Raw genomic sequence first — 114779 nt, forward strand, 5'->3', positions numbered from 1 at the left:
GCTCCACCCGCAGCGCCCTGGTCGGCATGTTCCCCGGCTCGCCCGACGCGCTGACCGCCCTGTTCGCCACCGCCACCGCCGACGGCGTCCGCTGGCGCACCTGGCACTCCTACCCGCAGACCGGCGAGCTGGCCGTGACGTCCACGACGGTGAAGGTGACCCGATGAGGAAGTGGTACATCGTCGCGGGCATCGCCGCCGTCGTCGGGGCCCTGCTCGGCGGGATCGCCCTGTTCGGCGGCTCCGCCTCGCCCCGGGGGTACGTGGCCAGGTCGTTCAGCCGCTCCACCGCCGACGACCTGGACAGCGCCCAGGCCTACCGTTCGACGAAGGCCCCCAGCGCCGTGGCCGCGATGATCCGGGGCAAGTGGAAGCCGGCGGAGGAGTTCGCCGACGCCAGCGGCTACTACCTGCGGTACTCCGACGACGTGGTCGCCGTCTTCCCCAACGGCACGGGCAGCCTGATCCGGGTCGAGGACTCCGACCGGGCCTACCGGCGCTACCACTCCCACGTCGGCGGCTACTGGGGATTCACCACCGGTCAGGGCGAGGCCGGCCGCGGTGGCGGTCCCGGCAGCGGCAAATGAAGGGACTTCCCATGCTCACAGACCTCCTGGCGACGCTCGCGTACAGCGGCGTCGGCATCGCCCTGATGGCCGTCGGCTACGTGCTGGTGGACATCGCCACCCCCGGCAAGCTCCGCGACCTGATCTGGGTGGACCGCAACCGCAACGCCGCCCTACTGCTGTCCTCCGGCCTGGTCGGCGTCGGCATGATCGTCGTGGTGGCCATCGTGAACAGCAACGACGACTTCGCCAAGGGCATCGTCGACACCGGCGTGTACGGCCTCCTCGGCCTCATCGTGATGGCCGTGTCCTTCGTCATCCTCGACCTGGCCACCCCGGGCAAGCTCGGCGACCTGCTGTGCGACCCGGAGCCGCACCCGGCGGTCTGGGTGTCCGTCGCCGCACACCTGACCTCCGGCGCGATCATCGCCGCCGCGATCTCCTAGGGATGGCGGCGAACAAGGCCGCGCGCGGGGCGGCCAAGCCCGTCCGGCACGGCCTCCGGGCGCTGCTCTGCGGCGGCGGTCTCGCGGGCGTGGCCCTGCTCCTCGGCGTCGTGCTGCTGGTGCCCGGTTCGGGCCCGGAGGGCAGCACGCCCTCCGAGCAGGGTGCCCAGTTCGACGCGGAGGGCAGCGCGGCCCTGGTCGCGGAGCTGGCGAAGGCCCGCGCGGCCCAGGGCGTCTGCTACGGCTACGAGCTGTCCTTCAACGGCGGCCGGAAGCAGGTCGGGTCCAACCTGGGCGTCGACAAGCCGGTGACCGGCGATCCGACCGCGTGCCCGAAGTGGGTGCGGCTGTCGGTGACCGCCGTGTGGACCTCCGACTCCAGCGAATCCGAGGACTCCGGGTCCTACACCCTGACCGGCAGTCCCGGGCTGACCCTGCCCACCCGGCAGGAGCTGGAGGACGCCGGCCTGACCACCGCCGCGGTGATCGACGCCCCCGCCGAGGCGACCGCCGCCGCCATGATCGGCATGCCGCTGCTGATGGCCCAGCACGGCCTGCCGGTCGTCCCGGCCACCGGCGGACCGGTGGACACGGCGAGCCCCGAGCCGCTGACCACCGCCGGCTCGGACTTCCTCCGGGAGAACTCCGGCCAGCTCGTCGCCGCCGCGACCCTGCTCGCCGGGGCGCTGGGCGTGTTCGGCTACGGCCTGTTCGGCCAGCTCCTGCCGGCCCGGCGACGGCGCCGCACGGAGGACAGACTGGCGGCGGAGCAGATGGCCTCGGCCATGGCGCGCCGCGCCGCGAACACCCGGCAGGGACCCCCCGGCACGCCGCCCGCCACCGGCCCCGGAACGCCCCCCACCGGCCCGCAGCTCCCACCGACCGGACGGCCCGACCTGCCGTGAAGCGCTTCTCCCGGGCCTTCGTGCTCTCCACTGTCTTCGTCGTCGCCGCCTGCGGCCTCGTCTACGAACTCGCCCTCGTCGCGCTGGGCTCCTACCTGATCGGCGACACCGTCGGCCAGGCCTCGGTCGTGCTCGCCGTGATGGTGTTCGCGATGGGCGTGGGCGCGTTCGCCGTGAAGCCGCTGCAACGCCGGGCGGCGGCCACGTTCGCGGCCGTGGAGCTGCTCCTGGCGCTGTGCGGCGGGCTGAGCGTCCTCGGGCTGTACGCGGCGTTCGCGTGGCTGGACCTGTACACCCCGGCGCTGATCGTGGTGGCGTTCCTGCTCGGCCTGCTGATCGGCGCGGAGATCCCGCTGCTCATGGTGCTGTTGCAGCGGATCCGCAGGCAGGAGGCCGGCGAGGCGGTGTCGGACCTGTTCGCCGCCGACTACGTGGGCGCGCTGCTCGGCGGCCTGGCGTTCCCGTTCCTGCTGCTGCCGTTCTTCGGCCTGATCCAGGGCGCACTGGTCGTCGGGGCGCTCAACGCGGTGTGCGGCCTGGCCCTGGTGCTCGGCCTGTTCCGGGCGGAGCTGAGCGGTCGGTCCCGCGCCGCGCTCGCCGCCGGCTGTGTCGTGGTCTTCGCGATCCTCTCCTTCGGGTACGCCGTGAGCGACGACTTCGAGACCACAGCCCGCCAGCAGCTGTACAAGGACCCGATCGTGCACGCCGAGCGCACCCCGTACCAGGACATCGTGGTCACCCGGTCCGTGGCGCTGGGCGGGGCCGCCGACGTGCGGCTCTACCTCAACGGTGACCTGCAGTTCGCCTCCGTCGACGAGTACCGCTACCACGAGGCCCTCGTGCACCCCGTCCTCGCCGGCCCGCACGGCCGGGTGCTGATCATCGGCGGCGGCGACGGCCTGGCGCTGCGCGAGGTGCTCCGCTACCCGGACGTCCGGTCGGCGACCCTGGTCGAACTGGACCCGGCCATGATCCGGCTGGCCCGGACGAACCCGCTGCTCCGCGAACTCAACCACGACTCCTTCGCCGATCCCCGGCTCACGGTCGTCAACGCCGACGCGTTCACGTGGCTCCGCGACGGCGCCCGCACCCCGCCCCGCCCACACCCCACGCCGTCCGCGACCGGGCCGTCCTCCACCGCGCCCGCCGGGGCCGGCACGGCCGGCTCCTACGACGCCGTGATCGTGGACCTGCCCGACCCGGACTCCCCCGCCACCGCGAAGCTCTACTCCGTCGAGTTCTACGGCCTGGTGGCGCACGCCCTGGCCCCCGGCGGCCGGATGGTCGTCCAGGCCGGCTCGCCCTACTTCGCCCCGCGCGCCTTCTGGACCATCGACGCGTCGGTCCGCGAGGCTGGCCTGGCCACGACCCCGTACCACGCGGACGTGCCCTCCTTCGGCGACTGGGGCTACCTCCTCGCGGCCCCCGGCGAGGCCCCGACCCCTGCCCTGTCCCCGGACGCCCCGCCGCGCCGCTACCTCGACGGGGCCACCCTGGCAGCGGCGACCACGTTCCCGGCGGACCGGCGCCGCCTGGACATGCCCCCGTCGACCCTGACCCACCCCACCATCGTGGACATCGTCAACGGCGAGTGGAAGAACTACTAACCCCGGACATCCGGTACGCAGGCATCCACAACGCCGCGCCCACGCGCCCGCGCCACGGTTCAGACGCGGCCGAGGTCGCGGGCCTCGGCCAGGCCCAGGGAGTGCCCCCGGAGCAGGTCCACCGCCTCGTTGAGCCGCAGGTTCGTCGTCGGGCTGTGCGGTCCGGTCCGGCTGTCCTCCGCGACATACTCGGCAGCCGCCGCCACCAGCCGCTCATAGGCCGTGACGCCCTCGTCCAGCTGGGCGATCAGGGAGTCGCGGGCGGCGTCGAGCGACCCGTGGGTGTCCGCCGGCGCGAACTGCCGGGCCTTGTCCACCCCGGCGGTCCGCCCAGCCACATCCCACAGCAGCGCCTCGGCGGACGCCGCCTCCGCCGCGATCGACTCCACCGGGCCGCGCAGCCGGCCGGCCAGGCCCGTCATGGTCGCCGACGCGCGGTCGAGCCGCCCGGCGGCGGTCGCGGCGATGGTGCCCCGCAGCTGGGCCTTGCTGCGCTGTCGGCGGAGCTGGTCGATGGCGGCCTTGCCGGTGGGGTGCCGCGACAGCATCGCGACGACCTTGCTCAGCGGGTCGCCGCCGGGCAGCGCCGCCGGTGGCTCCTGAGCGGACAGCGCCCGCAGGTCCGACCAGCGCCACAACGCCAGCGCGATCGAACCGCCGGCGGCGGCGGCCCAGAACACGTCGGGCAGGCCGATCCCGCCATAGGGCAACAGGACGGCCGTCGCGGCCCCCAGCATGGCCCCGAGGACACTCCACCTGCGCGCGGAGCGGCGCAACCGGCGCAGCCGACGGAAGTACTTGGCTCGCGGGTCGCCGGTCATGCCCGCAAGCCTACCGCCGCGCCCCACCCGGCCCGTATCGCCGCGTGCCCCGAGCCGCCCGAGGAGCAGGAGACCGATCCCGACCCGAATCGCGCCCCACCCTCCCGACGGAAGCCGAGTCCCGACCCGGACCCGGATCCGCGCGACTGCGGGAAGGCTGTCGCGTCACGAGTGCGGGCCCGACGCCGCGAACGGGGAGCCGCCTCGGCGTCGGGCTATGTCGGCCGCTGGAACCCGGGTCGGGAACGCGGCGCGTAACCGAAAAATGGTTGTGGTGTTGATCCGTGGTCGCCCGGTCGGGGCGGGCACGCACGGAGGCCGCCCACCTGTGCTGGTGAGCGGCCTCGGGTCGTGCTGTGGGGACTAACCCGCCGACGAGTCCTTGTCCTTGGCCATGGAGGCCCGGATCTCGTCGAGGCGGGTCACGCCGGCCGTGTTGCCCGTGACCGCCGGGGTCTCCGGCGCGGCGGCGAGCTGGTCGCCGGCCATCGAGGCCCGGATCTGGTCGAGCCGGGACTGGCCGGCCATGTCCAGCGTGGACTTCTGCACCTCGAGCATCCGGCCCTCGACCGACGTGGAGGCGAGCTCCGCGCGGCCGTGGGCGTTGGCGTAACGCCGCTCGATCTTCTCGCGCACCTCGTCCAGGGACGGGGTGTTGCCGGGGGCGGCGAGCGAGCTCATCGACTCCAACGACTGGGCGATGGTCTCCTGCATCTTCGCCTGCTCGAGCTGGCTGAGCAGCTTGGTGCGCTCGGCGAGCTTCTGCTGGAGCATCATCGCGTTGTTCTCGACGGCCTTGCGGGCCTGCGCGGCGGCGGCGATCGCCCCGTCGTGCATCCCCTTGAGGTCTTCCATCGACTGTTCCTGCGAGACGAGCTGGGTCGCGAAAGCCGACGCCGCGTTCTCGTACTCCGTCGCCTTGGCCTCGTCGCCGGCCGCCCGGGACTTGTCCGCCAGGACGATCGCCTGCCGCGCCGACGCCTGGAGCTTCTCGACCTCCGACATCGTGCGGGACAGCTTCATCTCCAGCTGACGCTGGTTGCCGATCACCGCCGCGGCCTGCTGGACGAGCCCCTGGTGCTGGCGTTGCGCGTCTTCGATCGCCTGCTGGATCTGGACCTTCGGATCGGCGTACTCGTCGATCTTGGCGCCGAACAGCGCCATGAGGTATCTCCAACCCTTGACGAACGGGTTAGCCATCGCTGCGGTCCTCTCTCCGGCATCGGGTGCCGTGCGGTTGTCTCTCTATCGTCGCAGGCCCGGGTGCGGTGGTCACACCCACTCCGGGGTGATTCTCAGACGCCCGTCCATCATCCTCCGGGAGGAGGCTCGCCGGCGAGCACCTGTCGGGAGAGCGCCTCGGCGTCCGCCAGACCCGATCTGAGCCCGTCAAGATCCTCGGTCAGCAAGCGTACCCGGCTGCTCGTGTCCCCAGCCACATCCGACGCGGCGTGCATCGTCGACAGCTCGGCCAGCCGGACCACGAGCCCCTCCAGGCCCAGTACGGCCGCCTGCATCCGCACCAGAAGGGTCTCCTGGGCCTCCGTGAGCCGCCGGTGGGAGTCGATCTGGTCCGAGACCGCCTGGGCGGCCCGTTGGCGCTCCTCGCGCAGGCTGGCGGGCCCGGTCTGGGCGGCGAACGTCAGCGCCTCGTACTCGTCGCGCAGGGCCGCCGCGTCGATCCGGGCCGCCGTCTCGGCCAGCAGGGTGACCTGCCCGGCGAAACGCGCCAAATCGGTCAGGACGCTGGCCGCGCCCTCGTCGACCTGGCTGATCTGGGACCGCAGGACCGGGTCGGGCTCGCCGTCGACCTGCCGGCGCAGCGCGGCCGCCGCGCCCTCGGCCCGGTCCAGCCACCGGGCGGCCACGCTGCCCTTCGGCGGCCTCGGCAGCTTGCGCACCTCGAACGGGACCTGGGCGGGCCTGGTGGCCCTCGGCTCGAAGGCCACACCCAGGCCGACCCGGACGCCGTACACGGCGGCGGCCACGGCCACGCCCAGCCCGACGCCGACCCCCGCCGACACGGTCGCCGCCGTCACGGCCCCGCCGAGGCCGCCGACGAGCCCGGCGGCGAGGATGCCCCAGGGGTCGGTGAGCTGGTCGCGGAGTGCCATCAGAAGTTACTGATCACGTTGACCATGACCTTGTCGATCGTCGCGGCGTCGCGCGCGTCGTAGGCCGCGGCCCGGGAAGCCCGGGAGATGGACTGGAGCGCCGACAGGTCGGCCTGCTCGCCGAACGCGATCGTGAACACCCGGACGGACTCCTCCATCTTCGAGGCGTCCAGGTCGGTGACGAGCTGGGGCAGGTTGTCGTCCTTCGGGTACTCGTTCTTCCCGTCCGTCAGCAGCACCACCGCGTTGATCCGGCGCGGGTCGGCCACCGACAGCAGCTTCTTCTGCGCGGCGCGGGCCGTCGCGTACAGCGCCGTGCCGCCCTCGGGGCTCAGCGCCCTGATCTGCTCCTGGAGCTGGGCCTTCACGTCGGAGACCTTCCCGATCGGGACCCTTTCGGTGTACGGCGTCGTCGCCGTGCCCCGCTCCGTGCTGAACGTCCACAGCCCGACCGTGTCGTCCGGGCTGAACAGCTCCAGTGACTTCAGCGCCGAGTCCTTCGCCAGCTCGAGCCGGGACTTCCCGCCCGCGGCGGTCTCCGCCATCGAGCCGGACACGTCGAGGACCAGCAGCACCTGGGCCCGCTTGCGCAGCGCGTCCCAGCCGGAGACCATCCGGGCGAGCACCTGCGGGGACGGCGGGGTCAGCAGGCCCACCTTCGCCTGGGGCAGCATCCCGTTGTCCTGGCTGATCACCGACCCGGCCTTGCCCTCGGACGAGCGGAACGCCAGGTCCGTGAACCGCTTCTGCTGGGCCGGCTCCTTCACGAACGCCAGGAAGTCGGCGGCGCCGGCCTTCTGCTCCTCGCTGGCCGTGGTCAGGGTGACGAACGGGCTGTCGGAGAGCAGCGTGCCCTCCTTCGGGTAGATCGCGACCAGCGGCACCCGGGGCTTCGTGCCCTTGCCGACTAGCTTCGGGTCGCCGGTCGGGTTGCCCTGGTTGTAGTCGAAGACCGACTTCTCCTCGATCGCGACCGCCGAGATGTACGCCAACCCCCGGCCCTGCTTGTCGGCCTCGGCCATGTTCGCCAGGAAGGTCAGCGACGTGTCCCCGTAGTGCACGACCCCGGACTCGACCTTGCTCACGTAGTCGAGGACCTTCGGGTCGGTCACCTGCGCCTCGCTGAGGTCGCTGGACAGGCCGGTGGCCGCGAAGTACACCCCGATGGTGGCCTGCAGGCCCGAGGTCGAGAAGTGCGGATTGGTCTTGCCCAGCTTGAACGAGCCCCACTCCGGGTGGCCGACGCTCCCCCAGCCGGCGGAGGTCAGCCCCAGCACGTCCGACCAGCCGAGCTGCTTGCCCGGCCAGCCCAGGGCCTCCGCCATCGGCTTGGGCATCGCCAGCACCAGCGGGGACTGCGCGATCGACGGCTGGGGACCCGTGGGCACCACGACGCCCTTGTCCCCGGAGCCGCTCTGCTGCCGGGACAGGGCGAGCCAGGACGACGACGCCGGGCTCCACACCTGCGGGGCCGGCGCGCCCTCCCGGGCCGGGTCCCAGCCCCGGGCCAGCGCCTCCGCGGCGGCGCCCGAAGCCGTCGAGCTGATCGTCACGTCCACGCACTTGCCGCCGACCGTGCGGCCCGCGCCGTTGTACGCGTCCGCGATCTGGCCGAGCAGGCCGGCCTTCTCGACCGAGGAGTTGACGTCGAGAGCCACGCAGCCGTCGCGGTGCTTGCGCGCGCCGGGCTGGGCGTCGTCGCCGCCGGACTTCAACACGATGTAGGTGACGACGATCGCCACGACGCCGATCACGGCCGCGATGATGATCGGCAGCGGGTTGCGTCGCGACGTAGGGGGCGTCGAGTAGGACACAGGGGCCTCCGGAGGGGTGGGGCCCCAGTGTTGCATCCCACGTCCAGTCCCCGCGCCGCCCGCCCACCACTCCGGGCGGGGTGCGCGGTGGCCGGCACGCCGTTTCCTGGGCGTCCAGGGGCACCTTCCGGGGAGTCGCGGTCATCTCGGTCTGAATATCGACAAAGACATTGAGTCCCCGACAATCTCATGCCGGCTCCGGGGGTGGTGCCCCCGGCGCTCACCACCCGGCCCCGCCGACGCCAACGGTCAGCGCGGCACAACACCCCCACACGACGAAACGGCGACCCCTTCCCACAGGAAGCGGTCGCCGTCCGGCGAATTCTGGCGCTCAGGCCGCCCGGAGGTGCGCCACACTGCGCTCGATCGGGTTCGACGCCTTCGCTGTCGACTGCTTGACCGGCTTGCCGGTCGGGGCCCCCACGGCCTGCAGCACGGCTGGACGATCCTCTGTCACGGCCAGCGTGTCGCTGACCTCGCGGAGAACCTGGGACAACGGCACGTCGAGGGCGTCACAGATCGAGGCCAGCAGCTCGCTGGACGCCTCTTTCTGGCCCCGCTCGATCTCCGAGAGGTAGCCGAGGCTCACATTCGCTCCGGTGGACACCTCGCGCAGCGTGCGGTGCTGGGAAAGCCGCCGCGAACGCAGCGTGTCGCCGATCACACGACGCAGCAGGATCATCGCCACACTCCTTCCCCATACCAGTTGGCACCCGTAGGGCTACGTTCACCAACCGCTGTCACCGTACATGCTCGCACTGCGAACCGGGTACATACCAGACCGTTGTCGACTTCAACGCTTCTCAGGTCCGGGTATTCCGCCGCAGCGCGAATGCCCGGAATGCGTAGTCCAGCCCCGTCACGAGGGTCACGATCACGGCCGCGCCCATCAGCCAGGGGCCGACCGTGGCGAGCCCGGCGGAGAACGGCCACAAGTACCACGCGATGGCCGCTATCTGCAGCAACGTCTTCACCTTGCCGCCCCGGCTGGCCGCGATCACGCCGTGCCGGAGCACCCAGAAGCGCATCAGGGTGACGCCGAGCTCACGGGCGAGGATCAGGCCCGTGACCCACCAGGGCAGCACGTCGTACGCCGAGAGCAGAACCAGGGCCGTCCCGGTCAGGGCCTTGTCGGCGAGCGGGTCGGCCACCTTGCCGAAGGCGGTGATCAGCCCCCAGGTGCGTGCGATCCAGCCGTCGGCCAGGTCGGTCACCGAGGCGATGCCGAACACGATGCACGCGGCGATGCGCCACCAGGAGTCCGTCATCTCCGAGATGATCACGAAGGCGGCGAACACCGGGACGAGAATCAGCCGTAGGACCGTCAGCGCGTTGGCCGGGTTACGGATCGGTACCCGCTTCACAGGAGTGATCATGACACCCCTGATCGTGTCATGGTCGGGAGGCCGGGTCGATGACCTCGACCGGCTCCGCCACCAGATCCACTCCGCCGCACGCCGTGACAGTAGCCCGAACCAGGTCGCCGGGGCGCACCTGATCGGCGATTCCACCCACAAGGGTGGTGGAACCATCCACCTCGGGGGCCTGGTGCGCGGCACGGGACTCGACCTCGCGGACCGGACGACCCGAGGCGTCCCGCTCGGCCCCGTCGGATATCCGATCCACGAGAACCTCGATCGTGGTGCCGATCCGGTCCTCCGCGCGCTGGGCGGTGAGCTCCTCGACCAGCTCGCTGATCTTGGCGTACCGCCGGTTGATCGTGTCCTGGCGGACCTTGCCCGACAGGGTGGCGGCCTCGGTGCCGTCCTCGTCGGAGTAGGAGAACACCCCGACCGCGTCGAGCCGGGCCCCGGTGAGGAACCGCTCCAGCTCGGCCACGTCTGCCCGGGTCTCGCCCGGGAAGCCGACGATCACGTTGGTCCGCGCGCCGGCCTCCGGCGACAGCTCCCGGATGCTCGCCATCAGCTCCAGGAACCGGTCGGTGGAGCCGAAACGGCGCATCCGGCGCAGCACCGGCTCCGCCGAGTGCTGGAAGGACAGGTCGAAGTAGGGCGCGACGCCCGGGGTGGTGGCGATCGCCTCGGTGAGCGAGGGCCGCATCTCGGCCGGCTGCAGGTAGCTGGCCCGGACCCGGACGATGCCGGTGATCGCGGCGAGCTGCGGGAGCAGCTTCTCCAGGAGCCGGGGGTCGCCGAGGTCCTTGCCGTACGACGAGGAGTTCTCGCTGACCAGGACCAGCTCGCGGACGCCCTGGGTCGCCAGCCACTCGGCCTCGGCCAGCAGCTCGTCCGGGGTCCGGGAGACGAACGCGCCCCTGAACGACGGGATCGCGCAGAACGAGCAGCGCCGGTCGCAGCCGGACGCCAGCTTGAGCGAGGCGACCGGGCCGCCCTCCAGCCGGCGGCGCAGGGTCTGGCGCAGGTGGGCCGGAGTGGCGTCGTCGACCACGGCGTGGCCCGGGATGACCACGCCGCTGTTCTGCCGCTTCACGGGGGTCAGGGGCAGCAGGGAACGCCGGTCGCGCGGGACGTGCGCCTCGTGCTCCTCGCCGCGCAGCAGCGACTCGAGCTTGTCGGAGATGTCCGGGTAGTCGTCGAAGCTGAGCACCGACGCCTCCGGGAGGGCGTCGCCGAGCTGGTTGCCATACCGCTCGGCCATGCAGCCGGCGGCGACGACCTTCGCGCCGGTGTCGCTGGCCGCGAGCAGGGTGTCGATCGACTCCTGCTTGGCGGAGGCGACGAATCCGCAGGTGTTGACCATGACCACGTCGGCCTTCTCGCCGTCCGTGGTCACCTCCCAGCCGCCGGCGGCGAGCCGGCCGGCCAGCTCCTCGGAGTCGACCTCGTTGCGGGCGCAGCCGAGGGTCACGAGGGCGACACGACGCTGGGGGGTGGTGGGCGCAGACACCAGGCGAGTCTACCGGGCACCGCCGACAGTTCCCGACCGCTGTGCGGCACCGCACCGCACTAATACCCCAAAACCCTCAAAATCATCATTTGTTACGAGTGGAGTGTCCCCCGCGCGCGTCAGCCCTCGGCCCGGATGGCGTCCAGCGCCGAGTCCAACTCGTCCGGTTTGATCAGGACATCCCGGGCCTTGGAGCCCTCCGACGCCCCGACGATGCCCCGCTGCTCCATGAGGTCCATCAGCCGGCCCGCCTTGGCGAACCCGACCCGCAGCTTGCGCTGGAGCATCGACGTCGACCCGAACTGACTGGTCACCACCAGCTCGGCCGCGGAGATCAGCAGTTCCAGGTCGTCGCCGACGTCCTCCTCCGGCTTCTTCTTGGCGGCCGGGGCGGCGACGACCTCCTCGCGGTACTCCGGGTCGCGCTGGTCCTTGCAGAACTTCACCACGGCGGCGATCTCGGCCTCGTCGACCCAGGCGCCCTGCAACCGGATCGGCTTGCTCGCGCCCATCGGCATGAACAGCGCGTCACCGCGGCCGATCAGTTTCTCCGCGCCCGGCTGGTCGAGGATGACCCGCGAGTCGGCGAGGCTGGAGGTCGCGAACGCCAGACGGGACGGCACGTTCGCCTTGATCAGGCCGGTGACGACGTCCACGGACGGCCGCTGGGTCGCCAGCACCAGGTGGATGCCGGCGGCCCGGGCGAGCTGGGTGATCCGGACGATCGCGTCCTCGACGTCACGCGGCGCGACCATCATCAGGTCGGCGAGCTCGTCGACGATCACCAGCAGATACGGGTACGGCCGCATCACGCGCTCGCTGCCCGGCGGCGCCTTGATCTTCCCGTTGCGCACGTTGCGGTTGAAGTCGTCGATGTGCCGGACCCCGTTGGCCGCGAGGTCGTCGTAGCGCATGTCCATCTCGTTGACGACCCACTGCAGGGCGTCGGACGCCTTCTTAGGGTTCGTCACGATCGGCGTGACCAGGTGCGGGATGCCCTCGTAGTGGGTCAGCTCGACCCGCTTGGGGTCGATCAGGAGCAGCCGGACCTCGTCGGGGGTCGCCCGGGACAGGATCGACACCAGCAGCGTGTTGATGCAGCTGGACTTGCCGGCACCGGTGGCGCCGGCGACGAGCAGGTGCGGCATCTTCGCCAGGTTCGCCACGACGAACCCGCCCTCGATGTCCTTGCCCAGCGCCGCCACCATCGGGTGGTGGTCGGACGTCGCGGCCCGGGCGCGCAGCACGTCGCCGAGGGAGACGTTCTCCCGGTCCAGGTTCGGGATCTCGATGCCGACCGCGCTCTTGCCCGGGATCGGGCTGATGATCCGCACGTCGGGACTCTTCACCGCGTACGCGATGTTGCGGGACAGCTGGGTGATCCGCTCGACCTTCACGCCGGGGCCGAGCTCGACCTCGTACCGGGTCACCGTCGGCCCCCGGGTGAACCCCGTGACCATCGCGTCCACGTTGAACTGGTCGAACACCCCGGTCAGCGACGCGATCACGTCGTCGTTGACCTTCGAACGCGTCTTGGCCGGCTCGCCCTTGCCCAGCAGATCCGGCGGCGGCAGCTTGTAGTCGCCCTCCACGCCGGTGAGCGCCAGCTGCTCGGCCCGGGTGGGCGGCGGGGTGTGCTCCGGGGCCTTGCGGGTCGACGGCACCCGGCGGGCCGACGGCGCGACCTCGGGCACCTCCTCCGTCTCGTACTCCGACACCGGCTCGACGAGCGCGGCCTGCCGGCGGCGCGCGGGGCGGCGGCGGGTCGGCGCTGGCTCGTCCTCCTCCTCGGAGTCGTCGTCGTAGGACTCGACGGCCGGGGCCTGGCCCAGGGCGATCGACCACAGCCGGCCGATCCGCTCCGGGATCCGGTTCAGCGGGGTGGCCGTGATGACCAGCAGCCCGAACAGCAGGAACAGCAGGAGCAGCGGGATCGCCACCCAGCCGGTGACTCCGGCCACCAGCAGGCCGCCGAAGCCCCTGCCGAGCATGCCGCCCGCGTACGCCTGCTTGGCGACCGTCTCCGGCGCGCCGATCACGTGCAGCAGCCCGGCGACGGAGGAGATCAACGCGCCCCAGCCGACCAGGCCGCGGCCCCGGTGCTCCGGGTCGGGGTCGTTGCGCATCACCCGGATCGCGCCCCAGGCCAGCAGCACCGGCAGCGCGGCGGACACGGCGCCCACGCACCAGCGCACGGTGTCCGACAGCCACTTGCCGAACGGGCCGGCCGCGTCGAACCACACGGCAACCGCGAGCACCAGGGCGAGGCCCAGCAGGAGCAGCCCACCGCCGTCGCGGCGGTGCTCGGGATCGAGGTCCTTGGCGGTGGCCGCCCTGCGGCCCAGCCCGCGCGCCATCCAACCCACGGCGTTCGCACCGCCCATCCACGCGCTGCCCAGAGCCTTGCCGACCGGGGCGAGGGGACTCGACTGTCTGGCGGGCGCGGCCTTGCGCGGAGCGGCCTTCGCCGCGGTCTTACGAGGGGTGGACGAACGCCCGGCCGCAGCCCGCGTAGAGGAGGACGTGCGGCCACCGCTCGGAGTTGCGCGACCAGCCATAGGTGACACGGTAACGGTAGATCATCAATGAGCCCCGCTTTTGGCATCCGGGCCGGCCACTGTGTCTCACCGATACCCGACAAATCGTTTTCGGGGTGCGGTCGCCCGCACCCCGAACGCCGTCTAGACCTCGACCACGGTGGGAACGATCATCGGCCGGCGCCGGTACTTGTCGTTCACCCACCGCCCGACCGTCCGACGCATGATCTGCTGCAGCTGGTGCGGGTCGCCGATCCCGTCGGCCGCCGCCCGGTCCAGCGCCTCCGTGATCAGCGGCAGCACCGGGTTGAACGCCGCCGGGTCGTCGGAGAAGCCCTTCGCCGACACCATCGGGCCGCCGACGACCTTGCCGGTCACCGAGTCGACCACGACCGTCGCGGAGATGAAGCCGCCGTCGCCGAGCATCTTGCGCTCGGTGAGCAGGCTCTCGCCGACGTCGCCGATCGCCAGGCCGTCCACGTAGACGTAGCGGGCCTTGACGTGGCCGACGACCTTCGCCCGGCCGTTGACCAGGTCGACGACGTCGCCGTCCTCGCAGAGCACGACCCGGTCGGCGGGGATGCCGCTGTCGATGGCCAGCCGGGCGTGGGCGCGCAGGTGCCGCCACTCGCCGTGCACCGGCATCATGTTGGTCGGCTTGACCGTGTTGAGCAGGTAGAGCAGCTCGCCGGCCGGGGCGTGCCCGGAGACGTGCACCTTGGCGACGTCCTTGTGCACGACGATCGCTCCGGCCCGCGACAGCTGGTTGATCACCCGGAACACGGCGGTCTCGTTGCCGGGGACCAGCGAGGACGCGAGCACGACGGTGTCGCCGGGCTCCATCGTGACGTGCCGGTGGTCGCCGGTGGCCATCCGGCCGAGCGCGCTCATCGGCTCGCCCTGCGAACCGGTGGACATCAGCACGATCTGGTCGGGCCGCAGCTCCCGGATCTCGTCCATCGTGACGAGCAGGCCCTGGGGGATCTTGAGGAAGCCCAGGTCGCGGGCGATGCCCATGTTGCGGAGCATCGAGCGGCCGATCAGGGCCACCTTCCGGCCGTGCGACTGGGCCGAGTCGAGCACCTGCTGGACGCGGTGCACGTGCGAGGCGAACGACGCGACGATGATCCGGCCCTTGGCGTCCCGGAAGATGTTGTCCAGCACCGGGCCGATCTGGCGCTCGGGGGTGACGAAGCCCGGAACCTCGGCGTTCGTCGAGTCCGACAGCAGCAGGTCGACGCCCTCGGAGCCGAGCCGGGCCATGCCGGCCAGGTCGGTGATCCGGCCGTCGAGCGGCAACTGGTCCATCTTGAAGTCGCCGGTGTGCAGCACGACCCCGGCGTCCGTCTTGATCGCGACGGCCAGGGCGTCGGGGATCGAGTGGTTCACGGCGAAGAACTCGCACGTGAACGGACCGAGCCGCTCCTGGTCACCCTCGGTGACGGTCAGCGTGTACGGCGTGATCCGCCGCTCCGCGAGCTTCGCCTCGACCAGCGCCAGGGTGAACTTCGAGCCGACGAGCGGGATGTCGTTCTTGTGCGCCAACAGGTACGGCACGGCCCCGATGTGGTCCTCGTGACCGTGGGTGAGCACGATGGCCTGGATGTCGCCCAGCCGGTCGAGCAACGTCGAGAAGTCCGGCAGGATCAGGTCCACACCCGGCTGGTCGACGTCGGGGAACAGCACGCCGCAGTCGACGATGAGCAGTTTGCCGTCGAACTCGAAGACGGTCATGTTCCGGCCGATCGCGCCGAGCCCACCCAACGGGGTGACCCGCAGCCCTCCCTTGGGGAGCGGGGGCGGCGGGCCCAGCTCCGCGTGCGCTTCGGTCACAGTTTCTCTCCTGATTCAGATGTCATAGGGCAAGGCCGGCTGCGGCGCAGTCCGCGCGCAGCGTGGCCAGCTCCTCCTTCGTGGCGTCGACGAGCGGGGAACGGACGGGGCCGCCGGGGAGGCCGCGCGCGTTCATGGCCGCCTTGACCAGGATGGTGCCCTGGGTACGGAAAATTCCGGTGTAGATCGGCAACAACTGCTGGTGCAGGCGGAGCGCCTCGGCGTGGTCGCCGCGCTCGAACGCCTCGATCATCTGCTTCGTGCCCACCCCGCTGAGGTGGGTCGACGTGCCGACGATGCCCACCGCGCCGACCGCGAGGAGCGGCAGGGTCAGCGAGTCCTCGCCGCTATAGTAGGCCAGTCCGGTGCGGCGGAGCACGTCGGAGGACCCGGCCAGGTCGCCCTTGGCGTCCTTGACGGCCACGATCCGCTCGTGCTCGGCCAGCCGGACGATGGTCTCGGTCTGGATCGGCACGCCGGCGCGGGCCGGGATGTCGTAGAGCATCACGGGCAGGCCGGTGGCGTCGGCCACGGCGGTGAAGTGCCCGAGCAGGCCGGCCTGCGGCGGCTTCGAGTAGTAGGGCGTGACGACCAGCAGGCCGTGCGCGCCGACCTTCTCCGCCGACTGGGCCAGCTCGACGGTGTGCGCGGTGCTGAACGTGCCGACCCCGGCGACGACCCGCGCCCTGTCCCCGACGGCCTCGACCACGGCCTCCACCAGGCGGGCCTTCTCCACGTCGGAGGTGGTGGGGCTCTCGCCGGTCGTGCCGTTGATCACCAGCGCGTCGTTGTGCTGCTCGTCCACCAGGTAGGTCGCCAGGCGCTGGGCGCCGGGCAGGTCCACGGAGCCGTCCGCCAGGAACGGCGTCACCATCGCCGTGATCAGGCGACCGAACGGATGGGTGGCTACCTTCGTCATGCCACAAACCTAGCTGATCGACCGGCGCCGTTAACCCCGAGCGCCGATCAAGCTGTCGCGGGACACATCCCGACGGCCCCCGGGACGGGATCGAGCCCCGTGCCGCGCCGGTCGGGGGTCCGGTACGCCACGGGGCTCGTCAGGTCATCGCACAGCGTGCCGACCCCGTTACATGGCCTCGTGCGGGCTGAACGCCACCTCGGTGCCGTCGGCGAGCCGGGAGATCGTGAAGTCGGCGAACACGTTGGGGGCCTTGCCGAGCAGTTGGCGGAGCACCTCGACGGCCAGCTCGCGGATCTCGACGTCGGCGTGCTCGGTGGCCCGCATCGCGACGAAGTGCCGCCAGGCCCGGTAGTTGCCCGTCACGACGATCCGGGTCTCCGTGGCGTTGGGCAGGACCGCCCGGGCGGCTTGGCGGGCCTGCTTGCGGCGCAGGGTCGCGTTGCCCTCGTCGGCGAACTTGCGCTCCAGCCCCTCCAGCAGTTCGCGGTACGCCAGCACGCTGGCCTCCGCCGCCGCCGTGAACAGCTTGTGCAGCTCCGGGTCCTCGGCGATCACGGCCGGCTCGACCATGGCGGCGTCGCGCTCGGGCACGTAGCGCTGGGACAGCTGGCTGTAGGAGAAGTGCCGGTGCCGGATCAGCTCGTGGGTGCACGACCGGGACAGGCCGGAGAAGTAGAAGGAGACGGTGCCGTGCTCCAGCACCGACAGGTGGCCGACGTCGAGGATGTGTCCCAGGTACCCGGCGTTGGTGGCGGTGGCGGGGTTGGGCTTCGACCAGGACTGGTAGCAGGCCCGGCCGGCGAACTCGGCCAGCGCCTGGCCGCCCTCGGCGTCGGTCTCCCACGGCACGTCGACCGGTGGCTCGAAGTGCGTCCACGCGATGAGCTGGACCTTCGGGGGGACGATCTCGGGCATAGCAGGCTCCTCCTAAGCTCAGCGGCAAGCTTAGCGACCTCGGGCCGCGACGAGGCCCGACGTCGACCTCGTGACATCAGCGATGACATTGCGCGACGGCAGTTTTGATGTCATGATGACGTCATGGAACTTACCCCGTACCTGGACTCACTTCGCCGCGATCTCGCCGCGGCCGCCGCGCCCGGCGGTCCGGAGGTGACCCGGGCGGCGGAGCTCCTGACCGGCTCGCTCGAGGCCTCCGCCCGGCTGGCCCTGCTCGAGGCGCTGTCCGACGCCGCCGCGGAGATCACCACCCGCCTGTCCGACACCAGCGTCGAGATCCGGCTGCGCGGCCGGGACGCCGACATCGTGGTGTCGGAGTCGATGCCGGTGCCCCCGATGCCGCCGATGCCCCCGATGCCGCCGCCGGCCCCGGGCGAGCCCGACACCGGCGACATCTCCCGGATCACGCTCCGACTCCCCGAACCACTCAAGCAGGCCGTCGAGCGCGCCGCGCAGGCCGAGGGCATCTCGGTCAACTCCTGGCTGGTCCGCGCCATCGGCTCCGCCGTGCAGAACCCCGGCGAGCCGCCGTTCACTTCCTCGCACGTCCGTTACGGCCGCCGGCTCACCGGCTTCGCCCAGGCCTAGACCACCCCCCACGGAGGACTGACACATGTACGACTTCGCCGCCCCCGGCCCGATCAACGGCACCTTCCGGGTGCCCGCCGGCAGCCTGGAGGTGACCGCCGAGCCCCGCGACACCGTCGTGGTGACCGTCGAGCCGGGTGACTCCAGCGAGGCGTCCCGCGACGCCGCCGCCAACACCCGGGTCGAGCTCGTCGGGGACGAACTCCTCGTCGAGGCGCCCGAGAGCAAGGGCCTGAGGATCATCTGGAAGAGCGCGAAACTCCGGGTCACCGCCAGGATCCCGGAGCACAGCACCGTCACCGTCAAGGTGGCCTCCGCCGACGCCCGACTGAAGGGCCGCTACTCCGAGGTGCGGCTGAACTCGGCGTCCGGCGAGGTGCACCTGGACGAGGCCGCCCGCGACGCCGTGGTCAGCACCGCGAGCGGCGTGCTCCGGGTCGGCCAGGTCGGCGGCTCGCTGAAGGCCAACACCGCCTCGGGGGACCTGTACATCGGGGACGTCGGCGGCAGCGTCGACGCGCACTCCGCGTCCGGGGACATCACGATCGGCGGCGTGCAGGGCGAGGCGTCCACCCGCTCGGCCAGCGGCGACATCCGGGTCGGCCCGGTCGGCGGCTCGGTGAAGGCCAACACGGCCTCCGGGGACGTCGAGATCGCGTCCACCCGGTCCGGCATGGTCAAGGTGAACACCGCCTCCGGGGACGTGAAGGTCGGGGTGCTCGCCGGGACCGCGGTGTGGCTGGACCTGTCCACGGCCAGCGGGCGCACGACGAGCGACCTCAATGTCGGGGGTAGCGCGACCCCGCCCACCGGTTCGCAGCTCACGCTCCAGATCCGGACTGCGAGTGGGGACATAGAGGTGCACCGGGTGCACAACGCCGCCTGATCGTTCAGGAGTTCAAGAACCGTTCGGACAGTCCTGTCGTCATGTAGGCGACAGGGCTGTCGGCGGTACAAGTCATGGGCTTACATTCTTTGCCATGTCGATGCGCCGCCGTGCCCTTTTCGCAGCTCTCGCTGTGGTGGGTTCACTACTTACCGTGATCGGGGTGCCCGTCGGGGCCGAGCCCGGCCAGGCCGCCACCCTGCCGTCCGGTTTTCAGGAACAAGTGGTCCTGAGCGGGCTGAACAAGCCCACGAACATCGTCTTCTCCCCCGACGGCCGGATCTTCGTCGCGGAGAAGGGCGGCGTGATCAAGGTCTTCGACTCCCTCGCCGACACCACCCCCGACGTGTTCGCCGACCTGTCGACGAACGTGCACGACTACACGGACCGGGGGTTGCTCGGCCTGGCCGTGCCGCCGAACTTCCCGACCAACCCGTACGTCTACGTGCTCTACTCCTTCGACGCCGCGATCGGCGGCACCGCCCCGCGCTGGGGCGACGGCTGCCCCAACCCGCCCGGCACCCAGGACGGCTGCGTCATCAGCGGCCGGCTGTCGCGGCTGCAGGCCAGCGGCAACCACATGGTCGGCAACGAGCAGGTGCTGCTCAACGACTGGTGCCAGCAGTTCTTCACCCACTCGGTGGGCAGCGTGGAGTTCGGCCCGGACGGCGCGCTGTACGTCTCCGGCGGCGACGGCGCGAGCCCGACCTGGGCGGACTGGGGCCAGGCCGGCTACCCGGCGGTGAACCCGTGCGACGACCCGCCCGGCGGCGTGGGCGGCGTGCAGACGGCACCGACCGCCGAGGGCGGCGCGCTGCGCAGCCAGTCCGTGCGGGCCGTGGACCGCACCCACACCCCGCTGGGCGGCACGATCATCCGGATCGACCCGAACACGGCCCAGCCGCTCAACGACAACCCGTGGTACGCGAGCGGGCAGGACGCCAACACCAAGCGGATCGTGGCGTACGGGCTGCGCAACCCCTACCGGCTGACGTTCCGCCCCGGCACCTCCGAGATCTGGGTCGGCGACGTGGGCTGGCGCACCTGGGAGGAGATCAACCGGGTCGTCAACCCGAAGGCCGCCGTCCCGCAGAACTTCGGCTGGCCCTGCTACGAGGGCGACAACGGCGGGCTGCACAAGACCAGCGGGTACGCCAGCGCCGGCCTCAACCTGTGCACCTCCCTGTACAACACGCCGAACTCGACGACCCGGCCGTACTTCGCGTACAACCACGCCGACGCCGTCGTGCCGAACGACCACTGCGCCATCGACGGCTCCTCGCCGACCGGGCTGGCGTTCTACACGGCGGGGATGGGCAACTACCCGAGCCGGTACAACGGAGCCCTGTTCTTCGCCGACTACGCGCGCAGCTGCATCTGGGCCATGATGCCCGGGGCCGGCGGCCTGCCGGACCCGACGAAGATCGAGCTGTTCGACGGCGGAGCGGCCACCCCGACCGACCTGACCGTCGGCCCGGGCGGCGACCTGTACTACGCCGACATCGCCGGCGGCACGGTGCGCCGGGTGCGCTACTTCTCCGGCAACCAGCCGCCGACCGCCGCGGCCACCGCGACGCCGACCTCGGGCCCCGCCCCGCTGGCCGTGCAGTTCAACGGCACCGGCTCCTCCGACCCGGACGTCGGCGACACCCTGACCTACGCCTGGGACTTCACCAACGACGGCACGGTCGACGCGACCACCGCCTCGCCGACCTACACCTACACCGGCACCGGGTCGTTCACGGCCAAGCTGACCGTGACCGACACCAGCGGGGCCAGCAACAGCACCACGGTGCCGATATCCGTGGGGGTGGGCGCGCCGGTCGCGGTGATCGACACCCCGGACGCGGCGCTGACCTGGCAGGTCGACGACCACATCACGTTCTCCGGGCACGCGAACAGCCCGCAGGAGGGCGCGCTGCCGCCCAGCGCCCTGAAATGGGAGCTGCGGTTGCAGCACTGCGTGACCGACACCAGCTGCCACACCCACGTGCTGCAGAACTTCACCGGGGTGGCCTCCGGAGCGTTCGACGCCCCGGACCACGACTTCCCGTCGCACCTGGAGCTGGTGCTCACGGCCACGGACTCCGGCGGGCGCAGCTCGACGACGTCGGTGACCCTGCAACCGAAGACCACGAAGCTGAACTTCTCGACCAACCCGCCCGGCCTGACACTGTCCACGGTGTACGGCACGGAGGCCGCCCCCTTCAGCCAGGTCGTCATCTCCGGCTCGCACAACACGATCAGCGCGCCGAGCCCGCAGACGCTCAACGGCGTGACCTACACGTTCACCGGCTGGTCGGACGGCGGGGCTCAGACGCACGTCGCGACGGTGCCGACGACGGAGACCACGTACACGGCCACGTTCACGGCCGGGGCTCCGGCGCAGCAGGGGCTGTCGGGCACGGTCACCATCGACGGCTCGGGGCGCCCGCTGCCCGGGGCGACCGTGACGCTGAACCCCGGCGGGGTCACCACGACCACCTCGGCGACCGGCGGCTACTCGTTCGACAACGTGACCTCCGGCAACTACGGGGTCACGGTCACCCAGGGCCTCGGCCGGTGCGTCACCCCGCACACCGCCTCGGTGACGGTGTCCGGCACGACCACGGCGAACGTGGCGGTGACGGCGCTGCACGACAACGCCGGGTACAGCTGCGTGGACTCGACGGCCGGCGCGTACGTGCCCGGGACGACCGTGACGCCGCTGACCGGCGACGACGCGGTGCAGCAGGTGACACTGCCGTTCGCGTTCCCGTTCTACGGCGCGAACTACTCCACGGCCTGGGTGGACACCAACGGGATGCTGTCGTTCACCTCGATGCCGTCCAGCGTGATCACCCGGGGCGCGATCCCGTCGGGCGCCGCGCCGAACAACGGGATCTACCCGTTCTGGACGGACCTGAAGATGGACACCGCCTCGGCGCTGCGGACGGCCACCGTGAACGGCGACTTCGTGCTCGACTGGAACAACGTCTACATCTACGGGTACAAGTCCTACCGGCTGAACTTCGAGGTGATCCTGTCGCCGAACGGGAACATCCGGTTCAACTACCAGTACCTCGACGCGCGGGCCAGCGAGCAGGGCGGCGCGTCGACCGTGGGGATCGAGAGCCCGGACGGGTCGACGGCGGTGCAGTTCTCCACCGCCGATCCGGTGCTCAGGGACACGCTGACGATCCTGTTCCGACGGACGTGACCTAGCCACGAGAAAGGGCCCCGGGTGATCACCCGGGGCCCTTTCTCGTCGCGGTCTAGACGAAGAACATCGTGAACGGCGCCCAGGGCAGGTTCCTCAGGACCGAGAACACGCCCCATGCGACGAGGAACATCGCGATGACCTGGGGTTGGATGTTCAGCATCGGGATCCTCGTCCGGAACACCCGGTTGGCCGACCAGGCCACGAACATGTAGGCCAGGAACGGCAGCGCGAACAGGACCACGATGTGGTTGCGGGCCGCCTCGGGCAGGTTCCCGTGCAGCACATACCACATCGCGCGGGTGCCGCCGCAGCCCGGGCAGTCGAAGCCGGTCAGCAGCTTCATCGCGCAGCTCGGCGTCGCGCCGGCCTGGGCGGCCGCCGGGTCCACCGCGAGGGTGTAGGCCACGCCGCCGCCGATGCAGGCGAGCGCCGCCAACGGGGCGAGCCACGGGGGCTTCTCGACGATCCGGGTCATGAACCGGGTGAACCGGCCCGGTTCGGGCAGCGGATAAGGATACGGGACGTGTCCGCCCACGGGCTCCGCCATGACACCAGCACCTTCTTCATCTCAGTCGACATTGACACGGTACCGCGTGCGGCGGAAACGTGTCGGGCGCTCCCAGAACGGTCACCGACAGTCAGGCATCCGACACTCTCTATATCGAACATCCTTCATATGCTGCCGGAATGATGCTCCGTCGCCTGCTCACGGCCGCCGGCCTCGTCGCGGCCACCCTCGTCCCGGGTCCGCCTGCGACCGCCGCGACGTTGCCGAGCGGCTTCGTCGAGCAGATCGTGTTCACCGGCCTGAGCCAGCCCACCAATGTCGAGTTCGCGCCGGACGGGCGGATCTTCGTCGCCCAGAAGTACGGCGTCATCAAGGTGTACGACTCGCTCACCGACCCGACCCCCGACACGTTCGCCGACCTGTCTACCCAGGTGTACTCGGCCTGGGACCGGGGCCTGCTCGGCATGGCGCTCGCCCCGAACTTCCCGGCCGACCCGTACGTCTACGTGCTCTACACCTACGACGCCAAGCCCGGCGGCACCGCGCCCACCTGGGGCGACGCCTGCCCGAACCCGCCAGGGGAGACCGCGGACGGCTGCGTGGTGACCGGCCGGCTGTCCCGGCTGAAGGCGGTCGGCAACCAGATGAGCGGTCCCGAGCAGGTGCTGGTGACCGACTGGTGCCAGCAGTACCCGAGCCACTCCGTCGGGGATCTGGTGTTCGGGGCCGACGGCGCGCTGTACGCCTCCGCCGGCGACGGGGCCAGCTTCAACTGGACCGACTGGGGCCAGGACGGCAACCCGGTCAACCCGTGCGGCGACCCCGGCGGCGCGAACCCGACCCCGCCGACCGCGGAGGGCGGGGCGCTGCGGTCCCAGGACGTCCGGACCACCGGGGACCCGACCGGGCTGAACGGCAGCGTGATCCGGATCGACCCGGCGACCGGGGCCGGGCTGCCCGGCAACCCGTACGCCTCCTCGACGGACGCCAACGCGCGGCGGATCTCCTCGTACGGGCTGCGCAACCCGTTCCGGCTGGCCGTACGGCCCGGCACCTCCGAGGTGTGGGCCGGCGACGTCGGCTGGAACACCTGGGAGGAGCTCGACCGGCTCGCCACGCCCGGGTCCAACTTCGGCTGGCCGTGCCACGAGGGCAATGCCCGCCAGCCCGGCTACGACGGCGCGAACCTGAACCTGTGCGAGAGCCTCTACACCGCCGGCGGCGTCACCGCGCCGTACTACGCCTACAACCACGCCAGCCAGGTCGTCCCCGGGGAGACGTGCCCGACCGGCGGGTCGGCCGTCTCGGGGCTCGCGTTCTACCCCGGGAGCGGCGGGGCGTACCCGGCGGAGTACCGCAACGCCTTGTTCTTCGCGGACTACAGCCGGGGCTGCATCTGGTCGATGGGCGCCGGGGCCGACGGCCTGCCGGACCCGACGAAGATCAAGACGTTCGCCGCCGGCGCGGCCAACCCCGTCGACCTGGAGATCGGCCCCGGCGGCGACCTGTACTACGCGGACCTGACCGGCGGCACCATCCGCCGCCTGCGGTACTACCCGGCCAACCGCCCGCCGGTGCCGGCGTTCACCGCCACCCCCTCGGCCGGCCCGGCGCCCCTGACCGTCGCGTTCGACGCCGTCGGCAGCACCGACCCCGACCCGGGCGACATCCTCGGCTACCAGTGGGACTTCGACAACAACGGCACGGTGGACGCCACCGGCCGCACGGCGTCGTACATCTACGCCACGGCCGGGCCGCGCACCGCCAAACTCACGGTCACCGACTCCACCGGGGCCGCGGCGAGCACCACGACCCTGATCAGTCCCGGGGAGTCCCCGCCGGTCCCGGTGATCGACTCCCCCGCCGGCACCCTGCGGTGGAAGGTCGGCGACCCGGTGAGCTTCACCGGGCACGCCACCGACGCCCAGGACGGCACCCTGCCGGCGGCCCGGCTGCGCTGGCAGCTCGTGCTCCAGCACTGCTCGTCGGCCACCGACTGCCACAGCCACCCGTTGCGGGAGTTCACCGGGTACGGCGGGTCGTTCACGGCGCCGGACCACGAGTACCCGTCGCATCTGGATCTGATCCTCACCGCCACCGACTCGGCCGGGCTGACCGGGACGAGGACCGTGCGGCTCGACCCGAGCACCGTCGACCTGACGTTCACCACCGCCCCGGCCGGGCTGCAGCTCACCGTCGGCTCCGCGACCGGCACCGGTCCGTTCACCCGGACCGTCATCGTCGGCTCCACCCAGACGGTCAGCGCGCCCACCCCGCAGGGTTCCTACGCGTTCGGCGGCTGGTCGGACGGCGGCGCGCAGACCCACGTCCTGACGGCCCCGGCGACGGCGGCCACCGTGACCGCGACGTTCACCCCGATCACCTCGACGCTGTCGGTCACCGGCACCGCGACCGTCGCCGGCACCGGGCGGCCCCTGGTCGGGGCGACCGTGACCCTGAACCCCGGCGGCCAGACCACCACGACGTCGGCCACCGGCGGCTACGCCTTCACCGGCCTCACCCCCGGCACCTACGGGGTCACGGTCACCCGCGGCCTCGGCCGGTGCGTCACCCCCGCCACGGCCTCGGTGATCGTGGACGGGCCCAAGGTCGCCGACCTGGCCGTCACCGCGCGGTCCGACGGGTACGGCTACACCTGCGTGGACGCGGCCCTGCCGTACCGGGCGGGCTCCACCGCGCTGGCGCTGACCGGCGACGACAAGGTCGCCCCGGTGACCCTGCCCTTCGCCTTCCCCTACTACGGCCAGACCTACACCGCCGCCACCGTCGACACCAACGGCGTGCTGTCCTTCGGCACCGCCGCCTCGGCCGCGGCCAACGTCGACGTGCCCGCCGCCAGCGCGCCGAACGCCGCGATCTACCCGTTCTGGCGGGACCTGGGGCTCGACACGAGCTCCCAGGTGCTCACGTCCGCCGGGCCGGGCACGTTCACCGTCGAATGGCGCAACGCCTACCTCTACGGGTACCGGTCGCACCGGATCTCGTTCTCCGTGACCCTCTCGGCCAACGGGGACGTCGAGGTCGACTACCAGGCCCTCGACCCGCGGGCCGACGAGCAGGGCGGCGGCGCGACCGTGGGCATCGAGAACGAGACGGGCACGGTGGGGCTGCGCTACTCCTACGCCGAGCCGGTGCTCCGCGACGAGATCTCGGTACTGTTCCGCCGCCCATGACGCCATTCATCAGGTAATACCTGAAAAACATACTTATTATCGGTCCATGACGCTTCGTGGTGTGCTGCTCAGAGCCGTCCTCACTGTCGTCGTCTTGTCGCCGGTGTGCCTCGAACTCACCGGCGACCCGGTCAGCGCCGCGAGCACCCTGCCGCCGGGTTTCGTCCAGGAGACCGTCTTCACCGGGCTGTCCGCCCCGACGAACATCGAGTTCGCGGCGGACGGCCGGGTGTTCGTCGCCCAGAAGGGCGGCATGATCAAGGTCTTCGACTCGCTGACCGACCCGACCCCCGACACCTTCGCCGACCTGTCCGCCGAGGTGCACGACTTCTGGGACCGCGGTCTGCTCGGCATGGCCCTGGCCCCGAACTTCCCCGCCGACCCCTACGTCTACGTCCTCTACACCTACGACGCCAAGCCCGGCGGAGCCCCGCCCACCTGGGGCGACGCGTGCCCGAACCCGCCAGGGGCCAACGCCGACGGCTGCGTGGTCACCGGGCGGCTGTCCCGGCTGCAGGCGGCCGGCAACCACATGACCGGCCCGGAGCAGGTCCTGATCACCGACTGGTGCCAGCAGTTCCCGAGCCACTCGATCGGCGACCTCAAGTTCGGCGCCGACGGCGCGCTGTACGTCTCCGGCGGCGAGGGCGCCAGCTTCACCTTCGCCGACCACGGCCAGAACGGGAACCCGTGCGGCGACCCCGGCGGCGCGAACCCCGCCCCGCCGGGCGCCGAGGGCGGCGCGCTGCGGGCCCAGGACGTCCGCAGCCTCGGCGACCCGACCGGCCTGTCGGGGACCCTGCTGCGGATCGACCCCGCCACCGGGGCCGGCCTGCCCGGCAACCCCTACGCCTCCTCCGCCGACGCCAACGCCCGGCGGATCTCGGCGTTCGGCCTGCGCAACCCGTTCCGGCTCGCCGTGCGACCCGGCACGTCCGAGATCTGGGCCGGCGACACCGGCTGGAACACCTGGGACGAGATCGACCGGGTCACACCCGGCGCCAACCTCGGCTGGCCCTGCTACGAGGGCCCGGACCGCCAGCCGGCGTACGACGCCGAGAACCTGAACATGTGCGAGAGCCTCTACACCGGGGGCGGGGCGACCGCGCCGTACTACGCGTACAACCACGGGGCCACCGTGGTGCCCGGGGAGACCTGCCCGACCGGGGGCGGCTCGGTGACCGGGCTCGCGTTCGCGCCGGACAGCGGGAGCTACCCCGCCGAGTACCGCGGGGCGCTGTTCTTCGCCGACTACTCCCGGGGCTGCATCTGGGCCATGCGCGCCGGCCCCGACGGGCTGCCGGACCCGACCAGGATCACCAACTTCGTCACCCAGGCCGTCAACCCCGTCGACCTGGCGATCGGCCCCGGCGGCGAGCTCTACTACCCCGACCTCAACGGCGGCACGATCCGCCGGATCCGGTACTTCTCCGCCAACCGGCCGCCCGTCGCGTCCTTCACCGCAGTCCCCGACCACGGGCCGGCCCCGCTGACCGTCAGCTTCGACGCCAGCGGCAGCACCGACCCCGACGGCGACGCGCTCACCTACCAGTGGGACTTCCAGAACGACGGCACCGTCGACGCGACCGGCGTGACGGCCGGCTTCACCTACGCCACCCCGGGGGACCGGACGGCGAAACTCACCGTCACCGACCCCGGCGGGGCCAGCGCCAGCACCACGCTGGTCGTGCACCCGGGCGAGGCCCCGCCCAGCGCGTTCATCGACTCCCCCGGCGGCCAACTGCGCTGGAAGGTCGGCGACGCCATCGCCTTCACCGGGCACGGCACCGACCCGCAGGACGGCACGATCCCCGGCAGCCGGCTGAGCTGGGAGCTGATCCTGCACCACTGCGACGCCGCAGGAGACTGCCACACCCACGCGGTGCAACAGTTCACGGGTACCAGCGGAAGCTTCGTCGCGCCCGGGCACGAATACCCGGCCCACCTGGAGCTACGGCTCACCGCCACCGACTCCACCGGGCTGACCGGCACGACCAGCGTCCGGCTCGACCCGTTCACCACCGACGTCACGTTCGCCTCCGACCCGCCGGGTCTGCAGGTCACGGCCGGTTCCGACACGGCGGCCGCGCCCTTCACCCGCACGGTGATCACCGGGTCGACCACGTCGGTCGGCGCGCCCACCCCGCAGACGGTCGGCGGCCAGTCCTACGCCTTCCGGACCTGGTCGGACGGTGGCGCGCAGACCCACGACGTCACGGTCGGGGACGCGCCCACCACCTACACCGCCCACTACGAGGCCATCTCCGGGAACCTGGGCATCACCGGCAGGGCGCTCGTCGCCAGCACCGGCAAGCCCCTGGTCGGCGCGCTCGTCACGCTCACTCCCAGCGGCCGGACCACGACCACGTCGGCCACCGGCGGCTACGCCTTCACCGGCCTGCCCCCGGACACCTACGGCGTGACCGTGTCCCTCGGCCGCGGCCGGTGCGTCACCCCGGCCACCGCCTCCGTCGTCCTCGACGGGCCGAAGACCGTGGACGTCCGGGTCACCGCCCGGGCCGACGCGTACGGCTACACCTGTGTCGACGGGTCGAAACCATTCGTGCCCGGGACACAGGCCATCGCGTTGACCGGCGACAACGCCGTCGCCGCGGTGAACCTGCCCTTCGCGTTCCCCTTCTACGGCCAGAGCTACACGAAGGCCAAGGTGGACACCAACGGGGTGCTGTCCTTCACCGCCACCGGATCCCACCCCGACCACGTGTCCATTCCGACGACGGCGGCGCCCAACGGGTCGATCTACCCGTTCTGGCGGGACTTCGTCCTCGACGGGTCCTCCGCCGTCCTGACCGCCTCGTCCGCCGGGGCGTTCACCGTGGAGTGGCGCAACGTGTCCGTGAAGGGGCAGCCGACCCGGCGGGTCGGGTTCTCCGTGACGCTCTACCCGGACGGGGACGTCCAGCTCGGCTACCAGGGGATCGACCCGCAGGTGGACGAGCGGGGCGGGACCGCGACGGTCGGCATCGAGAACCAGGCCGGGACGATGGGGGTCCGCTACCTCTACCACGACCCGGTGCTGCGCAACGACACGTCGGTGCTGTTCCGCAGCCCCTGACGCGACCCGCACGGGGCCCGGGCGGGGACGCCCGGGCCCTCGCGCGTGCGAGGCGAAGCCCTACGCCAGTGCCCGGGACAGCTCCGGGGCCAGATCGCCCCGGTCCGGCAGCGCCACCTCGCCCAGCCCGAGCCAGCCGGCCATCCGCCGCAGCTCGGCCGCCAGGGCCACCGCCGTCTCCCCCGCGTCGGCCCCCGGCTCCAACCACGCGGCCGGCACCCGGAGCACCCCGGCGGCCCGGTCGGCCTTGAGGTCGACCCGGGCGGTCAGCCGGTCGCCATGCAGGAACGGCAGCACGTAGTAGCCGTGGACGCGTTTGGGGGCCGGGGTGTAGATCTCCAGCCGGTACCGGAAGTCGAAGAGGCGCTCGGTGCGGCCCCGCTCCCAGACCAGCGGGTCGAACGGGCTGACCAGGGTGGCCGCCCGCACCCGGCGGGGCAGCCTGGCGTCGGCGTGCAGCCAGGCCGGTTTCTTCCAGCCCTCGACCGCCACCGGCCGGAGCACGCCCTCGGCGACCAGGGTCGCGATCGCCGGCTTCGCGGCGTCCGCCGGCAGCCGGAAGTAGTCCCGCAGCTCCGGCTCCGCCGCCACGCCCAGCGCGCGGGCCGCGACCTCGACCAGGGCCCGGTAGGACTCGGCGAGCGACGGGTCCGGGGTGTCCAGGACGGCGCGGGGCAGCGCGCGGTCCGGCATCTCATACACCCGCTCGAACTGGCCGTTGCGGTGGCTGGTGGTCACCTCGCCCGCCCAGAACAGGTATTCCAGGGCTTGCTTGGCGACGCTCCAGTTCCACCAGCCGCCCTTCTTCTTGGGCACGTCGTGCTCGATCTCCCGGGCGGTCATCGGGCCCTTGGCCCGGACCTCGTCCAGGATCCACCGGACCAGCTCCGGCTGCTCCGCGGCCACCCGGCGCATCCCGCCCCAGGCCCCGTCGAGCGCGCTGGCCATCCGCCAGCGCAGGTGCGGGTGCAGGCGGACGTCGATCAGGGCCGCCTCGTGCCCCCAGTACTCGAAGAGGGCGCGTTTCGGGCCCGTCGACACCCTGGTCAGCAGGTCGTGCGGATAGGGGCCTAGCCGCGAGTAGAGCGGCATGTGGTGCGCGCGGGCCAGGATGTTGACCGAGTCGATCTGGATCTGGCCGAGCCGGCCGATCACCCGGCGGGCGTGCCGCGCGTCGGGCACCCCGGTGGGCAGGGGGTCGGCGAAGCCCTGGGCCGCGAGGGTGACCCGCCGGGCCTGGGCGAGGGTCAGGGTGTCGGGAATGCTCATAGTGCTCGACAGCGTAGCCAACGGGTCCGACAATTTCGGGATGATGATCATCCGGGACGCGACCCCCGAGGACCTGCCGGCGACCGTCGACCTGCACGTCCGCACCTGGCAGGCCGCCTACCGGGGCCTGGTCCCCGACGCCTACCTCGACGCCATCGACCCGGCAGAATGGCTGGCCGTGCAGCGCGGCATCATCGGCACCCCGGGTCGGTACCGGATCCTCGCCCTGATCGATCGCGAGATCGTCGGGTTCGCCAGCTTCGGCGACGACCGCGAGGACCCGACGGTGGCCGAGGTGTACGCCATCTACGTCGACCCCGCCCGCCAGGGCCACGGCGTCGGCCGGGCGCTGATGGACGAGGCGGTGTCCCGCCTGGCGGGGCGCGCCACCCGGCTGTGGTGCGCCGAGGGCAACGCCGCCACCCGCCGGTTCTACGAGCGGTACGGCTTCGTCGCCGACGGCGCGACCAAGGTCTTCGACCGCGACGGCCTCAGCCTGCCGACCCTGCGCTACACGCTGCCCGCCTGACGGACTCGGCCGCGCGCCGCCGGAAGGCCCCACGCCGCATGCCGCCCAGGCGGCGTGGAGGCGCGCCGGGTGCGGCCCGGCCGGGCTCAGACGCTGACCGGCAGCGCCTCAGGCTCCTCGACCCGCGCCCACGACCCGGCCTTCCCGTCGATCCCCGGCCGGTACGGCGTGAAGATCAGCAGCGCCACGACCAGCAGCGCGAACGCGTTCTCCCCGATCTCGCTGGGCAGGTTGTTGCGGTGGTGGTTGCCCGGGGTCCGCCGGAAGAACCACACCAGCGACATCGTGAACGACCAGTACACGAGGTTGACCAGGCCGATCCGCCACCAGGCCTTCTTCTCGCGCGGCGCGTCGAGCACCACGTCCACGAGGATGATCATGGCCGGCACGATCCAGTACAGGTGGTGGGTCCAGCTGACCGGGCTCACGGCCACGCCGGCCAGTCCGGTGATCGTGATCGCGGCCAGCTCGTCCTTGGCCTGGTGCGCCTTCGCGGCCCGCCACAGACCGTAGCCGCCGACGGCGAGCGCGAGCACGAGCCAGACCAGCTTGCCGGTCGAGCTGACCGGCACCATGTCGTCGATCCGGGCGACCATGCCGTTGATGGCCTGGTTGCCGGGGTTGTCCGGGAAGCCGACGCGTTCGGTGTCCCACAGCACGCTCGTGTAGAACCGCCACGAGCTGTGCCAGTCGAACGCCGCCGCCAGCAGGGTGGCCGCGCCCGCCGCGCCGACGGAGACCGCCGCGGCGCGCCACCGGCGGGTGACCAGCAGGTACAGGATGAAGAAGCCCGGCGTCAGCTTGATCGCCGTGGCGATCCCGATCCCGACGCCCGTCCACTTCGAGCCCCGGCCGCCGAGGATCAGCAGGTCACCGAGGATCAGTGCGACCAGGTACAGGTTGATCTGGCCGAAGCTCATCGTCTCCCGGATCGGCTCCAGGGCGAAGATCAGCGCCGTGGTGACGCAGGTGGCGAACCAGACCGGCCAGCCCCGGCGCTGGGCCACGGGCTTCATGATCCAATACGTGGTGAGCAGGGCCACCAGCAGCGTCGTGACGATCGTGAACCACTTCACGAACCCGTACGGCAGCACGCCCATCGGGCTCATCAGCACGGCGGCGAACGGCGGGTACGTGAACCCGAGCGTCCCGTTGATCACGTCGGGCTGCGAGTAGTCGTAGATGTCGTTCCCGGCCAGCCAGAAGGACACTGCCTTCCGGTAGATCCGCAGATCGAACAGGTGGTGCTGGCCGCCGAACTGGTCGGCGAGCAGCCAGACGACGCCCGACAGCACGGCCACGAACGCGAGTTGCGTGTAGAACCGGGCGTCGGCCGCCGCGACCTTCCGCTTCGCGGTTGCGACCAGCGCGTGCAGCCGCTGCTTACGACTCTCGATCAAGACTCCACCCAAGGATCGGTGACACTGCCGGTGTCCAGAGTACGAAACGACCCACGTACGCTTTTCGGCATGGCGCTCGGATTCGTTCGACCAGCGCGTCCAGGGGACGCCACAGAACTCGCCCGCATCCAGTTGGAGACGTGGCGGGTGGCGTACCGCAAGCTCGTGCCCCGCGAGATCCTCGCGGCGCTCGACCCAGACACGCTCGCCGCGCACTGGCGCACGGCGGTCCTGGAACCGCCCGGCCCCCGCTTCCGGGTGCTGGTGGCCGTCGAGCAGGGCGCCGAGGAGCACACCGTGGGCTTCGCGGCGATCGGGCCCGCGGACGCCGACGACAAGGTGCCCGACGCCGGGGCGTTCACGGAGCTGCTGGTCGAGCCCCGGTGGGGCCGACGCGGACACGGCAGCCGGCTACTGTCCGCCGCCACCGCGCACTGGCGCGACGACGGGTTCAGCACCGCCCTGGCCTGGGCCTTCGACCAGGCCCCGGCGACCATCAATTTCCTCACCTCAGCGGGATGGGAGCCCGACGGCGCGCGCCGGGCTCTCGACATGGCCGACGTCCTGGTCCCCCAGGTGCGCCTGCACGTCTCGTTGACCGAAGATGTCAGCCGCCCGGCCTCCGACGAGGCTGCGGGCGGCTGACATCCCCGCCTAGATCTCCTGTCCCAAGCTACAGCCCCAGCAGGGGCCCCAGCCCAACGGTCAGGCCCGGCCGCTTGAGCACCTCGCGCACGGCGAGCAGCACCCCGGGCATGAATGACACCCGGTCCAGGGAGTCGTGCCGGATCGTGAGGGTCTCCCCACCCGTCCCCAGCAGCACCTCCTGGTGGGCGACCAGGCCGGCGGAGCGCACCGAGTGCACCCGGACCCCGGCCACCTCGGCGCCGCGAGCGCCGTCGAGCGCCGTCTTCGTCGCGTCCGGGGACGGGCCGACGCCGGCCGCCGCGCGGGAGGCGCCGATCATCTCGGCGGTGTGCAGCGCCGTACCACTCGGGGCGTCGATCTTGCCCGGGTGGTGCAGCTCGACGATCTCCACCGAGGGGAAGTACGGGGCGGCCTTGGCCGCGAACTCCATCATCAGCACGGCGCCGATCGCGAAGTTCGGGGCGACGATGACGCCCACGTCCGGCTTGTGCTTGAGCCAGTGCTCGACCCGGTGCAGCCGCTCCGGGGTGAAACCGCTCGTGCCCACGACCACGCTGACGCCCTGCTCGACGCACCAGTGGATGTTGTCCATCACGGTCTCCGGGCTGGTGAAGTCCACCACGACCCGGGCGCCGGCGTCGGTGACGCTGAACAGCCCCTCGCCGGCGTCGACCATCGCGACCAACTCGAGGTCGTCCGCGTCGTTGACCGCGCGGCACACCTCGACGCCCATCCGGCCGCGTGCGCCCAGCACACCGACCGGCAACGGCTCCTGCTCCGTCATGACGACCTCACTACTCCCGAGAAATCATGCCCGTCGAATGGTCCGATCGCCGCCAGCGACATCGGGCGGGTCAACAGCTCACTGGCGATCGCGTTCGCCTCGTCCAGGGTGACAGCGTCGACCCGGTTGAGGAGTTGGTCCACGGAGAGCAGCTCGCCGTACAGCAGCTCGCCCTTGCCCAGCCGGCTCATCCGCGAGCCGGTGTCCTCGAGCCCCAGGACGAAGCCGCCCTTGAGCATGCCCTTGCCCCGCGCCAGCTCCGCGGCCGTGATGCCGTTGGCGGCCACGTTGGCGAGCTCGTCGCGGATGATGCCGAGCACCTCGTCGGCCTTGGCCGGGGTGCAGCCGGCGTACACGCCCCAGGTGCCGGCGTCGGCGTACTGCGCGGTGTAGGAGTACACCGAGTACGCCAGGCCGCGCTGCTCGCGGACCAGCTGGAACAGTCGGCTGGACATCCCGCCGCCGAGCACGTTGTTGAGCACCCCGAGCGCGAACCGGCGCTCGTCGTGCCGGGTCATGGAGGCGCAGCCCAGCACCAGGTGCGCCTGCTCGGTGTCCTTGTCGACCACGCTGAGCTGGGCGGAGCGGGTGCGCACCAGGTTGCCCTGCGGCCGGGCCGGCACCGGGACGCCGTCGCCGCCGAGCAGTGCCGTGTCCTTCAGCGCCGCGCGGACCAGCTTGACCACGGTCGCGTGGTCCAGGCTGCCGGCGGCGGCGATCACGATCTCGGGCGCGGTGTAGCGGCGGTGGTAGAAGCCGGCGATCTGCTTGCGGGTCAGGGCGGAGATCGTCTCCTCGGTACCGGAGATGAGCCGGCCCAACGCGTGCTCGCCGAAGATGGCCTTCGTGAACAGGTCGTGCACCTCGTCGCCGGGCTCGTCGTCGTGCATGGCGATCTCTTCGAGGATCACGTCGCGCTCGGTCTCCACGTCGTCCTCGTTGAGGACGGAGGAGGAGATCACGTCACACAGGACGTCGATGGCCAGCGGCATGTCGTTGTCGAGCACCCGCGCGTAGTAGCAGGTGTACTCCTTGGCGGTGAACGCGTTCGTCTCGCCGCCCACGGCCTCGATCGCCGAGGAGATGTCCAGGGCAGAGCGCCGCTTGGTGCCCTTGAAGAGCAGGTGCTCCAGGAAGTGCGAGGCCCCCGACAGCGTGGGGCTCTCGTCGCGGGAACCGATCCCGACCCAGAGCCCGATCGACACGCTGCGCATCGCTGGGACGGATTCGGTGATCACCCGGAGGCCGCCGGGGAGGACCGTACTGCGCACGGTGCCGCCGAGGGGGTCGGCCTCGAGCGTGCGGGTGCGCGCACGGGCCGTGTTCGTAGCCTCCGCCACGTGTGCTCCTGTCAGAGGGGTAGCTGTTGACGCTGTGAAACCTGCCCGCGGGCCACCGGCACCCGGACGCGCGCCGGAGAACCGGAGCCCCATGGACATCTGGGGCCGGACACAGGTGCGTGCCCGACCCCAGTCTGTCATCAGCTACTAGTCGCGCCGCTGCCGGCGCTCGCGACGCTCGCCGCCCTCGCGGTCCCCGGTGCGCGGGGCCCGCTCGCGACGCTCGCCACCCTCGCCCTCGGCGCGCGGGGCGCCGCCGGCACCGGGAACGACGATGACCTCGCCGTCGGCGCCGACCTTGTCCAGGTAGACCTTGCCGCGGTTGTCGATGTCGGCGATCTGGACCTCGACCTTGTCGCCCACGTTGAGGAAGTCCTCGACGCGCTCGACGCGCTTGCCGTCGCCCACCTTGGAGATGTGCAGCAGGCCGTCGCGGCCCGGGGTCAGCGAGATGAAGGCGCCGAACGCGGCGGTCTTCACGACGGTGCCCAGGAAGCGGTCGCCGACCTTCGGCATCGTCGGGTTCGCGATGGCGTTGATCTTCGCGATCGCGGCCTCGGCCGACGGGCCGTTGGTCGCGCCGACGTAGATCGTGCCGTCGTCCTCGATCGTGATCTCGGCGCCGGTCTCCTCGGTGATCGAGTTGATCATCTGACCCTTCGGGCCGATGACCGCGCCGATCTTGTCGGTCGGGATCTTGACGCTGACGACCCGCGGAGCGAACTCCGACAGCTCACCGGTGGTCTCGATCGCGTCCTGCATGACGTCGAGGATCGCGTGCCGCGCGTCGTGCGCCTGCGACAGCGCGCCCGCCAGCACGTCCGACGGGATGCCCGTCAGCTTGGTGTCGAGCTGCAGCGCGGTGACGAAGTCCCGGGTACCGGCGACCTTGAAGTCCATGTCACCGAACGCGTCCTCGGCGCCGAGGATGTCGGTCAGCGTGACGTAGCGCGTCTTGCCGTCGACCTCGTCGGAGATGAGGCCCATCGCGATACCGCCGACCGGGGCCTTCAGCGGCACACCGGAGAACAGCAGGCTCAGGGACGAGGCGCAGACCGAGCCCATCGAGGTGGAGCCGTTGGAGCCGAGGGCCTCGGAGACCTGACGGATCGCGTACGGGAACTCCTCGCGGGTCGGCAGCACGGGCAGCAGCGCCCGCTCCGCCAGCGCGCCGTGACCGATCTCGCGGCGCTTCGGCGAGCCGACCCGGCCGGTCTCACCGGTCGAGTACGGCGGGAAGTTGTAGTTGTGCATGTACCGCTTCGACTTCTCCGGGGAGAGGGTGTCGAGCGACTGCTCCAGGCGGAGCATGTTCAGCGTGGTGACGCCCAGGATCTGGGTCTCGCCCCGCTCGAACAGCGCCGAGCCGTGCACGCGCGGCAGCACGCCGACCTCGGCGGACAGCGGCCGGATGTCGCGCGGCCCACGGCCGTCGATCCGGATCTCGTCGCGCAGGACGCGCTGGCGGACCAGCTTCTTGGTCAGCGAGCGGACGGCCGCGCTGAGCTCCTTCTCGCGACCCTCGAACTGCGCGTCGAGCTTCTCGTGCGCGACGGCCTTGAGCCGGTCGAGCTCGGTCTCGCGCTCCTGCTTGTCGCCGATGGTCAGCGCCTGCGCCATGTCGGCGGAGATCGCGGACTCGACGGCGGCGAACGCGTCGTCCTGGTAGTCCAGGAACTGCGGGAACTCCACCGACGGGCGCGAGGCCACGGCGGCCAGCTCGGCCTGGGCCCGGCACAGCTCGCGGATGGCCGGCTTGGCGGCCTCGAGGCCGCTGGCGACCACGGTCTCGTCCGGCTTCGGGGAGCCGTCGGCGATCAGCTTGATCACGTTGGTGGTGGCCTCGGCCTCGACCATCATGATGGCGACGTCGCCGTCCTCGGTGACCCGACCGGCGACGATCATGTCGAAGGTCGCCCGCGAGGTCTCCTCGTGGGTCGGGAACGCCACCCACTGGCCCTCGATGTGCGCGACCCGCACCGAGCCGACCGGGCCGGAGAACGGCAGACCGGCGAGCTTGGTGGACAGGGACGCGGCGTTCATGGCCACGACGTCGTACGGGTGCTCGGGGTCGAGCGCCAGCACGGTCTCGACGACCTGGACCTCGTTGCGCAGGCCCTTGACGAAGCTGGGGCGCAGCGGCCGGTCGATCAGGCGGCAGGTGAGGATCGCGTCCTCGCTCGGCCGGCCCTCGCGGCGGAAGAAGGAACCGGGGATCCGGCCCGCCGCGTACATCCGCTCCTCGACGTCGACCGTCAGCGGGAAGAAGTCGAAGTGCTCCTTCGGCGACTTGCTGGCCGTGGTGGCCGACAGCACGACGGTGTCGCCGAGCTGGGCCAGGCACGAGCCGGCCTGCCGGGCGAGCCGGCCGGTCGAGAAGGTGATCGAGCGCGTGCCGAACGAACCGTTGTCGATCGTGGCGGTCGCGCTGTGGGTTCCGAGGTGAACGACCTCGGGGGTCTTGTCAGTCAAAACTGCTCCTTGATTGGGTTGGTGTGCCCAGGGGAGCTTCTTCTCGCAGGCCGGTCTTCGATCGAAGCCGCCGGAATCTGGTGTCCGGCAACCACTACCGAGGACCGGTGCGTCGTCCCCATGAGCGGTGTAAGGGGGAGCGGCCCGCTGGCCACTCCCCCCAGGAAAACTATCGGCGCAGACCGAGCTTCTCGATGAGCGCGCGGTAACGCGTGATCTCGGACTTCGCCAGGTACTTCAGCAGCCGGCGGCGACGGCCGACCAGCAGCAGCAGGCCACGACGCGAGTGGTGGTCGTGCTTGTGCATCTTGAGGTGCTCGGTCAGGTCCGAGATCCGCTTGGTCAGCATCGCGATCTGCACCTCGGGCGAACCGGTGTCGCCCTCGACGATCGCGTGCTCCTGCATGATCTGGGTCTTGACCGCTGATTCGAGCGCCATACTCTCCCTCTTACGTCTGGGTATTTGCTGGTCCGCACCCGCGGCGTCGTGCAGGCACGCAGGACCACGCCGAGAACCGGCGTACCCGACAAGGTTACCAGTCGCCCCCGACCGGTTATCAGACAGTCAGGATCCGACGTGTTTCGTCCACGTCTGCCTGGATTTGGGCGACGAGAGGGTCCAGGGAGTCGTATTTGATCATCCCGCGGAGTCGGTGCACGAACTCGAGCGAGATCCGCTCCCCGTACAGGTCCCCTTCGAAGTCCAGGACGAACGCCTCGATCCGCCGGTCCACGCCCGCGAACGTCGGATTCGTCCCGACGCTGATCGCGGCCGGCCGGCGGTGGCCGTGCTCCGTCAGCCAGCCCGCGTAGATCCCGTCGGCCGGGACAGCGGCGTGCGGGGTGCTCACCGCGAGGTTCGCCGTGGGAAAGCCCAGCTCACGGCCCCGCTGATCGCCGCGCACCACGATGCCGTCGAGCCGGTGCGGCCGACCCAGCGCCGCGGCGGCCGACCCGACCTCCCCCGCGTCGATCTGACTGCGGATGTACGTCGAGCTGAACACCGTGCCGTCGTCGTTGACCAGCGGCGCCGGCTCGACCCCGAACCCGAACGTCTTCCCGAGCGCCTGGAGCAGCGGCACGTCGCCGGAGGCCCGGTGCCCGAACCGGAAGTTCTCCCCCACCACGACCAGCGCGGCGTGCAGGTGCTCCACGAGCACGTCGTGCACGAACGTCTCCGGCGACAACCGGCTGAACTCACTGGTGAACGGGATCACACACAGCACGTCGACGCCCAGCGCCTCGATCAGCTCGGCCTTGCGCTCCGGGCCGGTCAGCACGGCCGGGTGGCTGCCGGGGCGGACCACCTCGCTCGGGTGCGGGTCGAACGTGACGACGACGGAGGAGACGCCCAGCTCGGCGGCCCGTTTGACGGTGTGGCCGATGGTGGCCTGGTGGCCACGGTGCACGCCGTCGAAGACCCCGATGGTGACCACGGACCGACCCCAGCCACCCGGTGCCGAACCCACTCCCCGCCAGCGCTGCATCTCCACACCCTTTCGTCAGCCCCGAGCCTAACCGCCCGGCCCCGCCGGGACTGACCGGTCCCGGCAGGTGATCAAGGAGTGGATGTCCGAAGTGGGCGATCGAGGGGTCGGACTGGCAAGGTGTATCGACATGAGCGGTTTGGCGACGGCCACCCTGGTACTCGGCACGGCGGTGGCGAAGACGGCGTTGAGCGTCTGGTTCCGCGACGCGAAGATCCTGGAGAGCCTCTCGCACGAACTCGTGGACGAACAGGCCGGGATCCTCCGTGGTCTGCGGGAGCGCCGACAGTTCCGCCGCTTCCGCGAACAGGCGGCCGAGCAGGTGGACGACCGGATCCGCCGGTTCGTCGAGCACGAGTTCCCCGGGCTGGACGAGTCCGAACGCCTGGCTGCCGTCGCGGCGGTCACGGAGACCTTCGACCGGGCGGCGCCCACCGAGGCCGACCTGTTCCGCGCCGACCTGGACGCGAGTTCGGTCTACCGGCACCTGCTGCCCGTCCCCGAACCGACCCGCTGGGGCCTCGGCGCGGACGGGACGGCCTTCTACCGGCTCCTCCTGCGCGAGTGCTGCGGCTACCTGATCGAGGTCGCCCGGACCCTGCCCGGCGGCGGGATGGCCGCGCTGGAGGAGGTGCTACGCAGGGAGACCCAGATCCTGGCGGACGTGCGCACCGCGCTGGAACGGCTGCCCGCCCGCCTGGGCGTGGAGGACTTCGAGGCCGACCACCGCCAGCAGGTCGCCCACCGCCTGGACCGGATCGAGTTCTTCGGCGCGACCCTCACCGACGAGAGCCGGCGCTACCCGCTGTCCGTGGCCTACCTGAGCCTCACGGTGTCCGGCGAGCTGCTGACCTCGGCCGTCCGGGCCCGGTCTGGCCCGGGCGGGAGGGTGCACGGGCCCGGATGGGAGGACACGGCGGCGACCGGTGCCGCCACCGCCCGGGTGGAGGCCGCCCTCGCGGCGTCCAGCCGGCTGTTCATCCGGGGACAGGCCGGGATCGGCAAGACCACGCTGCTGCACTGGATCGCGGTCCAGAGCGCCCGGAACTCCTTCCCCGCCCCGATGGCCGCGTGGCGGGACACTGTGCCGTTCTTCGTCCCACTGCGCCGCTACGCCGGCCGGGACCTGCCGGCCCCCGAGGAGTTCCTGGCCGAGACCGGCAGACACATCGCCGCCGACATGCCACCCGGCTGGGTACAGCAGCAGTTGCGCTCCGGCCGGGCGATCGTTCTGGTCGACGGCGTGGACGAGGTCGCCGAGCACCGGCGCGCGGCGGCCCGCGACTGGCTGAGCCAACTGGTCGCGGCGTTTCCCCGGGCCCGCTACGTCGTCACGTCGCGACCCGCCGCCGTGTCGGAGAACTGGCTCGCCCGCGACGACTTCGACACCGCGGAACTCGAACCGATGACGCCGGAGGACGTGAAGGTCTTCGTGCACCGTTGGCACGAGGCGATGCGGGACGGCTGCGGCTCCGATGACGACAGGAACACTCTCACCGGGTACGAGTCGGAGCTGCTCACGGCCCTCGCCAGCCGCGCGCACCTGCGCCGGCTGAGCGGCTACCCGCTGCTGTGCGCCCTGCTCTGCGCCCTGCACCGCGACCGCCGCGCCCAGCTCCCGGCGAGCCGGATGGAACTCTACGACGTCGCCCTCCAGATGCTCCTCGAACGCCGCGACACCGAACGCCACATCACCGGCGACATCACCTTGTCGCGCACCCAGAAGACCCTCCTCCTCCAGGAACTCGCCTACTGGCTGATCCGCAACGGCTGGTCCGACGCCGGATTCGACGAGGCGGCCGACCGGATCGCCGCCCGACTGGCCGGGATGCCCCAGGTGGGCGCGACCGCGCCCGAGGTGCTCCGGCACCTGCTGGAGCGCAGCGGGCTGCTCCGCGAGCCGGTCGACGGCCGGGTGGACTTCGTGCACCGCACGTTCCAGGAGTACCTGGCGGCCCAGGGCGCGGTGGCCGCCGACGACATCGGGGTCCTGATCAGCCACGCGCACCTCGACCAGTGGCGCGAGGTGGTCGTGATGGCCGCGGGACACGCCTCCACCACCCAACGCGAACGCCTGGTCACCGGCCTGCTGGACCGGGGCAGGGGCAGGTCACGGACGTCGCGGTCCCCGGTGCGCGCCACGCTGCTCCTGTTGGCCGTGGCCTGCCTGGAGACGTCGCCGGAACTGCCGCAGGCCGTGCGCGCGCAGATCGACCAGAGTGCGGCGGAGTTGCTCCCACCGAGGACGATGACCACGGCGCAGACCCTCGCCAAACTGGGCGACGCGGCCCTGGACCTGCTGACCCTGTCGACGCCCGGGACCGCGAAGGAGGTCGCTGCGACGATCCGCGCGGCCGGGCTGACCGGGGACCCGGCGGCGGTGGACCTGATCGCCCGCTACCGGGGCCGGCCGGAGAAGGTCGTGGTCAACGAGCTGATCCGGGCCTGGGACGCCTTCGACCCGGAGATCTACGCGCGCGACGTGCTGTCCGGCTGCCGGCCGGACGGCGACCCACTGCGCCGGCTCGATCTCCGCAACCCGGCCCTGATCCCTGGCCTGCGGCACATCCCGACCCTGGAACATCTCACGGTCGGGATTCCGAACGGCGAGACCTTCCAGGATCTCAGCTTCGTGTCGGACCTCTCCAGGTTGGAGGCCCTGACCATGTTGGGCCTGCGCCTCGAAGACCTGCACACTCTGGAGTCGGCGAACCTGCGGATCCTCAACCTGATCTGGGACTTGGACGCTCCGGGTGACACCATCGACGCGGGGCCCCTTTCACACCTGTCCCTGAAAGTTCTCTACATCCAGAACCGTCGGCTCACGAACCTCAGATCTCTGAGCGCCAACGACGCGCTCTCCTCGCTGATGCTCACGGGGGCGGAGCCGCACGACCTGCAGGAGCTGTCCGCCGCCAAGTCATTGGAGTTCCTGTATCTCTATTCACCACGTGATCTGACCAGTGTGGAACCGCTGACATTCCTGCATGCACCGAGAGCGCTCGGCCTGCGGGACTGCCCGGAGGTGCGCGATCTCAGGAAGCTGGGGCGTTGGGCGGACAGTCTGGCCTCCCTGGACCTGGAGGTTCGTCCGGGCACCGACCTCGCACCGCTCGCGGCTCTTCCGCAGCTGACCCATCTGATGCTCCCCGACATCGGGAGCCACGATTTGACGCCACTCAACCAGTTCTCGGCCTTGGAAGGCCTGGAGTTCTTCGCTGTCGACGGACCCATGGACCTCAGGCGGATACCTCGATTGCCCTGTCTACGGGTAATCAAACTGTGGTGGCTCGGTGAGGTCGACGTCACTCCTCTGGCCGGTTGGCCGCAGCTCACGATCGAAGTGCCGCGCCGGGCGGTGGTGCACGGGGAGGAAGCCCTCAGCGGCGGTAGCCAGGTCAGGCGGATGCAGCGCTACTAGGCCGGGGCCAGGACCAGTTCCGGCTTCGCGCGGCCGGCCTTCTCCACCATGACGGCGAGCACGTCACCGCTCGGGCCGTAGACCGCGTACGGGACCTCGATGCCGACCGGGGACAGCGGCCCGCCGTGGGAGATCACCTTGGCCTCGGCCTCGTCGAGGTCGCGGCGGGGGAACAGCCGCTCGGCGGCCGTGTTCAGGTCCAGGTTCACCGGGTCGTCGAGTTCCGCCAGCTCGTCGAGGGTGCGCGCCTCGGCCAGCGTGAAGCCGCCGACGGCGGTCCGGCGCAGCGCGGTCAGGTGGCCGCCGACCCCGGTCAGGGCCCCCAGGTCGCGGGCGATCGCCCGGATGTAGGTGCCGGACGAGCACTCGACGGACACGTCGACGTCCACCAGCCCCGGGGACCGGCGGATCTCGCCCACGTCGAGGCGGTGGATCGTGATGGGGCGGGCGGGGAGGTCGACGGATTCGCCGGCGCGTACCCGGGAATAGGATCTGACGCCCTTGATCTTGATCGCGCTGACCGAGCTGGGCACCTGGTCGATCAGGCCGACCATCGTCGCGAGGCCCGCGCGGACCGCCTCGTCGGACACGTCGTCGGCCGGCACCGCGGTGACCAGCTCGCCCTCGGCGTCGTCGGTGATCGTGGACTGGCCGAGCCGGATCGTGCCGGTGTAGCCCTTGCGGCTGCCGATCACGTAGGTGAGCAGCTTCGTGCCGCGTTCCACGCCGAGGACCAGGACCCCGGTGGCCATCGGGTCCAGGGTGCCGCCGTGGCCCACCCGTCGGGTCCGCGCGAGGCGGCGCATGCGCGCCACCACGTCGTGGGAGGTCATCCCCGCCGGCTTGTCCACGATCACTAGCCCTGTCGTCGCCACAGGGGAAGCCTTCCAGACGCGGCCGGGCGGGTCGTGCGGGGGCTCGGCGCACCTGGCCGCCACCTGAATCGGGCCTATCCGGTCACTCCGTTTCCTGGCACCAAGGTGCCATGCACCTTGACGACAGGCTCACGGTAGTGACTGCGCCCGGGGTCGCTGGCAGAGTTCATCACATCGGAAGAACGCACCGCATCGGAGCGAAACTTCCAAAAACCAATCATTACGTACACGGGTGGAGTCTGTCATGTCTCGGATCGTCGCGCTTTTCATCGCTGTCGCCGCTCTCGGCTCGATCGGCGCCGGTGTCACGGCCGCCACCGCCGACGTGACGGCCCAGGTGACGACGGTCGCCGACGGCGCCGGATGGGGCGTGGTGAACCCCGGCCCGACGCTGCCGCAGGCTCCCGCCGCCCACACCGACAGCGACGGCGCCGCCTGGGGCTAGGCCGCGCGCCCCACACCCGCCTCCCCGCCGACCGATCCCGAACAGGACCTGTTGTGAAGAGAATCGCCCAGCTGGCCGTCGCCGGCGTCGGAATCGCCCTCACCCTGACCGCGTGCGCCACGCAGGGCGGCCACGACGTCGCTGGCCCGGTGCCCACCAGCACCTCCACGGCACCCCGGCCCCCGGCCAGCGACGCCGCCCACCCGACCACGTCGGCCCCCGCCGGGGGCGCCCCCCTCGCCACGTCGGCCCCCACCACATCGGCCCCCGCCGGCGGCGCTCCCCTCGCCACGCCGCCACCGGCCGCCGCCGTCGGCTCCGCCGGCTGCCCGGTCACGGCCGAGACGCTGCTGACCGCCCTGAAGTCAGACGACGCCCGATTCATCCAGGCCGGCAGACCAGCCGCGCTGGAAGGAGTCGTCTGCCACAGCGCCTTCGCCGTCGTCCACTCCGCACCCGACGGAGTCCACCAACCCCCCAAGACGCTCTTCGGCTACAGCGACGCCGCCGGAGCCTGGAAGCCCCTCGTCGTCAGCGGCGGCATCCACTTCTGCCGCGACTACGTGACCGACGACATCGCACAGCACCTCCCCAACTGCTGACCGCCCCTACCCCAAGGACACCCCTCGTGAACACCGTCATCCGCCGTGCCCTCGCCGGCCTGGTCACCACCACCGCTCTCACCGCCGGCCTCCTCGGCGCCATCACCCCCGCCCACGCCGCCACCGGCACCGACGTCGCCACCCTCGCCCGCAACAACGAGAACAAGGGCCCCTGCCAAACCAACAGCATCGGGGGTACCGGCTTCCAGGGCCCCAACGAGAGCAGCTGCTCCGGCAACGCCTGGTGCGCGGACTTCGCCGGCTGGGCCTGGGCCAACGCCGGGGACCACTCGATCGACGTCACCGGCCTGACCCAGGGCTCCTGGACCTTCTACAACTACGGCCGGCGCCACACGGGCTCCCTGCACACCGACACCGGGTACCGGCCCCAGATCGGCGACGCCGCCGTCTACAACGTCACCTCCTACGCCGCCAACGGCGACGCCACCTACAGCGACCATGTCGGCCTCGTCACCCTCGTCAACCCCAACGGCTCCATCGAGGTCACCAACGGCAACTTCAGCGACAAGGTCATGACCAACGCCATCCCGGCGTCCCAGGTCCCCGTCGGCAGCTACCAGTCCGCCCAGGGCAACACGATCAGCGCCTACGTCACCCCGTCCGGACTCAGCACGCCGCCGCCCCCGCCGGTCCCGGAGTCCTTCGGCGGGAAGCTGGTGGACCTCAACGGCGACGGGAAGCCGGACGTGATCGGCCGTCTCAACGACAACCTGTACGTGTGGCTGAACACCACGACCACCCAGACCACCGTCAGCGGTGCGGTGAACCTCGGCGCGGGCTGGGCCACCATGAACTCGTTGATGGTGGCCGACTTCAACGGCGACGGGAAGCCGGACGTCCTCGCCCGGCAGAACGACCACCTGTACGTCTGGCTGAACACCTCCACGGCCGGCCAGCCCTCCGTGGCCGGTGCCACCGATCTCGGCACGGGCTGGACGAGTGAGAACTCCCTCATGGCGGCGGACTTCAACGGCGACGGCAAAGCCGACATCATCGCCCGCCTCGCCGACAACCTCTACGCCTGGACCAGCAACGGCACCGGCCTGAGCACCCCCACCAACCTCGGCAACGGCTGGACCGGCGAGAACTCCCTCATGGCCGCCGACTTCAACGGCGACGGCAAAGCCGACATCATCGCCCGCCTCGCCGACAACCTCTACGCCTGGACCAGCAACGGCACCGGCCTGAGCACCCCCACCAACCTCGGCAACGGCTGGACCGGCGAGAACTCCCTCATGGCCGCCGACTTCAACGGCGACGGCAAAGCCGACATCATCGCCCGCCTCGCCGACAACCTCTACATCTGGACCAGCAACGGCACCGGCCTGAGCACCCCCACCAACCTCGGCAACGGCTGGACGACGATGAACGCCCTGATGACCGGCGACTTCAACAACGACGGCAAGCTCGACGTCCTGGCCCGGCAGAACGACAACCTCTACGTCTGGAAGTCCACGGGCACCAGCCTGGGCGGCGCCAACAACCTCGGCAACGGCTGGACGACCATCACCTTCGTCACGAAGGCGTAGACCTCGACGGTGGGGCGCGGACCCGGTGGTCCGCGCCCCACCGCTCGTTCCCGTTCGGCGACGTCGACCCGGCTAGCGGACCGCGCCCACCACCGCCCACCGCCCCGACACCAACCGCGCGACCAGCGTCACGAGTCGGATCAGAATGAACAGGGTCAGCCCGGCCCAGATCCCGCCGAGCCCCAGGTCCAGCGCGTAGGTGACCCAGATCGCCGGCAGGAAGCCGCCCAGCGCCGCCGCGATCGTGAGATTGCGCATGTACGCGACGTCCCCGGCCCCGATCAGCACCCCGTCGAGGGCGAACACCACCCCGGCCACCAGCTCCATGGCCACGAACCACGGCCACGCGACCATGGTCTGGTCGAGCACCGCCCGGTCGGTGGTGAACAGCCCCGGCAGCCACCACGCGCCCACGGCGATGAACGCCGCGAGCACCACCCCGCAGCCGGCCCCGATCCGGGTGATCCGGGCTGCCGTCCGCCGGGCCTCCTCGGCGCGGCCGGCGCCCAGGTCGGCCCCCACGAGGGACTGGGCGGCGATGGCCAGCGCGTCGAGGGCGAAGGCGCAGAACATCCAGAGCTGCAGGGCGATCTGGTGCGCGGCGAGGGCCGCTGCGCCGAACCGGGCGGTCACCGCAGCCGCGGACAGGAAGCAGACCTGGAAGGCCAGGCCCCGGATGATCAGGTCGCGGCTGAGGGTGAGCTGCGCCAGCAACCGGGCCGGGTGCGGGGCCAGCGGCACGCCCTCGACGACCAGGGCCCGGACGAACAGGGCTCCGGAGACGCACTGGGCGATCACGTTGGCCACGGCGGAGCCGGCGAGGCCCATCCCCAGCGGGTACACGAGGAGGGGGCACAGGACGGCCGAGAGCAGGTTGGCACCGAGCACGAACCGGACGGGCCGGCGGGTGTCCTGCACGCCGCGCATCCAGCCGTTGCCGGCGAGGGCCAGCAGGATGCCCGGCGCGCCCAGGCTGGCGATCCGCAGCCAGGTGGCCGCCCCGTCGGCGACCTCGCCCGGCCCTGCCATCGCCGTGGCCAACTCCCCCGCGCCGAACTGGGCGGCGACGACCAGGATCAGGCCGGCAGCCAGGGCCAGCCAGGACGCCTGCACCCCCTCGGCGACGGCCTCGGCGCGCCGGTCGGCCCCGAACAGCCGGGCGCTGCGGCTCGTGGTGCCGAACGCGAGCACGTTGCCGATCCACGCGGCCACGGCCAGCACCCCGCCGCCGATGGCCAGGGAGGCCAGCGCCGTCCGGCCGAGGTGGCCGACCACCGCGGTGTCCACGAGCAGGTAGACCGGCTCGGCCGCGAGCACGGCGAGGGCCGGCAGGGCCAGCCCGGCGATCCGGCGGAGCGAAACGTCTGTCACCCGCCGACCCTAACCACCAGGTCCGACATTCCGAGGCGGACCTGGACCGCGAACGGCCGGCGACACCAACGGCCCGAGTCCGACGTTCCGAGGCGGCCCGGCCGGATCGACGAACCATGATAATAACGGGTGAAGGGTAAACATGAGCCGCTATCGCTGCCGGGACGGGCCGCTGTGATAGCGTGCTGCATCCTTGCGGTCGAGCGCCACGGAAGAGCAGCTCCTCGGCTGCCTGGACCACTCGCGGCTCCCAGGAGGATCTCTACATGAAGGGCGCCGGGCTGGTGTCGCCAGCCGTGACCGGTGGTGTCGGCGCGACACCGCGCTGGTCGGTCCGCCTCCGGTGGGCTCTCGCCGGCATCGCCGGTTCCTGGCTCCTGGCTCTGGCCGCCCATCTGGTGGGCCTGGACTGGCTGCTCCCTCTGGTGCTGCTCGCCGGCACGACGCTGGTCGTGCGCAGCAGCCGGTTCGTGGCCGACCGGGTGGTGGTGGCCGGTTCGTTGCTGTTCGGCGCGACCTGCGCCGCCGGGCTGTTGATCTCGGTGTGGCCCTGGCACATGCACCCGGTTCCGGTCGCCGGGACGGCGTTGTCGGCGGTCGTGGTCCTCGCGGCGGTGCGGGGCGTGCCGCTGTCGCTGACGCCCCGGTTCCGGCTGGTGGACGTCACCATCCCGATCTGCGCGATGCTGGCCGCCGGGGTCGCGTGGTATCCGATGCGCGTCGGCCGGTTCACCGCCAGGTTCGCCGAGGCGGCCTCGGGCGGCGACATGGCGGCCCACTTCATGATCTTCGACGGGATCCGTGGCGCGGGCGGCTACACCTTCCTGCAGCAGGACGCGGCCTCGGCCAGCGTGCCCCCGTCGTTCCTGAACTACCCGCAGGGCGGGCACTTCGTCGCGGCGTTGCTCGACGCGTTCGTCCGGCCCGGGGCCCGGCCGGACGGGCTCACCTCCCTCAACGACTTCCTGTGGATCAACCTCGGCTCGCTGGTGCTGCTGTGCGCCGTCCTGGCCTGGGCCGTCAACCGGGTCGCCGGGCCGGGTTTCCGGCTGATGCTCGCGCTGCCAACCACCTTGCTGGCCGCGTCGCTGGTGTGCCTGGGCGACCTGCAGACCGTGGTGCGGTGCGGGTTCTGGGCCGAGCTGGTCTGTCTGAGCCTGCTGGTCGTGCTGTGCGCGGTGCTGATCCGTCCGCTGCGGTCGACGGGTGAGCAGATCGCCGTGGTCTCCGCGCTGTTCGTCGCGATCGCCTACACCTACTACTTCGTGCTGCCCGTCGCGGCGGTCGCCGTGCTGGCCTTCCTTTTCCGGTACCGGGGCCGGGTGCGTCGCCGCTGGGTCCTCACCGGCGTGGCGGTCGTGCTGACCGCCGGCCTGTCCGCGGTGCCCGTGGTGGTGAACGTGCTCGCGGTGCAGCGCGACCTGGGCACCGGCACCGCGCTGACGGCGCTCGGCGCGATCGACCCGATGAACGGCACCCTGATGCTCGCGTTGGCAGGCCTCGTGGTCGCCGGGCTGTTCGGCGCCCGGGGCCGGCTCGGGCCGGCCGGCGAGCTGCTGCTCGCCGTCCTCGTCGCGTCCGCCGGGTACGCCGGGGCGATCGCCGTGTTCCAGTACCGCACGGCCGGCTACGTCTCCTACTACTACGAGAAGGCGCTGCACGTCGTCGCCATCGTGCTGGTGATCGGCCTGGGCCTGGCCCTGCGCCGGCTGCTGCCGAACCTGGTGACCCCCGGCGGGGTGCGCGGCGTCCGGGCGATCCTGGTGTGCCTGGCGCTGACGGCGACGTCGATGCAGGTGTTCAACCCGATGCACTCGCCGCTGCCGACCGCGTACGACCGGGGATCCAACCTCGGCCGGCTGCGGCTGAAGGGCAAGCTCGCCCAGAAGCACGCCGGCGCGATGATCGAGACGGTGCTGCGGGTGCCGGACCCCGACCGCCGGACGACGATCGTGCTGCCGACGTTCGGTGACGAGGTCTTCGTCTCGGTGTGGATCGCCGTCATCGAGCGCGACTACCCGGGGCTGGCCGAGTGGCGGGACTGGGCGTCGATCGGCCGGCGGCGCACGCCGGACGAGCTGGTCGCGTTCCTGCGGGCGCATCCGGGGAGGTACCAGGTGGTGACGACGGACGCCGCGCAGCGGGCCGCGATCCTCAAGGCCGGCGACACCCTGGACGTCGAGGTGGTGGCGTTCGATCCGAACCCGAAGTACGTGTCCTCGTGGTGACCCGCGGCTGACGGCACGCCGCGCGACCGTCGCGATCCCGGGCGCGGCCCGGCAAGGCCCGGGCTGTTGCCGGCCCCGGCCTGAGCCGCCACCCGCCGACGGGAGGCACGAACGCCGCCGGCCGCCCCGAAGGACGGCCGGCGGACACGCTCAGATGACGCGGATCAGACCTTCAGATCGATGTACAACTTCTGGCAGGCCGCGTACTCCGGCAGCAGGCCCTGCTCCGCGGCCTCGGCGAGCGTCGGCGCGGCCACGTCCTTGTCGGACAGGATGAGCTCGTCGCGCGCGAACGGGAACTCCAGCCCCAGCGCCGGGTCCAGTGGGGACACCTCGCGTTCCCGCTGGGGCGCGTAGGTCTCCGAGCACAGGTACAGCAGGGTCGCGTCGTCGGTCAGCGCGCAGATCGCGTGCCCGAGCCCCTCGGCCAGGTAGACCTCGCGCCGGTCGACGTCGTCGAGCCGGACGACCTCGTGCTGGCCGAAGGTGGGCGAGCCGACCCGGATGTCGATCACGAAGTCGAGCACGGCGCCCCGGACGCACGTCACGTACTTGGCCTGGCCGGGGCCGACGTCCGCGAAGTGCACCCCGCGCACCGTGCCCTTGGAGGACACCGACAGGTTGGCCTGGGCCAGCCGGAGCGGGTGGCCGTTGGCCTCGGCGAACAGGTCGTGGCGGTACCACTCGAGGAACAGGCCCCGGCTGTCACCGCGCTGGACGGGCAGGATCTCGAAGGCGCCGTCGATGCCGAGCGGAGTGATCTTCACTGCGGTGTCACTTTCTTCACGGTGGATGTCAGAGCAGGCCTAGCAGGTACTCCCCGTAACCGCTCTTGCGCAGCGGTTCCGCCAGCACCCGGAGTTCCTTGTCGTCGACGAAGCCCTGGCGCCACGCGATCTCCTCGAGGCAGCCGATCTTGTATCCCTGGCGCTCCTCGACGACGCGGACGAACTCCGACGCCTGGACGAGGGAGGCGAAGGTGCCGGTGTCGAGCCAGGCCGTGCCCCGCTCCAGAACGCTGACCTGGAGCTGACCGCGGTTGAGGTACTCCTCGTTGACGGCCGTGATCTCCAGCTCGCCCCGGGCGCTGGGCTTGATGCCCTTGACGATGTCGATGACCTGGTTGTCGTAGAAGTACAGCCCGGGGATCGCGTACCGCGACTTGGGCGCGGCTGGCTTCTCCTCGATCGAGAGCACCCGGCCGTCGGGGTCGAACTCGACGACGCCGTACTCCTGCGGGTTGGCCACCTGGTAGGCGAACACCCGGCCGCCGTCGGGCTCGGTGTTCTGGGCCAGGTGGGTGCCGAGGCCGGTGCCGTAGAAGATGTTGTCCCCGAGGATCAGCGCCACCGGCTCGTCGCCGATGAACTCCTCGCCGAGGAGGAACGCCTGCGCGATCCCGTCCGGGCTCGGCTGCGTGGTGTAGGTCAGGTTGATCCCGAACCGCGACCCGTCGCCGAGGAGCCGCTGGAACTGCGACTGGTCCTCAGGGGTGGTGATGACGAGAATGTCGCGGATGCCCGCCAACATCAGGGTCGAGAGCGGGTAGTAGATCATGGGCTTGTCGAAGATCGGCATCAGCTGTTTCGAGACGGCCTGCGTCAGCGGCCACAGCCTCGAACCAGTCCCGCCGGCGAGCACGATTCCACGCATCGGGGTAGCTTAGCGGAGGGTGACGGGGCTTCGACTAGACTCCCTGCCTTGTGAAGGTCCTCATCACCGGCGGTGCCGGTTTCATCGGCTCGCACTACGTGCGCAGCCTGTTGTCCGGCGAGTACGACGCCTACGACGGTGCCGACGTCACCGTTTTGGACAAATTAACTTATTCGGGCAATCTGGTCAATCTTGCGCCAGTGCGCGACCACGCACGGTTCACCTTCGTGCAGGGCGACATCTGCGACGCGGATCTCGTCAACGACCTGGTGCCGGGGCACGACGTGATCGTGCACTTCGCCGCGGAGTCCCACGTCGACCGGTCCATCGACGGCGGCGCGCAGTTCGTGCTGACCAACGTGCTCGGCACCCAGGTCCTGCTCGACGCGGCGCACCGGCACAAGGTCGGCCGGTTCGTGCACGTGTCCACCGACGAGGTGTACGGCTCGATCGACGACGGCTCGTGGCCCGAGACCGACCCGCTGCAGCCCAACTCGCCGTACTCGGCGGCGAAGGCCGGCTCCGACCTGCTGGTGCGCGCCTACCACCGCACCCACGGCCTCGACACGGTCATCACGCGGTGCTCGAACAACTACGGGCACTACCAGTTCCCGGAGAAGGTCATCCCGCTGTTCGTCACGAACCTGCTCGACGGCGGCCGGGTGCCGCTGTACGGCGACGGCGCGAACGTCCGCGACTGGCTGCACGTCGACGACCACTGCCGGGGCATCCAGCTCGTCGCCCAGGCCGGCCGGGCCGGCGAGGTCTACAACATCGGCGGCGGGGTCGAGCTCACGAACAAGGAGCTGACCGGCCTGCTGCTCGACGCGTGCGGCGCCGACTGGAACAGCGTGGACCACGTCACGGACCGGCTCGGTCACGACCGCCGGTACTCCGTGGACATCACCAAGATCTCCACCGAGCTGGGGTACGCGCCCCGGGTCGACTTCGCCGAGGGCCTCGCGGCCACGGTCGCCTGGTACCGGGACAACCGAGCCTGGTGGGAGCCGCTGAAGGACCGGGCGGCCCTGGCGCGATGACCCGCTGGCTCGTCACCGGCGCCGGTGGCATGCTCGGACAGGACCTCCTCGTCGCGCTGGGTGACGAGGACGTCACCGGAGTCACCCGCGCCGAGCTGGACGTGACCGACCCCGCGTCGGTGGCCGCGGCCGTCGACGGGTTCGACGTGGTGGTCAACGCCGCCGCCTGGACGAACGTCGACGGAGCCGAGACGGCGGAGGAGGCGGCCACGGCCGTCAACGGCCACGCCGTGGCCACCCTCGCCGGGGCCTGTGCCGCCAGCGGTGCCCGGCTGCTGCAGGTCTCCACCGACTACGTGCTGTCCGGGACCGGCGTCGAGCCGCACCCGGAGAACGCGCCCACCGCGCCGGTCAACGCCTACGGGCGCGGCAAGCTCGTCGGCGAGCTGGCCGTCCGCCGCCTGCTCCCCGACGCCGGCTACGTCGTGCGCACGGCCTGGCTCTACGGCGCCCACGGGCCCAACTTCGTCGCGACCATGCTCCGGCTGGCCGGCGAGCGGGAGACCCTCGAGGTCGTCGCCGACCAGTTCGGGCAGCCGACCTGGTCCGCGGCGCTGGCCGGTCAGCTGCGCGACCTGGGCCGGGCCGCGGTCGCCGGCCGGGCCCCCGGTGGCATCTACCACGGAACGTCAGCTGGTCGTACGAGCTGGTATGGTTTGGCCCGCGCGACCTTCGAAGAGGCCGGCCTTGATCCCGAGCGTGTCAAGCCGACCACCAGTGACCGGTTCGTTCGCCCGGCGGTCCGGCCGGCGAACAGCACACTCAGCCACCTGGCCTGGGGAAACACGCCGGTCGCACCCCTGGGCCCGTGGCGGGAGATGCTCGCCAAAGCGTTCATCGAGGGACTGTCATGAATCTCACCATCGTCACGGCCCTCACCGGCCTGACCGTGCTCATCGTGATCGTCGAGTTGCTGCGCCGCCGGCAGCTCCGCGAGAAGTACGGCATCCTGTGGATCGGCGTCGGCCTGGTGATGCTGCCGCTGTCGGTGTTCCCCCAGGCGCTCAACGGCCTCAGCTCGCTGATCGGCATCGCCTCCGGCGTGAGCATGGCCCTCTTCTTCGCCGTGGTCTTCCTGCTCCTGACCTGCATCCACCTCTCGTGGGAGGTCAGCAGGCTGGAGGAGGAGACCCGTATCCTCGCTGAGGACATCGCCCTCATCCACGCGAAGCTGGAGAGCAATGAGAACGCCCAGTAACCGCGTCCTGATCATCATGCCGGCCTGGAACGAGGCCGAGGCGATCAGTGCGGTGATCAAGGAGATCCACGCGGAGCTGCCCGGCGTGGACGTTCTCGTGGTCGACGACGGGTCCGGGGACAACACGGCCGCCGTGGCCGGCGCGGCCGGGGCCTCCGTGCTCCGGCTGCCGTACAACCTCGGCGTCGGCGGGGCCATGCGGCTCGGCTACCGCTACGCGCGCGACAACGGCTACGACATCACGATCCAGGTCGACGCGGACGGGCAGCACGACCCCCGGTTCGTGCCGGAGCTGATCGCCGGGCTCGAGCACGCCGACCTGATCATCGGGGCCCGGTTCGCCGGGGTGGGCGCCTACCAGGCCCGCGGGCCGCGGCGCTGGGCGATGGGCATGCTCGGGATGGTCATCTCGCGGCTGGCCCGCACGAAGCTGACGGACACCACGTCGGGGCTGCGCTGCTCCAACCGGAAGATGATCGAGTACTTCGCCGACTGGTACCCGGTGGAGTACCTCGGCGACACCATCGAGACCCTGGTCCGGGCGATCCGCGACGGGCACACCGTCCGGCAGGTCCCGGTGGAGATGCGCCCGCGTCAGGGTGGCGTCCCCAGCCACTCCCCGCTCAAGGCGACGGTCTACCTGGGCCGGGCGTTCGTCATCCTGCTCCTCGCGCTGATCCGACGGTGACATGCTGCATCGCCTGACCCGGGCGCTCCCGGCCGGCACCATCGCGGTCGGCGGCGGACTCGCCGTCCTGGGAGTCGCGTCCTACGTCCACATCGCCGCCGCCGGTCACCGGCTCAGCACCCTCGACATGTCGAAGGTGTCGGTGGTGTGGTCGATCGTCATCTCGCTCGGCTTCGGCCTGTTCCTGCCGGTCGAGCAGGAGACCGGCCGGATCGTCGCGGCGCGGGCGGCCCGCAACGACGGCGCGGTCCCGGTGGCCCGGCGCGCGGCCGGGGTGTCCGGGGCGGTGCTGGTCGTGCTGCTAATGAGCCTCGCGATCGGCGCGCGCCCGCTGGCCGACGCGCTGTTCGACGGCGACCGGAGCATGGTCGCCGCCCTCGCCGGTGCGCTGGTCGGGGCGGCCCTGTCCTACGCCACCCGCGGCATCCTCGCCGGCCGGGGCCTGTTCGCCGCCTACGGGGTGCAGCTCGGCGTCGACGGTGGCCTGCGGATCGCGCTCAGCCTCGGGCTGGTCCTCGCCGGGGTGCGCACCCCGCTCGCCTACGCCATGGTCCTGACCGTCGCGCCGGTCGTGGCGGTCCTCGTGACGCTGCGGCCGACACTGCGCGCCCTGACCCCTGGCACCCCGCAGAGCCTGCGCGGCTACGTCGCCGGGCTCGGCCTGCTGACCGTGTCGGCGCTGGCGGCCCAGACGGTCGTGAATATCGGGGTCGTCAGCGTCAAGATCATCGCACCCGGCGAGGTCGCGCTGGTCGCGGCCCTGCTGTCGGCGCTGATCCTCGCCCGGATCCCGATCTTCGTGTTCGCCGCCCTCCAGGCCTCGCTGCTGCCGGGGCTGTCGGGCCTGCTGGCCCGGGGCGACATCGCCGGGTACCACAAGCTCCTGCTCCGCGCGATCGGCGTCGTCACCCTGCTGGGCGTGGGCGGCGGCATCCCGGCCGTCCTGCTCGGCCCCTGGGCCATCCGGGTGTTCTTCAACGCGCCGGACGTGCTGCACTCGGTGGACTTCGCGATCCTGGCGGCCGGCACGCTGGTGTACATGCTCGCGATGGTCCTGGCGCAGGGTGCGATCAGCCTGCACCGCCACCGCGACCAGGCGCTCGTGTGGATTCTCGGTCTCGCGGTGCTCGCCGCCGTGACGTTCGGCCCCGGTGACGTCCGGCTGCGGGTCGAGTTCGCCTACGTCGCCGGCTCGGCGGTCACGGCCGCGGTCCTGGCCGTGCTGCTCTGGCGGGTCCGTCCGGCCACGGACCGCGTCAGCCCCGTCAAGGAGACCGCGTCATGAAGCCCAGCGTCGCCGCCGTCGTGATCGCCTACGGTGCGGAGCCGTACCTGGAGGAGTGCGTCCGGGCCGTCCTGGACTCCGCCGGGGTCGACGTGTCGGTGCTCCTGGTCGACAACGGCTGCACGTCCGACCAGTTCGACGAGGTGAAGGCGATGGCGGGCGTCCGGGTCGTCACTCCGGACGGCAACTCCGGGTTCGCCGGCGGCTGCGACGCCGGGGCGGCGGAGGCCGACGGGGACTTCCTGGTCTTCGTGAACTCCGACGCCGTGGTCGCCCCCGACGCGCTGGCCCGGCTGGTCGCGGTCGCCGCCGAGCCGACCGTGGGCCTGGCGATGGGCTCGATCCGGCTTGCGGACCAGCCGGAGCTGATGAACACCGTCGGCAACCCCATGCACTACACCGGCATGGTGTGGGCCGGCGGCTTCTCCGAGCCCGCCACCGCGCACGCCGAGCGCCGGGCAGTCCCGATCGTCAGCGGCTGCGTCTTCGCGATCCGCACCCCCCTGTGGCGGGACCTCGGCGGGTTCGCCCCCGAGTACTTCATGTACCACGAGGACACCGAGCTGTCGATCCGCGTGCACCACCGGGGCCTGAGCATCGAGTTCGTGCCCGACGCCGTCGTGCGGCACTACTACGAGTTCTCCCGCAACGAGCGCAAGATGTACTACGTGGAGCGCAACCGGCTCCTCACCCTCTTCACCACCTACGAGGGCCGCACGCTGCTCGTCCTCGCCCCGATGCTCGCCGTCACCGAGCTGGCCATGGTCGCGTCCTCGCTGGCCGGCGGCTGGCACCGCAAGAAGTTCTCCGGCTGGGCGTGGCTGTGGCGCAACCGGGCGTGGGTGGCCCGGCGTCGCCGCCAGCTCCAGTCCGAGCGGCTCGTCCCGGACGGGGTGTTCGCCCGCCACCTGACGGCCAGGATCGACGCGGCGAACATCAGCGCGCCCCCTGGCGTGGGCGTGTTCAACGCCGTCTCCGCCGGGTACTGGGCGGCTGCCCGGCGCCTGCTGCGGACCCGCTGAGCCAGGACGACGCCGAGGCCGGAAACCGCCTCCAGCCCCGTGCCTGAGGCCACGCAACGCTTCCAGGCCTGCTGAGGGCGGAGCGCCGGTGGCGTACCCGGCGCCGCCGCCACGTACCCGTCGCATCGAGAAAGCGGGGCGGACCCGTCACCGGATCCGCCCCGCCGTTTCCCAGATCAGTGCCGGACGTCGAACTGCCGCCCCTCCGGGGCCGCGTCGATGGCGACGCCGGCCGGCCGGCGCACGGCCATCTGGCCGGGAGCCGCGACGCCCGAGGCGACGAGGCGCCACGGCACGTCCACGATGAAACCGACCACGTCGATGATGATGGCGGTGTTGGTGTGCGCGTACACCTTGACGGTGTCCGTCCACAGCGGAGCGTTGTTGGAGTCCACGACGCTGATCAGCTGGCTCTGGACGAAGTTCGACAGGATGTTGCCGCCGGAGAAGTTCAGCGACGAGGCGTTCGGCCGGTCACCCTTGCTGCCCCAGACCGAGACGAAACCGCCGACGCCGCCGGCGACCACGGTGACGTTCATCTGGACGCCGATACCCCACTGGACGAGGCTGCCCATGTTGATCCGGATGACCTTGCCGCCGGCGACCTGACCGGTCTGCGGGTTGACGTAGGCCTGGCCCTCGACGATCGAACCCCGCAGGCCCGCGTCGCGGGTGTCGAGGATCCGGGTCGGCGCGGTCGGGATGACCATCGACGCGAAGTAGGAGGAGTAGACGACCTCCGAGAGGGTCGAGCCCTCGCGGGTCGGCACGCTCTGGAGCAGGAAGCCGTTCTCGGTCGAGCCGAGGGCGCCGAGCGGCGAACCGTTCGGAACCGGCACCCCGCTGGGCGCCAGCACGAGCGGCGCGCCGGCCGAGTTGGCGAGCTTCAGCGCGCCGGCCGAGGTGGAAGCGGTGAGGGTGGTGACCACGTCGGCGGTGTTCTCCTGGCCGGCGACCACGGCCTGGCCGGTGGCGGCCTCGGCGGGCGAACCGGCAGTCAGGGCGACTCCGGCTCCGGCCACGCCAGCGAGTGCGGCTGCGCCTCCGCGAAGCAGCCGACGGCGTTCGACGGTGGTGGCCTCTTTGTTGTCCTGCACGGGGGTCCTCTCACTGAAGGGGTGTACCGGCGAACCGGTGATCAAGCGAGTTGATTATGTCCCGGATCGGGACCGTGTGTTGTCCCCCGTACGGGTGATCAATCAGGCGGAGCGGACGTTCTGCAGCTCGCCGAACCGGGGCGATTCCGGGGCGGACACGATCGGGTCCGCGGGCTTCTCCGGGGCCGTCAGATCAGCGGGGACGTCGGCGACGTCGATGACCTCGGTGGCGTCCGCGGGGGCTGGCCGGGCCACGGTCCGGGCCGACGCCCACAGGACGAGCCCACCGAGCAGCAGCAGGCCGGCGGACATCGCCAGGAGCGGGGTCAACGACCCGAGCACGGGGTGCCAGGGCCCCCAGAACGGGTCGAGCGCGTGCAGGGTGGGCGTCCGGGGGATACCGCGCTGCCAGCGCACCATCGTGTACCACAGCAGCACGAGGTGGATCGGCAACATCGCCACCACGCACAGCTTCGTGAACGAGTGCGACTGACGGGCGGTCAGGAGCCGCTGCTCGACGATGAACGCGCCGAGCAGGGGAAGGAACACGATCGCCGGGAGCATGTAGCGGCCCTGCGTGATGTACCCGACGATGTTGATGTTGATCGCCTGCAGGATCGTCGGGATCAGGGCCCCGCCGATGGCGATCACGAGGATCCGCCACCGGTCGGCCCGGGTCCCGACCACGAGGGCGAAGACCACCAGGCTCGCGGCGATCGTGAGCCAGATCCAGTAGAACGGCGGCGGGATCGCCGTGTCCAGCCAGCCGCCGTAGCCGACCATCTCCTGGAGGAGCTGGCCCCACTGGGCGAACACCTTGATCACGGCCTGGCCGCCGCTGAGGTGTTCCTTCGGCGGGGGTGACGTCAGGTCGCCGGTGTTCATCAGCACGATCCACGCGGCGGCGAGCGCGACCGAGACGACGGTGATCACGCTCAGGACCCGGATCGGACGCCCGTGGTTCGCCAGAAGTTCCTTGGCGCGCCGTCTGGTCACCGGGAGCAGCATGGCGAGCAGGCCCGTGCCGAGGAACAGCGGACCCATCGACCGCAGGCTGGCCAGGAGGACGATGCTGATCCCCACCAGCCAGTACAGCTGGCGGGTGTCGCCGCGCCGGGGGCCCATCAGCAGCGGGATGCCCGCCGCGGCCAGGGCGATCCCGGCGGAGATCTCCAGGCCGTTGGGGTTCACCGCACCGGCGATCTGGGCCAGCATCGGCGTGCTGACGGCCACCAGGCCGCCGAGCATCAGGCCGAAGCGCGACCACCGGGTCAGGATCATGAAGGCCCAGGAGAGCAGGGCCGCGGACAGCGCGGCGCTCATCAACCGGGCGACGAGGATGCCGGCCCACCCGTCCCAGATCCGCAGCGGCCAGCCGACCGCCGCGTAGTACAACGGGTGGTAGCGGCCGGCCAGGGTGGGCGTGTCGACCAGGGGGCCGGAGCTGGGCTGCGGGGCGCACTCCGCCGACTTGAGGGGCTTGGAGGTCCAGCAGATGCCGGAGGCGTTCAGGCCGGCGGGGACGTTCTGGATCGTGCCGCTCTGGCCCTTCACCCGGACGGGTTCGGGCGCGATCTGACCACCGGCGACGCCGGCCGCCCGGATCATGTGCTGCATCTCGTCCGGCGTGCCGTCGTAGGGTGCCGCCACGGACCAGGCGCCGAACACCAGGAAGAAGGCGAGGAACGACAGCACCCACAGCGCACGGGGGCGCGCCGTGCGGGACGGCGAAATGGTACTCACGGAGCGTCTCGGCCCTATCGTGTCGACGATCTGGATAACCGCCGAGCACACCTACGACAGGTCGCCAGCGAGCGGATCTCGTGAATTGTATCCACTCGTCGTCCCGTGCACGTGCCGCCCCGACGCGCCCGCAGGTTGCAGGGAAACGTTGTGGGCTGGGCCACAGCCACGTTCCGGGCGGTCGGGGCGTGCCGGGTGGGCGGGCCGACCACGGCGGCCGACCCGGGTCCACGTCTACTGACGGACGTCCATGGAGGTCTGCAGCGCCTGGCGGGCGGCCTCGCGGGCTTCGGTGTCCTGCGGGCGGGGAGTGTGCTTACGAGTCATCGTTCTCATCCTTACCTGATCGACCGATCGGGCCAGCGCGAAAACCCCGGGCGGGGGGCCGGCCCTACGAATTCAGGCCCCGCCTCGGCGGCTAAGAATGAGTACTACTCGGCGCATGCTGCCCAAACTATCGTTCAATCCCAAGGATTGCACGGCTTTCCCATAGACCGGGAAGATCAAGAGCCGAACCACCATCGGATCACGCCGCGTCACCGACCCTGGATCCAGCGGGCCGAGAGGCTCGACCCAGACACAAGCGCGCCGGCCCGGGGGGCACGGCGCGACGATCGGGGAAACGCTAGAGCTGCGCGCGGACCTGCGCGAACACGGATTCGGCCGTGCCGGTGCCCGTGAAACCCGCGGCGTAGCGGTGCCCGCCGCCGCCCAGCGCCACCGACACCCGGGCCACGTCGACGTCGCCCTTGCTGCGCAGCGACACGGCCCACTCGCCGGTGGCCAGCTCCTTGAGCACGCACGCCACGTCGGCCTCGCCCGCGGTGCGCACGATGTCGATCAGGCTCTCCAGCGCGTCGTACGCCTGGCCATGCTCGGCCAGATCAGCCTGCGTCGCGTACGTCCAGACCAGGCCGCCCGGCACCGTCGGGTCCAGCCGGGCCCGGCCGAGGGCCGCACCGAACAGCCCGAGCGCCCCGAAGGGCCGGGTGTCGAACAGTCGCCGGGAGATCACGTCGGGCCGGATGCCGGTGTCGAGCAACCGCGCGGCCAGGCCGTGCACCTCGGGCGTCGTCGCCTGGTACTTGAACGAGCCGGTGTCCGTTGCCACCCCGACATACAGGCACTCGGCGATCTCCGCGTCGAGCGGCACCCCGAGCCGGCGCAGCAACTCGTCGGCGAGCACCGCTGTGGCCGCGGCCCCGGCGTCGACGAGGTGCACCGTACCGAAGAAGGTGTTGGAGGCGTGGTGGTCGAGGACGACGACGTCGTCGGCGACGGGGAAGAACCGGGCGGCCAGCTCGCCGAGGCGCTCGGCGTTGCCGGCGTCGAACGTGACGACCAGGTCCGGGGACGGGTCGACATCGGGGGCCGGGGTGAGCAGCTCGCGGCCGGGCATGCCGTCGAACAGCGGCGGCAGGGTGAACGGCCCGGGGAACGACGCCTGGCAGGGCCGGCCGAGCCGGGCGAGCCCCAGCGCGACGGCGAGCATGCTGCCCAGCGCGTCACCGTCGGGGTTGACGTGACAGATCAGGAGGGGACGCTCGGCCCTGGCCAGCGCGTCGAGGGCCCGGGCCCACTCGGACTCCGAGGGACCGGTGTCCGCCGGACCCAGGGGCCCGGCGGCTCGACGCACCGTGGGGGTCGTCACGACTCTTCTTCGGCCTTGTACGGGTTGGTGTCCCCCGCGTACTGCGCCCCGGCGGCCAGCCGGTGCACCTCCGCGTCGGCGGCGTTCGCGGCGGCGAGCAGGTCGTCGATGTTGGCCACGTGCTCCTGCACCTGGTCGGCGACGAACGTCAGGCTCGGCGAGTGCCGCAGCCCGAGCCGCTTGCCGACCGTGCTGCGCAGCACGCCCTTGGCGCTCTCCAGCGCGGCGGCGGACGCCGACTGCTCGACCGCGTCGCCGAAGACCGTGTAGTAGACGGTCGCCTCGCGCAGGTCGTTCGTGATCCGGGCGTCGGTCACCGTGATCATGCCGAGTCGAGGGTCCTTGATCTGCGTCTTCAGACTGGACGCGACCAGCTCACGCACCCGACCGGCCAGTCGTCGTACCCGGGCCGAGTCAGACATCTTCCTACCTCCGGCTTGTGCCACACCAACTGACGACAGTACTCGGTTTCGGCGGAGGTGCACACATCGTGACCTCCGCCGCACAGCTAAACGGACATTCTCCTACTAATCCTCGTCACCGTGTAGTCGACGACGCACGGACAGTAGCTGCACCTCGGGCATCATGCCGAACTGCCGCTCGCAGCGGTCCAGCACCTCGGTGACGTGCGATATCTCGGCGGCCACGACGGCCACCCCGATCTCGGCCCTGCCGGTCAGGTCCAGTGCCCCGACCTCGGCCACGGCGACCTCGAACTTCCTCAGAGCGGCGATCAGCGGGCGGACGTAGCCCCGCTTCTCCTTCAGGCTGCGGGAATCCCCCGGCAGCAGCAGATCGAACAACGCGGTACCTGTGAACACCCGAACGAGGCTACTTGCAGGCCACGAGAATGTCGCGCGTGATTGCCTGGTCCACCCGGTGAGTGAATCCGGGCATGTCCAACACCATCAGGCCGGCGTCCTCGAGCACCTGGGCGATGTCGTCCTTGTCCGCGGTGAACGTGTTGAACGCGATCCCGAACGCGCCACCGGGCTTGAGGATCTCCACCCAGCCGGGCACGGCCTCTTCGAGCAGCTCGATCGGCTTGCGCGACAGTCCCTTGTGGTGGGCGCCGTGCGTCACGCCGTACGGCGCGTCGGTGACGACCAGGTCGGCGGTGCGCACCTTGATCACCTCGCGGGCCTTGAGGGCGTCGATGTTGTACATCACCAGGCTCTGCTGCCCGGCGATCGTGACCTCGAGCTTGCGGGCCAGCAGCTTCTTCTCCCGGCGGACCGGGTTCACCTCGGCGCGGTGCTTGAGCCGCTTGCGCTTGAGCCAGGTCTTCAGGAACGCCGCGTACGCCTCGAAGTCCTTCTGGTCCAGGTCGCAGCCCAGCGCGTCGTAGCCGTACATCAGCGCCTGGTTGAGCGTCGTGCCGCGCCCGGCCATCGGGTCGAAGACGACCGGCCGGTCGGCGAGCAGGTCCTTGCCCGAGGCGAGCATCGTGACGTTCAGCAGCAGCTTCGTGAACTGCTCGTTCGTCTTCCCCGCGTACTTCTGGATCGTGATCAGGTCGTCGTCGAACGTGTCGAGCCGGTTCAGCAGCACCGGGCGCAACAGGTCGCCCTCGACCCGGAACAGCGCGAACATGGCCGACAGGTTCGACAGGTACGCCACGTCCCGGTCGGTCAGGTCCTCCGCCTCGAAGGTCACGTACGGCACCCCGCCGAACGTGGACTCCTCCAGCTCACCGAGCCGACCCTTGAGCGCGGTCCGGCCGAAGACGGCCAACTCGGCGAGGGCCAGGCGGGGGGCCGTGTCGGCGTACACCCGGTTGGAGGACGGGGCGATCAGCAGCGCGTAGCGGGACATACCACTCTCTCGTAAAAAGGGCGGAGGCCCGGGGTTGCCCCCGGGCCTCCATCGTGAACTTACGCGCGCGGCTTCTCGCGCATCTCCCACGTCTCGATGATGTCCTCGGCCTTGATGTCGTTGAAGGAACCGAGCGTGATACCACACTCGAAGCCCTCACGAACCTCGGTCGCGTCATCCTTGAACCGCCGGAGCGACGAGATCGACAGGTTGTCGGCGACAACCGCGCCGTCCCGGATGAGCCGGGCCTTCGTGTTCCGCCGGATGATGCCGGAGCGCACGATGCAACCAGCGATCGTACCGATCTTCGAGGACTTGAAGACCTCGCGGACCTCGGCGGTACCGAGGTCGGCCTGCTCGTAGACCGGCTTGAGCATGCCCTTGAGCGCAGCCTCGATCTCCTCGAGAACCTGGTAGATCACCGTGTAGTACCGGATCTCGACGCCCTCGCGGTCCGCCAGCTCCTTCGACTGCGACGTCGCGCGGACGTTGAAGCCGATGATCGTGGCGTTCTCGCCGGACGAGGCACTCGCCAGGTTGACGTCGTTCTCGGTGATCGCACCGACACCGCGGTGGATGACCTTGAGCTGGACCTCCTCGGGGATGTCCAACTTGAAGAGCGCGTCTTCCAGGGCCTCGACCGAACCGGACACGTCACCCTTGAGGATGAGCGACAGCGTGGTCTTCTCGCCCTCCTTGAGCTGCTCCATGAGCGACTCGAGGGTGGCGCGGCCACGGTTGTTCGCCATCTGGGCGGCGCGACGGCGTGCGGCGCGCTGCTCGGCGATCTGCCGGACCGTACGGTCCTCGTCGGCCGCCAGGAACGTGTCCCCGGCGCCCGGCACGGCGGTCAGACCCAGGACCTGGACCGGCGTCGCCGGCCCCGCCTCGGTGAGCGGGGTGCCGGTGTCGTCGAGCATGGCCCGGACGCGACCGTAGGCGTTACCCGCCACGATCGAGTCACCGACCCGCAGGGTGCCCTTCTGGACCAGGACGGTGGCCACGGGGCCACGACCCTTGTCCAGGTGGGCCTCGATGGACACACCCTGGGCGTGGCCGTCGATCGGCGCGGTCAGCTCCAGCGAGGCGTCCGCGGTGAGCAGGATCGCCTCGAGCAGCTTGTCGATGCCGATGCCCGGCTTCGCCGCGACGTCCACGAACATCGTGTCGCCGCCGTACTCCTCAGCCACCAGGCCGTACTCGGTGAGCTGCTGGCGCACCTTGTCCGGGTTGGCGCCTTCCTTGTCGATCTTGTTGACCGCGACCACGACGGGGGCCTCGGCGGCCTTCGCGTGGTTGAGGGCCTCGATCGTCTGGGGCATGACGCCGTCGTCGGCCGCGACCACCAGCACCACGATGTCCGTGACGTTGGCGCCACGGGCACGCATGGCGGTGAACGCCTCGTGACCCGGGGTGTCGATGAAGGTGACCGCGCGGTCCACGCCCTCGTGGTCGACGCGCACCTGGTACGCGCCGATGTGCTGGGTGATGCCACCCGACTCGCCGGCCACCACGTTCGACTTGCGGATCGCGTCGAGCAGCTTCGTCTTACCGTGGTCGACGTGACCCATGACCGTGACGATCGGGGCACGCACGACCAGCCGGTCGGCGTCCACCTCCGCGTCGAGGTCGATGTTGAACTGCGCGAGCAGCTCGCGGTCCTCGTCCTCCGGGCTGACGATAGAGATCGTGTAGCCCAGGTGCTCGCCGAGCAGCATGATCGTGTCGTCGGAGCACGACTGCGTCGCCGTGACCATCTCACCCAGGTTGAACATCTCCTGGACGAGCGAGCCCGGGTTCGCGTTGATCCGGTCGGCGAAGTCCGAGAGCGACGCGCCACGCGGCAGACGAATCTCTTCGCCACGACCGCGGGGAGCGCCGGAGCTCATCGTCGGGGCCGACAGGTTGTCGAACTCCTGACGCCTCTGCTTCTTCGACTTCCGTCCACGCGCGGGCTTGCCACCGGGACGACCGAACGCACCGGCCGTGCCGCCACCGCGACCACGGCCGCCGCCACCGGGACGACCACCGCCGCCACTGGGAGCGCCACCGGGGGCGCCGCCACCGGGACGGAAACCGCCACCGGGAGCACCGCCACCGCCGCCGGGACGGAAACCGCCACCGCCGGCACCGCCACCGGGACCGCTGCGGAAGCCGCCACCGGCGCCGCCGGGACCGCCACCGGGACGACCGGCACCGGCACCCGGACCACCGGGACGACCGGCACCCGCACCGGGACCACCGGGACGACCGGGGGCACCACCGGGTCGGGGACCCGGACGGTTCGGCATGGACGCCGGGCTGGGCCGCGGCGGCATGCTGGCCGGGCTCGGCCGCGGGATGCCGGAGGCCGGCGAGGCCGGCCGGGGCGCGCCACCGGCGGCCGGAGCCGGACGGGGAGCGGGCTGGTTACCGCCGGGGGTGATCCCGAACGGGTTGTTGCTGGCGCTGCCGGACCTCGGACCGGGGCGCGGCCCCGGACGCGGGGCGCCGCCGGTCGGACCCACGGGACCGGTCGGACGGGCGGGGGCCACGGGGGCACCGCCCGGCTTCGGCTGCGGGGCGGCCTTGGCCTCGGCACGCTGCTTGGCGGCGGCGGCCTGGGCGGCCTCCTGGTCCTTCTTCAGCTGGGTGGCCCGGGCCTCGGCTGCAGCGACCTCGATGTCGTGGGCGCTGGCCAACTTGGGGGACGGCGCGACCGGGGGCTGCGGCTTCGGGCCGGGAACGGCCTTCCGCGGCGGGCCGGGCACACCGGGCCTGGGGGCCATCGGCTTGGCGTCCGTCGGCTTCGGGCCAACGGAAGCCGGGCTGCTCACCGGGGCCGCCGGAGCGGACGGGGTGGCAGCCGGAGCGGCCGGAGCCGCGGACGGGGCACCAGACGCCGCCATGGCGTCACGGAGTCGCCGGGCGACCGGCGCCTCAACGGTGCTGGATGCTGACTTGACGAACTCGCCCATGTCCTTCAACTTGGCGAGCACGGTCTTACTCTCGACCCCGAGCTCTTTGGCGAGCTCGTGTACGCGGGCCTTTCCTGCCACTGCACTCCTCTAGGTTCCGAGGTCGTGCGGGCAAAGACCCGCAGCAACCTCACTCGTGCATCGGAAGCTGGCTCATTGCAGCTGCTTCATCGGATGCTCATGCTGGTCGACCTGCCTTGTTACGGGATCCGTGCGGCGTCGGGACGACACCGCCATCGGCAACTCCAAGAAACTCCAGCAGCGGACCGGTGTCCAGGACACCGGTCGCCCGCAGCGCCCGACCGAAGGCCCTGCGCCGCTCTGCCAGCGTGAGACAGGCCGGAACGGGATGCAGACTCGCACCTCGGCCCGGCAGCCTGCGGCGGGGATCAGGGGTGACTGCGCACCCCACAACGACCACTCGCAGTAACTCGGAGGCTGGCGCGCGCACCCGACAACCGACACACAGCCTGATGGGCTGGGTTCGAGACGGATTTGCGCGACGTACCACGAGGAAGTCTACCCCGTCGCTCCCCGACGCGCCCCGCCAGCCTCGTTTCCGTGATCGCCCTGACCCTCCGCGTCGGAACGGATGTCGATCCGCCACCCGGTCAGACGGGCAGCAAGTCGGGCGTTCTGGCCTTCCTTGCCGATCGCGAGGGAGAGTTGGAAGTCCGGGACGACGACCCGGGCCGCGCGGGCCACCGGGTCGACCACCTCGACCGACAGCGCGCGGGCCGGGGACAGGGCGTTGCCGACGTACTGCGCCGGGTCCTCCGCCCAGTCGATGATGTCGATCTTCTCGCCGTGCAGCTCGCTCATGACGGCGCGGACCCGGGTGCCCATCGGGCCGATGCAGGAGCCCTTGGCGTTGACGCCCTGCACCGCCGAGTGCACTGCGATCTTGGTCCGGTGGCCGGCCTCGCGGGCCACGGACATGATCTCCACGGTGCGGTCGGCGATCTCGGGCACCTCGAGGGAGAACAGCTTCTTCACCAGGTTCGGGTGCGAACGCGACACCGTGATCTGCGGGCCGCGGAAGCCCTTGGCCACGTGCACGACCAGGCACTTGATCCGCATGCCGTGCTCGTAGAGCTCGCCGGGGACCTGCTCGGACTGCGGCAGGACGGCCTCGACCTTGCCCAGGTCGATGGCGACGATGCCCTTCTCGGCCCGGCTGCCGTCGGCCTGCACGACACCGGTGACGATGTCGCCCTCCTTGCCGACGTACTCGCCGAAGTTCACCTCGTCGGTGGCCTCGCGCAGCCGCTGCAGGATGACCTGCTTGGCGGTCATGGCCGCGATCCGGCCGAAGTCGTGCGGAGTGTCGTCCCACTCGCGGACGATCGTGCCGTCCGGGCCGCGCTCGGTGGCCATCACGGAGGCGACGCCGGTGCGCCGGTCGATGTCGACCCGGGCGTTGGGGACGGCTCCCTCGGTGTGCCGGTAGGCGGTGAGCAGGGCCGACTCGATCGCGTGCAGGATCGTCTCGAACGGGATCTCCCGCTCACGCTCCAGTTCGCGGAGGGCGGCGAGGTCGATGTTCATTTCTGATCCTCTTCCACGTCTTCAGTGTCGTCTTCGTCGTCAAAGTCATCGTCTTCGTCGATGTCGTCCTCGTCGGGGAACGCCTCGTTCACCCGGGTGAACTCCACCTGGATCCTGCCGGGCCCCAGCTCGGCCACCGTGAGCTGCTTCTCCGTGCCGTCGACGTCGAGGGTGACGACCTCGTCGGCCACGGACATGACCCGGCCGGTGCCGGCGCTCGCGGTCTTCACGAGCCGACCCACGGACCGCTTCCAGTGCCGGGCCGTCGTCAGCTGCCGGTCCACGCCGGGCGAGGACACCTCTAACGTGTACGGCTCGGAGCCCAGCTCGGCCTCGTGCGCGTCGAGCCCGTCCGAGATGAGCCGGGACAGCTCGGCGACGGTGTCGAGATTCACGCCGTTGTCGCCGTCCACGGTGATCCGGACCAGCAGCCGGCGACCCACCCGGGTCACGGCGAGGTCCTCCAGGTCGTAGCCGGCGCCGGTCACGGCGGGGGCGACGATCTCGGTCATCCGGGTTTTCAGCGCGGTCAGACTCGCCATCGCCCGAACACCTCCAGTTATAAGTCAACACCACCGGCGGGCCACGAGGCTCCAACCGGGGGTATGAGCGTAACCCGCCGCCCCGGGGGTCCACGCGGCGCGCTCGCCCGGCGCGCCGCCGCCCGGCCGGCTACCCTCGTCCGGGTGCGCATGGAACCCATCTCCCGCCGTCAGGCGCTCGGCACGCTCGTCGGCCTCGCCGCCGCCGTCGGGCTCGCCGGCTGCGGCCTGTTCGACAAGAAGGCCGGCCCGCCCCCGCCGAACCCCCTGGCCGAGCACTTGGCCGCGACGGTCCGGCTCGCCGAGGTGTACGAGGCGGCGTTCGGCGCGGCCCCCGACCTGGCCGGTAAGTACGGGGCCCTCCGGGACAACCACTGGGCGCACGCCGAGGCCCTGGCCGCGGCGATCCGCAAGCCGGCCCCGAGCCGGACCCCGTCGGCCACCGCGGCCCCCGACGCCCTCGGCCGGGCCGGGCTGCTCGAGGAGGAGAAGAAGGCCGCCACCGCGGCCCACGAGGCCGCGCTGACCATCCCCGGCGCGTACGCTGCGCTGCTCGGTTCCATCGCGGCCTGCCGCGCGACCCATGTCGAGGTGCTGTCGTGAACGCCGCCACCCAGTTGACCGCGGCGCTGGCCGCCGAACACGCCGCCGTGTACGGCTACGGCGTGCTCGGCAGCCGGCTGGACGGCGCAGCCCTGGACACCGCCCGGGCGGCCGAGACCGCGCACCGCGAGCGCCGGGACGCGGTGATCGCGAAGCTGACCGGCGCCGGGGCCACCCCGCCGCCGGCCGAGCCGGTGTACGCGCCGCCGTTCCCCGTCACCGACCGGGTCAGCGCGCTCAAACTCGCCCTCGTGATCGAGGAGCGGGCCGCCCAGGCGTGGCGGGCGGCGCTGCCGGTGACCGACGGCGAGGACCGCCGGCTGGCCCTGGACGCGCTCGTGGACACGGCGCAGCGCGCGGCCCGGTGGCGGCGGGCGTCGGGTACCTCCCCGTCCGTCGTTCCGTTCCCGGGTCGGCAGTAGGGCTCCTGAGCTGGCACGGCACGGAAACTTGCCGATTGCCATACCCGGTATGCATACTCGGTAACTATGAGTGTCAAGCACGGGATTCTCGCCGCCCTGGAACACGGGCCGCGCTACGGGTACCAGTTGCGGGTGGCCTTCGAGGAGTCCACCGGCGCGACCTGGCCCCTCAACATCGGGCAGGTCTACACCACCCTCAACCGGCTCGAGCGCGACGGCCTGGTCCGTCCGCTGCCGGAGTCCGAGGGCGGCCAGCGGCCGTTCGAGATCACCGACGCCGGGCACGCGGAGCTGGCGACGTGGTTCGCGACCCCGGTCGCCCGGGCCGACCGGCCGCGCGACGAGCTGGCGATCAAGCTGTCCCTGGCGCTGACCACGCCGGGGGTGGACGTGACGTCGGTGGTGCAGACCCAGCGGACGGCGACGATGCGGGCGCTGCAGGAGTACACCCGGTTGAAGTCGCGGGCCGAACCGCCGCGCGACCTGCCCTGGCTGCTGGTGCTCGACGCCCTGATCTTCCAGGCGGAGGCGGAGTCGCGCTGGCTGGACCACTGCGAGTCGAGCCTGCTGCGCTACCCGGTCGCCCCGCCCACCGTGCCGGCCGTCCAGGCCGAGCACCTCGACGAGAGGAGCCTCGCGTGACCGCCGTCCTGGAGCTCCGCGACACCCACCGCACCCACGGCTCGGGCGAGGCCGCCGTGCACGCGCTGCGCGGGGTGAGTCTGACCGTCCGGGCCGGCGAGCTGGTCGCCGTGATGGGCCCGTCCGGCTCCGGCAAGTCCACCCTGCTGCACCTGGCCGGCGGGCTCGACCGGCCCAGCAGGGGCGAGGTGCTGGTTGAAGGCCAGTCCCTCGGCGCGCAGACGAAGCGGGGGCTGGCGAAGCTGCGCCGGCAGAGCATCGGATACGTGTTCCAGGACCTCAACCTCCTGCCCAGCCTCACGGCCGTCGAGAACGTCGCCCTCCCCCTCGAACTCGACGGGGTCAGTGCCCGCGCCGCCCGGCGCACCGCCCTGGCGGCGCTCGGCGAGCTGGACCTGGCCGACCTCGCGCCGCGCTTCCCCGACGACATGTCCGGCGGCCAGCAGCAGCGGGTCGCGATCGCCCGGGCCCTGGTCGGCGACCGCCGCCTGGTGCTCGCCGACGAGCCGACCGGCGCGCTGGACTCCCAGACCGGCGAGACCGTGCTGCGGGTACTGCGCGGCCGGTGCGACGCCGGCGCCGCCGGGGTGCTCGTCACCCACGAGGCCCGGCACGCCGCCTGGGCCGACCGGGTGGTGTTCCTCCGCGACGGCCTGATGGTCGACGCGTCCGGCCCGCTGGCGCAGGTCGACTCGTTACTGGAGGCCGGGGCGTGAGCGCGGTGCGTACGACCCTGCGGATGTCCTGGCGACAGGTCCGGCGGGCCAAGGGGCGCTCCGTACTGATCGTCACGATGCTGATGCTGCCGGTGCTGGCCCTGTCCTTCACCGCCGCCACGTTCGACATGTTCCGGCTCACCCCACAGGAGCAGGCCGTCCGCGCCCTGGGCGCCGCCGACGCCGCCGTGACGAGGCCGCAGTCCTCGGCCCTGTTTCAGGAGCCGACCAAGGCTGCCTGGAGCACCCCGGACCTGTCGCGGCACGACGCGCCCCCGGAGCCAGCCGGTCGGGATCAGATCGCGACCTTCCTGCCCGCCGGCAGCCGGCTCCTGCTCGACCGCACGGGCACCACGGCGGTGTTCGCCACCCGCGGTGCGGGTATCGCCAAGCTCGAGACCCGCGCCCTCGACTACACGGACCCACTCGCCGCAGGCCTCCTCCGCCAGCTGAGCGGCTCCGCGCCGAAGCGCGCCGGTCAGGTCGCCCTGAGCCGCGTCGCCGCCGACCGGCTCGGGGTGGCCGTCGGGGACGTGGTCCGGCTCGGCGACGGTTCGGCCTCCTACACCGTGGTGGGGCTGGTGGAGCGGCCCGACGGGATCCATGACCAGTTCGTCGTGGCACTGCCCGGGACGCTGCCCGACAGCGATCCGGCGACGCCGGCCGTGGGCGACCGCTATCTCGCCGACCTGCCGGCCGCCATGCCGTGGACCCAGGTCCGCGACCTCAACAAGTCGGGGGTCGTCGCGGTGTCCCGGGCGGTACTCCTCGACCCGCCGCCACGCTCCGAGGTGCCCTACTACGCCAACTGGGGGCCGCAGTCCGGTCTGCCGGTCAGCGAGACGAGCCTCGCGTACGGCACCCTCGTCGTCGTGTTGTCGCTGCTGGAGGTCGTGCTGCTCGCCGGGCCGGCGTTCGCGGTCGGGGCCCGGCGCAGGCAGCGGGAACTGGCCCTGGTCGGCGCGGCCGGCGGCACCCCCGCCCAGATCCGCCGGATCGTGCTCGCCGACGGGCTCGTCCTGGGCCTGGTCGCGGCCGTGGCCGGGGTGGCCGTCGGGCTCGCCGCCGCCTGGTTCGGCAGGCCCCTCGTCGAGCAGTACCTCGTCGAGCAGCGGGCCGGCGCGTTCCGGGTTCTGCCGCTCGGCCAGCTGGCGGCCGTCGGGCTCGCCGTCGGCACCGGGGTGATCGGCGCGCTGGTGCCGGCGTTCACGGCGGCCCGCGTCGACCTGGTCCAGGCGTTGTCGGGCCGGCGGGGGGTGACCCGGTCCAAGCGCCGCTGGGTCGCTCTCGGCCTGGCCCTGGTGGCCGGCGGGATCGTCGCCGTCAGCTACGCCACCCTGCAGCGGATGATCCCGGTCCTGATCGCCGGCCTGGTCGCGTTCGAACTCGGCGCGGTGCTGTGCACGCCGGCCCTGGTCGGGGCGGTGTCCAAGCTCGGCAGGTTCCTGCCGTTGGCCCCCAGGATCGCGCTGCGCGACGCCGCCCGCAACCGGGCCTCGGCGGCACCGGCGATCGCCGCCGTGATGGCCGCCGTGGCCGGATGCGTGGCCCTGGGCGGGTACCTCGCCGGGGACCAGGCCAGGCAGGCGGCCGACTACCGGCCGTCGTACCCGGTCGGAACCGTCGCCGCGCCCTTCCACAGCGCCGAAGGGGACACCGCCGCCGCCGGCCGGGTCGCCGCGGCGCTGCGCCGGACCCTGGCGATCGGCGCCACCCACGACGTGGCGGCCCCGGTCTGCCCGGCGAACGCCGCCGACAAGGCGGGTTCCTGCGACGTGACGGTCGAGATGCCGGTCGCGCAGCGGTGCCCGTACGACTGGCGGCTCCTGGGGCGCGACGCCACCGCAGCCGAGCGGAAGGCGGCCCTGGCCGACCGGCGGTGCGACCACCTCGACCAGGAGAGCTCGAACATGGTGCCGAACCTCGTCGACGACGGGGCCGCCGTGGGCACCGTGACCGGGGTGTCCGGCCCGGCGCTCGACCGCGCGGTCGCGGACCTGCGCGCGGGGAAGGTGCTGGTCACCGACGCCCGGCTGATCACGGACGGCACGGTGACGGTGCTGCGCTCCGTGTACACCGACACCCCCGACGGCAGCCGCCCCGTACCGGTCGAGACTCGAACCCGGCTCCCGGCCGTGCTGCTGCCGGGAGCGGTCGGCGGCACCCGGGCGGTCCTGCCACCGCAGGTGCTCGGCGGCCTGGGGCTGCTCGCCCAGCCGATCGGCCTGGTCGGCACGGTCACCCGGATGCCCGACACCGGGGACGAGGACCGGGCCCGGGCCGCCCTTCGGTCCGCCTCGGAGGGGGCGTACATGGAGGTGGAGCGGGGCACGCCGGCGTACGACACCGAGAAGACCCAGATGCTGATCGTGCTGATGCTGGCGGCGTGCCTGGTGACGCTGGGCGCGGCGTGGATCGCGACCGGGCTGGCGGCGGCCGACGGCCGGGCGGACCTGTCCACGCTGGGCGCGGTGGGGGCCAGCCCCGGGTTCCGGCGCCGGTTGTCGCTGTCGCAGGCGGGGGTGATCGCGATCCTCGGCGGGCTGCTGGGCTCGCTCGTCGGCCTCGGGATGATGTACGCGGTGCTGTTCTCCGTCAACGAGTCCCACCGCGGCGGCTGGCCGGCGAGCAGTCCGCTGCCGCTGGACGCGCCGTGGCCGCTGCTCGGCCTGGTGGTGCTGGCGGTGCCGGTGCTGGCCATGACGGGCGCCGGGCTGCTCACCCGGTCGCGGCTGCCGATCGAACGCCGGATCACATGAGAATGATTCACCTCTAGCGGAGTGGCGTGCCACGCTGACACACTGTCGGGCGTGGCACGCTACTCCGCGCTCGTGAAGCGCCTCGGGCACCAGCGCTGGTTCGCCTGGATGGGCCGGCAGCTCGTCCCGGTCGACACCGTGATCACCAAGTGGAGCAAGGGCCGGCTGATGATCCTCGGCAAGCCCGACCTGCCCTCGTTGCTGATCACCACGACCGGCCAGAGGTCCGGCCAACCCCGGACCAACCCGCTGCTGTACGCGCCGGACGGCGACGGCTACGTGGTCGTCGGCTCCAACTGGGGCCAGGAGAAGCACCCGGCCTGGAGCGGCAACCTCCTCGCCCACCCCGAGGCGACGGTCGAGATCCGGGGCGCGCGGTCCACGGTGACCGCGACGATGGCGACCGGCGCGGAGTACGAGCGGCTGTGGGGGCTGGTCACGAAGGTGTGGCCCGCGTACGACAGCTATGCCGAGCGGGCCGGGCGCAAAATCCGCATTTTCCGTTTAGTACCCAAAAAATAGGTTAGCGTTGCCGGCATCCCATACTTCTGCAGTTGGAGGTCGGCATGCCCCAGGGGACCGTCGCTCGCGTCACCGAGGTCAGCGCGACCTCGCCGACGAGTTTCGAGGACGCCATCAAGACCGGCATCACCCGGGCCAACGAGACGCTCCGCAACGTGACGGGCGCGTGGGTCAAGGAGATGAAGATCGGCCTCGACGGCAAGGGGAACGTGACCAGCTACCAGGTGCACATGCTGATCACGTTCGTGCTGGACTGACGTCAGGTCGCGAAGCTCTCGTACGCGATCGTCACCTTGTCGCCGGGCAGGATGGACAGCAGCAGACGCACCGGGCGGTTACTGGGCGTGAAGCTGACCCTCAGATGCTCGGCGATCGGCGTGCCCGGCCCGAGTTTGAGCCGGTTGGCCTCCTCGCGGTTGGGCATCCGGGTGATGATCTCGTCGCGGTTGCGGGTGAAGCCCGCGCCCCGGCTGGCCAGGATCGCGTACACCCCGGGCTGCACGTCGTACGGCAGCATGATCGGGCTGTCGCGGACCAGGGACTCCGGATAGTAGGAGTCGGCGAGCGTGCTCAGCACACCGTCCACATAGCGCTCGCGGAGCCGGCCGACCACCTCCTCGCCCGGCTTGAGCTGCAACGCCGCCGCGATCCGCGCGTTGGGCACCCCGACGACGATCCGGATCTTCTCTTCCGGGGTACGCCCCTGCTCGCGCACACAGTGGCTCCACGCGTCGGCCGGCAGCACACTCGTCTGCACGTTGCGCTCCGGGCGCGAGGCGTGCCAGATCACCGGCTGGTGCTCGCGGACGAAGTAGCCGCTGCCCTGCCGTGAGATCACCAGTCCATCATGGACCAGTTGCCCGAGGGCCTTGCGCACCGTGTTCCGACTGACGCCGTGTCGCTGCACCAGCTCGTGTTCGCTGGGTAACTGGGTGCCCGGCGGCAGGGCACCAGCCACTATCTCGGCGCGGAGGGTGTCCGCGAGTGTGGCGTACAGCGACGGCATCTGGCGCCTCCGAAACGATCACTACTTGTACCGACAAAATTACGCTCTGTCTTGACGTACAGGGACGGTCACCGTACGCTCAGGCTCGAACTTATACCAACAAGCCATCCGCGTCGTTCAGGTTTCACACTGTGCGAATTTTGACCTGACGGCGCATTATCAGACAATTGTGCTCAACCGAACGCGAAGGTCCGAGCCGATGATGCCCACGCCTGGCGACGTCGTACGCCTCACGAAGTCCGCGAGCCCCCAGTTCGGCAAGCCCCTGATCCTCCGGGTCACCAAGACCGAAGGCCGCAGGTCCAGCGTCTACGGCTGGGCCTGGATCGAGGGGTACGTGCTGGACAACAGCGGCAACGCGATCACCAAACGGTCGGTGTTCGTCAACTTGCAGGGCATCGCTCCGCAGACGTCGCGGCACCCGCTCCGGCACGCCCGCGTCTGAGCCCGGCCCGCCCGGCTCCCGCTCTCAGCGCGCCCGCGTCTCGCCCTTCTCCGTGGCTGGCCCCGGCATTCGCGAGTCCGACCTGCCCGGACCATGGACAGGGCTCCCGTTTGGGCCCCCGACGACCCGCCCGTGGCGCAGAATGGCCGTATGTCCAGTGCGGATGTCGCGCCGAACCCCCGGTGGGAACTCGCCGAGGAACTCGCCGACGCCGTCCGCCGCCGGTGGGCCGCCGACGTGCAGGCGATCGGCGTGCATGGCTCCCTCGCGCACGGCGACGACACCCTGGGCAGCGACATCGACCTCGTCGTGGTCACCTACGGCGACGGGCGCGGCCCGCACCCTGGCAGCCGGCGGATCGACGGGATCATCGTCGACCTGGGCGTGATCAGCGCCGACGCCTACCTGCGGCACGCGCGCACGCTGTCGACGACGTGGCCCCTGGCCGCCGACCAGTACCTGACCACGACTCCGCTGCACGATCCCGGCGGGTGGTTCGACACCCTGCGCGACACCCACCTCGCCCGGCTCGCCGAGGCCAGCGGGCGGGAGTTCTCCGCGCTCGCCCGGGCCGCCTGGTACGAGGCCATGTCCCTACACGCGCGGTCCTCGCGGCTGGCCCAGCGGTACGACACCGACGGGGCCGTTCTGCTGATCGCCCAGGCCCGGATCGCGGCCGCCACCGTGGAGGGGCTGCTGACCAGGACATACTTCCGGGGCGCCGCCGAGGCCGTGACCCGGACCGGGCTCGGCGAGATGACGGGCACCGAGGTCGGCGCGAAGTTGCAGGCACAAGCTGAGGCGTTGGCGGAGCGCGGCCGGCCGGTGGATGGGGACATAGCGGACCTGTTGAGTTGACCCGTGACCTGTGCCGGACCCGATCGTTAGAGGTTCCCGACAAGTACCGGGGCGCAGTGGCCGGCCGGGTGCAGATGGCGAGCCACCCTGGGCGGTGCCGATGCGCACAGGGTGAGTCCTCCCCGTAACCGTCACAGCTATTGATCTTCGCTTTTCGCCTGCTACGCGAACAAGGAGCCGATCAGATACGTCGCTCCGGCGGCCAGGGCTCCCATCGTCAACTGGCGCAGGCCGCTCGCCCACCACACCCGGCGCGTCCACCGCGACACGATCGCGCCCGCCACGAACAGGCCGGCCCCGCCCGCCGCCAGGGCCGGCCACAACTGGTCGACCCCGAGCAGATACGGCAGCAACGGAACCAGCGCGCCGATCGAGAAACACACGAAGGACGACACCGCCGCGATCCACGGACTCGGCACCTCCTGCGGATCGACGCCCAGCTCCTCCTGGGCATGCACCCGCAGCGCCTCGTCCGGGTTCTTCGCCAGCTCCGTCGCCACCTCGCGCGCCAGGTCGGGCCGCAGCCCCCGGGCGATCCACGCCTGCGCGAGCTCCTCGGCCTCGCCGGCCGGGTTGAACGCCAGCTCGCGGCGCTCCTTGTCGACCTCGAAGGCGACCTGCTCGTTCTGCGTCCGGACGCTGGTGTACTCCCCCAGCGCCATCGAGATCGCCCCCGCGACCAGGCCCGCCAGACCCGTCAGCACGATCGTCCTCGGGTCCAGCCGGCCGCCGCCGACGCCGGCGATCAGGCCGATGTTGGTGACCAGGCCGTCCATCGCCCCGAACGTGGCCGGCCGCAACCAGCCGCCGGAGACGTCGGCGTGCGAGTGGTCGATGACCGGGGCGTTCGCCCGGGTGCCCCGGTCCCCGGCGCCGCGCGTCACCGGGTCCCCGACGGTGCTGCCCTCGGCGGCCCGGTCCCCGGTGCTCGTCACGCGACGGTCAGGATCTCGGCGCCGGCCTCGGTCACGACCAGGGTGTGCTCGAACTGGGCCGTCCACTTCCGGTCCTTGGTGACCACGGTCCACTCGTCGGCCCAGATGTCGTAGTCGTGCGTGCCCAGCGTGATCATCGGCTCGATCGTGAACGTCATGCCCACCTCGATCACCGTGTCCAGGCGCGGGTTGTCGTAGTGCGGCACGTACAGCCCGGTGTGGAAGGTCTGGCCGATGCCGTGGCCGGTGAAGTCGCGGACCACGCCGTAGCCGAACCGCTTCGCGTAGGACTCGATCACCCGGCCGACCACGTTCAGCGACCGGCCCGGCTTCACGGCCTTGATGCCGCGCATCGTCGCCTCGTGGGTCCGCTCCACCAGCAGCCGGACCTCCTCGGCCGGCTCGCCGGCGAAGAATGTCGCGTTCGTGTCGCCGTGCACCCCGTTGATGTACGCCGTCACGTCGATGTTGACGATGTCGCCGTCCTCGACCACGGTCGAGTCGGGGATGCCGTGGCAGATCACCTCGTTCAGCGAGGTGCAGCACGACTTCGGGAAGCCCTTGTACCCCAACGTCGACGGGTACGCCCCGTGGTCGCAGAGGAACTCGTGCACGATCCGGTCGATCTCGTCGGTCGTCACCCCCGGCTTGACCGCCTGGCCACCGACCTCCAGCGCCTGGGCCGCCAGCTTGCCGGCGATCCGCATCCGCTCGATGATCTCGGGGGTCTGGACGTCCGAGCCGATCTTCGTCGGAGTCTTCTTCCCGACGTACTCGGGACGAACGATGCCCGACGGGACGGCCCGCCAGGGCGACTGGACACCGGGGACAAGGGGAGCGCGGACGGTCATGCGTCGAGCCTATCCGGTAGGCGGGAGCACCCGGACGGGGAACGGCCCCTCCGCCTGGTACCCCTGGTAGAACCAGGACGGCCTCTCCCCCGCCCTGATCAGTCGCACGCACTCCCGCAGCAGGACCGCATTGCGGCAATCCTGTCGATATCCATCCAGACGGGTCTCGACGGAGGGTGAGGCGAACCACGCCGGCAGGACGGTGCGGTCCACGTCATACCACCAAAAGAAGACCTGGCCGTCGTCCTCCCAAACCAGGTCCTCCGCGTACCGCATCGCGAGGAACAGCACCGCGCCGTCCGCCTCAGGGCCCGTCCATGCATCCAGGAAGTCCAGCAAGCGCCGGACGTCACCGGTCGCGTGCGCGATGCCCTCGAAAAGGTCGTTCGCGTCGGGGAACCTGTCCAGCAGCCGGACCCGCAGGATCGCGCCGAAACAGCGTTCCACGACAGCCTGCCGCTCGACCGGCCAGGACCGGAACCGCGCGCCGCCAGCGAAATGCGACAATTCGAAGTCGAACATGGCACCCGCGTCCGGTGGCGTGCCGGCCAGGCGGCGCAGGAGTCGTGGCATCAGCCGTTGCCAGGTGACCGGGGCCTCCTCGGCGTCCCAGTGACTCGGCACCTCCAAGGCGAAGCGGCCGAGCAGTTCCTCGGACACCAGTGTCGGGTCACCGCCCAACAGACGGAGTTCCTCGTCGGACCAACACATCCCGCAGCCGGACACCGCGTCGAGCGTCGGGGTGTCGGCGAACAGGCGGTCGGCTTCGGCCAGGGAGACGCGGAGGGCATCCGACTCGGGGTGGCCGGTCGGCCCGGACATGCCGGGGTTCGGATGCCGAGGAAGGTCCATCCCGGCAGGATAGGCGGCCGAACCGCGCGGCGCCGACTCGTTTGTCGCCACCCGACGGCTGGGTGCGTCCCATCAGGTGATCCGCACTAACCTGGTGCGATGGGTGACTTCGTCCTAAGGCTCGACTGCCCCGACCAGCTCGGGATCGTGCACGCCGTCTCCGCCTACCTGCACGAGGTGGGCGGCAACATCGTCGACAGCCGCCAGTTCGCCGAACCGAGCACCGGCCGGTTCCTGATGCGGGTGCGGACCCACGCGCCCGGCCTGACCGTCGAGGAACTGCGGACCGGGTTCGGGCCCGTGGCCGAGAAGTACGACATGACGTGGCGGTTCGACGATCTCGCCGTCCGGCCCCGGATCCTGGTGATGGTGTCGAAGTACGCGCACTGCCTCAGCGACCTGTTCTACCGGGTCGAGAACGGCGACCTGCGCGCCGACATCGTGGGCGTCGTCAGCAACCACCCCGACCTCGAGGGGCTCTCCGCCTTCCACGGCGCCAAGTTCCACCACATCCCGATCAGCGCCGCGACCCGCGCGTCCGCCGAGGCGCAGCTCCTCGCGCTCGTGGAGTCCGAGCGGGTCGATCTGGTGGTGCTCGCCCGGTACATGCAGATCCTGTCCGACGGGCTGTGCACCGCGCTGTCCGGCCGGGCGATCAACATCCACCACTCGTTCCTGCCCAGTTTCAAGGGCGCCCGCCCCTACCACCAGGCCTACGACCGGGGCGTGAAGATCGTCGGGGCGACCGCGCACTACGTGACCGGCGACCTGGACGAGGGGCCGATCATCGAGCAGGAGGTCGCCCGGGTGGACCACACCAACACGCCGGAGGACCTGATCGCCATCGGCCGGGACCTGGAGCGGACCACGCTGGCCCGTGCGGTGCGCTGGCACGTCGAACACCGCATCCTCCTGAACGCGCACCGCACGGTCATCTTCAAATAACACTTCTTGGGTACGGAGGAGCCTGCCCGGCGCGCGTCGGCACCCGGCGAGGGGTGAGCTGGCGCGGCCCTGGGCCGGCGCTCCGGTGGTGGTGTGGCCATCGCGTCCTCGCCCGCCCATCACTTGCTGTGGGGTAGTCCGTGACGGGTTCGGTTGGAGAGAGAAGAGCCTTTGACTCTCTCCAACCGAACCCGCCACGGACCGTTCCTGCCGTGGTCACGGGTCGTCGATACCGCAAGCGTCGGCCTCCCCCGACAGCGACCACCTCGACGGTCAACGACGCGGCGGCGGCCCGGAGCCGGAGCAAGCAGGGTGCCGGGTGTCAGCCGGACAGTGCCAGGGTCAGTGGGAGGACCGCCGGGGCGCCGGCCTGGCGGAGGGCGCGGGAGGCGACCGTCAGGGTCCAGCCCGAGTCGACGTAGTCGTCCACCAGCAGCACCGGGCCGTCGAAGCTCATCGGCGGCACCTCGAACGCCTCCCAGACCGCGCCGAGCCGGTGTGCGCTGTTCGCGTCGGCGTAGGCCCCCGGCGGGCCGCCACCGACTCGGGTCAGGTCGCCCAGGTCGGTGAGTCTGCCGACGGTCGCCAGCCGGCGGGCCAGGGTGGAGACGAGCTGCGGGCGGGTCCGGGACGGGATCGCGACCACGGACGTCGGGCGCTGCGACCAGCCCCAGGACTTCAGGACGTCGATCACGGCCGCGAACACGTCGTCGGGCACCGGGCCGTCCACGCGGGTCAGCTCGCGGAGTCGTGGGCCCCAGCCGAGGTCGGACAGCCGGCCCACGGCGCGGCCGGACGCCGCCAGTTCCCCCGCGGGGATCTTGCCCTTGGCCGCGGCGCCGGTCGGCCACAGTTTGCGGGGCTCCAGTTCGACCCCGGGCTTGCCGAGGAACGCGCGGGCCCGGTCGCGGGAGGCCGCGGTGATGTCGAGCGGGTACCACGCACCGGCGCAACCATCGCATCGACCGCACGGCCGCGCGCCGGGGTCGTCGAGTTGCCGGCGGAGGAACTCCATCCGACACGCCCCACCGGCTCCGGACCGGCGCTCGTCGGACACGGGGAGGGCGGTGTAGTCGCGCATCGCCTGTTGTTCGGACTCGCGGGCGGCGGTCACCCGGGCGTAGCGCTCAGCGTCGTAGCTCCATGGCTCGCCCGTGCCGACCCAGCCGCCCTTGACCCGGCGGACCGCGCCGTCGACGTCGAGCACCTTGAGGAGCAGCTCCAGTCTGGTCCGGCGCAGCTCCGTGCGGGCTTCGAGGGCCTGGGTGGACAGCGGACTGCCGCCGAGGGCTGCGAGCACGGCGGCCACCTGGTCGGCGGCGGGGAAGGCTACCGAGGCGAAGTACCGCCAGATGGCCTCGTCCTCGCGGCCCGGCAACAGGAGCACGTCGGCGTGCTCCACGGCGCGGCCGGCCCGGCCGACCTGCTGGTAGTAGGAGATCGGGGAACTCGGCGCGCCCAGGTGCACGACGAACCCGAGGTCGGGCTTGTCGTATCCCATGCCCAGGGCGGACGTGGCGACGAGGGCCTTGACCTTGTTGCGGAGCAGCGCCTCCTCGGCGGCCAGCCGCTCGGCCTGGTCGGTCTTGCCCGAGTACGCCGCGACCTCGTAGCCGCAGGAGCGCAGGTAGGCCGAGACCTCCTCGGTGGCGGCGACGGTCAGCGTGTACACGATGCCGGAGCCGGGCAGGTCGGCCAGGTGTTCGCCGAGCCAGGCGAGCCGTTCGGCGGCGTCGGTCAGCCGGAGCACGCCGAGGCGCAGGGACTCGCGGTCCAGCGGGCCGCGCAGCACGAGCGTGCCCAGCGGCTCTCCGACCGGGGGTCGCTGCGGATCGGGCAGCGCCACGGCATCCGACACCTGCGCCGATCGAGCCGAGGCGGGTAACGCCTGCGCCGATCCTGCCGAAGCGGGCGGCGACGGCTCGGGCCAGTTCTCCTCGGCCTCGTCCCACAGGTCGGGTTGCTGGCTGGCCCAGGATTCCTCCCACTCGTCCGCCGGGGCGGCACCCGGCGCTGGACGTGACGCGCTCCGCGACGGGGCTGCGCCCGGCACCGGACCGGAAGCTCCCGGGGGTGGGGCGTGTTCCGCGAGTTGCTCGGCCACGTCGGCCGTTACCCGTTCGTTGGCAGTGGCCGTGGTCGCCAGGACCGGCACGCCGGGCCGCAGGCCGGCGAGGAACGTGCGGATCCGCCGGTAGTCGGGGCGGAAGTCGTGGCCCCAGTCGGAGACGCAGTGCGCCTCGTCGATGACGAGCATGCCGCAGGAGCCGGCGAGGACCGGCAGCACCCGGTCGCGGAAGTCGGGGTTGTTCAGCCGCTCGGGGCTGACCAGCAGCACGTCGACCGTCCCGGCGAGGATGTCGGCCTCGATGGCCGACCAGTCGTCGAGGTTCGCCGAGTTGATCGTGGCGGCGCGGATGCCGGCCGAGGCCGCCGCGTCGACCTGGTTGCGCATCAGGGCGAGCAGCGGGGAGACGATCACGGTCGGGCCCGCGCCCTGCTCGCGGAGCAGCGCGGTGGCCACGAAGTAGACGGCGGACTTGCCGAAGCCGGTGCGCTGGACGAGGAGCACCCGGCGGCGGTCGGCGACCAGGGCCTCGATGGCGGTCCACTGGTCGTCGCGGAGGACGGCCTTCGGGCCGGCCAGGCGGCGCAGCAGCTCCTCGGCGCGGGCCCTCATCCGGACACCGGGGACGTCGAACCGTCGAGCCTGACCGGACCGGGCACGAGGGGGTCGGCCGGATCCACCGGGCGAAGGCCCTCCCGGCCAGCGGACGCTGGCTCCCGACCGCCCTCGGACACAGCCCGGCCAGGCGCGCGGAGGCCGGGGTCGGCGACCGGATACGCCGGGAGGCCGTCGATGCTGACGGCGTTGCGCTCGGTGCGGTACTCCACCAGCTTCTCGGGCGTGCGCTTGTCCGCCCAGCTGTCCAGCAGGTCGCGGTCGCCGACGAAGTCCATCAGCGGGACCCCGTAGCCGCAGGAGGAGCTGACCCGCTCGACGTCGACCTCGACGATGGCGCGCAGCCCGTGGTCCTCGGCCCGGCCGAAGTGCCCGCGCAGGGCGGCGAACGCCGGGTCGCCGGGGTAGTGCAGGGCCCCTCGCCCGTACAACCGGAGGATCTTGGGTCTGCCCTCGAACGCGCAGAACATGATCGTGATCCGGCCGTTCTGCCGCAGGTGGGCGATGCTCTCGGCGCCGCTGCCGGTGTAGTCGAGGTAGGCGACCCGGTGCCCGTCGAGCACCGCGAAGCAGCCGGCCATGCCCTTCGGCGACACGTTGACGTGCCCGTCGGGGCCGGTCGGCGCGGTGGCGGTGAAAAAGAGCTGCTGGGCCGCGATGAACTCCCGCAGCCCAGCGTCGATGCTCTCGTACGTCTTCCCCATGGGCCCAATCTAGCCCCAGGGGCCGACAGTCCCCGTGATCAGCTCACCGCCGCCGGTTCCTGAGCCGGTGCGGCCGCGGCGGGCGGTGCCGGTACCGGCGACGCCTCCTTGGTCGCGGCGGCCTCGGCGGCTGCGGTCTGCTGGAGCCGTTCGTAGAGCATGCCCGCCTGGTGGCCGAGTGCGCCGATGATGGCCGGCACGATCGGCAGCAACCAGTTGTACGCGAAGCCGGTCCGCGGGATGTTGACGATCAACACCGCGGCGGCCGCCGCACCGAACCCTTCGACGAGCGCCCGCCAGGCGGCCCGCCCCGTGTCGACCATCGCCGCCCGTCGGGCTGCCGCCACGTCCGGGAACGTGTGCAGCGCCCGGGCGTCGCGGCGCCCGAAGTTGAATCCGGCCACGGCGAGCGTCGCGGACGCGCCGAGCACGGCTCCCCACAGTGGCCCGTCGGTGAACAGGCGCGCGACGGCGAACACCGCGGCACCCGCACCGAGGGCGATGCCGGCTCTGACCCAGTCCTTCTTATCCCCGGGATACCAGTAGTACTTCGTGGTGTTCTCGGAGATCTGTTTGACGATCCTCCCCATGGCAGCGTCACCTCATTACTCGTTAGGAGTGCTGTCGTTACATACAGTAGTGGCATGAGTGAGGGAAATCACGAGTTGTGGCCGATCGGCTGATTCATTCATGTTGCAGGGAACGCATGTTCGCTTCAGAACAAGATCGTCGCGAACGTGCCCACCTGCCGGAATCCACACTTAGCGTAAACACGCCGGGCGGTGGAGTTGAAGTCGTTCACGTACAGGCTCACAGTCGGGGCGAGCCGGCGCAGGCCGTCCTCGACGACCGCCGCGAGACACGCCGAGCCGATGCCGCGACCGCGGTGCTCCGGGGCGACCCACACGCCCTGCAACTGTGCGGTGTGGCGGGTGACGACCGCCAACTCGGCCTTGAACAGGACCTGTCCGCCCTCGATCCAGGCGTAGGCGCGGCGGGCCCGGATCAGGCTCGCGACCCTTTTCTGGTACTCCGCCTCGATCGGCGGCACGCCCAGCTCCTCGGTGTACATCGCCACCGATGCCGGGTACAGCAGCGACAGCTCGCGCCGCCGGACCAGTCGCACCCGGGGCTCCGGGACCACGGCCGCCGGGCCGCCGGTCACCAGCAGTGGCTGGTCCGGCCGGGTCAGCCGCGCCGGCCCCCAGCCCGGGCCGAGCCGCCGCCACAGGTCGAGCACCGCCTCCGCCGGGCCGGCGATCGAGCCGACGCCCCGCCGGTCGGCCGCGAGCACCTCCGCGAAGTGGGTCGACACGCCGATCGGGATCACGTTCGCGCCACGCCAGCAGACGGCCTCCAGGTGACTGCGGGGGCCGTGGCCGAGGAGTTGGCCGCCGGTGCGCCAGGCGGAGACCCCGTACGCCTCGATCCGCTCGGCGAGCTGCGCCGAGGCGATCGGTGACCTGGCCAGGAGGCTCAGCACGTCCGCACGGTCGCTCTCGCCGAGCAGTCGCACGGGCATCGTGGACGTCAACACGCCAGCAAGCGTGCCATGGATCACAACTCCTTTTCAAACCGTACGTTCGTACTGTTTGATCGGGCCGTGCTCAACCGACTGCTGCCGCCCCCGGGGACCGCCCGGATCCTCACCCTCGCCACCCTGGTCAACACGCTCGGGAACGGCGCGTACCTCACCTGCAGCGTCCTGTTCCTCACCCGCTCCGTCGGGCTCACCCCGGTGCAGCTCGGCGTCGGCCTCGGCGTCGCGGCCGTCCTCGGCACCCTGCTCAGCGCCCCGCTCGGCTATGTCGCCGACCGGGTCGGCCCCAAAGGTATGCAGATCGGCGCGCTCCTGGTCCTCGCCGTCGTGTACTCCGGCATGGTCCTCGTCAACGGCTTCTGGTCCTTCGTGGTGCTGGCCTGCGTCATCGCGGTCGGCGAGGCCGCGGGGAAGGGCTCGTCCGGGGCCATGATCGCCGGGGCGGTGCCGCCGGCGCAGCGGATCGAACTGCGCGCCTTCGTCCGCTCGGTCAACAACGGCGGGATCGCGCTTGGCGCCCTGCTCGGCGGGATTCCGCTGCTGCTGGACACCCGGGCGGCGTACGTCGCGATGCTGCTCGGCAACGCCGGCACCTTCCTGGTCGCCGCGCTCATCCTGTCCCGGGCCGACCGGGTGCCCGTGCTGCCGGTCCCCGCCGACGGGCCTCGGCTCGTCGCGCTGCGCGACCGGCCGTTCCTGGTGTTCACGGTGATCGACGGGGTGATGGCCAGCACGTACAACGAGATCCTCAGCATCGGGCTGCCGCTGTGGCTCGCGACCCAGCGGCACGCGCCACTGTGGCTGGTCACCGCGGCACTGTTGGTCAACACCCTCGGCTGCGTGACCCTGCAGGTCTGGGCCAGCCGGGGCGTGGACGGCATCCGGGACGCCGGGCGGATCGGCCGGCGCGGGGCGCTCGTCGTCGGGGCGTCCTGCGTGCTGTACGGCCTGACCGCCGGTCTGCCGGTCTGGGCGGTGTGCGCGCTGGTCCTGGTCGCGGGGGCGGTGCACGTGCTCGGGGAGCTGTGGCTGTCCACGGCCACGTTCAGCGTCGTCTTCGGGTTGGCGCCGGACTGGGCGCAGGGGCAGTACCAGGGGACGTACACGATGGGGCGGCAGATCGGGAACATGGTGACGCCGCCGGCGCTGGCGTTGCTGGTGACCGCCGGCGGGACGGCGGGGTGGGTCGCGATGGGGGCGGCGTTCGCGGTGGCCGGGGTGGTGTATCCGGCGGTGGTCCGGTGGGGGCGGCGGACCCGGCCCGGGGTGACGGCCGAGGACCTGGCCACGGTCTGAGGCGCGAGGCGGGGACACGGTGGGTTCGCGCACCTGGGCGAGGCGCGCGCCGGCGCGTGGTCGGGACACCCCGGGCGAGCGCACCTGAGCGGGGCGGTGCCGACGCGCGCCGGGTCGGTCCCCGCCGTAACCATGAAAAATGCCCGTCCCACCCGAGGCGGGACGGGCATGCGGCGTGCCTCTAGTGCACCGTCACCGTCGAGGCCAGGCCGCGCAGCTCCTCCGGGAGCTCCGCGCCCATCTCCTCGGCGAGCCGGAGCGCCTCCTCGATCAGCGTCTCCACGATCTGCGACTCCGGCACGGTCTTGATGACCTGGCCCTTGACGAAGATCTGGCCCTTGCCGTTGCCGGACGCCACGCCCAGGTCGGCCTCGCGGGCCTCGCCGGGGCCGTTGACGACGCAGCCCATGACGGCGACCCGCAGCGGCACCGGCAGGCCCTCGAGCCCGGCGGTGACCTCCTCGGCCAGCTTGTACACGTCGACCTGCGCCCGCCCGCACGACGGGCACGACACGATCTCCAGGCCCCGCTCCCGAAGGCCCAGGGACTCCAGGATCTGGTTGCCGACCTTGATCTCCTCGACCGGCGGCGCGGACAGCGACACCCGGATCGTGTCGCCGATCCCCTCGGCGAGCAGCGCGCCGAACGCGACCGCCGACTTGATCGTGCCCTGGAACATCGGGCCGGCCTCGGTGACGCCGAGGTGCAGCGGGTAGTCGCACTGCTCGGCGAGCTGGCGGTACGCGCGGATCATGACGACCGGGTCGTTGTGCTTGACCGAGATCTTGATGTCGCGGAAGCCGTGCTCCTCGAACAGCGAGCACTCCCACAGGGCGCTCTCGACGAGCGCCTCCGCGGTGGCCTTGCCGTACTTCTCCAGCAGCCGCTTGTCGAGCGAACCGGCGTTGACGCCGATCCGGATCGGGATCCCGGCGTCGGCGGCGGCGCGGGCGATCTCGCCCACCTTGTCGTCGAACTGGCGGATGTTGCCCGGGTTCACCCGGACCGCCGCGCAGCCGGCGTCGATGGCGGCGAACACGTACTTCGGCTGGAAGTGGATGTCCGCGATCACCGGGATGTTGGACTTCTTCGCGATCGCCGGCAGGGCCTCCACGTCGTCCTGGGACGGCACGGCCACCCGGACGATCTGGCAGCCCGAGGCGGTCAGCTCGGCGATCTGCTGCAGGGTGGCGTTGACGTCGGAGGTGAGCGTCGTCGTCATCGACTGCACGCTGACCGGCGCGCCGCCGCCGACGGGCACGTTGCCGACCATCAGCTGACGGGACTTGCGCCGCTCGGCGAGGGCCGGCAGCGGCATGGGGGGCATACCAAGGCTGATCGAGGTCACTGTTCTTCCACTTACTTCAGGGTGATCGGGTTGAAGATGTCAGCGCCCACCGTCAACAGGGTGAACGCGCCGAAGACGATGATGACCACGTAGGTGACCGGCATCAGCTTGGCGTAGTCGACGCGGCCCGGGTCGGGGCGGCCGCGCCGGGCGGCGAACCAGGAGCGGGCCCGTTCGAACCAGGCGACGGCGATGTGGCCCCCGTCGAGCGGGAGCAGCGGTAGCAGATTAAAGATGCCCACAAATATGTTCAACGACGCAAGCAGCCAAAGGAACACGGACCACAGGCCCCGGTCCGCGAGCTCGCCGCCGATCCGGCTCGCGCCGACGACGCTGATCGGGGTCTCCGGGTCGCGCTCGGAGCCGGTGACCGCGTCCCACAGCTTCGGCAGCTTCTCCGGGAACTTCTTCAACGCCGTGAACGTGTTGCCCAGCGTGTCCATGTAGAAGCTGCCGGCGGCGCCGATCCCGTCGACCGGGCCGTACGTCATCGTGGTGGGCACCCCGGGGTCCAGGTAACCGCCGACGCCGAGGGCGGAGACCGTCTCGGTCTTGCCCTTCTCGGTGAGCGACGTCCGCTGGGCCGAGATCAGGTCGACGGTGACCGTGTGCTCCGCGCCGTCGGTGGTGACCGTGAGCGTCGCCGGGCCGGGCGGGGTGGCCCGGATCGCCTTGACCAGGTCGAGGTAGGTGGTCACGGCGGTGCCGTTCACCTTGGTGATCGTGTCGCCGTCGCGCAGGCCGGCGTTCTTCGCCGGGGAGGCCGGGTCGGTCCCGGGGTTGCAGTCGCGCTGTTCGTTGGCGACGACGACGCACTTCGCGACATTGATCCGGGGGTGCTTCGCCACGTCGTCGAGCGCCTTCGCGAACGCCGGGTTCGGCAGGCCCACGAACATCGCGGCGATCCACATGATCACGAAGGCGAGGATGAAGTGCACGGCGGAACCGGCCGACAGGACGATCGTGCGCTGCCACACCGGCTTGCGCCACATGACCCGCTTCTTGTCCTCCTCGCTCAGCTCCTCCTCTTCCTCCTCCTGCGGCGTCATCCCGACAATCTTGACGAAACCGCCCAGTGGGATGGCCTTGAGCCCGTACTCGGTCTCACCGCGACGGAAGGAGAACAGGGTCGGGCCGAAGCCGGCGAAGTACCGGGTGACCTTCATACCGAACCGCTTGGCCGTCCACATATGTCCTGCTTCGTGCAGACATACTGAGACGAAAATGCCGAGGGCAAACAAGATGACCCCGAGCGCCTGCGCCATGAAATCCCTCTCTAGTACGTCCCGGCCAGCTCGCGTGCGCGGGCGCGAGCCCACGCCTCCGCGGCGAGCACCTCTTCGACGGTACCTGGCTCAGCGTAGTCGGGCGCGTCGTCGAGCACCCGATCGATGGTGTCCACGATCCCGAGGAACGGCAGCCGGCCGGCCCGGAACGCCTCGACGCACTCCTCGTTGGCCGCGTTGAAGATCGCGGGGCGGCAGCGGCCCTCGGTGCCGGCGGCCTTCGCGAGCGCCACGGCGGGGAACACCGCGTCGTCCAGTGGCGCGAATTCCCACGTGTGCGCGGCAGTCCAGTCGACGCCGCGCGCCGCCCCCGGCACCCGGTCCGGCCAGCCGAGCGCCAGCGCGATCGGCAGCCGCATGTCGGGCGGGCTGGCCTGCGCGATCGTTGATCCGTCGACGAATTCGACCATCGAGTGGATCACCGACTGCGGGTGCACCATGACCGCGATGTCGGCGTACGGGGTGCCGTACAGCTCGTGCGCCTCGATCACTTCCAGGGCCTTGTTCACCAGCGTGGCCGAGTTGATCGTGATCACCGGACCCATGTCCCAGGTCGGGTGGGCCATCGCCTCCTCCAGGGTCACGCCCCGCAGCGACTCCCGGGACCTGCCCCGGAACGGGCCGCCGCTCGCCGTGACGATCAGGCGACGAACCTCACGCTCCGTACCCGACCTCAGGCACTGGGTCAGGGCGGAGTGCTCGCTGTCCACCGGTACAATTTGACCGGGTTTAGCGAATTTTTTCACCAGTGCCCCACCTGCGACCAGGGACTCCTTGTTGGCCAACGCCAGGGTCCGACCGGCCTTGAGCGCCGCGAGGGTCGGCTTGAGCCCGATGGAACCGGTGACGGCGTTCAGGACCACATCACACGGGTACTCCGCGAGATCCGCCATCGACTCCGGCCCCGCGAGGATCTTCGGGATCCGGAAGTCCCCGGTGGCGTAGCCGCGCTTCTGGGCCTCCGCGTAGAAGGCCAACTGGAGGTCCTGCACGGCCGTCGAGTTGGCCACCGCGACGATCTCCACCCCGAGGCTGAGCGCCTGCTCCGCCAGGAGGGCGACGTTGCCGCCACCGGCGCCCAGGCCCACCACCCGGAACCTGTCGGGGTGCTGTCGCACGACGTCAATGGCCTGGGTGCCCACCGAGCCGGTGGAACCGAGAAGTACGAGGGTGCGCGTCACCGGGCCATTGTCCCCGACCGGTTCCGGGGGGATCGTGGCGGTGCCGTGCGGATTCGGCGCGCGGCCGTGTTCCGGCCGCCGTCGGGGCCCGGCTGGTCCGGCGGCGGCGGTGCGCGGCGCTCCCAACCAGCACCGGCACCGCCGCCACCCACCCGTCAGGACCGGGCGATCCGGAACGCCGCGAGTTCGATCCCGTACCACCGGTCCGTCAGACCCTGCGGTGTCATCCCCAGCCGCTCGCACACCCGCACCGAGGCGGTGTTCGGCGGGTGCACCACCGCGAAGATCTCGTCCAAGCCCTCCGCGAACCCCTTCTCGACCGCGCCCCGGGCGGCCTCCGTCGCGTACCCGTGGCCCCACGAGTCCGGGTGGAAGTGCCAGCCCACCTCGACCTCGCCGTCCCCGTCCGGCAACGGCACGAGCAGCACCGTGCCCGCCACCACCCCGTCGGGCCGCTGCACCGCCCAGATCCCGAACCGGGGATCCGTCGAGCGCTCCCGCCAGCGGGCCATGGTCCGCAGCGCCTGCTCAGGCTCGGTCATCACCTGAGGCGTGGCACCGAGGTACTGGACGACCTCCATCCGTCCGTACATGTCGAAGAGCCGGTCCGCGTCGGACTCCTCCCACGGCCGGACGATCAGCCGCTCGGTACTGAATACAATGTTCATTCCGCCAGCTTGCCACCGGACGGCCGTCCGCGTCCGTCGGCCGGTCGGACGACGGTCGCCCCGCCGCCGGCCGGTGCGGCACCCGCCCCGGCGTCCGGGCGGGCACCGTCGCGACCAGGGCCACGGGCACGCCCCCGATGATCAGGAGCAGCCGCACAGTCATGCTCGTCTCCTCCAGTGTGGACGCCCAGAACGCTACCGAGACCGACCGTGCCGGGCGTCCGGCACAGGGTTGACGTTTCCGCCGGCCCTACAACTTTCGCGGTACGCGCTACCCGTCCTTGTCCAGTTCACGGTCGATGTCCCCGGAGCTCTGCCGGTGCTCGTCGGTGAGCCAGTCCTGGTAACGCTGCTCGACGCTCACCGCCCCGCCGGCCCCCTTGGTGGCCGCGGGCATCCAGGTGTCGTCACTGCGGACGTACTCGTCCCGCACGGAACCGGCGCTGCGCTGGGCGCCCTTCGGCGCGTACCCCTCACGCACCCCGGCCATCTTCATCGGCTCGAGCTTCTTGAACATGTTCTCCAACCGGCCGAGGACCGGCACCACCCGGTCCAGGAACACCACTCCCCTGCTCAGCATCACCCCGCCCTCGACCTCGGTGGCGACGACGGCGACGTTGACCGAGGCTCCGGCGGTCTCCGGCGCGGCGTCCATCGCGATCATCCACGTGATGATCAACCACTCCACCCAGGTCGCCAGCAGCTGGATCAGGACGGCCTGCGCGATGTCCATCACCGTCTTCGCCAGGATCAGGCAGACCTCGATCAGCTTGATGTCCGTGGCGACGGCGCGCATGCCGTTCGCGAAGGCGTCCAACCGCTCCCTGGACCGCTCCGCCGTCAGCCCCCGCCAGCCGAACATATGGTCCTCGCCGCACTTGCGGACCTCCTCGGCGAGCGGAACCAGCGCCCTGCCGACCCGCTCCCAGCGGCTGATCTCGGTGGCCATCCGCTCGCCGTTGCCCGTGACCAACCCCACGAGATCCTCGAACGGCTGCACCACGTCGACCAGGAACCCCAGACCCGCTGCGAGCAGCGCGTTCATCGGGTCGAAGACCACGTCGAACAGGTTGTGCCCCAGGCCGCCGATCAGCGTGATCAGCTCACCCAGCTCGGTGCTGTCCTTCTCGTCGAACGTGGCCAGCAGCTTCCCGATCGACGTCGCGTCCGAGAACAGCGGGATGTCCGACTTCGGATCGAAGCGGAGGAACTCGTACCGGCTGGTCTCCGGCGCCGGGAAGTACTGGACATCGCCCAGCGTCACCGACCACGGCTCGTCGGTCTCGTCATTGGTCACGTCGCTGTCGTCGTTGACGTCGGGCTCGGCCGGCGAGGTCACTTCCCGTCCTCCCCCAGCAGCCTGTGGATGCCCCGGAGCGCCTCCGCGATCCCCCGATCCGTGTCCTGGTACGCCTTGCCCGCCGCATCGATCGCCTCCACCCGGCCGGCGATCCCCTCGGCCATCATCTCCAGCTGGCGGTAGAGGTCCCGGCCGCAGCCGCCCCAGTACGCCGCGGCCATCTGCGCGCCCAGGGCACCCCAGATGAACCACTCCGGATCGGCCTGCTCGGCGACCCTGAGCAGCTCCGCCGTCCGGTAGCGCACCTGCGCAAGGCGCTGGCGGCACTCCTCCAACGCGACCGGATCCACCCAGAATCCCTTGTGGTCGTCACCCATCTAGCCGCGCCCCCGTCCCGGACCGTCCAGCCGGGCACCGGCCAGCTGAGTCCTCCCCGAAGCGTTCAGCTGGGGGCCGTCCCGTCCTGAATCGTCCGCCCGGGTGCCGGTCAATCCCGGAGTCTCCACCCGGTTGCCGGTCGGTACTGGAATGTCCAGGCGGGTGCCGGTCAGCTCGGCCGTCAGCTCGGCGGCCCGCGCGGCCGACCGGGCGATCGCCCCATGGATCAGGGACACCAGCAGCATGCCCAGCGCCTCCGCGCCGTACTCCGCGAGCAGGCCGTCCGCCATAGACACCTGCTCGACAGTCACACCCCGGACCAGGATCCGGATCCGGCCGTCGGAGTTCTCCGCGAGCGTGCGGTCCTCCCCGAGGGAAGTCCGCAGCCGGGTACTCCTCGCGGCCCGATCGGCGACCAACTCCCGGAACCGCTCCAGCTCCGGAATGGGGTGCCCGGCATGAGCGTGGACGGCCTCGCGCCGTGGACCGGGGCCGGCCCCGCCACCCGGCTCGGTACCGGCACCACCACTGGGCCGCGAACCGGCATGCCCGTGGACCCCATCTCCCGCGCCCACCCCGCCTTCACGCCCCGGCACTTCGGCAACTCGCGCTCCGGAGTGGTTCTGCGCACGTTCGCCCTGTTCATCCTGAGCTGCAGGAGTCGACAAGTCGCCGCGAAGCAGGCCGGCATGGTCACCCAGTCGGTCGGCGAGGCGCTCGTCGACCCGGGCCGCAGCGGCGCGCAGGGTCTCCAGCACCAGCCGGGCCAGACTCACTCCGTCGAGCCGCGCGGCGGACTCCCCGAACGTGATCTCGCGCGGCACCCCGCCGGCCCCCACGGTCACGGTCACCTCACGGTTCACCGAGGTGACGCCTACTGCGCAGGACGCCGTGAACCGGGCGAGCTCCCGCACCTCGGTGATCCATTCGTCTGTCCTCACAGCACACTCCAGTCTCTGTTCCCGGTGGGTATGGGGTCAGCTCTGCTGTTTCCGATGGGCACGGGGTCAGTCCTGCTGTTCGCAGTGGGTATGGGGTCGGCGCCGTTCGCGGTGGGTTGGAGGTCAGTGTTGGCGGTTGGCACGGGTCAGTCCTGCGGGCGGATGAACCGCACCATCTCGACTCCTGCCGGCCAGTCGGACGCCGGCTCCTCCACCTTGCCGAGGACCGCCGGGGCGATCTCCTCGTCGCCGAACCAGATCGTCCGGTCCTCACGCAGCCAGGTGGAATACGAGGACTTGTCCTCGGCGGAGTTCGCGGCGGGGGTACCGATCGCGCCCATTCCGCCGAATCCGGTGGAGCCGGCCAGGCGTGCGGAGTTGCCGGCCGCGAGGGTGCGCGGGAGGTCCACGGGGCGGCCCAGGGTGCCGCCGCCGGGGACGGAGCCTGGGGCGAGGCCGGTCGAGCCGGAACCGCCGCCCAGGCCGAGGGCGGACGGGTCCGCACTGAACCCGGTACCGCCGGAGCCGAAGGGGCCGGCTGTGCCGGCGAGGCCGGTGGCGGAGGGGTGTTCGGAGTCCGAGGCCGGGGGGCGGAAGTCGCCAGCGTCCTCCCAGCCTTTGTTCCAGGCATCCCGCGGGTCGCCGGGGGTGTGAGCAGACCCAAAGGCTCCAGGTTGATGCTCAGCAAAACCCTTCGATGGGTACGCACCACCAGCACCGAGGTCGGGTCCACCAGAGACACCAGAGACACCTTCTCCAACTGTCAGCTCGGGTTCTCCAGCATTTCTCCGAACATCCGAGCCGACATGCACAGCATCCGGCATACGTTGCCGCACACCCTCATACTCCCCAGACACCTTGTCGTACGTCTTGAGCGCCGGCCCTTCGATGTCGTGCAAGGCCTGCTCCAGCATGTCCTGGCTGCTGCCGATGAACTTGAGCACAGGATTCTTGAGCAGCTCATTGGACAGCGTGATCTCACAAAATTTGGGCCCCAGGCTGTACTTCCCATTGCGAGCGGCCATCAACTCACCGAACATCCCATGCGGCACCGGCATCGCATTCTGCGCCTCGGCAAGCTTGGTGGCAGCCTCCTGTAAGGAGGGCACGACCCCCGTGCCTGAATTCACCTTGTCGATCGCATCGCCGATCTTTTTCGCGATGCCCATCATGTGTGTCTTGTAGGACTCGTATGCCGGCCCGGTCCAGACCTGGGCCAGGTCGGCGACATCCCGTTCCAGCGTGGACTTGATATCGCCGGCCCGCTTCAACACCTCCTCCCACCCCAGCGCTGCGCTCTTCACGTCGCCGGGCCGGCCCTGGATCACGACCTGTTGCACCGCGGTGCTCCAGTCAACCTTCACCGGCCCTCCATCGGGTGCTGGGTGGTCGCCTGCTCGGCGAGGATCTTCTGCATCTGCTCAGCAGTCATCCGGTTGCGGTCCTCGACGGACACGTAGTTGCTCATCACCTCTCCCAACGCGTCATACGCGTCATACAGGTCCTCCGCAACTGTCGCGAGCATGCCCTCGAACCCGGTGTAGAGACCGTCGTGCCGCCCCTTGAGTTCGGCAGCCTTAGGAAAACCACCGAGACTGGTACCAGTGGTCGTCGGCCCGTCGATCAGCTTTCTGATATCCGCCATACCAGTCTGGAGCTTCCTGGCCACGTCCCCCATGTCCTGCAACCACCGTTGCGCGTCGCCCAGCGAGGCCAGGTCGTATGAAGTCTTGAGACCCTGTCCTTCCGAGAACGTCAACCCGTCAGGCACGTGGGCTGTCCGCATCCCGTTGTCATCCGCCGAGATATGGACAGACGCGCCCGGCGCCGCCAGCCACCAGGCGTCGAAGTCACCGTCGATCCGGTTGCCCTGCACCCGTGTGGTGATCACGCTGCCATCGACCAGGGTGATCTCCCACGTGTCGGGGCCGATCTGGCGCGAGCTGCTCACAAGCGGCGCGATCTGCGGATTGGTGAACGTCAGTTCCTGCTCACCCATAGGTGAACCCTCCCCATGAAGTTGGATGACGTGCTTTGTCAGCGCCCGGGCGGATACCCGGGTACGCGTTGGACCGCCCGCCGACGCCGCCGGTTGCTCGCCAGCACCAGCCAGGTGATGCCACCAGCCAGCACCGCCACGACCACCAGGAGCGGACCCATGATCTTCCAGTCGATGTGCGCCGAAACGAGAGGCTGGCCTGTCGGACCGGCGGACCCCGGACCGGTCGAACTACCTTGCTGTGCACCAAGAAGCGGGTTGTCCTTGACCTCAGGCACATCCGCCGTCAGCGCAGCGACCGGATCAATCACTCCGAACCCATAGAGGTCGTCCCGCCCCGGCTTGCCTGCATCCTTGGCCGTGCGGATAATCCGGTTGATTACGTTAGCCGCGCTGAGTTGCTTAAACTGAGACCGAATGAGCGCAGCTTCACCAGAAACGAGGGCCGCAGCGTTGCTGCTCCCGTCACCGACGAGATATCCATTCTTCGAACGGTTTGCAGGAGCTGAGGTAATCACTTGGACCCCCGGAGCTCCGACTGAGACCTCGTGGCCATGGGACGAACCAGCCCATGCCCCTCCGCTTCTATCGACTGCGGCACTCGCAACTACACCAGGAATCGCTGCCGGCACACCGACACCCAGGCCATTCGCATCCGTATTACCTGCACCAGCAACGACGACCACATCCTTCGACATCGCATAGGCAACTGATTGCCGAAGGTCTTCTGCCAGTTCCGACGCAGGAAAGGCGATCGAAATGTTGATCACCCTTGCGCCGTGATCTACAGCCCATCTCACTGCTTGACTTACTTCGCGCTCCTCTGATGCCTCGCCAAGCGCAATGGGCAGGATCTTGGACTTAGGGGCGATTCCCAGCAATCGATTGTCATTACCTCCCTTTCCGGCGATCAGGCTAGCCATACCTGTTCCGTGATCTCTGTTGTCGGTCCTGCCATCCGGCGCCGCATCCCCCCCAATCCCCCACCCAGGCAAAACCTGCCCCTGCAAATCCGGATGCCCCGCATCCACCCCGGAATCGATCACAGCCACGACCACCCCCTCCCCCTGGCTGATCGCATGCGCCCGCTCCACCTTCAAGAAATCCAAATGCCAGGACAGCCCCCGCACCGTATCGGCGTACGCCACCCCCGGCGCAGCGACCAGCACCGCCCCCACGGCAAGAGCCGCCACCCCGACCCGCAGCCTCCGCGACACCCCACCCCTCCGAGAGTCCCCAGCCCGGTGCGAAAGATTGCTCGTCATGCCAAACCCCTGTCGGACTCGTGCGTGGTCGACTCTGGATCGAGGGAGAGACGCGACAGCCGTTTCCGGTCCCGCAACGTCGCAACCGCCGGCGGCCACAATCGTTCCGCGGCGGGACCGATGGCCCACACCGGAGGCCTCACCAGGGAGAACAGGTACTCGTTGACCTGCGCGATGTCGTACCCGACGTCTCGGGTTCTCAGGCCGAAGCCGTTGCGAAACCGTTCCCAGCCCGCAGCACTGAAGCCGCTGGCCTCGTGCGTGCTGAGTGTCGCGCCGACGTCCCCCGGGTCGTAACCGTTCGGAACGATGTCGAACCGAGGCCGTGCCATCCCGGATGCCCCCTCCAGCTACCTGTGCACCCCGTAGTCAAGTCGACACGATAGCGGGCATCCGCCACCCCCGAGACCCCCCCCAGACCGTCCGAATGCGTACTACTGTCCCTCCACCAACCCGGCGAGGTACGCGAGCACCTGGCCACAGTGGTACCCCCGGAGCACGATCGTCAGATTCGCGTTCTCCACCTCCTCTCGGGTCAGCCCACGCTCCTCGGCCCGGGCCAGCAACACGTCCACCTGCCTGCGGTCGTACCCACGCAGGACCACATCGAACTTCTTCCCCGTCATGGGACACATCATGCCGTAGCCGCGCAAGTACACTGTGCCCCGTGAACCGCTTCGTGACCATCGAGGAACTGGACCGGCCGACCGGCGCCGTCGTGGTCGTCGACGTCTTCCGGGCGTTCAGTTTCGCCAGCTGGGCGGTGCACCTCGGCGCGGCCCGGATCGTGCTGGCCGCGCAAGGAGCACGCCCGGCGGCTACGCGCGACGTATCCGGACGCGGTGAGCTGCACCGACGGCCCCGCGCTGCCGGACTTCGCGCTGACGAACTCGCCCGGACAGTTGTCCACTGTCGACGTGCGGGGCGCGACGATCATCCAGGCGACAGTGAACGGCACCCGGGGCACGGCGGCGGCGCGTACCGCCGACGAGCTCCTGGTGGCGAGTTTTCCCAACGCCCGGGCCACGGCATGGGCCCTCGGCGACCGGCCGGCGACGTTCGTGGTGACCGGCGGCGAGGAGGACCGGGAGTGCGCGGAGTTCATCGCGGCGCTGCGGGAGGACCCCGACACCGCGCCGGAACCCTATCTCGAGCGCTCCCGCCGGTCGAGGGCGGCTGTGAGGCTCGCCGAGGGCGTGGCCAGCGGGTACTCGGGAATCAACGCCCTCGACGTCGAGCGCTCACTCGCCCTTGACGTCCTGAACCGCCCCCTCGTCGCGACCCCGACCGGGGACCACCTGATCCTGACCTGAGGCCGCGCGACCGCTAGGACGCCGACGAGCGGATCTCGTGCCCCGCGCTGGTGATGCACTTGCCGGACCCGAGGTTCCACTTCCAGCCGTGCATCTGGCAGGTCAGCACGCCGTCCTCGACCTTGCCGAACCGGCCGAGGTCTGCCTTGAGGTGCGGGCACCGGCGCTGCACGGTCCAGCCGTCGAGCTCGATGTCCTCGGCGTCGGGCTTCTGTTCTGCGTACCAGCCCTCGGCGTAGTTGATCCGCTCCTCGGACAGGCACTTGAAGAACGCGTAGACGAACTCGTTGTACTGGCCGATCCGGGCCGCCGAGAACCGGCAGGACAGGAACAACGAGTTGACCCAGTCGCCCTCGTCGATGAAGATCAGGTGCTCGACCAGGCGGCGCTCCGTGCGGAACCGGTAGCGGACCTTCTCGTCGGCGGCGACCCGGATCTCCTTGTTCGGGAAGTCGAAGACGATGCTCTCGACGACCTCCTCGGAGTCGGTGGCCAGCAGGTCGAAGCGCACCGGGCCGCCGATGCCGCCCGCGATGTACTCCGACTCCCCCATGATCGGCTCGACCCGGCGCTTCAGCTCGGCGAGCACGTCGATCTCGGGGTGCGACCAGGTGGCCTTCTCCGCCTCCAGCGCTGGCCGCTTGCGCTCGGCCATCTCCCGCAGGTAGACCGGCTTGTTCTCGAAGAACGCGCGCACGTCCGCGACCGGGTGCTCGACCTTGCCGGTGGCGGCATCAGCGACGGAACCGGGCAGCAGCAGCACCCCGTTGTCGTAACCGAGGCCCTCGATGTGGTCGAGGAACACCTGCTGGTCGGGGAAGATGTTGCCCTCGTCGCCGTGGATGTCGTTGAACTGCCACAGCGCGTCGTCCAGGAAGCACGGCGGGCCGGCGATCGGGATGACGTAGCTCGCGTTCAGGTCGTCGATGTAGCGCACGGTGCGGTCGAACTGCCGGTCGCGCTTCTGCTTGCCGAAGGCCGTCTTGGCCGCCTGGGGCAGTTCGTACACCATCGGGTACCAGATCGCCCCGCTGAACTGCAGCAGGTGCGCGTGCACGTGCCCCAGTTCCGCGAAGGTCGACAGGTCCGTGGGGCGGGCGTCGTTCTGGTTGAGCAGCCGCACGCCGTCGTGCTCGACCCAGATGGCGGAGTCGCCGATCGGGCCGTCCGTCGGGGAGGTCAGCGCCTGGATCATGACCTTCAGGCCGTCGATCTCGTGCACCTCGTCGCTCTTCGTGCGGAAGAACGAGGTGAACCCGAGTTCGCGCAGCTCGTCCTCCAGCTGCGACGTCGGGTACTCCGGCAGCAGGACCGTCGCCTTCTTACTGATCCGCGACGCCAGGAACTCCGCGTCGAAGTGGTCGCGGTGCAGGTGGGAGACGTAGAGGAAGTCGGGGTTGCCGAGCCGGTCCCAGTCGAGGTCGACATTGTCCGGGAAGGGGAACCACGACCCGAAGTAGGCAGGATTTACCCACGGGTCGCACAGGATGCTCCCCGCGCCGGTCTCGATGAACATGCCCGCGTGACCGGTACCGGTGACCCGCACTCTCAACCTCCTCAGAAAGACGCGCCCTAGACGCTACCCGAACCCTCCGACGGGCCCCCAACCCGTCATGCCAGACTGATCTCGACGTACACCGTAGGAAGGGACTCGACAGTGGCTGGCAGCTCCGAACCGGTGACCTCGCCGGACCAGCACAAGCCGACCAACATGAAGGTTGCTCGGATCGGCGGCATCGTCACGATCCTGGTCCTTCTGGTCATGACCATCGGCAACCACGAGGGCAACGTCGAGAACGTCTGGCTGATCGGCCTCGCCGCGCTGCTGGCCGCCACCCTCGTCGGTGACTGGCTCCTCCGCAAGAACGGCCTCAAATCGAACTAGCTCGACCAACGAAAAGAGCCCCGCAGCGATGCGGGGCTCTTTTCGTTGGATCTACTTGCGGAGCAGGGCCCGGATCTCCTTGAGCGCCGAGTCGACGTCCGCCTCGAAGTACCCGCCCTGAACCAGGCTGAACTGGCTCGGGTCGAGCTCCCCGTCGGCGACGGCCGCACCGGAGCGCCCCGTCATGTACGCCAGGACCGCGTCGAACAGCCGGTCCACCTGCGCCGGGTCGTACCCGCTGCCGAAGCGGCGCGGCTGGAACGTGCGTCGCAGCGCGTCCACCTTGCCGACCTCGTCGGGAGTGAAGGCGCCGGTCACGGCACCCATCTCGCCGGTCATGTCCATCCGACCGTGCCGGCCGGCCGCATCGTAGCCGCCACTGTTGAAGCTCGTGGGGTCCGGACGCGGATACTCCCCCGACCGGCTCTGCGGCGGGGCCGCCACCGGGGGCAGGGGCGGCGGGACGACGCTCGGGAAGTTCTGCGTCGGGTAGTCCTCGCGGACCGGCGGCGGGGCGAACCCGCGGTCGTCGCGCACCGGAGGCTGCTGCGAGGTGCGGTCGTCGAACTGGGGCGGCATCCCGGGCTGCGGCGGCATCGGCGGGCGCTCGTCGAACGGCGCCTGGGGCCGCTCGTCGAAGGCCTGCACGGGCGGCGGGCCCTGGGGCTGCACGCGCGGCGGGACCTGCTGAGGCGCGAGCCGCTGCTCCACCCGCTGGTACAGGCCGCCACGCTCCTCGAGCTCGGTCAGCTGGCGCTCCACCCGGTCGAGGTGCAGGTCCACCTGCCACTCGTCGTAGCCGCCGAACCGGACCCGGAAGACCACGTCGTGGACCTCCTGCGCGGTCACGGGCGTGCCCGGAGCGTCACCACCCAGCGTCGCCTCCACGCGGTCGAGGAAGATGTCCACCTCGTCGACCTTGTAGCCACGGCGCAGCGCCCGACGTCGGAACCGCTGACCACCTGAACTCGTCACTCATCCACCTCCGCAGCAGCGAGCTGCCCACATGCCCCGTCGATCTCCCGACCCCGCGTGTCCCGAACTGTAGTCGGCACTCCCGCGGCACGCAGTCGTCGGACGAACTCCCGCTCCACCGGCTTGGGGCTCGCATCCCACTTGCTGCCGGGTGTGGGGTTGAGCGGGATGAGGTTCACGTGTGCCAACCGACCAGATAGTAGGCGTCCGAGCAGGTCGGCGCGCCACGGCTGATCGTTCATATCTCTGATCATCGCGTACTCGATGGAGACCCTACGTCCGGTCTTCGACGCATAGTGCCACGCCGCGTCAAGGACTTCGGAGACCTTCCACCGGGTGTTCACCGGGACCAGCTCGTCGCGCAGCTCGTCGTCCGGGGCGTGCAGGGACAGCGCCAACGTGACCGACAGACCCTCGTCGGCCAGTTTGCGCATCGCGGGCACCAGGCCCACGGTCGAGACTGTCACGTGCCGCTGGGACAGGCCCAGGCCCTCCGGGGCAGGATCGGTGATCCGTCGGACCGCCTCGATGACCCGGTTGTAGTTCGCCATCGGCTCGCCCATGCCCATGAACACGACGTTCGACAGCCGGGTCGGCATGCCCGCGAGCTGGCCACTGGCCGCGATCCGGGCGGCGTCGACGACCTGGTCGACGATCTCGCCGGTCGACAGGTTCCGGGTCAGGCCCGCCTGGCCGGTCGCGCAGAATGGACAAGCCATGCCACAGCCGGCCTGTGACGAAATACACACCGTGGCCCGACCGAACCTGGCCGGTTGATCCGAGTCATCCGATTCGTCAGATCCCGACGGGTACCCCATCAGGACGCTCTCCACGAGCGAGCCGTCGTGCAGCTTCCACAGCGTCTTCTGGGTCAGCCCGTCGTCCGTCGCGAGCCTGCGGGCCGGGGTGAGCAGCTGGGGCAGCAGCTCTGCCGCCAGCTTCTCGCGCAGCCCGGCGGGCAGGTCCGTCATCGCCGCCGGGTCGCCCTCTAAGCGCCCGAAGTAGTGCGTCGAGAGCTGGGTGGCCCGGAACGGCTTCTCCCCCAGCTCCGCGACGGCGGCCCGACGCCCGGCCAGGTCGAGGTCGGCCAGGTGCCGGGGCGGCATGGAACGGCCGGCGCGGCGCGGCGGCGACATGTTGAGTACAGGCAGGGTCGTCATGACTCAGCCAGTGTCCCACGCCGACCCCCGAACAACCGACCCCAGGGAGGTGAACGCGAGCCACTTCACCCGGTGGGGGCGGCCAACACGCTCAGCAACATGTACCCGAGCGGGGCGGCCACGAGCAGGGAGTCCAACCTGTCCATGACGCCGCCGTGGCCGGGCAGCAGCGTGCCCATGTCCTTGATCCCCAGATCACGTTTCAGTAACGACTCCGCCAGATCGCCCACGGTCGAGCCGATCGCCAGGGCCACGCCGAACACGGCGCCCGCCCACCACGGCGTGTCGAGCATGAACCGGAGCATCAGCGTGCCGCCGATCGCGCAGGCGAGCACGGATCCGCCGAAGCCCTCCCAGGACTTCTTCGGGCTCACGGTCGGCGCCATCGGGTGCTTGCCGAGGAACACGCCGGCGATGTAACCGCCCGTGTCGGAGAGCACCACGGCGGCCACGACGCACAGCACCCGCAGCGCGCCGTCCTCCGGCCGCAGGAGGAGGACGAAGAAGGAGGCCAGGAACGGGACGTACACGGCGACCATGGCCGCGGAGGTGACCGACCGCGCGTACGCCGGCGGGCCGTCCGCGAGCCGCCACACCATCACGGCCAACAGGGTGAGCAGCAGGCCGATCGTGAGCGCGCCGACGTCTCCGAACCAGGCGAGGCCGATCATCAGCACCCCGCCGGCCAGCAGCGGGCCCAGCGGGGGCCGTTCCGGACCATCGCCCAGCGCTCGGACGAGCTCCCAGATCCCGATGACGACGGCTGCCGCCAGGAGGAACAGCGCGCCCTCGCGCCGGATGAACAGGCTGGCCACGACGAGCGCGCCCAGCCCGGCGCCGACCCCGATCGCCGCCGGCAGGTTCCGGCCGGCCTTGGGGGGCGCGGGGGGTGCGTCGGGGACGGGAGCCGCGGGGGGTTCGGACTCCGGTACCCCCGGATGGTCTTCCGGCGGCAACGGCGCGGGAGGTGCGAACGGGTCGAAATCGGACTCTGGGTGCGCGACGGGGCCGGACTCCGCCCACGACGGGGTGGTGGAGTCCCAGGCCTGGTCGAGCCAGTCCGGCTGCTCGTCGGCCGGTGGGTCGGCGCGCTCGCGGCGGGCGCGCCGACCTCCGTTCTCGAAGGGGTCGAAATCTGTCATCAGACTTCGAGCAGCTCGGCTTCCTTGTGCTTGAGCAGCTCGTCGATCGTCGCCACGTACTTCGCGGTCAACGCGTCGAGCTCCTTCTCCGCCCGCTTCACCTCGTCCTCGCCGGCCTCGCCGTCCTTCTGGATCTTGGCGAGCTCGTCGTTGGCGCGGCGGCGGATGTTGCGGACGGCGACCTTGGCGTCCTCGCCCTTGCCCCGCGCGACCTTGATCATGTCGCGGCGGCGTTCCTCGGTCATCGGCGGGATGTTGATCCGGATCTGGGTGCCCTCGTTGTTCGGGTTCACGCCGAGGTCGGAGTCGCGGATCGCGCGCTCGATGTTGCCGAGCTGGCTCGCGTCGTAGGGCTTGATGATGACCATGCGGGCCTCGGGCACGCCGATGGACGCCATCTGCGGCAGCGCGGTGGGCGTGCCGTAGTAGTCGATCACGATCTTGGAGAACATGGCGGCGCTCGCCCGGCCCGTGCGGATCGCCGCGAACTCCGACTTGGCGTGCTCGACTGCCGAATCCATCTTCTCCTCGGCCTCGAGGAGTGTGTCGTCGATCACCTGGCTCGTCGCTCCTTCAGGAAGTCGGTGGTGCGCTCTACTTGCGGGGCCCGGCCTCAGCCGAGGTGATCAGGGTGCCGATCCGCTCGCCGCCGAGTGCCCGGACGAGGATGTCGTCGCCCTCGGCCCCGAACACCAGCATCGGCAGGCGGTTCTCCATGCAGAGGCTGAACGCGGCCGCGTCGACCACCTTCAGTCCACGCCGGAGCGACTCCTCGAACGTGATGGTATCGAGCTTCTCGGCGTCCGGGTTGGTCCGCGGGTCCGAGGTGTACACGGCGTCCACGCCGTTCTTGCTCATCAGCACGGCGTCCGCGGCGATCTCCAGCGCGCGCTGGGCCGCCACGGTGTCGGTGGAGAAGAACGGCATGCCGGCGCCGGCGCCGAAGATGACGACCCGGCCCTTCTCCAGGTGCCGGATGGCCCGGCGCGGGATGTAGGGCTCGGCGACCTGGGCCATGTGGATGGCGGTCTGCACGCGGGTGTCGATGCCCTCCTTCTCCAGGAAGTCCTGGAGGGCCAGGCAGTTCATCACGGTGCCGAGCATGCCGATGTAGTCGGCACGGGGGCGGTCCATGCCGCGCTTCTGCAGCTCGGCGCCCCGGAAGAAGTTTCCGCCGCCCATCACGACGGCGACCTGCACGCCCCGCTCGGTGACGGCCTTGGCGATCTGGCGGGCCACCTCGGAGACGACATCCGGATCGACGCCGACCGCTCCGCCGCCGAACATCTCGCCGGAGAGCTTCAGAACCACCCGACGGTAGCGGGTGGAGGCCGTGTCGGTCATGGAATCCTCCGAAGTCAGTCTATTACGCGGCAAAAGGGCCGCAGCGGCGCGTCAACAACACACCACCGCGGCCCCCTCTGGTCTTGCTTAGGCCTGGCCGACCTCGATGCGGGCGAACCGCGTCACGGTGATCCCGGCCTCGGTCAGGATCTGGGCGACCGACTTCTTCGAGTCGGTCACCGAGGCCTGCTCGGTCAGCACGACGTCCTTGAAGAAGCCGTTGACCCGGCCCTCGATGATCTTCGGCAGGGCCGCCTCGGGCTTGCCCTCCTCGCGGGAGGTCTGCTCAGCGATCCGACGCTCGGACTCGACGACCTCGGCCGGAACCTCGTCACGGGTGACGTAGCTCGGACGCATGGCGGCGATCTGCATCGCGATGCCGCGCGCGGCCTCAGTGTTCGCGCCCGTGAACTCGACCATGACGCCGACAGCCGGCGGCAGGTCGGCGCTCTTGCGGTGCATGTACACCGTGGTCTGACCCTCGAACAGCGCGATCCGGTTGAGGACCAGCTTCTCGCCGATCTTCGCCGACTCGTCCTGGATCAGGTCAGCGACCGACTGGCCGTTGATCTCGGTGGCCAGAGCCGCCTCGACCGACGCCGGCTTGACCGCCGCGACGTGCTCGACGAGGGCCTGGGCCAGCTCGATGAACGCGCCGTTCTTCGCGACGAAGTCGGTCTCGCAGTTGAGCTCGAGCAGGGCGTTGCCCGACTGGGCGACGAGGCCGTTGGCCGCCGTGCGCCCAGCGCGCTTGCCGACATCCTTGGCGCCCTTGACGCGCAGGATCTCGACAGCCTTGTCGAAGTCGCCGTCCGACTCCTCGAGCGCCTTCTTACAGTCCATCATGCCGGCAGCGGTGAGGTCGCGGAGCTTCTTGACGTCCGCTGCGCTGAAGTTCGCCATGGTTCTCTCTCTGATTCGAAAGTTGGGCGGATCTGCAGGACTACTCGGCGGCCGGGGTGGCCTCGGCCTCGACTGCCGGGGCAGCCTCGGCGACCGGAGCGGTCTCGACGGCGGCCGGGGCCTCGTCGGTCTTCGGAGCGAGCAGCTCCTGCTCCCACTCGGCCAGCGGCTCGTCGCCGGCGACAACGCCCGGCTCCGGCTTGTCGTCGCCACGGCCCTTGCCGGCGCGGGCGACGAGCCCGGCGGCGACGGCGTCGGCGATCACGCGGGTCAGCAGCGCGGCGGACCGGATCGCGTCGTCGTTACCCGGGATCGGGAAGTCGACCTCGTCCGGGTCGCAGTTGGTGTCGAGGATCGCGATCACCGGGATGTGCAGCTTGCGCGCCTCATCGACGGCGATGTGCTCCTTCTTGGTGTCGACGATCCACACCGCGGCCGGGAGCTTCTGCATGTCCCGCAGACCACCGAGGGTGCGGGTGAGCTTGATCTTCTCGCGCGAGAGGGTCAGGAGCTCCTTCTTGGTCAGGCCGGTCGCGCCCTGACCGGTCTGCTCCATGGCCTCGAGCTCCTTCATGCGCTGGAGCCGCTTGTAGATCGTCTGGAAGTTGGTGAGCATGCCACCAAGCCACCGGTGGTTCACGTACGGCATGCCGACGCGCGCGGCCTGCTCGGCGATGGCCTCCTGGGCCTGCTTCTTCGTGCCGACGAACAGGATCGAACCGCCACCGGCGACAGTCGCCTTGATGTGGTTGTACGCCTTCTCGATGTAGTCGAGGCTCTGGCGCAGGTCGATGATGTAGATGCCGTTGCGCTCGGTCATGATGTAGCGCTTCATCTTCGGGTTCCAGCGCCGGGTCTGGTGCCCGAAGTGCACGCCGCTCTCGAGAAGCTGGCGCATCGTGACGACTGCCACGGTGTCTCCTTCAGTTGTCCCTGGTTGTTGCCGCGACGGGCGGTCGCGGCCCTAGCGCCGGGTCGTCGGCTCGTTGGCGTCCATCTCGGGGATGGGACCAGGGAGAGCCGCCGTCGCACCCGGTGGGGTGCGAAGGGCGCGCGAGGTCGACCGCACGGGGCGGTCGCCGGTTGACAAGTCTACGGTGTGCCGGTTGTCACCCGGCCGCCAGGGCCGCGCCGACCAGCAGCACCAGGCCGATCACCAGGTACGACAGCGGCGGGCGGAGCAGGATCCTGGCCCCGTGCCGCTCGGAGGCGCGGCCGGCGCCGGTCACCATGCCGTACATCCCGGCGGCGAAAACGGGCAGACCCAGCAGGAGCAGGACACCGGCGACGACGCCGGACGCGGGGATCGGCTTGGCCATCAGTGACGAGCCGAGCAGGCCGAGGGTGACGAGCTCCAGCACGCCGACCACGGCGGCGAGGCCGATCGCGATCACGGGGCGGCGGGAGCGGTACACCCCGTCGCCGTCGGCCGAGGGCTCGGACCGGCGGAGCTGGACCTGCTCGGTCGGGTGGCCGGGTCCGGGGCGGGCCGGGTCGGGGACGACGGTCGGGACCCGGGTGGTCGGCGGGTCGTACGCCGGCTGCTCCGTCGGGAAGCCGCCGCTGGTCGGCTGCTCGGGGCGGGGCTGGCCCTTGAGCAGCGGCACCCGCTCGGCCTGGTGCCGCTGGCCGCCGGTGGGGGCCTCGGCGGCGGGCCGCTCGGTCCACGCCGGCTCGGCCGGGCGCTGCTCAGGAGTCCACGCCTGCTCGCCGGCACGCTGCTCGGGGGTCCAGGCCGCCTGCTGCTCCGGGATCCGGGACTCAGCCGCGCGGGGCTGCGGGGTGTCCCAGACCGGCGGGGTGCCCTCGGCCGGCGGGGTCCAGGCCTGCTGCTCGCCGGACCGGTACTGCTCCGGGCGGGGCGTGGCCCAGGCCGGCTCGGCCGGGTGCTGCTGGTCGGCCGTGCGGGGCTCCGGTGGCCTGTAGTCACCGGCGGGGCGCTGGTCGGCGTACGGCGGCTCGGAGTAGCGGGAGTCGCGCTCCTCGCCGTACCACCGTTGGGGGTTGGATTGTTCGGGGTAGCTCACGTGTATCAAAGTTAGGCGAACTCAGGGTGTTACCGCTATCGGCCCAGACGGTGAAAATTAGGCCCGGACGTTTGTCCGCGATCGACCTACTATTCCCCGGTGACTGAAACCCCCACGCTCGCAGCAGCGTTCACACGTGCCGCCGACGGCCGGTTCACGATGGCCGGCTCCCCCCGACTCGCCGCCCTCGCCCGGGCCGTCGCCGCCGACCCGGGGCTCGGCGCGCCGGTGGCCGCGCTCGGCGAGACCCTGCCCGGCCACCCGCCCCTGCTGTTCGCCGCCGTGCAGTGCGTGCTGCGCACCGTGCGGCACCCGCTGGCCGACTACTACCCCACCCTCGGCGGGCACCGCGAGCCCGGCCCGGGCATGGTCGAGGCGTTCGCGGACCTGGTCGCGACGCACGGGGGCCTGCTCGCCGAGCTGTGCGCCGCCCGGCCGGCGTCGCGCACCAACGACCCGGGGATCGCGGCGATCACCCGGCCGGCGCTGGGCCGGGCCGCTGCCGCCGCCGGTGGCCGACCGGTGGCCCTGCTGGAACTCGGCGCGGCGGCGGGCCTGGCCCTGCTGCCCGACCTGTACCGGTACAGCTATCGCGGGGCCGGCTCCGAGGTGGTGGCCGGCGCGGGAGCGGTCACCCTGGAGTGCGAGCTGCGCGGACCCGTCCCCGACCACCTCGACACCGACCTGGACGTCGCGCTGCGGATCGGCCTGGAACGCGACCCCGTCCTGCACGACGATCCCGACGCGGTGCGCTGGCTGCTGTCCGGTGTCTACCCCGAGCGGACCGCCGAGCTCGCCCGGCTCACCGCCGGCCTCGCCGGGCTCGATACCCACCCGGTCGACTGGCGGGTCGGCGACTTCCTCGACGAGCTGCCCAAGGCGCTGGCCGACGTGCCCGCCGACGTCCTGCCCGTCGTGTACGGCTCCAGCGTGCTGTGCTGCCTGGACCGGCGGGCCGAGTTCCCCGGCCTGCTGGCCGCCGCGGGGCGCGACCTGGTGTGGATCTCCAAGGAGCAGCCGGAGAACGCGCTGGCACTGGTCAGCGACGAGCCCAACCCCTTCAGTACCGAACACTGCTCGGTGCTGACCTCGGTGACCTACACCGCCGGAGAGGTCAGCGAGGTCGTGGCCCTCGCCGAGGTCGACCCGTGGGTCCGGTGGCTCGACTGGCGGCCGACCGTCATGCGCCCCCGGTCAGCCGGCTGACCGCCTCGGCGAGCACCTCCGGCCGCTTGCAGAACGCGAACCGGACCAGCCTGCGGCCGGCGTCGACGTCGTCGTAGAACACCTGGGTCGGCACTGCCACCACGCCGCTGCGCTCCGGCAGCGCCCGGCAGAACTCCACCCCGTCGACGCCGCCTAGCCCGGTGATGTCGGCCGTCACGAAGTACGTGCCCTCGGCCCGCCGGACGTCGAACCCGGCCTTGCGGAGCCCGTCGGAGAGCGTGTCACGCTTGGCGCGCAGCTCCTCGCGGAAACCGTGGAAGTAGGCGTCCGGCAGGGCGAGGGCCACGGCGACGGCCGGCTGGAACGGGCCGGCGTTGACGAACGTGAGGAACTGCTTGACCCGCAGCGCCGCCGAGACCAGCCGGGCGGGGCCGCACACCCAGCCGACCTTCCAGCCGGTGCAGGAGAACGTCTTTCCGGCCGAGGAGATCTGCAGCGTGCGGTCCCGCATCCCCGGGAAGCCCGCGAGGGGCAGGTGTTCGCCGTCGAACACCAGGTGCTCGTAGACCTCGTCGCAGACGGCGACGACGTCGTGCTCGACGCACAGCTGCGCGATCAGCGCCAACTCGGCTCGGGTGAAGACCTTCCCCGTCGGGTTGTGCGGGGAGTTCAACAACACCAGACGGGTACGCGGCGTGAAGGCGGCCCGCAGCTCCTCCGGGTCGAACGCGTACCCGCCGTCGGCGTCCGGGCGCAGCGTGACCGGCCGGCGGACGGCGGCGGCGAGCGCGACCGAGGCGGCGTAGGAGTCGTAGTACGGCTCGAAGCAGATCACCTCGTCGCCGGCCTCGCACAGCCCCAGGATCGTCGCGGCGATCGCCTCGGTCGCCCCCGCCGTGACCAGCACCTCCCCGTCGGGGTCGTACTCCAGTCCCCAGAACCGGCGCTGGTGATCGGCGATCGCACTCCGCAGCGCCGGGATCCCCGGCCCCGGCGGGTACTGGTTGTGTCCGCCGAGGATCGCCGCCCGCGCGGCCTCCAGCATCTCGGCAGGGCCGTCCGTGTCGGGGAAGCCCTGGCCCAGGTTGACGGCGCCGGTCCGGGCCGCCAACGCGGACATCTCGGCGAAGATCGTGGTGCCGAACGGGCGCATGCGCTCGACCAGAGGGTCAGTCATGGTGGAAGCCTATGGCGTCGCGGACGGCCATGGCGAGCACACCGACCGGGTCCGGCGGGGCCGCGTCGCGGCGACGCGCCTGAGTTCGATGCCCGCCGGCGGTGTCCGGATCCGCCCCGTCGAGCCGAGAACCGTCGGGCTTGGCGGGTGCCCCGGAATACGTTCCGCGACCCGGCAGGGGGGTGCCGGATCGCGGAACCTGGATGCGCACCGCCGCCGACGGGGGGATTGCCGGCTGCGGGCGCCGCGCCCCGCCCGTGGCCGCCGCCCTCCCGGCACGGCCCCGAGCGGGGACGGTCAGGCCGCCCTGGGCAGGGCGACCGCGGAACGCAGCGGCCCGGTCGCCGCGGACCGCTGCTGCGGCGCGACGGTGGACCGGTGGGTCAGGGCGAGCGCGTCGGCGACGATGGCCACGAAGCGCTCGGCCTCGACCATCAGCCGCTCGGACTCCTGGTGGGTGACCGCGCCGGGCACGCCGGCCTCGGCGATGGCCCGGCGGCGCGCCCCGGCCGCGAACTGGGCCGCCCAGTCGGACAGCTCGGGAGCGACCAGGGTGAGCAGACCCCAGACGCTGGTCGGACGGCCCCGGCCGCCGGGGGCCGGGCGGGCCCTGGCCGCGACGACGGCGGCCGCCGCGCGCAGGGCGGCGAGGTGGGCCGTGGCGTAGCGCTCCTCGTCGGTGGTGGCGGCGGCAGCCTCGGCCAGCCCCCGACGGGCCAGCGCGAACAGCTCCAGCGGGGTGCGCTGCGGGAAGGCGTGTGCCGGGATCGTCAGCATGCGAAATCCTCCAGCCGGTCGGAGCCGAGCCATTTTCGAACCTCTGTTCGAATAGACGTAGAGTAGCGCTCTCCGCACAGTGGACGCAACACCCATTCGTCATCCTCCTGTTTCCGGACAACCCGCCCTTGCCGACAGATCCAGCATCACCCCGGCGCCCGGCCCGCCGCACCCGCCAGAGTGCGCAGGTCCGCCGATGGATCCGGGGCGGCATGTGGAGGTGTCGGACAGATCACTCCGCTCGTCGTACCGGAAAACCGGTCTTTACAGTGGGGGCATGTCCCTGACCGCCACATCGACCCTCGTCGGTGGGTTCGCCCTCGCGATCCTCGTGGTCGCCGGCACGGTCACACTGTGGCGGCGTTGGCCCCGCCGGGCGCGGCTGGTGCTGCGGAGCGGATCGCTGCTGTTGTCCCAGATCATGATCGTGATATGCGTCGGTCTCGTGGTGAACCGGTCGGAACAGCTCTACCCGTCCCTGGAGACGCTGATCGACCCGCCGAAGGCCAAGGAGCCCGTCGCCGAGAGCGTCACGAGCGGCGGCCTCGACGAGTGGCTGCGAGCCCGGTCCCAGCAGGGCGCGAAGTCCGGGCTGGCGTTCCCCTGGCAGCCGGCCGGCGGCGGGCACTGGCCGGTCACCGAGCACCCGTCGATCAGCCTGCCGGCACAGTATTTCCTGCAGCCCAACAGCCGGTTCCCCGTGATCGTGGCGTTCGCGCCGCCCGGGACCCCCGGCTGGGCGGACGCCCGTGCCGCCGGCCGGGCCGGCGACCCGGCGATCGTGGTGTTCGTGCACCCGCACAACAACGACGCCGGTTCCCTCAAACTGCTCGGCACCGACCTGCCGCAGGAGCTGGGCCGCGACCTGCGGACCACCCCGGACCGGTGGTCGGCGGTCGGGATCGGCAAGTACGGCGTCGCGGCGTTGGACCTGGCCCGCCGGCACCCGGAGCGCTACCGGTCGGCGGCCGCCGTCACCCCGCCGGTCCCCGCGGAGCTCACCGCGCCGGCCAAGGCGCTCACGGCGCTCAGCAGCCCGGTGGCCGTGTTCCTCGCCCCGGGCGTCGCGGTGCCCTCCGGGCTGCCGGTGCCGTCGCCGGTGCCGGTTGTGTCCCCGTCCGCGTCCCCTACCGCGAGCGCGCGGCCCACGCCCGGTACCCGGGGAACGACCGATCGTCTCGTGCCGAAGCCCGCCGATCCGTTGACGGCGGCGTTGCGTTGGGCCGCCGCGCAGCTCCCGGCCGCGCTCGACCCGGCGCAGACCGCCGGCCAGGTCAGCACGTCGGCCACCCTGCCGCCCTCCGCGCCGCCGCTGGCCCCGTCGACGCCGGCGGCCACGACCCCGCCGGCCCACGCGCCGACCCGGCCGAACGCCCCGGGGGCCGGACGATGACGCCCACGAGCCTCGACCTGCAGTTCCTCACCATCGGGGTCGCCGTCGCCACGACGGTGTTCGTCGCCTGGGCCTGGCCCAGGGTCCGCTGGGGGCGCTGGCTGATCCGTCCGGTGCTGCTGACGCTGTGCGCGCTGACAGCGTTCTCCGTGGTCGGCGTCGCCGTCAACCGGATCATGTTCCTCGCGCCCACCTGGGGGCACGTGTTCGGCGACCGCAACGCCGCCGCCGTGCCGATCGGGGACGACGACGGCGGAACGGTGCCGACCGCCGCGCCCGGACAGAGCCGGATGGAGCAGTTCACGCCGGCCCTGGGCAAGTCCGGCATCGCGCTGCCCGTGATCGCCTACCTGCCGCCGGGCTACGACCAGTCCGACACCGTCCGGTACCCGGTGATCACGGCGTACGCCGGCTTCCCCGGCACGCCGAACACCTGGGTGTCCGGGACCGGGGCGCAGCGGATGCTCGACGCCGAGATCGCCGCGCACCGGATGGCCCCGACGATCGTCATCTATCCGACGATCCACCCCGACCCCAAGTGGGACAGCGAGTGCGTGAACGCCGAGGGCGGGCCGCAGTTCGAGACCTACCTGACCGAGGACGTGCCGCAGGCCGTGAAGAGCCGTTTCCGGGTACGCGGGGACCGCGCCGCCTGGGGCGTCATCGGCTTCTCCACCGGCGGGTACTGCGCGGTGAACCACGTCCTGCGGCACCCCGGGACGTACGCCGCCGCCGCCAGCCTGTCGGGCTACTTCAAGCCGCTGCCCGGCGGCGAGGGCGGCACGCAGGACCTGTTCAAGGGCAACGAGAAGGCCCGCCAGGAGAACGCCCCGCTGTGGCGGGTCCAGAACCTGCCGGTCCCCGACGTGGACATCTGGTACGGGGCCGCCAACGACGACAAGGTCGCGATGGCCGGGATCAAGGAGTTCGCGCCGCAGGTGCGGGCCCCGATCCGGTTCACGACGGCCTTCATTCCGACCGGCGGACACACCCTCGCCGCGTGGATGGTCCTCATCCCCTCGGCACTCGACTGGCTCTCCGCCCGGCTTGCCGCGCCACAGAGCTTGTCTTAATACGCCAAGATACGTACCTATGCCACTCATCCACTGGGGACCCGACGACCTCCTGCGCCGCCTCGACGACGTCCTGGCCGTGTACGGGGCGGCGATGGCGTACCCGAGGGACCTGATCTTCTCCCGGCGCAGCTTCGTCGCCAGCCACGCCGCGCGGCCCGGCTTCCGCGCCGTGGCCACCCTCGCCGACGACGGCACCCTGCTCGGCTTCGGCTACGGCTACACGTCCAGCCCCGGCCAGTGGTGGCACGAGCAGGTGCGCGCGGCGCTGCCCCGGCCCGTCTACCACAGCTGGATGGACGACTGCTTCGAGCTGGTGGAGCTGCACGTCTCCCCGGAGGCCCAGGGGCACGGCACCGGGCAGGGTCAGCTCACGGCGCTGCTCACCGGGGTGCCGCGCAGTACGGTGCTGCTGTCCACGCCGGAGGTGCCGCGGGAGGCGTCCCGGGCCTGGCGGCTGTACCGGCGGCTGGGGTTCCTCGACGTCCTGCGGCACTTCCACTTCCCCGGCGACGAACGCCCGTTCGCGGTGCTCGGCCGGTCACTGCCGCTCGACCCGCCGGCACCGGGCAAGCGCCGGAGCTGAACCGGGCCGGTGCGGGACGGGGCCTGAACGGCCTCGGGCCGGTATGGGACGGGGACCGATCAGACCCGGCCGGTGCGGGACCGACTGGACCCGGGCCGGGACCGGGACCCGCCGCTGGAGACCGGGGCAGGTGTCGCCGTATCCGTCGAAGGTTGTGGCTTTTTCAGCCGATAGCTCGGCGGACCGCCGTGAACACGTGCGTCAGGCCCAGCACCGCGACCAGCAGCCAGACGGCGGCGACGAACGCCGCAGCGCCCCGGGCGAGGGTGTCGGAGGCCGCCCCGGCCAGGCCACACAGGACGAACCCGAGCACCGCCACGGCGACCCTCGGGCTGCGCTCCCCGAGCACCGAGCCGTCGACCAGCACGGCCCCGGTCTCCGCCGTCCGGGTCCGCAGGTACTCCTGGAACCAGGTCGCCGCCCCGCACGCGACGATCACAGGCCCCGGCGCACCGAGCAGCCACAACGCGCCCAGCCAGGCCGCCTCGGACAGCCGCTCGACCAGGGCCGCGTACACGTAGCCGAGGCGGGTGATCTGCTCGGTGAGCACGGCGACGGCGCGGCTGACCGCGTCGGCGACGACCGCGAGCAGGACGGCGACGGCCCCGCCCAGCGTCCACCAACCGCCGAAGACCGCGAAGACGGGTACGACGACGCTCAGGGCAAGGCTCGCGGCGAGCAGAATGCCAGGGGTCGCGCCGAGCCGGGCGAACGGGCGGGCCAGGCCGTAGGACAACCGGAGCCAGCCACGGAAGGGCTGCGGGGTCGTCCGCGGATCCACCCCGTGCAGCGACGCCCAGCGCGCCGCGTAGCCGTCCCAGCCCAGCGTCGTCAGCTCAACAACCCCCATCGCACCTCGACGGCCGCCGAGATCTCCAGTTCACCGGCCTCCACGGACGGTCCGCCCCCGAAGGCCATGGCGCGCATGGCGTGACCGGGGCCGGGCGACCCGCTCTGGCCACCCTCGGATACCGCCTCGACCACGCCGAGTCGCCGCTCGGCCAGCTCAGCGTAACGCCGGGCCTTGGTTTTCGCGTCCTCAAAGGCCAGGTCACGGGCGCGTGTCTGCGCCTCGGCCGGGTTGTCCACGGCGAAGCTCAGGTCGTGCAGCCGGGCGGCGTCACCGGCCGCGCCGATCGCCGCGCCCACGATGTCGCCTGCGGTGCCGAGGTCGCGCAGACGGGCCGTCAACTGCTGGCTGGCCGTCCAGCCCTGCGGCGTGCCGTTCGGGCCGAAGGCCTGGAACACCCGGGCGCCGGCCGTCTGCCGGTCGCGGTCGGACACCCCCGCGCGCTTGAGCACGTCGTTGATGCTGACCAGCGCGGCCGAGCACCGGTCGAGGGCGGACTGCACCGACGGCGCGGTCACCTCGGCCCCCAGGTTGGCCACCAACACGTCGGGGGTGACCGGAACCCGGCCGACCCCGGTGACCGTGACGCCGTCATGCCGCATGCGCACGAACCCCCGTGATGTTCTGCCACACCTCGCGGGTCGCGGTGGACCGGTTGAAGGTGATGAAGTGGATCCCCGGCGCGCCCTCGCGCAGCAGCTTCTGGCACAGCTCGCCGGCCTGGTCGATCCCGAGTCTACGGACGGCGGCCGGATCCGCGGCCACCTTCTCGAACTCCGCGGCCAGCGCCGGCGGGAACGGCGCGCCGGACAGCTCGGCCGAGCGGGCGATCGTGCCCATCGCGACGACCGGCATGATGCACGGCACGATCGGCGCCTCGCAGCCGGCGGCGGCCACCCGGTCGCGCAGCCGCAGGTAGTCGTCGGCGTCGAAGAACATCTGGGTGATGGCGAAGTCCGCGCCGGCCTTCATCTTGCGGACGAAGAACTTGGTGTCCTCCTCGACGTCGCGCGAGCGCGGGTGCTTGTACGGGAACGCCGCCACCCCCACGCTGAAGTCCCCGGACTCCTTGACGAGGCGGACCAGGTCCTCCGCGTACAGCACGCCCTCGGGGTGCTTGATCCACTCGCCGTTGACGCCGGACTTCGGGTCGCCGCGGACCGCGAGGATGTTGCGGACGCCGGCGCTGGCCAGCCGGCCGACGACGTGCCGCAGCTCGCGCACCGAGTGGTCGACGGCCGTCAGGTGCGCCATCGGCAGCATCGTGGTCTCCGTGGCGAGCCGCTCGGTCACCTCCACGGTCAGGTCGCGGGTCGTGCCGCCGGCGCCGTAGGTCACCGAGACGAACGACGGGCGCAG

The 114779-nt window shown here is 71.1% G+C and carries 106 protein-coding genes and 2 pseudogenes (2 of these 108 only partly in view); 40 read left to right on the forward strand and 68 right to left on the reverse strand.

Annotation, left to right across the window (positions count from 1 at the left end; translation table 11 throughout):
• The 5 genes in view from IW245_RS21070 to IW245_RS21090 are tightly spaced (at most 11 nt apart) and all read left to right on the forward strand, a layout consistent with a single transcriptional unit that may run on beyond the window.
• A protein-coding gene (locus tag IW245_RS21070) for a DUF2617 family protein (protein ID WP_197004890.1) crosses the window boundary here: on the forward strand, positions 1-167 show its 3' portion. Its footprint begins 316 nt before the window's first position; only the last 167 of its 483 coding nucleotides appear in the window; its start codon lies beyond the left edge, outside the window; it ends in the stop codon at positions 165-167.
• Complete coding sequence (locus tag IW245_RS21075; protein WP_197004891.1) at positions 164-586, forward strand: DUF4247 domain-containing protein; 423 nt, start codon at positions 164-166, stop codon at positions 584-586. The genes IW245_RS21070 and IW245_RS21075 overlap by 4 nt, the downstream gene beginning before the upstream one ends.
• A gap of 11 nt (positions 587-597) precedes the next feature.
• Positions 598-1011 (forward strand): DUF350 domain-containing protein, encoded by a 414-nt coding sequence (locus IW245_RS21080; protein ID WP_231398884.1) that lies wholly within the window; start codon positions 598-600, stop codon positions 1009-1011.
• A 2-nt stretch (positions 1012-1013) separates the two neighbouring features.
• Positions 1014-1916 (forward strand): hypothetical protein, encoded by a 903-nt coding sequence (locus tag IW245_RS21085; RefSeq protein ID WP_197004893.1) that lies wholly within the window; start codon positions 1014-1016, stop codon positions 1914-1916.
• Positions 1913-3523, forward strand: a complete 1611-nt coding sequence (locus tag IW245_RS21090; protein ID WP_197004894.1) for a polyamine aminopropyltransferase — start codon at positions 1913-1915, stop codon at positions 3521-3523. Before IW245_RS21085 ends, IW245_RS21090 begins: the two co-directional genes overlap by 4 nt.
• A gap of 59 nt (positions 3524-3582) precedes the next feature.
• Here IW245_RS21090 and pspM read toward each other — a convergent pair whose 3' ends face one another.
• From pspM to thyX, 11 genes are all read right to left on the reverse strand, one after another.
• Positions 3583-4344: a phage shock envelope stress response protein PspM gene (pspM, locus tag IW245_RS21095; RefSeq protein ID WP_197004895.1), complete on the reverse strand. Its 762-nt coding sequence runs from the start codon at positions 4342-4344 to the stop codon at positions 3583-3585.
• A gap of 363 nt (positions 4345-4707) precedes the next feature.
• Positions 4708-5544 carry a PspA/IM30 family protein gene (locus IW245_RS21100; RefSeq protein WP_197004896.1) on the reverse strand — a complete coding sequence of 279 codons (837 nt, stop codon included), beginning with the start codon at positions 5542-5544 and terminating at the stop codon, positions 4708-4710.
• A 110-nt stretch (positions 5545-5654) separates the two neighbouring features.
• Entirely contained in the window at positions 5655-6458 is an 804-nt protein-coding gene (locus IW245_RS21105; protein ID WP_197004897.1) for a hypothetical protein, read from the reverse strand.
• Entirely contained in the window at positions 6458-8272 is a 1815-nt protein-coding gene (locus tag IW245_RS21110; protein WP_197004898.1) for a substrate-binding domain-containing protein, read from the reverse strand. The genes IW245_RS21105 and IW245_RS21110 overlap by 1 nt, the downstream gene beginning before the upstream one ends.
• A 331-nt stretch (positions 8273-8603) precedes the next feature.
• The gene (locus IW245_RS21115) at positions 8604-8954 is read right to left on the reverse strand and encodes a helix-turn-helix domain-containing protein (RefSeq protein WP_197004899.1); all 351 of its coding nucleotides are present in this window, start codon (positions 8952-8954) and stop codon (positions 8604-8606) included.
• Positions 8955-9075: 121 nt separating this feature from the next.
• A complete protein-coding gene (gene pgsA, locus IW245_RS21120; RefSeq protein ID WP_197004900.1) occupies positions 9076-9648 on the reverse strand; it encodes a CDP-diacylglycerol--glycerol-3-phosphate 3-phosphatidyltransferase in 573 nt (190 codons plus the stop codon).
• Between the two features lie 16 nt (positions 9649-9664).
• Positions 9665-11140: a 30S ribosomal protein S12 methylthiotransferase RimO gene (gene rimO, locus IW245_RS21125; protein WP_372445208.1), complete on the reverse strand. Its 1476-nt coding sequence runs from the start codon at positions 11138-11140 to the stop codon at positions 9665-9667.
• Positions 11141-11259: 119 nt separating this feature from the next.
• The gene (locus IW245_RS21130) at positions 11260-13698 is read right to left on the reverse strand and encodes an FtsK/SpoIIIE family DNA translocase (protein ID WP_197004901.1); all 2439 of its coding nucleotides are present in this window, start codon (positions 13696-13698) and stop codon (positions 11260-11262) included.
• A gap of 123 nt (positions 13699-13821) precedes the next feature.
• A complete protein-coding gene (locus tag IW245_RS21135; protein ID WP_197004902.1) occupies positions 13822-15510 on the reverse strand; it encodes a ribonuclease J in 1689 nt (562 codons plus the stop codon).
• A 22-nt stretch (positions 15511-15532) separates the two neighbouring features.
• Positions 15533-16429: a 4-hydroxy-tetrahydrodipicolinate synthase gene (dapA, locus tag IW245_RS21140; protein ID WP_197004903.1), complete on the reverse strand. Its 897-nt coding sequence runs from the start codon at positions 16427-16429 to the stop codon at positions 15533-15535.
• A gap of 168 nt (positions 16430-16597) precedes the next feature.
• Entirely contained in the window at positions 16598-17347 is a 750-nt protein-coding gene (gene thyX / locus IW245_RS21145) for an FAD-dependent thymidylate synthase (RefSeq protein ID WP_197004904.1), read from the reverse strand.
• Between the two features lie 123 nt (positions 17348-17470).
• Between thyX and IW245_RS21150 the strand changes: the two genes are divergently transcribed.
• The 3 genes from IW245_RS21150 to IW245_RS21160 all read left to right on the forward strand — a co-directional run bounded on the left by IW245_RS21150 (position 17471) and on the right by IW245_RS21160 (position 22062).
• A complete protein-coding gene (locus IW245_RS21150) occupies positions 17471-17977 on the forward strand; it encodes a toxin-antitoxin system HicB family antitoxin (protein ID WP_197004905.1) in 507 nt (168 codons plus the stop codon).
• Positions 17978-18002: 25 nt separating this feature from the next.
• Positions 18003-18863, forward strand: coding sequence for a DUF4097 family beta strand repeat-containing protein (locus IW245_RS21155; protein ID WP_197004906.1), 861 nt, complete (start codon positions 18003-18005; stop codon positions 18861-18863).
• Between the two features lie 154 nt (positions 18864-19017).
• Complete coding sequence (locus IW245_RS21160) at positions 19018-22062, forward strand: PQQ-dependent sugar dehydrogenase (protein ID WP_233473046.1); 3045 nt, start codon at positions 19018-19020, stop codon at positions 22060-22062.
• A 55-nt stretch (positions 22063-22117) separates the two neighbouring features.
• On the opposite strand, the gene IW245_RS21165 is transcribed toward IW245_RS21160, so the two are convergent.
• A complete protein-coding gene (locus IW245_RS21165; protein ID WP_197004907.1) occupies positions 22118-22612 on the reverse strand; it encodes a DUF2752 domain-containing protein in 495 nt (164 codons plus the stop codon).
• Positions 22613-22752: 140 nt separating this feature from the next.
• On the opposite strand from IW245_RS21165, the gene IW245_RS21170 reads away from it, so the two are divergent.
• Both IW245_RS21170 and IW245_RS21175 read left to right on the forward strand, forming a co-directional pair.
• Complete coding sequence (locus IW245_RS21170; RefSeq protein WP_197004908.1) at positions 22753-25767, forward strand: NIDO-like domain-containing protein; 3015 nt, start codon at positions 22753-22755, stop codon at positions 25765-25767.
• A 46-nt stretch (positions 25768-25813) separates the two neighbouring features.
• Complete coding sequence (locus IW245_RS21175; protein WP_197004909.1) at positions 25814-28843, forward strand: NIDO-like domain-containing protein; 3030 nt, start codon at positions 25814-25816, stop codon at positions 28841-28843.
• 60 nt (positions 28844-28903) lie between these two features.
• Here IW245_RS21175 and IW245_RS21180 read toward each other — a convergent pair whose 3' ends face one another.
• Positions 28904-30112, reverse strand: a complete 1209-nt coding sequence (locus tag IW245_RS21180) for a winged helix-turn-helix domain-containing protein (protein WP_197004910.1) — start codon at positions 30110-30112, stop codon at positions 28904-28906.
• Between the two features lie 40 nt (positions 30113-30152).
• On the opposite strand from IW245_RS21180, the gene IW245_RS21185 reads away from it, so the two are divergent.
• Entirely contained in the window at positions 30153-30641 is a 489-nt protein-coding gene (locus tag IW245_RS21185) for a GNAT family N-acetyltransferase (RefSeq protein ID WP_197004911.1), read from the forward strand.
• 86 nt (positions 30642-30727) lie between these two features.
• On the opposite strand, the gene IW245_RS21190 is transcribed toward IW245_RS21185, so the two are convergent.
• Positions 30728-32041, reverse strand: a complete 1314-nt coding sequence (locus tag IW245_RS21190; RefSeq protein WP_197004912.1) for a glycosyltransferase 87 family protein — start codon at positions 32039-32041, stop codon at positions 30728-30730.
• A 69-nt stretch (positions 32042-32110) separates the two neighbouring features.
• Here IW245_RS21190 and IW245_RS21195 point away from each other — a divergent pair, with 69 nt between their 5' ends.
• Positions 32111-32686: a GNAT family N-acetyltransferase gene (locus IW245_RS21195; RefSeq protein WP_197004913.1), complete on the forward strand. Its 576-nt coding sequence runs from the start codon at positions 32111-32113 to the stop codon at positions 32684-32686.
• A gap of 28 nt (positions 32687-32714) precedes the next feature.
• Here the strand turns inward: IW245_RS21195 and dapB are convergent, their stop codons facing one another.
• The 5 genes from dapB to IW245_RS21220 form a co-directional block, all read right to left on the reverse strand.
• Positions 32715-33473, reverse strand: coding sequence for a 4-hydroxy-tetrahydrodipicolinate reductase (dapB, locus tag IW245_RS21200; RefSeq protein WP_197004914.1), 759 nt, complete (start codon positions 33471-33473; stop codon positions 32715-32717).
• Positions 33470-34906, reverse strand: coding sequence for a M16 family metallopeptidase (locus IW245_RS21205; protein ID WP_197008620.1), 1437 nt, complete (start codon positions 34904-34906; stop codon positions 33470-33472). Before IW245_RS21205 ends, dapB begins: the two co-directional genes overlap by 4 nt.
• 54 nt (positions 34907-34960) lie before the next feature.
• A complete protein-coding gene (locus tag IW245_RS21210; RefSeq protein WP_197004915.1) occupies positions 34961-37285 on the reverse strand; it encodes a polyribonucleotide nucleotidyltransferase in 2325 nt (774 codons plus the stop codon).
• Between the two features lie 169 nt (positions 37286-37454).
• Complete coding sequence (gene rpsO, locus IW245_RS21215; protein ID WP_197004916.1) at positions 37455-37724, reverse strand: 30S ribosomal protein S15; 270 nt, start codon at positions 37722-37724, stop codon at positions 37455-37457.
• 118 nt (positions 37725-37842) lie between these two features.
• Positions 37843-38772 carry a bifunctional riboflavin kinase/FAD synthetase gene (locus IW245_RS21220; RefSeq protein WP_197004917.1) on the reverse strand — a complete coding sequence of 310 codons (930 nt, stop codon included), beginning with the start codon at positions 38770-38772 and terminating at the stop codon, positions 37843-37845.
• Between the two features lie 130 nt (positions 38773-38902).
• Between IW245_RS21220 and IW245_RS21225 the strand changes: the two genes are divergently transcribed.
• Entirely contained in the window at positions 38903-42193 is a 3291-nt protein-coding gene (locus IW245_RS21225; protein ID WP_197004918.1) for an NACHT domain-containing protein, read from the forward strand.
• Here the strand turns inward: IW245_RS21225 and truB are convergent.
• Positions 42190-43068, reverse strand: coding sequence for a tRNA pseudouridine(55) synthase TruB (truB, locus tag IW245_RS21230; RefSeq protein ID WP_197004919.1), 879 nt, complete (start codon positions 43066-43068; stop codon positions 42190-42192). The two genes, IW245_RS21225 and truB, sit on opposite strands and share 4 nt — an antisense overlap.
• Before the next feature lie 244 nt (positions 43069-43312).
• Here truB and IW245_RS21235 point away from each other — a divergent pair, with 244 nt between their 5' ends.
• From IW245_RS21235 to IW245_RS21245, 3 genes are read left to right on the forward strand one after another with little or no spacing between them, the layout of a single operon-like run.
• Positions 43313-43513: a hypothetical protein gene (locus tag IW245_RS21235; RefSeq protein WP_197004920.1), complete on the forward strand. Its 201-nt coding sequence runs from the start codon at positions 43313-43315 to the stop codon at positions 43511-43513.
• A 53-nt stretch (positions 43514-43566) separates the two neighbouring features.
• On the forward strand, positions 43567-44115 hold the full coding sequence (locus IW245_RS21240) for a hypothetical protein (protein ID WP_197004921.1): 549 nt from the start codon (positions 43567-43569) through the stop codon (positions 44113-44115).
• 26 nt (positions 44116-44141) lie between these two features.
• Positions 44142-45665, forward strand: coding sequence for an FG-GAP-like repeat-containing protein (locus tag IW245_RS21245; protein ID WP_197004922.1), 1524 nt, complete (start codon positions 44142-44144; stop codon positions 45663-45665).
• 72 nt (positions 45666-45737) lie between these two features.
• On the opposite strand, the gene IW245_RS21250 is transcribed toward IW245_RS21245, so the two are convergent.
• On the reverse strand, positions 45738-47036 hold the full coding sequence (locus IW245_RS21250) for an MATE family efflux transporter (RefSeq protein WP_197004923.1): 1299 nt from the start codon (positions 47034-47036) through the stop codon (positions 45738-45740).
• A 266-nt stretch (positions 47037-47302) separates the two neighbouring features.
• Here IW245_RS21250 and IW245_RS21255 point away from each other — a divergent pair, with 266 nt between their 5' ends.
• Positions 47303-49264: a hypothetical protein gene (locus tag IW245_RS21255; RefSeq protein WP_197004924.1), complete on the forward strand. Its 1962-nt coding sequence runs from the start codon at positions 47303-47305 to the stop codon at positions 49262-49264.
• Positions 49265-49428: 164 nt separating this feature from the next.
• Here IW245_RS21255 and IW245_RS21260 read toward each other — a convergent pair whose 3' ends face one another.
• Positions 49429-50031, reverse strand: a complete 603-nt coding sequence (locus tag IW245_RS21260) for a dTDP-4-dehydrorhamnose 3,5-epimerase family protein (RefSeq protein WP_197004925.1) — start codon at positions 50029-50031, stop codon at positions 49429-49431.
• Between the two features lie 28 nt (positions 50032-50059).
• Positions 50060-50917 (reverse strand): glucose-1-phosphate thymidylyltransferase RfbA, encoded by an 858-nt coding sequence (rfbA, locus tag IW245_RS21265; RefSeq protein WP_197004926.1) that lies wholly within the window; start codon positions 50915-50917, stop codon positions 50060-50062.
• Between the two features lie 50 nt (positions 50918-50967).
• Between rfbA and rfbB the strand changes: the two genes are divergently transcribed.
• From rfbB to IW245_RS21295, 6 genes are read left to right on the forward strand one after another with little or no spacing between them, the layout of a single operon-like run.
• The gene (rfbB, locus tag IW245_RS21270) at positions 50968-51957 is read left to right on the forward strand and encodes a dTDP-glucose 4,6-dehydratase (RefSeq protein WP_197004927.1); all 990 of its coding nucleotides are present in this window, start codon (positions 50968-50970) and stop codon (positions 51955-51957) included.
• Complete coding sequence (rfbD, locus tag IW245_RS21275; protein ID WP_197004928.1) at positions 51954-52811, forward strand: dTDP-4-dehydrorhamnose reductase; 858 nt, start codon at positions 51954-51956, stop codon at positions 52809-52811. Before rfbB ends, rfbD begins: the two co-directional genes overlap by 4 nt.
• The gene (locus IW245_RS21280) at positions 52808-53155 is read left to right on the forward strand and encodes a DUF2304 domain-containing protein (RefSeq protein ID WP_197004929.1); all 348 of its coding nucleotides are present in this window, start codon (positions 52808-52810) and stop codon (positions 53153-53155) included. The genes rfbD and IW245_RS21280 overlap by 4 nt, the downstream gene beginning before the upstream one ends.
• Positions 53139-53843, forward strand: a complete 705-nt coding sequence (locus IW245_RS21285; protein ID WP_197004930.1) for a glycosyltransferase family 2 protein — start codon at positions 53139-53141, stop codon at positions 53841-53843. The genes IW245_RS21280 and IW245_RS21285 overlap by 17 nt, the downstream gene beginning before the upstream one ends.
• A gap of 1 nt (position 53844) precedes the next feature.
• Positions 53845-55128, forward strand: coding sequence for a polysaccharide biosynthesis protein (locus IW245_RS21290; RefSeq protein ID WP_197004931.1), 1284 nt, complete (start codon positions 53845-53847; stop codon positions 55126-55128).
• A complete protein-coding gene (locus IW245_RS21295; RefSeq protein WP_197004932.1) occupies positions 55125-56150 on the forward strand; it encodes a glycosyltransferase family 2 protein in 1026 nt (341 codons plus the stop codon). The genes IW245_RS21290 and IW245_RS21295 overlap by 4 nt, the downstream gene beginning before the upstream one ends.
• A 176-nt stretch (positions 56151-56326) precedes the next feature.
• Here IW245_RS21295 and IW245_RS21300 read toward each other — a convergent pair whose 3' ends face one another.
• The 10 genes from IW245_RS21300 to rimP form a co-directional block, all read right to left on the reverse strand.
• Positions 56327-57247 (reverse strand): hypothetical protein, encoded by a 921-nt coding sequence (locus IW245_RS21300; protein WP_197004933.1) that lies wholly within the window; start codon positions 57245-57247, stop codon positions 56327-56329.
• Between the two features lie 102 nt (positions 57248-57349).
• Positions 57350-58990, reverse strand: a complete 1641-nt coding sequence (locus IW245_RS21305; protein ID WP_197004934.1) for a DUF2142 domain-containing protein — start codon at positions 58988-58990, stop codon at positions 57350-57352.
• 625 nt (positions 58991-59615) lie between these two features.
• The gene (locus IW245_RS21310; RefSeq protein ID WP_372445210.1) at positions 59616-60641 is read right to left on the reverse strand and encodes a DHH family phosphoesterase; all 1026 of its coding nucleotides are present in this window, start codon (positions 60639-60641) and stop codon (positions 59616-59618) included.
• Positions 60638-61063, reverse strand: a complete 426-nt coding sequence (gene rbfA / locus IW245_RS21315) for a 30S ribosome-binding factor RbfA (protein WP_197004935.1) — start codon at positions 61061-61063, stop codon at positions 60638-60640. Before rbfA ends, IW245_RS21310 begins: the two co-directional genes overlap by 4 nt.
• A 105-nt stretch (positions 61064-61168) precedes the next feature.
• Positions 61169-61462: a DUF503 domain-containing protein gene (locus tag IW245_RS21320; protein ID WP_197004936.1), complete on the reverse strand. Its 294-nt coding sequence runs from the start codon at positions 61460-61462 to the stop codon at positions 61169-61171.
• A gap of 10 nt (positions 61463-61472) precedes the next feature.
• The gene (locus IW245_RS21325) at positions 61473-62456 is read right to left on the reverse strand and encodes a TRM11 family SAM-dependent methyltransferase (RefSeq protein ID WP_197004937.1); all 984 of its coding nucleotides are present in this window, start codon (positions 62454-62456) and stop codon (positions 61473-61475) included.
• Positions 62457-62515: 59 nt separating this feature from the next.
• On the reverse strand, positions 62516-65494 hold the full coding sequence (gene infB / locus IW245_RS21330) for a translation initiation factor IF-2 (protein ID WP_197004938.1): 2979 nt from the start codon (positions 65492-65494) through the stop codon (positions 62516-62518).
• Between the two features lie 97 nt (positions 65495-65591).
• Complete coding sequence (locus IW245_RS21335) at positions 65592-66020, reverse strand: YlxR family protein (protein ID WP_372445211.1); 429 nt, start codon at positions 66018-66020, stop codon at positions 65592-65594.
• On the reverse strand, positions 65933-66961 hold the full coding sequence (nusA, locus tag IW245_RS21340; protein WP_197004940.1) for a transcription termination factor NusA: 1029 nt from the start codon (positions 66959-66961) through the stop codon (positions 65933-65935). Before nusA ends, IW245_RS21335 begins: the two co-directional genes overlap by 88 nt.
• Positions 66958-67503, reverse strand: coding sequence for a ribosome maturation factor RimP (gene rimP, locus IW245_RS21345; protein ID WP_197004941.1), 546 nt, complete (start codon positions 67501-67503; stop codon positions 66958-66960). Before rimP ends, nusA begins: the two co-directional genes overlap by 4 nt.
• 144 nt (positions 67504-67647) lie before the next feature.
• Between rimP and IW245_RS21350 the strand changes: the two genes are divergently transcribed.
• From IW245_RS21350 to IW245_RS21380, 7 genes are all read left to right on the forward strand, one after another.
• Positions 67648-68106: a hypothetical protein gene (locus tag IW245_RS21350; RefSeq protein ID WP_197004942.1), complete on the forward strand. Its 459-nt coding sequence runs from the start codon at positions 67648-67650 to the stop codon at positions 68104-68106.
• Positions 68103-68528, forward strand: coding sequence for a ferritin-like domain-containing protein (locus IW245_RS21355; RefSeq protein ID WP_197004943.1), 426 nt, complete (start codon positions 68103-68105; stop codon positions 68526-68528). Before IW245_RS21350 ends, IW245_RS21355 begins: the two co-directional genes overlap by 4 nt.
• 66 nt (positions 68529-68594) lie before the next feature.
• The gene (locus tag IW245_RS21360; protein ID WP_197004944.1) at positions 68595-69170 is read left to right on the forward strand and encodes a PadR family transcriptional regulator; all 576 of its coding nucleotides are present in this window, start codon (positions 68595-68597) and stop codon (positions 69168-69170) included.
• On the forward strand, positions 69167-69886 hold the full coding sequence (locus IW245_RS21365) for an ABC transporter ATP-binding protein (protein WP_197004945.1): 720 nt from the start codon (positions 69167-69169) through the stop codon (positions 69884-69886). Before IW245_RS21360 ends, IW245_RS21365 begins: the two co-directional genes overlap by 4 nt.
• Before the next feature lie 5 nt (positions 69887-69891).
• The gene (locus IW245_RS21370; protein WP_197004946.1) at positions 69892-72645 is read left to right on the forward strand and encodes an FtsX-like permease family protein; all 2754 of its coding nucleotides are present in this window, start codon (positions 69892-69894) and stop codon (positions 72643-72645) included.
• Positions 72646-72696: 51 nt separating this feature from the next.
• The gene (locus tag IW245_RS21375) at positions 72697-73167 is read left to right on the forward strand and encodes a nitroreductase family deazaflavin-dependent oxidoreductase (protein ID WP_197004947.1); all 471 of its coding nucleotides are present in this window, start codon (positions 72697-72699) and stop codon (positions 73165-73167) included.
• Positions 73168-73211: 44 nt separating this feature from the next.
• The gene (locus IW245_RS21380) at positions 73212-73424 is read left to right on the forward strand and encodes a dodecin family protein (RefSeq protein WP_197004948.1); all 213 of its coding nucleotides are present in this window, start codon (positions 73212-73214) and stop codon (positions 73422-73424) included.
• Positions 73425-73426: 2 nt separating this feature from the next.
• On the opposite strand, the gene IW245_RS21385 is transcribed toward IW245_RS21380, so the two are convergent.
• Positions 73427-74173: a GntR family transcriptional regulator gene (locus tag IW245_RS21385; protein WP_197004949.1), complete on the reverse strand. Its 747-nt coding sequence runs from the start codon at positions 74171-74173 to the stop codon at positions 73427-73429.
• A gap of 199 nt (positions 74174-74372) precedes the next feature.
• Here IW245_RS21385 and IW245_RS21390 point away from each other — a divergent pair, with 199 nt between their 5' ends.
• The gene (locus IW245_RS21390) at positions 74373-74618 is read left to right on the forward strand and encodes a hypothetical protein (protein ID WP_197004950.1); all 246 of its coding nucleotides are present in this window, start codon (positions 74373-74375) and stop codon (positions 74616-74618) included.
• A gap of 150 nt (positions 74619-74768) precedes the next feature.
• Complete coding sequence (locus IW245_RS21395; RefSeq protein ID WP_197004951.1) at positions 74769-75476, forward strand: nucleotidyltransferase domain-containing protein; 708 nt, start codon at positions 74769-74771, stop codon at positions 75474-75476.
• Positions 75477-75637: 161 nt separating this feature from the next.
• Here the strand turns inward: IW245_RS21395 and IW245_RS21400 are convergent, their stop codons facing one another.
• Genes IW245_RS21400 through IW245_RS21410 form a run of 3 tightly spaced genes read right to left on the reverse strand, consistent with a single transcriptional unit; the run spans position 75638 to position 78114 of the window.
• Positions 75638-76360, reverse strand: a complete 723-nt coding sequence (locus IW245_RS21400; protein ID WP_197008622.1) for a VIT1/CCC1 transporter family protein — start codon at positions 76358-76360, stop codon at positions 75638-75640.
• Between the two features lie 47 nt (positions 76361-76407).
• Positions 76408-77262: a type I methionyl aminopeptidase gene (map, locus tag IW245_RS21405; protein ID WP_197004952.1), complete on the reverse strand. Its 855-nt coding sequence runs from the start codon at positions 77260-77262 to the stop codon at positions 76408-76410.
• Positions 77263-77271: 9 nt separating this feature from the next.
• Entirely contained in the window at positions 77272-78114 is an 843-nt protein-coding gene (locus IW245_RS21410; protein WP_197004953.1) for a hypothetical protein, read from the reverse strand.
• Between the two features lie 99 nt (positions 78115-78213).
• On the opposite strand from IW245_RS21410, the gene purU reads away from it, so the two are divergent.
• The gene (purU, locus tag IW245_RS21415; RefSeq protein WP_197004954.1) at positions 78214-79059 is read left to right on the forward strand and encodes a formyltetrahydrofolate deformylase; all 846 of its coding nucleotides are present in this window, start codon (positions 78214-78216) and stop codon (positions 79057-79059) included.
• A 322-nt stretch (positions 79060-79381) separates the two neighbouring features.
• Here the strand turns inward: purU and IW245_RS42300 are convergent.
• The 5 genes and pseudogenes from IW245_RS42300 to IW245_RS21440 all read right to left on the reverse strand — a co-directional run.
• Positions 79382-80857 (reverse strand): annotated as a pseudogene (locus tag IW245_RS42300) (helicase-related protein); the annotation flags it as partial.
• Between the two features lie 123 nt (positions 80858-80980).
• Positions 80981-81739: pseudogene (locus IW245_RS42305) on the reverse strand (DEAD/DEAH box helicase); the annotation flags it as partial.
• A complete protein-coding gene (locus IW245_RS21430) occupies positions 81736-82446 on the reverse strand; it encodes a pyridoxamine 5'-phosphate oxidase family protein (protein WP_197004955.1) in 711 nt (236 codons plus the stop codon). The gene IW245_RS21430 and the pseudogene IW245_RS42305, both read right to left, overlap by 4 nt.
• A 38-nt stretch (positions 82447-82484) precedes the next feature.
• A complete protein-coding gene (locus tag IW245_RS21435) occupies positions 82485-83036 on the reverse strand; it encodes a hypothetical protein (protein ID WP_197004956.1) in 552 nt (183 codons plus the stop codon).
• A gap of 125 nt (positions 83037-83161) precedes the next feature.
• Positions 83162-83968, reverse strand: coding sequence for a GNAT family N-acetyltransferase (locus IW245_RS21440; RefSeq protein ID WP_197008623.1), 807 nt, complete (start codon positions 83966-83968; stop codon positions 83162-83164).
• A gap of 81 nt (positions 83969-84049) precedes the next feature.
• Here IW245_RS21440 and IW245_RS21445 point away from each other — a divergent pair, with 81 nt between their 5' ends.
• Entirely contained in the window at positions 84050-85282 is a 1233-nt protein-coding gene (locus IW245_RS21445) for an MFS transporter (protein WP_233473049.1), read from the forward strand.
• A gap of 181 nt (positions 85283-85463) precedes the next feature.
• Here the strand turns inward: IW245_RS21445 and ispG are convergent, their stop codons facing one another.
• The 12 genes from ispG to IW245_RS21505 form a co-directional block, all read right to left on the reverse strand.
• Positions 85464-86630 (reverse strand): flavodoxin-dependent (E)-4-hydroxy-3-methylbut-2-enyl-diphosphate synthase, encoded by a 1167-nt coding sequence (gene ispG / locus IW245_RS21450; protein WP_197004958.1) that lies wholly within the window; start codon positions 86628-86630, stop codon positions 85464-85466.
• A gap of 11 nt (positions 86631-86641) precedes the next feature.
• Positions 86642-87895, reverse strand: a complete 1254-nt coding sequence (locus tag IW245_RS21455) for a M50 family metallopeptidase (RefSeq protein WP_197004959.1) — start codon at positions 87893-87895, stop codon at positions 86642-86644.
• A gap of 11 nt (positions 87896-87906) precedes the next feature.
• Positions 87907-89097: a 1-deoxy-D-xylulose-5-phosphate reductoisomerase gene (dxr, locus tag IW245_RS21460; protein WP_197004960.1), complete on the reverse strand. Its 1191-nt coding sequence runs from the start codon at positions 89095-89097 to the stop codon at positions 87907-87909.
• A 155-nt stretch (positions 89098-89252) separates the two neighbouring features.
• Positions 89253-89765, reverse strand: coding sequence for a GNAT family N-acetyltransferase (locus IW245_RS21465; protein WP_197004961.1), 513 nt, complete (start codon positions 89763-89765; stop codon positions 89253-89255).
• A 271-nt stretch (positions 89766-90036) separates the two neighbouring features.
• Complete coding sequence (locus IW245_RS21470; RefSeq protein ID WP_197004962.1) at positions 90037-91104, reverse strand: hypothetical protein; 1068 nt, start codon at positions 91102-91104, stop codon at positions 90037-90039.
• Positions 91101-91442 (reverse strand): hypothetical protein, encoded by a 342-nt coding sequence (locus IW245_RS21475; RefSeq protein ID WP_197004963.1) that lies wholly within the window; start codon positions 91440-91442, stop codon positions 91101-91103. Before IW245_RS21475 ends, IW245_RS21470 begins: the two co-directional genes overlap by 4 nt.
• Positions 91443-92384 (reverse strand): YbaB/EbfC family nucleoid-associated protein, encoded by a 942-nt coding sequence (locus tag IW245_RS21480; protein WP_197004964.1) that lies wholly within the window; start codon positions 92382-92384, stop codon positions 91443-91445.
• Between the two features lie 146 nt (positions 92385-92530).
• Positions 92531-93748: a WXG100 family type VII secretion target gene (locus tag IW245_RS21485; RefSeq protein WP_197004965.1), complete on the reverse strand. Its 1218-nt coding sequence runs from the start codon at positions 93746-93748 to the stop codon at positions 92531-92533.
• Entirely contained in the window at positions 93745-94383 is a 639-nt protein-coding gene (locus IW245_RS21490) for a hypothetical protein (RefSeq protein WP_197004966.1), read from the reverse strand. Before IW245_RS21490 ends, IW245_RS21485 begins: the two co-directional genes overlap by 4 nt.
• A 38-nt stretch (positions 94384-94421) precedes the next feature.
• A complete protein-coding gene (locus IW245_RS21495; protein ID WP_197004967.1) occupies positions 94422-95552 on the reverse strand; it encodes a S8 family serine peptidase in 1131 nt (376 codons plus the stop codon).
• Between the two features lie 92 nt (positions 95553-95644).
• The gene (locus IW245_RS21500) at positions 95645-95980 is read right to left on the reverse strand and encodes a hypothetical protein (protein ID WP_197004968.1); all 336 of its coding nucleotides are present in this window, start codon (positions 95978-95980) and stop codon (positions 95645-95647) included.
• A gap of 102 nt (positions 95981-96082) precedes the next feature.
• Positions 96083-96274: a DivIVA domain-containing protein gene (locus IW245_RS21505; protein ID WP_197004969.1), complete on the reverse strand. Its 192-nt coding sequence runs from the start codon at positions 96272-96274 to the stop codon at positions 96083-96085.
• Between the two features lie 216 nt (positions 96275-96490).
• On the opposite strand from IW245_RS21505, the gene IW245_RS21510 reads away from it, so the two are divergent.
• Positions 96491-96961, forward strand: coding sequence for a 2-phosphosulfolactate phosphatase (locus tag IW245_RS21510; RefSeq protein WP_197004970.1), 471 nt, complete (start codon positions 96491-96493; stop codon positions 96959-96961).
• 13 nt (positions 96962-96974) lie between these two features.
• Here the strand turns inward: IW245_RS21510 and IW245_RS21515 are convergent, their stop codons facing one another.
• Entirely contained in the window at positions 96975-98477 is a 1503-nt protein-coding gene (locus IW245_RS21515) for a Rieske 2Fe-2S domain-containing protein (RefSeq protein WP_231400007.1), read from the reverse strand.
• A gap of 195 nt (positions 98478-98672) precedes the next feature.
• Here IW245_RS21515 and IW245_RS21520 point away from each other — a divergent pair, with 195 nt between their 5' ends.
• Positions 98673-98846: a DUF2631 domain-containing protein gene (locus IW245_RS21520; RefSeq protein WP_197008624.1), complete on the forward strand. Its 174-nt coding sequence runs from the start codon at positions 98673-98675 to the stop codon at positions 98844-98846.
• 51 nt (positions 98847-98897) lie between these two features.
• On the opposite strand, the gene IW245_RS21525 is transcribed toward IW245_RS21520, so the two are convergent.
• From IW245_RS21525 to IW245_RS21560, 8 genes are all read right to left on the reverse strand, one after another.
• Positions 98898-99821 (reverse strand): DivIVA domain-containing protein, encoded by a 924-nt coding sequence (locus IW245_RS21525; RefSeq protein WP_197004972.1) that lies wholly within the window; start codon positions 99819-99821, stop codon positions 98898-98900.
• Positions 99818-100981 carry a dual-specificity RNA methyltransferase RlmN gene (gene rlmN, locus IW245_RS21530; RefSeq protein ID WP_197004973.1) on the reverse strand — a complete coding sequence of 388 codons (1164 nt, stop codon included), beginning with the start codon at positions 100979-100981 and terminating at the stop codon, positions 99818-99820. Before rlmN ends, IW245_RS21525 begins: the two co-directional genes overlap by 4 nt.
• 65 nt (positions 100982-101046) lie before the next feature.
• Positions 101047-102123 (reverse strand): phosphatidate cytidylyltransferase, encoded by a 1077-nt coding sequence (locus tag IW245_RS21535; RefSeq protein ID WP_197004974.1) that lies wholly within the window; start codon positions 102121-102123, stop codon positions 101047-101049.
• Positions 102123-102680 (reverse strand): ribosome recycling factor, encoded by a 558-nt coding sequence (gene frr, locus IW245_RS21540; RefSeq protein WP_197004975.1) that lies wholly within the window; start codon positions 102678-102680, stop codon positions 102123-102125. Before frr ends, IW245_RS21535 begins: the two co-directional genes overlap by 1 nt.
• 37 nt (positions 102681-102717) lie before the next feature.
• Complete coding sequence (gene pyrH / locus IW245_RS21545) at positions 102718-103467, reverse strand: UMP kinase (RefSeq protein WP_197004976.1); 750 nt, start codon at positions 103465-103467, stop codon at positions 102718-102720.
• A gap of 87 nt (positions 103468-103554) precedes the next feature.
• Positions 103555-104370: a translation elongation factor Ts gene (gene tsf / locus IW245_RS21550; protein ID WP_197004977.1), complete on the reverse strand. Its 816-nt coding sequence runs from the start codon at positions 104368-104370 to the stop codon at positions 103555-103557.
• Positions 104371-104410: 40 nt separating this feature from the next.
• Positions 104411-105283, reverse strand: a complete 873-nt coding sequence (gene rpsB, locus IW245_RS21555; RefSeq protein WP_197004978.1) for a 30S ribosomal protein S2 — start codon at positions 105281-105283, stop codon at positions 104411-104413.
• A gap of 196 nt (positions 105284-105479) precedes the next feature.
• Positions 105480-106397, reverse strand: a complete 918-nt coding sequence (locus IW245_RS21560) for a hypothetical protein (RefSeq protein WP_197004979.1) — start codon at positions 106395-106397, stop codon at positions 105480-105482.
• Between the two features lie 99 nt (positions 106398-106496).
• Here IW245_RS21560 and IW245_RS21565 point away from each other — a divergent pair, with 99 nt between their 5' ends.
• Entirely contained in the window at positions 106497-107603 is a 1107-nt protein-coding gene (locus IW245_RS21565) for a DUF2332 family protein (RefSeq protein WP_197004980.1), read from the forward strand.
• Here IW245_RS21565 and IW245_RS21570 read toward each other — a convergent pair.
• Both IW245_RS21570 and IW245_RS21575 read right to left on the reverse strand, forming a co-directional pair.
• Positions 107578-108741: a pyridoxal phosphate-dependent aminotransferase gene (locus tag IW245_RS21570; RefSeq protein WP_197004981.1), complete on the reverse strand. Its 1164-nt coding sequence runs from the start codon at positions 108739-108741 to the stop codon at positions 107578-107580. The genes IW245_RS21565 and IW245_RS21570 overlap by 26 nt on opposite strands.
• Positions 108742-109038: 297 nt before the next feature.
• Positions 109039-109518 carry an SAV_6107 family HEPN domain-containing protein gene (locus IW245_RS21575; protein WP_197004982.1) on the reverse strand — a complete coding sequence of 160 codons (480 nt, stop codon included), beginning with the start codon at positions 109516-109518 and terminating at the stop codon, positions 109039-109041.
• A gap of 277 nt (positions 109519-109795) precedes the next feature.
• On the opposite strand from IW245_RS21575, the gene IW245_RS21580 reads away from it, so the two are divergent.
• The 3 genes from IW245_RS21580 to IW245_RS21590 are packed head-to-tail and all read left to right on the forward strand — an operon-like array spanning position 109796 to position 112570.
• Positions 109796-110911 (forward strand): alpha/beta hydrolase, encoded by a 1116-nt coding sequence (locus IW245_RS21580; RefSeq protein WP_197004983.1) that lies wholly within the window; start codon positions 109796-109798, stop codon positions 110909-110911.
• Positions 110908-111984 (forward strand): alpha/beta hydrolase, encoded by a 1077-nt coding sequence (locus IW245_RS21585; protein ID WP_197004984.1) that lies wholly within the window; start codon positions 110908-110910, stop codon positions 111982-111984. The genes IW245_RS21580 and IW245_RS21585 overlap by 4 nt, the downstream gene beginning before the upstream one ends.
• 19 nt (positions 111985-112003) lie before the next feature.
• On the forward strand, positions 112004-112570 hold the full coding sequence (locus IW245_RS21590; RefSeq protein ID WP_197004985.1) for a GNAT family N-acetyltransferase: 567 nt from the start codon (positions 112004-112006) through the stop codon (positions 112568-112570).
• 163 nt (positions 112571-112733) lie between these two features.
• Here IW245_RS21590 and IW245_RS21595 read toward each other — a convergent pair whose 3' ends face one another.
• The 3 genes in view from IW245_RS21595 to metF are tightly spaced (each overlapping or abutting the next) and all read right to left on the reverse strand, a layout consistent with a single transcriptional unit that may run on beyond the window.
• On the reverse strand, positions 112734-113420 hold the full coding sequence (locus tag IW245_RS21595) for a CDP-alcohol phosphatidyltransferase family protein (RefSeq protein WP_197004986.1): 687 nt from the start codon (positions 113418-113420) through the stop codon (positions 112734-112736).
• On the reverse strand, positions 113402-114022 hold the full coding sequence (locus IW245_RS21600) for an SIMPL domain-containing protein (RefSeq protein ID WP_197004987.1): 621 nt from the start codon (positions 114020-114022) through the stop codon (positions 113402-113404). The genes IW245_RS21595 and IW245_RS21600 overlap by 19 nt, the downstream gene beginning before the upstream one ends.
• Positions 114012-114779, reverse strand: partial view of a methylenetetrahydrofolate reductase [NAD(P)H] gene (metF, locus tag IW245_RS21605; protein WP_197004988.1) — the 3' portion only. It continues 156 nt past the right edge of the window; 768 of the gene's 924 nt are visible here — the last part of the coding sequence; the start codon falls outside the window, past its right edge; its stop codon occupies positions 114012-114014. The genes IW245_RS21600 and metF overlap by 11 nt, the downstream gene beginning before the upstream one ends.

Origin of the sequence: Longispora fulva (assembly GCF_015751905.1) — a bacterium.
GTDB lineage: Bacteria > Actinomycetota > Actinomycetes > Mycobacteriales > Micromonosporaceae > Longispora > Longispora fulva.

What these genes read in the sequence shown, in the direction of transcription:
- IW245_RS21075 (WP_197004891.1), top strand. Translation starts at nt 164, where the DNA reads ATGAGGAAGTGGTACATCGTCGCGGGCATCGCCGCCGTCGTCGGGGCC.
- IW245_RS21080 (WP_231398884.1), top strand. Translation starts at nt 598, where the DNA reads ATGCTCACAGACCTCCTGGCGACGCTCGCGTACAGCGGCGTCGGCATC.
- IW245_RS21085 (WP_197004893.1), top strand. Translation starts at nt 1,014, where the DNA reads ATGGCGGCGAACAAGGCCGCGCGCGGGGCGGCCAAGCCCGTCCGGCAC.
- pspM (WP_197004895.1), bottom strand. Translation starts at nt 4,344, where the DNA reads ATGACCGGCGACCCGCGAGCCAAGTACTTCCGTCGGCTGCGCCGGTTG.
- IW245_RS21100 (WP_197004896.1), bottom strand. Translation starts at nt 5,544, where the DNA reads ATGGCTAACCCGTTCGTCAAGGGTTGGAGATACCTCATGGCGCTGTTC.
- IW245_RS21105 (WP_197004897.1), bottom strand. Translation starts at nt 6,458, where the DNA reads ATGGCACTCCGCGACCAGCTCACCGACCCCTGGGGCATCCTCGCCGCC.
- IW245_RS21115 (WP_197004899.1), bottom strand. Translation starts at nt 8,954, where the DNA reads ATGATCCTGCTGCGTCGTGTGATCGGCGACACGCTGCGTTCGCGGCGG.
- pgsA (WP_197004900.1), bottom strand. Translation starts at nt 9,648, where the DNA reads ATGATCACTCCTGTGAAGCGGGTACCGATCCGTAACCCGGCCAACGCG.
- IW245_RS21130 (WP_197004901.1), bottom strand. Translation starts at nt 13,698, where the DNA reads ATGGCTGGTCGCGCAACTCCGAGCGGTGGCCGCACGTCCTCCTCTACG.
- dapA (WP_197004903.1), bottom strand. Translation starts at nt 16,429, where the DNA reads ATGACGAAGGTAGCCACCCATCCGTTCGGTCGCCTGATCACGGCGATG.
- thyX (WP_197004904.1), bottom strand. Translation starts at nt 17,347, where the DNA reads ATGCCCGAGATCGTCCCCCCGAAGGTCCAGCTCATCGCGTGGACGCAC.
- IW245_RS21150 (WP_197004905.1), top strand. Translation starts at nt 17,471, where the DNA reads ATGGAACTTACCCCGTACCTGGACTCACTTCGCCGCGATCTCGCCGCG.
- IW245_RS21155 (WP_197004906.1), top strand. Translation starts at nt 18,003, where the DNA reads ATGTACGACTTCGCCGCCCCCGGCCCGATCAACGGCACCTTCCGGGTG.
- IW245_RS21165 (WP_197004907.1), bottom strand. Translation starts at nt 22,612, where the DNA reads ATGGCGGAGCCCGTGGGCGGACACGTCCCGTATCCTTATCCGCTGCCC.
- IW245_RS21170 (WP_197004908.1), top strand. Translation starts at nt 22,753, where the DNA reads ATGATGCTCCGTCGCCTGCTCACGGCCGCCGGCCTCGTCGCGGCCACC.
- IW245_RS21175 (WP_197004909.1), top strand. Translation starts at nt 25,814, where the DNA reads ATGACGCTTCGTGGTGTGCTGCTCAGAGCCGTCCTCACTGTCGTCGTC.
- IW245_RS21180 (WP_197004910.1), bottom strand. Translation starts at nt 30,112, where the DNA reads ATGAGCATTCCCGACACCCTGACCCTCGCCCAGGCCCGGCGGGTCACC.
- IW245_RS21185 (WP_197004911.1), top strand. Translation starts at nt 30,153, where the DNA reads ATGATGATCATCCGGGACGCGACCCCCGAGGACCTGCCGGCGACCGTC.
- IW245_RS21195 (WP_197004913.1), top strand. Translation starts at nt 32,111, where the DNA reads ATGGCGCTCGGATTCGTTCGACCAGCGCGTCCAGGGGACGCCACAGAA.
- dapB (WP_197004914.1), bottom strand. Translation starts at nt 33,473, where the DNA reads ATGACGGAGCAGGAGCCGTTGCCGGTCGGTGTGCTGGGCGCACGCGGC.
- IW245_RS21205 (WP_197008620.1), bottom strand. Translation starts at nt 34,906, where the DNA reads ATGGGGCTCCGGTTCTCCGGCGCGCGTCCGGGTGCCGGTGGCCCGCGG.
- rpsO (WP_197004916.1), bottom strand. Translation starts at nt 37,724, where the DNA reads ATGGCGCTCGAATCAGCGGTCAAGACCCAGATCATGCAGGAGCACGCG.
- IW245_RS21220 (WP_197004917.1), bottom strand. Translation starts at nt 38,772, where the DNA reads ATGCAGCGCTGGCGGGGAGTGGGTTCGGCACCGGGTGGCTGGGGTCGG.
- IW245_RS21225 (WP_197004918.1), top strand. Translation starts at nt 38,903, where the DNA reads ATGAGCGGTTTGGCGACGGCCACCCTGGTACTCGGCACGGCGGTGGCG.
- IW245_RS21235 (WP_197004920.1), top strand. Translation starts at nt 43,313, where the DNA reads ATGTCTCGGATCGTCGCGCTTTTCATCGCTGTCGCCGCTCTCGGCTCG.
- IW245_RS21255 (WP_197004924.1), top strand. Translation starts at nt 47,303, where the DNA reads ATGAAGGGCGCCGGGCTGGTGTCGCCAGCCGTGACCGGTGGTGTCGGC.
- rfbA (WP_197004926.1), bottom strand. Translation starts at nt 50,917, where the DNA reads ATGCGTGGAATCGTGCTCGCCGGCGGGACTGGTTCGAGGCTGTGGCCG.
- rfbD (WP_197004928.1), top strand. Translation starts at nt 51,954, where the DNA reads ATGACCCGCTGGCTCGTCACCGGCGCCGGTGGCATGCTCGGACAGGAC.
- IW245_RS21280 (WP_197004929.1), top strand. Translation starts at nt 52,808, where the DNA reads ATGAATCTCACCATCGTCACGGCCCTCACCGGCCTGACCGTGCTCATC.
- IW245_RS21285 (WP_197004930.1), top strand. Translation starts at nt 53,139, where the DNA reads ATGAGAACGCCCAGTAACCGCGTCCTGATCATCATGCCGGCCTGGAAC.
- IW245_RS21290 (WP_197004931.1), top strand. Translation starts at nt 53,845, where the DNA reads ATGCTGCATCGCCTGACCCGGGCGCTCCCGGCCGGCACCATCGCGGTC.
- IW245_RS21295 (WP_197004932.1), top strand. Translation starts at nt 55,125, where the DNA reads ATGAAGCCCAGCGTCGCCGCCGTCGTGATCGCCTACGGTGCGGAGCCG.
- rbfA (WP_197004935.1), bottom strand. Translation starts at nt 61,063, where the DNA reads ATGTCTGACTCGGCCCGGGTACGACGACTGGCCGGTCGGGTGCGTGAG.
- IW245_RS21325 (WP_197004937.1), bottom strand. Translation starts at nt 62,456, where the DNA reads ATGTCCCGCTACGCGCTGCTGATCGCCCCGTCCTCCAACCGGGTGTAC.
- nusA (WP_197004940.1), bottom strand. Translation starts at nt 66,961, where the DNA reads ATGAACATCGACCTCGCCGCCCTCCGCGAACTGGAGCGTGAGCGGGAG.
- rimP (WP_197004941.1), bottom strand. Translation starts at nt 67,503, where the DNA reads ATGGCGAGTCTGACCGCGCTGAAAACCCGGATGACCGAGATCGTCGCC.
- IW245_RS21360 (WP_197004944.1), top strand. Translation starts at nt 68,595, where the DNA reads ATGAGTGTCAAGCACGGGATTCTCGCCGCCCTGGAACACGGGCCGCGC.
- IW245_RS21380 (WP_197004948.1), top strand. Translation starts at nt 73,212, where the DNA reads ATGCCCCAGGGGACCGTCGCTCGCGTCACCGAGGTCAGCGCGACCTCG.
- IW245_RS21385 (WP_197004949.1), bottom strand. Translation starts at nt 74,173, where the DNA reads ATGCCGTCGCTGTACGCCACACTCGCGGACACCCTCCGCGCCGAGATA.
- IW245_RS21390 (WP_197004950.1), top strand. Translation starts at nt 74,373, where the DNA reads ATGATGCCCACGCCTGGCGACGTCGTACGCCTCACGAAGTCCGCGAGC.
- IW245_RS21395 (WP_197004951.1), top strand. Translation starts at nt 74,769, where the DNA reads ATGTCCAGTGCGGATGTCGCGCCGAACCCCCGGTGGGAACTCGCCGAG.
- map (WP_197004952.1), bottom strand. Translation starts at nt 77,262, where the DNA reads ATGACCGTCCGCGCTCCCCTTGTCCCCGGTGTCCAGTCGCCCTGGCGG.
- IW245_RS21410 (WP_197004953.1), bottom strand. Translation starts at nt 78,114, where the DNA reads ATGGACCTTCCTCGGCATCCGAACCCCGGCATGTCCGGGCCGACCGGC.
- purU (WP_197004954.1), top strand. Translation starts at nt 78,214, where the DNA reads ATGGGTGACTTCGTCCTAAGGCTCGACTGCCCCGACCAGCTCGGGATC.
- IW245_RS21430 (WP_197004955.1), bottom strand. Translation starts at nt 82,446, where the DNA reads ATGGGGAAGACGTACGAGAGCATCGACGCTGGGCTGCGGGAGTTCATC.
- IW245_RS21435 (WP_197004956.1), bottom strand. Translation starts at nt 83,036, where the DNA reads ATGGGGAGGATCGTCAAACAGATCTCCGAGAACACCACGAAGTACTAC.
- IW245_RS21440 (WP_197008623.1), bottom strand. Translation starts at nt 83,968, where the DNA reads ATGCCCGTGCGACTGCTCGGCGAGAGCGACCGTGCGGACGTGCTGAGC.
- IW245_RS21455 (WP_197004959.1), bottom strand. Translation starts at nt 87,895, where the DNA reads ATGGCGCAGGCGCTCGGGGTCATCTTGTTTGCCCTCGGCATTTTCGTC.
- IW245_RS21465 (WP_197004961.1), bottom strand. Translation starts at nt 89,765, where the DNA reads ATGAACATTGTATTCAGTACCGAGCGGCTGATCGTCCGGCCGTGGGAG.
- IW245_RS21475 (WP_197004963.1), bottom strand. Translation starts at nt 91,442, where the DNA reads ATGGGTGACGACCACAAGGGATTCTGGGTGGATCCGGTCGCGTTGGAG.
- IW245_RS21490 (WP_197004966.1), bottom strand. Translation starts at nt 94,383, where the DNA reads ATGGGTGAGCAGGAACTGACGTTCACCAATCCGCAGATCGCGCCGCTT.
- IW245_RS21500 (WP_197004968.1), bottom strand. Translation starts at nt 95,980, where the DNA reads ATGGCACGGCCTCGGTTCGACATCGTTCCGAACGGTTACGACCCGGGG.
- IW245_RS21505 (WP_197004969.1), bottom strand. Translation starts at nt 96,274, where the DNA reads ATGACGGGGAAGAAGTTCGATGTGGTCCTGCGTGGGTACGACCGCAGG.
- IW245_RS21515 (WP_231400007.1), bottom strand. Translation starts at nt 98,477, where the DNA reads ATGTTCATCGAGACCGGCGCGGGGAGCATCCTGTGCGACCCGTGGGTA.
- IW245_RS21520 (WP_197008624.1), top strand. Translation starts at nt 98,673, where the DNA reads ATGAAGGTTGCTCGGATCGGCGGCATCGTCACGATCCTGGTCCTTCTG.
- rlmN (WP_197004973.1), bottom strand. Translation starts at nt 100,981, where the DNA reads ATGACGACCCTGCCTGTACTCAACATGTCGCCGCCGCGCCGCGCCGGC.
- IW245_RS21535 (WP_197004974.1), bottom strand. Translation starts at nt 102,123, where the DNA reads ATGACAGATTTCGACCCCTTCGAGAACGGAGGTCGGCGCGCCCGCCGC.
- pyrH (WP_197004976.1), bottom strand. Translation starts at nt 103,467, where the DNA reads ATGACCGACACGGCCTCCACCCGCTACCGTCGGGTGGTTCTGAAGCTC.
- tsf (WP_197004977.1), bottom strand. Translation starts at nt 104,370, where the DNA reads ATGGCGAACTTCAGCGCAGCGGACGTCAAGAAGCTCCGCGACCTCACC.
- IW245_RS21570 (WP_197004981.1), bottom strand. Translation starts at nt 108,741, where the DNA reads ATGACTGACCCTCTGGTCGAGCGCATGCGCCCGTTCGGCACCACGATC.
- IW245_RS21575 (WP_197004982.1), bottom strand. Translation starts at nt 109,518, where the DNA reads ATGCTGACGATCCCGGCACACGCCTTCCCGCAGCGCACCCCGCTGGAG.
- IW245_RS21580 (WP_197004983.1), top strand. Translation starts at nt 109,796, where the DNA reads ATGTCCCTGACCGCCACATCGACCCTCGTCGGTGGGTTCGCCCTCGCG.
- IW245_RS21585 (WP_197004984.1), top strand. Translation starts at nt 110,908, where the DNA reads ATGACGCCCACGAGCCTCGACCTGCAGTTCCTCACCATCGGGGTCGCC.
- IW245_RS21590 (WP_197004985.1), top strand. Translation starts at nt 112,004, where the DNA reads ATGCCACTCATCCACTGGGGACCCGACGACCTCCTGCGCCGCCTCGAC.
- IW245_RS21595 (WP_197004986.1), bottom strand. Translation starts at nt 113,420, where the DNA reads ATGGGGGTTGTTGAGCTGACGACGCTGGGCTGGGACGGCTACGCGGCG.
- IW245_RS21600 (WP_197004987.1), bottom strand. Translation starts at nt 114,022, where the DNA reads ATGCGGCATGACGGCGTCACGGTCACCGGGGTCGGCCGGGTTCCGGTC.